General features: G+C 68.3%; 104 protein-coding genes (2 of these 104 running past the window's edge). 61 read left to right on the top strand and 43 right to left on the bottom strand.

Going from position 1 to position 114857, the window contains the following annotated elements; translation table 11 throughout:
• The 3 genes from FFS72_RS01405 to FFS72_RS01395 form a co-directional block, all read left to right on the top strand.
• Window positions 1–11 carry the 3' end of an SDR family oxidoreductase gene (locus FFS72_RS01405; RefSeq protein WP_349303975.1) on the top strand. 844 nt of this gene lie to the left of the window's left edge, so the window shows 11 of its 855 coding nt (coding positions 845–855); its start codon lies off the left edge, out of view; the stop codon is at window positions 9–11.
• Between the two features lie 112 nt (window positions 12–123).
• Window positions 124–528, top strand: a complete 405-nt coding sequence (locus FFS72_RS01400) for a VOC family protein (protein ID WP_137872252.1) — start codon at window positions 124–126, stop codon at window positions 526–528.
• Between the two features lie 50 nt (window positions 529–578).
• On the top strand, window positions 579–2714 hold the full coding sequence (locus tag FFS72_RS01395) for a thiamine pyrophosphate-dependent enzyme (protein ID WP_137872439.1): 2136 nt from the start codon (window positions 579–581) through the stop codon (window positions 2712–2714).
• Window positions 2715–2725: 11 nt separating this feature from the next.
• On the opposite strand, the gene FFS72_RS01390 is transcribed toward FFS72_RS01395, so the two are convergent.
• A complete protein-coding gene (locus tag FFS72_RS01390; RefSeq protein ID WP_137872251.1) occupies window positions 2726–3409 on the bottom strand; it encodes a rhomboid-like protein in 684 nt (227 codons plus the stop codon).
• A gap of 33 nt (window positions 3410–3442) precedes the next feature.
• Entirely contained in the window at window positions 3443–4855 is a 1413-nt protein-coding gene (locus tag FFS72_RS01385; RefSeq protein ID WP_502704062.1) for an ABC1 kinase family protein, read from the bottom strand.
• A gap of 178 nt (window positions 4856–5033) precedes the next feature.
• Between FFS72_RS01385 and FFS72_RS01380 the strand changes: the two genes are divergently transcribed.
• Both FFS72_RS01380 and FFS72_RS01375 read left to right on the top strand, forming a co-directional pair.
• Entirely contained in the window at window positions 5034–6479 is a 1446-nt protein-coding gene (locus FFS72_RS01380; RefSeq protein ID WP_137872250.1) for a glycoside hydrolase family 183 protein, read from the top strand.
• Window positions 6480–6508: 29 nt separating this feature from the next.
• Entirely contained in the window at window positions 6509–6994 is a 486-nt protein-coding gene (locus FFS72_RS01375; protein WP_137872249.1) for a hypothetical protein, read from the top strand.
• A gap of 36 nt (window positions 6995–7030) precedes the next feature.
• Here FFS72_RS01375 and FFS72_RS01370 read toward each other — a convergent pair whose 3' ends face one another.
• Together FFS72_RS01370 and FFS72_RS01365 are read right to left on the bottom strand one after the other, a co-directional pair.
• Complete coding sequence (locus FFS72_RS01370; protein ID WP_137872248.1) at window positions 7031–7264, bottom strand: PLDc N-terminal domain-containing protein; 234 nt, start codon at window positions 7262–7264, stop codon at window positions 7031–7033.
• A gap of 101 nt (window positions 7265–7365) precedes the next feature.
• The gene (locus tag FFS72_RS01365) at window positions 7366–7731 is read right to left on the bottom strand and encodes a VOC family protein (protein WP_137872247.1); all 366 of its coding nucleotides are present in this window, start codon (window positions 7729–7731) and stop codon (window positions 7366–7368) included.
• On the opposite strand from FFS72_RS01365, the gene FFS72_RS01360 reads away from it, so the two are divergent.
• From FFS72_RS01360 to FFS72_RS01350, 3 genes are all read left to right on the top strand, one after another.
• Window positions 7719–8234 (top strand): MFS transporter, encoded by a 516-nt coding sequence (locus tag FFS72_RS01360; RefSeq protein ID WP_502704066.1) that lies wholly within the window; start codon window positions 7719–7721, stop codon window positions 8232–8234. The genes FFS72_RS01365 and FFS72_RS01360 overlap by 13 nt on opposite strands.
• Window positions 8180–9043 (top strand): hypothetical protein, encoded by an 864-nt coding sequence (locus tag FFS72_RS27080; protein WP_502704061.1) that lies wholly within the window; start codon window positions 8180–8182, stop codon window positions 9041–9043. Before FFS72_RS01360 ends, FFS72_RS27080 begins: the two co-directional genes overlap by 55 nt.
• A 278-nt stretch (window positions 9044–9321) precedes the next feature.
• Window positions 9322–9816: a hypothetical protein gene (locus FFS72_RS01350; protein WP_137872246.1), complete on the top strand. Its 495-nt coding sequence runs from the start codon at window positions 9322–9324 to the stop codon at window positions 9814–9816.
• Between the two features lie 89 nt (window positions 9817–9905).
• Here the strand turns inward: FFS72_RS01350 and FFS72_RS01345 are convergent, their stop codons facing one another.
• The 6 genes from FFS72_RS01345 to FFS72_RS01320 form a co-directional block, all read right to left on the bottom strand.
• Window positions 9906–10073 carry a hypothetical protein gene (locus tag FFS72_RS01345; RefSeq protein ID WP_212744304.1) on the bottom strand — a complete coding sequence of 56 codons (168 nt, stop codon included), beginning with the start codon at window positions 10071–10073 and terminating at the stop codon, window positions 9906–9908.
• A gap of 28 nt (window positions 10074–10101) precedes the next feature.
• The gene (locus FFS72_RS01340; RefSeq protein ID WP_137872245.1) at window positions 10102–10548 is read right to left on the bottom strand and encodes a hypothetical protein; all 447 of its coding nucleotides are present in this window, start codon (window positions 10546–10548) and stop codon (window positions 10102–10104) included.
• A gap of 164 nt (window positions 10549–10712) precedes the next feature.
• Entirely contained in the window at window positions 10713–12653 is a 1941-nt protein-coding gene (locus FFS72_RS01335; RefSeq protein WP_502704060.1) for an ABC transporter ATP-binding protein, read from the bottom strand.
• Window positions 12650–14383 (bottom strand): ABC transporter ATP-binding protein, encoded by a 1734-nt coding sequence (locus FFS72_RS01330; protein WP_137872244.1) that lies wholly within the window; start codon window positions 14381–14383, stop codon window positions 12650–12652. Before FFS72_RS01330 ends, FFS72_RS01335 begins: the two co-directional genes overlap by 4 nt.
• 19 nt (window positions 14384–14402) lie before the next feature.
• Window positions 14403–17108, bottom strand: coding sequence for a cation-translocating P-type ATPase (locus FFS72_RS01325; protein ID WP_137872243.1), 2706 nt, complete (start codon window positions 17106–17108; stop codon window positions 14403–14405).
• 106 nt (window positions 17109–17214) lie between these two features.
• Entirely contained in the window at window positions 17215–17694 is a 480-nt protein-coding gene (locus tag FFS72_RS01320; RefSeq protein WP_137872242.1) for a 2-isopropylmalate synthase, read from the bottom strand.
• Between the two features lie 326 nt (window positions 17695–18020).
• On the opposite strand from FFS72_RS01320, the gene FFS72_RS01315 reads away from it, so the two are divergent.
• Window positions 18021–18797, top strand: a complete 777-nt coding sequence (locus tag FFS72_RS01315; protein ID WP_249353071.1) for a DUF11 domain-containing protein — start codon at window positions 18021–18023, stop codon at window positions 18795–18797.
• A gap of 302 nt (window positions 18798–19099) precedes the next feature.
• Complete coding sequence (locus FFS72_RS01310) at window positions 19100–19726, top strand: hypothetical protein (RefSeq protein WP_137872241.1); 627 nt, start codon at window positions 19100–19102, stop codon at window positions 19724–19726.
• A gap of 77 nt (window positions 19727–19803) precedes the next feature.
• On the opposite strand, the gene FFS72_RS01305 is transcribed toward FFS72_RS01310, so the two are convergent.
• The 3 genes from FFS72_RS01305 to FFS72_RS01295 form a co-directional block, all read right to left on the bottom strand.
• Entirely contained in the window at window positions 19804–20811 is a 1008-nt protein-coding gene (locus tag FFS72_RS01305; protein WP_137872240.1) for an NAD(P)H-dependent glycerol-3-phosphate dehydrogenase, read from the bottom strand.
• A 108-nt stretch (window positions 20812–20919) separates the two neighbouring features.
• Window positions 20920–21567 (bottom strand): YdcF family protein, encoded by a 648-nt coding sequence (locus tag FFS72_RS01300; RefSeq protein WP_137872239.1) that lies wholly within the window; start codon window positions 21565–21567, stop codon window positions 20920–20922.
• A 149-nt stretch (window positions 21568–21716) separates the two neighbouring features.
• Window positions 21717–23942, bottom strand: coding sequence for an MMPL family transporter (locus tag FFS72_RS01295; RefSeq protein ID WP_137872238.1), 2226 nt, complete (start codon window positions 23940–23942; stop codon window positions 21717–21719).
• A gap of 161 nt (window positions 23943–24103) precedes the next feature.
• Here FFS72_RS01295 and FFS72_RS01290 point away from each other — a divergent pair, with 161 nt between their 5' ends.
• A complete protein-coding gene (locus FFS72_RS01290; RefSeq protein WP_137872237.1) occupies window positions 24104–25849 on the top strand; it encodes a cholesterol oxidase substrate-binding domain-containing protein in 1746 nt (581 codons plus the stop codon).
• Between the two features lie 9 nt (window positions 25850–25858).
• Here FFS72_RS01290 and FFS72_RS01285 read toward each other — a convergent pair whose 3' ends face one another.
• Window positions 25859–26914: a serine hydrolase domain-containing protein gene (locus FFS72_RS01285; RefSeq protein WP_137872236.1), complete on the bottom strand. Its 1056-nt coding sequence runs from the start codon at window positions 26912–26914 to the stop codon at window positions 25859–25861.
• Window positions 26915–27123: 209 nt separating this feature from the next.
• Between FFS72_RS01285 and ald the strand changes: the two genes are divergently transcribed.
• The 3 genes from ald to FFS72_RS01270 all read left to right on the top strand — a co-directional run bounded on the left by ald (window position 27124) and on the right by FFS72_RS01270 (window position 29770).
• A complete protein-coding gene (gene ald, locus FFS72_RS01280; protein WP_137872235.1) occupies window positions 27124–28206 on the top strand; it encodes an alanine dehydrogenase in 1083 nt (360 codons plus the stop codon).
• 70 nt (window positions 28207–28276) lie between these two features.
• Complete coding sequence (locus FFS72_RS01275) at window positions 28277–29077, top strand: crotonase/enoyl-CoA hydratase family protein (protein WP_137872234.1); 801 nt, start codon at window positions 28277–28279, stop codon at window positions 29075–29077.
• Window positions 29078–29155: 78 nt separating this feature from the next.
• Entirely contained in the window at window positions 29156–29770 is a 615-nt protein-coding gene (locus tag FFS72_RS01270; protein ID WP_050064141.1) for a ribonuclease H family protein, read from the top strand.
• Between the two features lie 30 nt (window positions 29771–29800).
• Here FFS72_RS01270 and FFS72_RS01265 read toward each other — a convergent pair whose 3' ends face one another.
• The 3 genes from FFS72_RS01265 to FFS72_RS01255 all read right to left on the bottom strand — a co-directional run bounded on the left by FFS72_RS01265 (window position 29801) and on the right by FFS72_RS01255 (window position 32708).
• A complete protein-coding gene (locus FFS72_RS01265) occupies window positions 29801–30721 on the bottom strand; it encodes an amidohydrolase family protein (RefSeq protein ID WP_171018506.1) in 921 nt (306 codons plus the stop codon).
• 287 nt (window positions 30722–31008) lie between these two features.
• Window positions 31009–32010, bottom strand: coding sequence for an acrylyl-CoA reductase family protein (locus FFS72_RS01260; protein ID WP_137872233.1), 1002 nt, complete (start codon window positions 32008–32010; stop codon window positions 31009–31011).
• Window positions 32011–32033: 23 nt separating this feature from the next.
• Window positions 32034–32708 (bottom strand): TetR/AcrR family transcriptional regulator, encoded by a 675-nt coding sequence (locus FFS72_RS01255; protein ID WP_137872232.1) that lies wholly within the window; start codon window positions 32706–32708, stop codon window positions 32034–32036.
• 93 nt (window positions 32709–32801) lie between these two features.
• Between FFS72_RS01255 and FFS72_RS01250 the strand changes: the two genes are divergently transcribed.
• Both FFS72_RS01250 and FFS72_RS01245 read left to right on the top strand, forming a co-directional pair.
• The gene (locus tag FFS72_RS01250; RefSeq protein WP_137872231.1) at window positions 32802–34598 is read left to right on the top strand and encodes an acyl-CoA dehydrogenase; all 1797 of its coding nucleotides are present in this window, start codon (window positions 32802–32804) and stop codon (window positions 34596–34598) included.
• Window positions 34599–34725: 127 nt separating this feature from the next.
• Window positions 34726–36264 carry an AMP-binding protein gene (locus FFS72_RS01245; protein ID WP_137872230.1) on the top strand — a complete coding sequence of 513 codons (1539 nt, stop codon included), beginning with the start codon at window positions 34726–34728 and terminating at the stop codon, window positions 36262–36264.
• A gap of 57 nt (window positions 36265–36321) precedes the next feature.
• On the opposite strand, the gene FFS72_RS01240 is transcribed toward FFS72_RS01245, so the two are convergent.
• Complete coding sequence (locus tag FFS72_RS01240) at window positions 36322–39786, bottom strand: indolepyruvate ferredoxin oxidoreductase family protein (RefSeq protein WP_137872229.1); 3465 nt, start codon at window positions 39784–39786, stop codon at window positions 36322–36324.
• Window positions 39787–39937: 151 nt separating this feature from the next.
• Here FFS72_RS01240 and FFS72_RS01235 point away from each other — a divergent pair, with 151 nt between their 5' ends.
• The gene (locus FFS72_RS01235) at window positions 39938–40450 is read left to right on the top strand and encodes an Lrp/AsnC family transcriptional regulator (protein ID WP_137872228.1); all 513 of its coding nucleotides are present in this window, start codon (window positions 39938–39940) and stop codon (window positions 40448–40450) included.
• A 44-nt stretch (window positions 40451–40494) separates the two neighbouring features.
• Here the strand turns inward: FFS72_RS01235 and FFS72_RS01230 are convergent, their stop codons facing one another.
• Window positions 40495–40926, bottom strand: a complete 432-nt coding sequence (locus FFS72_RS01230) for a WhiB family transcriptional regulator (protein ID WP_137872227.1) — start codon at window positions 40924–40926, stop codon at window positions 40495–40497.
• Between the two features lie 140 nt (window positions 40927–41066).
• Between FFS72_RS01230 and FFS72_RS01225 the strand changes: the two genes are divergently transcribed.
• Window positions 41067–42005, top strand: coding sequence for a DNA-3-methyladenine glycosylase family protein (locus tag FFS72_RS01225; protein ID WP_137872226.1), 939 nt, complete (start codon window positions 41067–41069; stop codon window positions 42003–42005).
• 9 nt (window positions 42006–42014) lie between these two features.
• On the opposite strand, the gene FFS72_RS01220 is transcribed toward FFS72_RS01225, so the two are convergent.
• Entirely contained in the window at window positions 42015–42605 is a 591-nt protein-coding gene (locus FFS72_RS01220) for a TetR/AcrR family transcriptional regulator (protein WP_171018505.1), read from the bottom strand.
• A gap of 142 nt (window positions 42606–42747) precedes the next feature.
• Here FFS72_RS01220 and FFS72_RS01215 point away from each other — a divergent pair, with 142 nt between their 5' ends.
• A complete protein-coding gene (locus FFS72_RS01215; protein WP_249353069.1) occupies window positions 42748–43872 on the top strand; it encodes a lipase family protein in 1125 nt (374 codons plus the stop codon).
• Window positions 43873–43933: 61 nt separating this feature from the next.
• Here FFS72_RS01215 and FFS72_RS01210 read toward each other — a convergent pair whose 3' ends face one another.
• Window positions 43934–44677 (bottom strand): SDR family NAD(P)-dependent oxidoreductase, encoded by a 744-nt coding sequence (locus FFS72_RS01210; RefSeq protein ID WP_137872224.1) that lies wholly within the window; start codon window positions 44675–44677, stop codon window positions 43934–43936.
• Between the two features lie 18 nt (window positions 44678–44695).
• Window positions 44696–45616 carry a 3-oxoacyl-ACP reductase gene (locus FFS72_RS01205; protein ID WP_137872223.1) on the bottom strand — a complete coding sequence of 307 codons (921 nt, stop codon included), beginning with the start codon at window positions 45614–45616 and terminating at the stop codon, window positions 44696–44698.
• 194 nt (window positions 45617–45810) lie between these two features.
• On the opposite strand from FFS72_RS01205, the gene FFS72_RS01200 reads away from it, so the two are divergent.
• A complete protein-coding gene (locus FFS72_RS01200; protein WP_137872222.1) occupies window positions 45811–47412 on the top strand; it encodes an acyl-CoA synthetase in 1602 nt (533 codons plus the stop codon).
• Window positions 47413–47493: 81 nt separating this feature from the next.
• Here FFS72_RS01200 and FFS72_RS01195 read toward each other — a convergent pair whose 3' ends face one another.
• Both FFS72_RS01195 and FFS72_RS01190 read right to left on the bottom strand, forming a co-directional pair.
• Entirely contained in the window at window positions 47494–47976 is a 483-nt protein-coding gene (locus FFS72_RS01195) for a nuclear transport factor 2 family protein (protein WP_137872221.1), read from the bottom strand.
• A 38-nt stretch (window positions 47977–48014) separates the two neighbouring features.
• Entirely contained in the window at window positions 48015–48884 is an 870-nt protein-coding gene (locus FFS72_RS01190; RefSeq protein ID WP_137872220.1) for an LLM class F420-dependent oxidoreductase, read from the bottom strand.
• 213 nt (window positions 48885–49097) lie between these two features.
• Here FFS72_RS01190 and FFS72_RS01185 point away from each other — a divergent pair, with 213 nt between their 5' ends.
• The 8 genes from FFS72_RS01185 to FFS72_RS01150 all read left to right on the top strand — a co-directional run bounded on the left by FFS72_RS01185 (window position 49098) and on the right by FFS72_RS01150 (window position 56991).
• On the top strand, window positions 49098–49982 hold the full coding sequence (locus FFS72_RS01185) for an IclR family transcriptional regulator (protein ID WP_249353068.1): 885 nt from the start codon (window positions 49098–49100) through the stop codon (window positions 49980–49982).
• 88 nt (window positions 49983–50070) lie between these two features.
• Window positions 50071–50940, top strand: a complete 870-nt coding sequence (locus tag FFS72_RS01180; protein WP_050064124.1) for an alpha/beta fold hydrolase — start codon at window positions 50071–50073, stop codon at window positions 50938–50940.
• Window positions 50940–52631 carry an FAD-binding protein gene (locus FFS72_RS01175; protein WP_137872218.1) on the top strand — a complete coding sequence of 564 codons (1692 nt, stop codon included), beginning with the start codon at window positions 50940–50942 and terminating at the stop codon, window positions 52629–52631. Before FFS72_RS01180 ends, FFS72_RS01175 begins: the two co-directional genes overlap by 1 nt.
• Before the next feature lie 66 nt (window positions 52632–52697).
• Window positions 52698–53876 (top strand): acyl-CoA dehydrogenase family protein, encoded by a 1179-nt coding sequence (locus FFS72_RS01170; protein ID WP_137872217.1) that lies wholly within the window; start codon window positions 52698–52700, stop codon window positions 53874–53876.
• 35 nt (window positions 53877–53911) lie between these two features.
• Window positions 53912–54832: a VOC family protein gene (locus FFS72_RS01165; protein ID WP_137872216.1), complete on the top strand. Its 921-nt coding sequence runs from the start codon at window positions 53912–53914 to the stop codon at window positions 54830–54832.
• A 123-nt stretch (window positions 54833–54955) separates the two neighbouring features.
• Window positions 54956–55681 (top strand): polysaccharide deacetylase family protein, encoded by a 726-nt coding sequence (locus FFS72_RS01160; RefSeq protein ID WP_249353067.1) that lies wholly within the window; start codon window positions 54956–54958, stop codon window positions 55679–55681.
• A gap of 87 nt (window positions 55682–55768) precedes the next feature.
• The gene (locus FFS72_RS01155) at window positions 55769–56500 is read left to right on the top strand and encodes a flavodoxin family protein (RefSeq protein WP_050064120.1); all 732 of its coding nucleotides are present in this window, start codon (window positions 55769–55771) and stop codon (window positions 56498–56500) included.
• A 74-nt stretch (window positions 56501–56574) separates the two neighbouring features.
• The gene (locus FFS72_RS01150; protein WP_137872214.1) at window positions 56575–56991 is read left to right on the top strand and encodes a VOC family protein; all 417 of its coding nucleotides are present in this window, start codon (window positions 56575–56577) and stop codon (window positions 56989–56991) included.
• Window positions 56992–57158: 167 nt separating this feature from the next.
• On the opposite strand, the gene FFS72_RS01145 is transcribed toward FFS72_RS01150, so the two are convergent.
• From FFS72_RS01145 to FFS72_RS01130, 4 genes are all read right to left on the bottom strand, one after another.
• Window positions 57159–58280 carry an alpha/beta hydrolase gene (locus FFS72_RS01145; RefSeq protein ID WP_137872213.1) on the bottom strand — a complete coding sequence of 374 codons (1122 nt, stop codon included), beginning with the start codon at window positions 58278–58280 and terminating at the stop codon, window positions 57159–57161.
• A 197-nt stretch (window positions 58281–58477) separates the two neighbouring features.
• Window positions 58478–59266 carry an SDR family NAD(P)-dependent oxidoreductase gene (locus tag FFS72_RS01140; RefSeq protein ID WP_050064118.1) on the bottom strand — a complete coding sequence of 263 codons (789 nt, stop codon included), beginning with the start codon at window positions 59264–59266 and terminating at the stop codon, window positions 58478–58480.
• 25 nt (window positions 59267–59291) lie between these two features.
• Window positions 59292–59510 carry a hypothetical protein gene (locus FFS72_RS01135; protein WP_502704059.1) on the bottom strand — a complete coding sequence of 73 codons (219 nt, stop codon included), beginning with the start codon at window positions 59508–59510 and terminating at the stop codon, window positions 59292–59294.
• A gap of 22 nt (window positions 59511–59532) precedes the next feature.
• A complete protein-coding gene (locus tag FFS72_RS01130) occupies window positions 59533–60690 on the bottom strand; it encodes a 3-ketosteroid-9-alpha-monooxygenase, oxygenase component (RefSeq protein ID WP_137872211.1) in 1158 nt (385 codons plus the stop codon).
• 150 nt (window positions 60691–60840) lie between these two features.
• Here FFS72_RS01130 and hsaA point away from each other — a divergent pair, with 150 nt between their 5' ends.
• Window positions 60841–62007 carry a 3-hydroxy-9,10-secoandrosta-1,3,5(10)-triene-9,17-dione monooxygenase oxygenase subunit gene (hsaA, locus tag FFS72_RS01125; protein WP_137872210.1) on the top strand — a complete coding sequence of 389 codons (1167 nt, stop codon included), beginning with the start codon at window positions 60841–60843 and terminating at the stop codon, window positions 62005–62007.
• A 5-nt stretch (window positions 62008–62012) separates the two neighbouring features.
• On the opposite strand, the gene FFS72_RS01120 is transcribed toward hsaA, so the two are convergent.
• Window positions 62013–63947 carry an acyl-CoA dehydrogenase family protein gene (locus FFS72_RS01120; RefSeq protein WP_137872209.1) on the bottom strand — a complete coding sequence of 645 codons (1935 nt, stop codon included), beginning with the start codon at window positions 63945–63947 and terminating at the stop codon, window positions 62013–62015.
• Between the two features lie 154 nt (window positions 63948–64101).
• On the opposite strand from FFS72_RS01120, the gene FFS72_RS01115 reads away from it, so the two are divergent.
• From FFS72_RS01115 to FFS72_RS01105, 3 genes are all read left to right on the top strand, one after another.
• On the top strand, window positions 64102–65037 hold the full coding sequence (locus FFS72_RS01115) for a LysR family transcriptional regulator (RefSeq protein WP_137872208.1): 936 nt from the start codon (window positions 64102–64104) through the stop codon (window positions 65035–65037).
• A 155-nt stretch (window positions 65038–65192) separates the two neighbouring features.
• The gene (locus tag FFS72_RS01110; RefSeq protein ID WP_137872207.1) at window positions 65193–66527 is read left to right on the top strand and encodes an MFS transporter; all 1335 of its coding nucleotides are present in this window, start codon (window positions 65193–65195) and stop codon (window positions 66525–66527) included.
• A 4-nt stretch (window positions 66528–66531) separates the two neighbouring features.
• Window positions 66532–68448: an FAD-dependent monooxygenase gene (locus FFS72_RS01105; protein WP_137872206.1), complete on the top strand. Its 1917-nt coding sequence runs from the start codon at window positions 66532–66534 to the stop codon at window positions 68446–68448.
• Window positions 68449–68511: 63 nt separating this feature from the next.
• Here FFS72_RS01105 and FFS72_RS01100 read toward each other — a convergent pair whose 3' ends face one another.
• From FFS72_RS01100 to FFS72_RS01090, 3 genes are read right to left on the bottom strand one after another with little or no spacing between them, the layout of a single operon-like run.
• Complete coding sequence (locus FFS72_RS01100; RefSeq protein WP_137872205.1) at window positions 68512–69780, bottom strand: RNA polymerase sigma factor; 1269 nt, start codon at window positions 69778–69780, stop codon at window positions 68512–68514.
• Window positions 69780–70148 (bottom strand): YciI family protein, encoded by a 369-nt coding sequence (locus FFS72_RS01095; protein WP_137872204.1) that lies wholly within the window; start codon window positions 70146–70148, stop codon window positions 69780–69782. Before FFS72_RS01095 ends, FFS72_RS01100 begins: the two co-directional genes overlap by 1 nt.
• A 42-nt stretch (window positions 70149–70190) precedes the next feature.
• Window positions 70191–70838 carry a DUF998 domain-containing protein gene (locus tag FFS72_RS01090; protein ID WP_137872203.1) on the bottom strand — a complete coding sequence of 216 codons (648 nt, stop codon included), beginning with the start codon at window positions 70836–70838 and terminating at the stop codon, window positions 70191–70193.
• Between the two features lie 193 nt (window positions 70839–71031).
• Here FFS72_RS01090 and FFS72_RS01085 point away from each other — a divergent pair, with 193 nt between their 5' ends.
• Window positions 71032–71493, top strand: a complete 462-nt coding sequence (locus FFS72_RS01085; protein ID WP_137872202.1) for a hypothetical protein — start codon at window positions 71032–71034, stop codon at window positions 71491–71493.
• A gap of 54 nt (window positions 71494–71547) precedes the next feature.
• Here FFS72_RS01085 and FFS72_RS01080 read toward each other — a convergent pair whose 3' ends face one another.
• A complete protein-coding gene (locus FFS72_RS01080; RefSeq protein WP_249353066.1) occupies window positions 71548–72213 on the bottom strand; it encodes an IclR family transcriptional regulator in 666 nt (221 codons plus the stop codon).
• Between the two features lie 211 nt (window positions 72214–72424).
• On the opposite strand from FFS72_RS01080, the gene FFS72_RS01075 reads away from it, so the two are divergent.
• From FFS72_RS01075 to FFS72_RS01050, 6 genes are all read left to right on the top strand, one after another.
• Window positions 72425–72874, top strand: coding sequence for a nuclear transport factor 2 family protein (locus tag FFS72_RS01075; protein ID WP_137872200.1), 450 nt, complete (start codon window positions 72425–72427; stop codon window positions 72872–72874).
• A 71-nt stretch (window positions 72875–72945) separates the two neighbouring features.
• Window positions 72946–73782: an SDR family NAD(P)-dependent oxidoreductase gene (locus tag FFS72_RS01070; RefSeq protein ID WP_137872199.1), complete on the top strand. Its 837-nt coding sequence runs from the start codon at window positions 72946–72948 to the stop codon at window positions 73780–73782.
• Window positions 73775–74572: an SDR family NAD(P)-dependent oxidoreductase gene (locus tag FFS72_RS01065; protein WP_137872198.1), complete on the top strand. Its 798-nt coding sequence runs from the start codon at window positions 73775–73777 to the stop codon at window positions 74570–74572. The genes FFS72_RS01070 and FFS72_RS01065 overlap by 8 nt, the downstream gene beginning before the upstream one ends.
• Window positions 74569–76029, top strand: a complete 1461-nt coding sequence (locus tag FFS72_RS01060) for an FAD-dependent oxidoreductase (RefSeq protein WP_137872197.1) — start codon at window positions 74569–74571, stop codon at window positions 76027–76029. The genes FFS72_RS01065 and FFS72_RS01060 overlap by 4 nt, the downstream gene beginning before the upstream one ends.
• 42 nt (window positions 76030–76071) lie before the next feature.
• Window positions 76072–77427, top strand: coding sequence for an MFS transporter (locus tag FFS72_RS01055; RefSeq protein ID WP_502704058.1), 1356 nt, complete (start codon window positions 76072–76074; stop codon window positions 77425–77427).
• Between the two features lie 70 nt (window positions 77428–77497).
• Window positions 77498–77986: a nuclear transport factor 2 family protein gene (locus FFS72_RS01050; protein WP_137872196.1), complete on the top strand. Its 489-nt coding sequence runs from the start codon at window positions 77498–77500 to the stop codon at window positions 77984–77986.
• A gap of 21 nt (window positions 77987–78007) precedes the next feature.
• Here the strand turns inward: FFS72_RS01050 and FFS72_RS01045 are convergent, their stop codons facing one another.
• From FFS72_RS01045 to FFS72_RS01030, 4 genes are all read right to left on the bottom strand, one after another.
• Window positions 78008–78427: a pyridoxamine 5'-phosphate oxidase family protein gene (locus FFS72_RS01045; RefSeq protein ID WP_171018504.1), complete on the bottom strand. Its 420-nt coding sequence runs from the start codon at window positions 78425–78427 to the stop codon at window positions 78008–78010.
• Between the two features lie 164 nt (window positions 78428–78591).
• Entirely contained in the window at window positions 78592–79932 is a 1341-nt protein-coding gene (locus FFS72_RS01040) for an MFS transporter (protein WP_137872195.1), read from the bottom strand.
• A gap of 41 nt (window positions 79933–79973) precedes the next feature.
• A complete protein-coding gene (locus FFS72_RS01035; protein WP_171018503.1) occupies window positions 79974–82292 on the bottom strand; it encodes a cytochrome P450/oxidoreductase in 2319 nt (772 codons plus the stop codon).
• A gap of 163 nt (window positions 82293–82455) precedes the next feature.
• Window positions 82456–83133, bottom strand: coding sequence for an IclR family transcriptional regulator (locus FFS72_RS01030; RefSeq protein ID WP_137872194.1), 678 nt, complete (start codon window positions 83131–83133; stop codon window positions 82456–82458).
• A gap of 211 nt (window positions 83134–83344) precedes the next feature.
• On the opposite strand from FFS72_RS01030, the gene FFS72_RS01025 reads away from it, so the two are divergent.
• Window positions 83345–83911, top strand: a complete 567-nt coding sequence (locus FFS72_RS01025) for a MarR family winged helix-turn-helix transcriptional regulator (protein WP_137872193.1) — start codon at window positions 83345–83347, stop codon at window positions 83909–83911.
• Between the two features lie 15 nt (window positions 83912–83926).
• On the opposite strand, the gene FFS72_RS01020 is transcribed toward FFS72_RS01025, so the two are convergent.
• The gene (locus tag FFS72_RS01020) at window positions 83927–84697 is read right to left on the bottom strand and encodes a thioesterase family protein (protein ID WP_137872192.1); all 771 of its coding nucleotides are present in this window, start codon (window positions 84695–84697) and stop codon (window positions 83927–83929) included.
• 297 nt (window positions 84698–84994) lie between these two features.
• Between FFS72_RS01020 and FFS72_RS01015 the strand changes: the two genes are divergently transcribed.
• The 4 genes from FFS72_RS01015 (at window position 84995) to FFS72_RS01000 (ending at window position 88695) form a co-directional block, all read left to right on the top strand.
• Window positions 84995–86206: a homogentisate 1,2-dioxygenase gene (locus FFS72_RS01015; RefSeq protein WP_137872191.1), complete on the top strand. Its 1212-nt coding sequence runs from the start codon at window positions 84995–84997 to the stop codon at window positions 86204–86206.
• On the top strand, window positions 86203–87081 hold the full coding sequence (locus FFS72_RS01010; RefSeq protein WP_171018502.1) for a hypothetical protein: 879 nt from the start codon (window positions 86203–86205) through the stop codon (window positions 87079–87081). Before FFS72_RS01015 ends, FFS72_RS01010 begins: the two co-directional genes overlap by 4 nt.
• On the top strand, window positions 87078–88253 hold the full coding sequence (fahA, locus tag FFS72_RS01005; RefSeq protein WP_137872190.1) for a fumarylacetoacetase: 1176 nt from the start codon (window positions 87078–87080) through the stop codon (window positions 88251–88253). Before FFS72_RS01010 ends, fahA begins: the two co-directional genes overlap by 4 nt.
• Before the next feature lie 181 nt (window positions 88254–88434).
• Window positions 88435–88695 carry a hypothetical protein gene (locus FFS72_RS01000; protein ID WP_137872189.1) on the top strand — a complete coding sequence of 87 codons (261 nt, stop codon included), beginning with the start codon at window positions 88435–88437 and terminating at the stop codon, window positions 88693–88695.
• Between the two features lie 16 nt (window positions 88696–88711).
• Here the strand turns inward: FFS72_RS01000 and FFS72_RS00995 are convergent, their stop codons facing one another.
• On the bottom strand, window positions 88712–90235 hold the full coding sequence (locus FFS72_RS00995) for an FAD-dependent oxidoreductase (protein ID WP_137872188.1): 1524 nt from the start codon (window positions 90233–90235) through the stop codon (window positions 88712–88714).
• A gap of 154 nt (window positions 90236–90389) precedes the next feature.
• On the opposite strand from FFS72_RS00995, the gene FFS72_RS00990 reads away from it, so the two are divergent.
• The 8 genes from FFS72_RS00990 (at window position 90390) to FFS72_RS00955 (ending at window position 99431) form a co-directional block, all read left to right on the top strand.
• A complete protein-coding gene (locus tag FFS72_RS00990; RefSeq protein ID WP_137872187.1) occupies window positions 90390–90992 on the top strand; it encodes a TetR/AcrR family transcriptional regulator in 603 nt (200 codons plus the stop codon).
• Window positions 90993–91098: 106 nt separating this feature from the next.
• A complete protein-coding gene (locus tag FFS72_RS00985; protein WP_137872186.1) occupies window positions 91099–92262 on the top strand; it encodes a steroid 3-ketoacyl-CoA thiolase in 1164 nt (387 codons plus the stop codon).
• An 81-nt stretch (window positions 92263–92343) separates the two neighbouring features.
• Complete coding sequence (locus FFS72_RS00980) at window positions 92344–94533, top strand: acyl-CoA dehydrogenase family protein (protein ID WP_137872185.1); 2190 nt, start codon at window positions 92344–92346, stop codon at window positions 94531–94533.
• A gap of 10 nt (window positions 94534–94543) precedes the next feature.
• Complete coding sequence (locus tag FFS72_RS00975) at window positions 94544–95749, top strand: lipid-transfer protein (RefSeq protein ID WP_137872184.1); 1206 nt, start codon at window positions 94544–94546, stop codon at window positions 95747–95749.
• 5 nt (window positions 95750–95754) lie between these two features.
• Entirely contained in the window at window positions 95755–96624 is an 870-nt protein-coding gene (gene chsH3 / locus FFS72_RS00970; protein ID WP_137872183.1) for an enoyl-CoA hydratase ChsH3, read from the top strand.
• Window positions 96621–97277 carry a PaaI family thioesterase gene (locus FFS72_RS00965; RefSeq protein WP_137872182.1) on the top strand — a complete coding sequence of 219 codons (657 nt, stop codon included), beginning with the start codon at window positions 96621–96623 and terminating at the stop codon, window positions 97275–97277. Before chsH3 ends, FFS72_RS00965 begins: the two co-directional genes overlap by 4 nt.
• A 47-nt stretch (window positions 97278–97324) precedes the next feature.
• Entirely contained in the window at window positions 97325–98113 is a 789-nt protein-coding gene (locus FFS72_RS00960) for an SDR family NAD(P)-dependent oxidoreductase (RefSeq protein WP_137872181.1), read from the top strand.
• Window positions 98114–98186: 73 nt separating this feature from the next.
• Window positions 98187–99431, top strand: a complete 1245-nt coding sequence (locus FFS72_RS00955; protein ID WP_212744303.1) for a DUF4303 domain-containing protein — start codon at window positions 98187–98189, stop codon at window positions 99429–99431.
• Between the two features lie 7 nt (window positions 99432–99438).
• Here the strand turns inward: FFS72_RS00955 and FFS72_RS00950 are convergent, their stop codons facing one another.
• Window positions 99439–100116 carry a hypothetical protein gene (locus FFS72_RS00950; RefSeq protein WP_249353065.1) on the bottom strand — a complete coding sequence of 226 codons (678 nt, stop codon included), beginning with the start codon at window positions 100114–100116 and terminating at the stop codon, window positions 99439–99441.
• Between the two features lie 150 nt (window positions 100117–100266).
• Here FFS72_RS00950 and FFS72_RS00945 point away from each other — a divergent pair, with 150 nt between their 5' ends.
• Complete coding sequence (locus FFS72_RS00945) at window positions 100267–101175, top strand: mechanosensitive ion channel family protein (protein ID WP_137872180.1); 909 nt, start codon at window positions 100267–100269, stop codon at window positions 101173–101175.
• A gap of 5 nt (window positions 101176–101180) precedes the next feature.
• Here FFS72_RS00945 and FFS72_RS00940 read toward each other — a convergent pair whose 3' ends face one another.
• A complete protein-coding gene (locus FFS72_RS00940; protein WP_137872179.1) occupies window positions 101181–103988 on the bottom strand; it encodes an FAD-binding and (Fe-S)-binding domain-containing protein in 2808 nt (935 codons plus the stop codon).
• A gap of 271 nt (window positions 103989–104259) precedes the next feature.
• On the opposite strand from FFS72_RS00940, the gene FFS72_RS00935 reads away from it, so the two are divergent.
• Entirely contained in the window at window positions 104260–104784 is a 525-nt protein-coding gene (locus tag FFS72_RS00935) for a hypothetical protein (RefSeq protein ID WP_137872178.1), read from the top strand.
• Window positions 104785–105259: 475 nt separating this feature from the next.
• Complete coding sequence (locus tag FFS72_RS00930; RefSeq protein WP_137872177.1) at window positions 105260–105730, top strand: hypothetical protein; 471 nt, start codon at window positions 105260–105262, stop codon at window positions 105728–105730.
• Window positions 105731–105786: 56 nt separating this feature from the next.
• Here the strand turns inward: FFS72_RS00930 and FFS72_RS00925 are convergent, their stop codons facing one another.
• Both FFS72_RS00925 and casG read right to left on the bottom strand, forming a co-directional pair.
• A complete protein-coding gene (locus FFS72_RS00925; RefSeq protein WP_137872176.1) occupies window positions 105787–106278 on the bottom strand; it encodes a nuclear transport factor 2 family protein in 492 nt (163 codons plus the stop codon).
• A 4-nt stretch (window positions 106279–106282) separates the two neighbouring features.
• Entirely contained in the window at window positions 106283–107941 is a 1659-nt protein-coding gene (casG, locus tag FFS72_RS00920; RefSeq protein ID WP_137872175.1) for a steroid-24-oyl-CoA synthetase, read from the bottom strand.
• Window positions 107942–108184: 243 nt separating this feature from the next.
• Here casG and casI point away from each other — a divergent pair, with 243 nt between their 5' ends.
• The 6 genes from casI to FFS72_RS00890 all read left to right on the top strand — a co-directional run.
• A complete protein-coding gene (gene casI, locus FFS72_RS00915) occupies window positions 108185–109855 on the top strand; it encodes a steroid-22-oyl-CoA synthetase (protein ID WP_137872174.1) in 1671 nt (556 codons plus the stop codon).
• Entirely contained in the window at window positions 109848–110711 is an 864-nt protein-coding gene (locus tag FFS72_RS00910; protein ID WP_249353064.1) for an SDR family NAD(P)-dependent oxidoreductase, read from the top strand. The genes casI and FFS72_RS00910 overlap by 8 nt, the downstream gene beginning before the upstream one ends.
• A 34-nt stretch (window positions 110712–110745) precedes the next feature.
• Window positions 110746–111627: an LLM class F420-dependent oxidoreductase gene (locus FFS72_RS00905; RefSeq protein WP_137872172.1), complete on the top strand. Its 882-nt coding sequence runs from the start codon at window positions 110746–110748 to the stop codon at window positions 111625–111627.
• A gap of 148 nt (window positions 111628–111775) precedes the next feature.
• The gene (locus FFS72_RS00900; protein ID WP_137872427.1) at window positions 111776–112906 is read left to right on the top strand and encodes an FtsX-like permease family protein; all 1131 of its coding nucleotides are present in this window, start codon (window positions 111776–111778) and stop codon (window positions 112904–112906) included.
• Entirely contained in the window at window positions 112903–113586 is a 684-nt protein-coding gene (locus FFS72_RS00895; RefSeq protein ID WP_137872171.1) for an ABC transporter ATP-binding protein, read from the top strand. The genes FFS72_RS00900 and FFS72_RS00895 overlap by 4 nt, the downstream gene beginning before the upstream one ends.
• A gap of 411 nt (window positions 113587–113997) precedes the next feature.
• Window positions 113998–114857 carry the 5' portion of an acyl-CoA dehydrogenase family protein gene (locus FFS72_RS00890; RefSeq protein WP_137872170.1) on the top strand. It continues 367 nt past the right edge of the window, so the window shows 860 of its 1227 coding nt (coding positions 1–860); its start codon is at window positions 113998–114000; its stop codon lies beyond the right edge, outside the window.

Raw genomic sequence — 114857 nt, 5'->3', positions numbered from 1 at the left:
CGATCGGCTGATCGCCGGGCGGATCGTGGGCTCCGATGAGTTTTCGTGATCGTGTCGGTCTGTACATCCGACAGCCTCACGCTGAGGATGAATGCAGTCGTACGCACGGAAACGGAGCCCACGATGTCCCGAATGATGTTCCCCAACCTTCCGGTCAGTGACGTCACCGCCACCCGGAAGTTCTTCGACGGACTCGGCTTCGAGTTCAACGATCAGTTCTGTGACGCCCAGACGGCCTGCATGGTGATCAACGAACACACCATGGTGATGCTGCTGGAGACGGCTCGGTTCAAGGATTTCATCGCCGGCGACATCTGCGACACCAGTAAGGCCCGCGAAGTGCTGCTGTGCGTGTCCGCGGAGAGCCGCGACGAGGTCGACAGCCTCGTCGACGCCGCGATCGCTGCGGGTGGCAGTGCGTGGATGGAGCCGCAGGACCAGGGATTCATGTACGGCCGCGCGTTCCGTGACCTCGACGGTCACGTCTGGGAGGTCATGTGGATGGATCCGGCGGTCACCCAGGGCTGACACCCGACGACGATCCCGTCGGGGCCCGTTTCGCCGCCGCCACCGCATCGATGGTGGCGGCGGCCGACGTGCCGACCGGGTTCGTCCGCAGCGGTTCGGGATTGTCGGCCCAGCGTTGCCTGGACCTGTTCGACGCCCAGCTGACGAGCAGGCACCTCGACCTCGCCGCCCGGCGGTTACGCGCAGCCGGGCGCGGCTACTACACGATCGGCTCGGCCGGACACGAAGGCAACGCCGCGGTGGCGGGAGCGCTTCGGCCCACGGATCCCGCTCTGCTGCACTACCGTTCGGGGGCCTTCTTCGTGGAGAGGGCCAGGCAGGTCGGCGGCCGCGATCCGGTCCGGGACGTCCTGCTCGGCGTGGTGGCCGCCGCGCAGGACCCGACGTCCGGGGGCAGGCACAAGGTGTTCGGCCGTCACGACCTCGCGATCATTCCGCAGACGTCCACGATCGCATCGCATCTTCCGCGGGCGGTGGGGGTGGCGTTCGCGATCGAGCGGGCTGCCCGCCTCGGTGTCGACTGCGAGTGGCCACTCGACGCGGTCACCGTCTGCAGCTTCGGTGACGCCTCCGCGAACCATTCCACCGCCGTCGGTGCGATCAACACCGCCACCAACCTCGCGTACCGCGGGCTACCCCTGGCGTTGTTGCTGGTCTGTGAGGACAACGGACTCGGCATCAGTGTGCCCACCGCGCCCGGGTGGATCGCCGCCGCGTACGGCGCCCGCGTCGGCTTGGAGTACTTCTCCGCGGACGGGTGTGACGTCGTGGACGCCGTCGACGCCGCGGACCGCGCCGCGCGGTGGGTGCGCACCCACCGCCGTCCGGCCTTCCTCCACCTGAGGACGGTGCGGCTGCTGGGGCACGCGGGCTCCGACGTCGAAGCCGCGTACCGGACGCCCGCCGACATCGCCGCCGACCTGGATCGTGATCCGCTGGTGGGGACGGCACGCGCGCTGGTGGAATCGGGCGTCCTGACACCCGCCGCCGTCCTCGAACGCTACCGGCAGGTCCACGAGCGGGTCGACGCCGTCGCGCGGGAGGTGGCCGGCGCGGCGCCGCTCCACACTCGCGCCGAGGTGATGGCTCCCCTCGTTCCGGCGGCGCCCGCGGTGGTTGCCGGGCACGTGCGACACATGCGCGAATCAAACTTGGATACAACCGATTCGACGGAGAGGGTGACGCTCGCCCGCGCCGTCAATCGGGCTCTCGGGGACATCCTGGCCGCCGACCGTGGTGCGCTGCTGTTCGGCGAGGACGTCGGACGCAAGGGTGGCGTCTATGGTGTCACGCGCGGCCTCGCCGAGCGGTTCGGTGCGGCCCGGGTGTTCGACACCCTCCTCGACGAACAGTCGATCCTCGGATTGGCTGCCGGTGCCGGACTGTCCGGGCTCCTCCCGATCGCCGAGATCCAGTACCTTGCCTACCTGCACAACGCGGAGGATCAGATACGCGGTGAGGCAGCGACATTGGGTTTCTTCTCGGCCGGGCAGTACCGAAATCCGATGATCGTGCGGGTCGCCGGCTACGGCTACCAGGAGGGGTTCGGTGGCCACTTCCACAACGACGACGCCGTCGCGGTACTGCGCGACGTTCCGGGGATCGTGGTCGCGTCGCCGTCCCGTCCCGACGACGCGGCGGCGATGCTGCTGACCTGCGCCGCGGCCGCCCGCACATCGGGCGCGGTGTGCGTGTTCCTGGAGCCGATCGCCCGCTACCACACCCGCGATCTGCACGACCCCGGCGACGGCGGGTGGCTCGCCTCGTATCCCGCGACCGCCGATCACGTCCCGATCGGTGCGGCGCGAACGTACGGTGACGGCACCGACCTGACCGTCGTCACGTTCGGGAACGGCCTGTACCTGAGCCTGCGGGTGGCACGACGCCTGCGGGACAGGGGAATCGGTGTCCGCGTCGTCGATTTGCGGTGGCTGGTTCCGCTCCCGACGGTCGACCTGCTGCGTGAGGCGAACGCGACCGGGCGGGTTCTCGTCGCCGACGAGACGCGGGCGTCGGGCGGGGTGTCGGAGGGTGTGCTCACCGCCCTCGTCGACGCCGGGTTCACCGGGGCCATCGCACGCGTGTCGAGCGCCGACAGTTTCGTTCCTCTCGGTGATGCGGCCCGGCTCGTGCTGCTGTCGGAACGGGACATCGAGCAGGCTGCACTCGAACTGGTTCGGCGCTGAACGACGGGTTGTCAGCCTGCCGGTTGTCGGTGCGGGAGCAGCGATCGAACTGCCGCCACCGGATCCCACACGCCGCGCCGGACCCGGGTGAGCGGATAGCACGCGAAGCCGATCAGCGCGGCGCTCAGGTGCCCGACATCGGTGAAGGTCTGGCTCACGAGCACCGGGACCGCGAAAAACGTTACGACGCCTGCGATGTAGACGTACCGCCACGGTGGCGCGATCCGGTATGCGAGCACACCCACCACCCCGGCGAGGGCGTAGCTGACGCCGACGTCGAGGGTGGTCACCGCGGACGCCGGTGCATCGCCGTGCCGGATGGCCCAGTACAGGACCCCCTCACTGAGGTACGTGGCGCCGACGTGCGCGATCACGCAGACCGATGCCCAGCGCAGTGTCCCCAGCCAGCGCTCGGCGGGCACGTGGAAGATGTTGTAGAGCACGAAGTAGGAGATCCACGGCCCGCCTGCGAGCCAGAACGCACTGCTGACCAGCACCCGCAGAGGGTCTTCGCTCAGGTGGTGCAGGTTGGTCGATCGGTCTCCGAGAACCTCATTCAGCACGGTGTCGGGGAGCTGCCGCCCAACGATCGTCGTGATCAGTAGGACGGCCAGCCAGATGTAGGTGCCAGGGGCGCGTCGGATGTACGCCCACACCGCGGACGCCGACAGATGGAGCCGATCCAGGACCGCCACGGACTCCAGTGTGACCCCGGAACGGCTGGTTCGTCAGTCCTCGGGAAGAGTGACGCCGAGCTGTTCCGCGCGCGCCGCGACCTCGTCGGGAAACACGTTGCGGAACAGGTACAGGTCGGTGCCCATCACCCAGCCGGGTGCCATCCGCGTCGCGTACCGCTCGAAGTAGCCGAGCTGCTTGCCGAACAGCACGAGCTCCTCCGGGCTCGCGACACCCCACTGCCTGCCGATGGTGACGAGCGCGCCGATCAGCGAACTCAGCTTCAGCTCGCCCAGATCGTTCGCGAACACCGGTGCCAGCACGGCCCCGACCTGGGCGCCGATCTCCGCGTCCGTGGCGTCGAGGTCCGAGGTGTAGCCGAGAGAGCGGATGCCGCGGGCGACGGCGGAGTAGTCGCCGTCGATCAGCGTGGCGTGGAACATGTCGCGCAGGATCGACCGCCACACCTCCGGCAGTTCGCCGACGATGCCGAAGTCGAGGAGCGAGACACGACCGTCGTCGAGAAGCCACAGGTTGCCTGCGTGCACGTCACCGTGGAACGGGCCGTGGATGGTGATCGCCTCGATCCACGCCTTCACGCCGCGGCGGATCAGCATGCGGGTGTCTACCGACTCGTCCGATTCGATCCGGTCGAACGGGACACCGTGCATCCGTTCCATGCAGATGACGTGCGGCCCGCAGTACGGCCAGAACACCTCGGGCGCGGTGACGCCCTTGTTGTCCCCGAACGTCCACAGTGCGTCCCGGAACCGGGTCTGCCGGTCCGCTTCGACGGCGCTGTTGAGCTCCGTCATCGTCGCGTTGTGCAGATCCCGGATGATCGCCGTCGCGTTGGCGATCCGGAAGAAGTCGTGGAGCCGCTCGAGTTTGCGGGCACCCCAATAGGCGGTCCGCAGGTCCAGCAGCATGCGGTGGCGGATGCCCGGGCGCTGCACCTTGATCACGGCCTGGCGGCCATCGGGCAGGACACACGCGTGCACCTGCGCGACGGACGCCGCTGCCAGCGGGCGATCGTCGAACTCGGCGAACAGCTCGCCGATCGGATGGCCCAGGTCCGCCTCGACCACGGCCCGTGCCTGCGCGGCGGGCACCGGCGGCACGTCGTCGAGGCACCTCAGGCAGGCATTCGCGAGCGCAGGCGGGAACATCCCCGACGACGACGCCATCAACTGCCCCAGCTTGACGAACGTCGGGCCGAGGAATTCGAAGCCGTTGACGACGCCCTCCGACGCGGCATCGGCCCATCCCATGTTCCGGCGGGTGAACGGCTTCGTGACGGTCGCGAACAGTGCACACGCCGCGATCACCGTGCCGACCACGAGCGCCCGCCACAGCTGAGCCGGACCGAAACGCTCCAGGTCAGGAATGTGGACAGCCAAGGCGTCGGCCGGCGGCCCCGACGAATAGGGGCCGACAGGGCGGGACAGGGAGTCGTGCACGGTCACCTCGCTTCAGCTTCAGCCCGACAGCGTAGGAGACGGAACGGCCATCCGTCGATGCCTCGACGATGCCGGATGCCGTCGCAGTGGATCGCGGTTCGGTGGCGATTTCCGGCGAACCGCGCGCGGGGGAGTGCAGTGAACACCGCAATCGTGCACGCTGTTCCGACCTGAGGAGGTGGCGATGTCCAAGCGGGCGGTGGCGATGGCGGCGATCGCGACGATGGTCGCGGCGGGCGGAATGATCGGCGGCACCGCGACCGCGGCGCCGGTGGTTGGAACGGGTCCGTGCGCGTCCGATCCGCCGGTGGAACACGAATCCGTCATTCCGGAGAAGCTGAACATCCCGATCCCGTATCCGTGGGTCGAGCCGGTGCCGTTCCCGGCGCCCGAACCCGACCCGGTGCGGATCACCCCGGAGACGTTGCCCGCCGACCCGTGCACGAACCCGTGCCCCGACCTGACCGACGTGCCCGACCCGCTGGGCGGGCTGTCGTCGCGGATCGGGATCCCGGAGATCGGTCTCGACTTCAACCCGTTCGTGTTCGGCATCCCGGTGCCCGGCGTCGATCAGGAGCTGCCCGATCCACCTGCGGAGGCGACTCCGCCGACGGAGTCCGCGCCGCGTGTGCCGCAGCGCGCCACCCCACAGGTGCGGGAGGTGAACATGGTCGCCAAGGTGACCGGTGCGAGCTCCACCAACCGCACCGACAAGCGGTGGCAGGTCAACGGCACCGACCTCGGCATCATGTGGGAGTCGCAGCCGGGTGAGGTCGCCGTCGCGTTCGGCGACACCGTCGGACGCGGATTCCACCCGCCCGGTGGGCAGGGTGACGACTGGCGAAGCAACGTCCTCGGATTCAGCACCGACGCGAATCTTGCCGACGGTCTGACGATCGACAAGTTCGTGCAGGACAGCCGCTGCCACGCCGCGGAGGTGCTGAGCAGCCGCAAGATCGACAACGTCGAGATCACCACCATCCCGACGTCGGGCTTCGCGATCGGGTCGCGCCAGTACATGAGCTACATGTCGATCCGCACCTGGAACAGCATCCCGACGACCTGGTTCACCAACCACGGCGGCATCGCCTACTCGGACGACGGCGGGCAGACGTGGACGAAGGACCCGTACGCGCGCTGGGACAACATCTTCGGACTCGGCAGGTTCCAGGTCGCGGCGATGGTCCCGCAGGGCGGGTACGTGTACATGTTCGGTACTCCCAACACCCGGCTCGGTGAGGTCGCGTTGGCGCGGGTGCCCGAGGCGGACGTCCTCAACAAGTCCGCGTACCAGTACTGGAGTGACGGCGAGTGGACGCCGGTCGGGGGTCCGCGGGCGGCGACCCCGATCATCCGTGGCACCGCCGGCGAACTGTCCGTCGACTACGACGACGACCGGGGCGTCTGGCGCATCGGCTATCTCGACACCCTGCGGACCGGCATCACGTTGCGTGAGTCCGACGCGCCGCAGGGCACATGGTCGGAGCCCGTCCGGATGGTGGGCGTCGAGTCGTACCCCGAGTTGTACGGTGGGTTCATCCATCCGTGGTCGACCGCAGAGGACCTGTACTTCACGATCTCGACGTGGTCCGACTACAACGTCTTCCTGATGCGCGCCGAGCTGGAGTGACCCGGCGCCCGAACCCGAGGAGCGTCGCCGTGCAGCAATGGCCCGCGGACTGGCCGCGTCCCGCGAAGGACATCGCGACCGGCACGTCCGACGCCGTCGCCGCGGCGACGGCCGGCGACGCCGAGGCGTACGCCGACGCCGTCGACCGGCTGCTCACCGCGGATCCCGATCAGGTGCGGTCGGTCCATTCGGCGATGGTCCGGGAGTTGCTCGAGGACACCCACGCCGACGGGTTGACGGGCGAGGCGGTACAGGACGTGCTCGAACGCTGCGCCCGCGCCGCCGCGGTGTGGCTGCCGTCCCTCGACGTCGGCGCGCTCGCGGTGGTGCTCACCGGATCGCTCGGCCTTACCGACTACGACGAGGACACCGTCCGCGTCGGCTGGCCCGTTGTCCTGCGGCAGGCGCTGCTGGTGATCGCGGACCTGCTCGCCGTCGCGCAGGCACCGGTGGACGGCTACCTGCGGCGCGCGATCGAGGAGATCGCCCGCGCCGAGACCGTCGAAATGCCCTGAGAAGAGCCCTGTCTCGGCTGCCGGATCGGCCGAAACCTAGGCGCGGTCCCGTTCGGTGTCGCGGCGTCGGTCGCTGCTCAAGAACCATGCGGATGCGCCCAGGACAGGAAGCGCGATGACGAGGGCGGACCACCAGAACTTCGATCCCGACCGGTCGTGGTGGGTTCTGAGGACGGAAACGAGCGCAGCGCCCGTCAGGATCGCCCACAGGGCCACGATGAGGGCATAGGCAATGTCGTATCCGAGCGGGATCGTCGCGTCGAACTCCATGTCGAAGATCCTCCTCTCGGGCTCGCGAATCGTGACTCACAGCGCCCTGCAGACCGGTGCCCATCGGTGTCCGCCAAACCGCGCAGTGACCAGTCGGCATCTCAATGGAAGCACTGGACCAGGCAGAACTCATGGTCCTCGGGATCGCGCATGACCATGACAACTCCCTCGTCGTAGTCGTGCCACTCACCGGTCCAGCGCCCGCCCAGGTTCTCCACCTGGCGGCGACCGGCGTCGATGTCGTCGACCTCGACGTCGAGGTGGATGCGGACCTTTCCGACCTTGGGCTCGGTCACTCGTTGAAAGGTCAAACGGGGCCGGCCGTCACAGCGCGAGCCGACCGTTGCCCATCCCGGATCATCGCCGTGTTCAGCGGTGACGGGGGTGTCCAGGATCGCGCTCCAAAACAATGCCAGGCGCGTTGGATTCGCGCAGTCGATCGTGATCCCACCCCATCGATTCGCCATACCGGTCAGTATGGACGAGGCGGGCCTTCGGCGTTCAGCGTCGACGCACGCCCTCGGCGCTGCCGACAATCTCGTCCAAGTTCCAGACCACCCAGGGGGCCAGGCGCCTGACGGCGAACGGGCTCGTCGGGGCCGTCGCTGCGCCTCTGATCGGGAAGCTCGCCGATACGCACGACAACCGTCGGACGCTGCTCGTCTGTGTGGGTACTTCCGCGGTTCGATGGTTGGTCTCGGCGGTGGCTCAGAACTACTTCCTCCTTATCGTCGGGCGTGCGATCGCAGGGTTCCTTGTACCGGTGTTGTTCCTGAGCTACTCGCTGATTCGCGACGTTGGATCCTGGTCGCGGTCAGCTTCGGCCCGGCCTGGAGCTGGACCAGCAGTTCCAGGCTCGGATTCCTGGTCGGTGGCCTGGCGTTGCTCGTCGGTTGGTGCATCTCCGCGAGCGCGGTGCGTGAGCCGCTGGTGGATCTCGGCGTCCTCAAGGAACGGGGTCGGTACCTGACGACGCTCGGCGCCGGCCTCGCCTACGGCACCACCGGTCTCTTCACGATCCTGCTTCCGAAGCTGGTGATGACTCCCGCAGTGCTGGGCCTCGGCTACGGGTTCGGTGTCAGCCCTGAGGGATTCGCGATGTTCCAAGCCCCGCTCAGCGCAATGATCGTGCATTCGCGCTGCCTCGCCGCATCAAGCAGGTGGAAGTTCCGGAGGCGGCTATCGAGAGGATCGACGACGCTGTCCACGCGCAAGGCTGATCCGCGTTACGTCGGGCGTCACGCCGAAGGTCCACCGCTTGGAATCTCCGATGGAGCGGCGTGGCATCCGGTGGAAGAATGTCGACGTGTCTGCGGCGCTGACTCTCACTGTCCCGGAACAACTTCACCAGATCGAGGAGACCACACGGACGTTCGCCGCACGCCTCAGGTGCATGGGCGAGAAGCAGTGGGGCGTTGTATCCGAGATCGGGGTGGTCTGCCCGACGAGAGGAAGCCGCAGACGAACGGTACCGCGAACCGTATCGGGTTCAAGGACAACCTCACTCGTGCGATCAGCAACGTCCTCGGCGGACGATGGCTGATCAGCTACCGCAAACTGACCCGACCGCGTGAGGTCAAGGCGCCGTCGTTCTACGACTTCCGGCAGCCGCTGCGAACACGCTGTTCGCGAATCGGCACACTGAGCGGCAGGGTCATGCAGTCATGGTTCTGTGAAACGCAAAAATGTTCTCTACCAGAATTTTTCAAACTTGTCCGGGAATCGTGGGCGCTGGGTACGCTGGCGCCGCGCGCATGCGGGGTAGCGAGGAATCGCTGAATCGGGGTGTCGCGGCAGCCTTCCTCACCGAATGGAGTTTGCGTATGTCTGTTTCAATGATGCGGCGGTGTGCCTCCGTGGTACTGGCTTCGGCGATGGTGGCCGGAGGTGTCGCGGTCGGGTCCGGGGCTGCGAGTGCAGCATTTGCCACCGGGATGTCGAGCTACTACCCCCGCTTCGAGAATCTCGTGGTCGCCAGGGGGGCGCCGAGTCGATTGGTCACGACCGACCACGGTAATTATGATGCGAGGTCGCCTCACGTCTATGCGGGTCAGGAGTTGACGATCGGCACCACGTTCCTCATGGAGGCTCCACCTGCCTACGACCCCGCGGACCGTCATGAGGAACGGGTGATCACCCGCATCACCGATCACGCGTATGCCGGCCTCGAGTACGTTCCGGGCACCGCAACGGTCGAGCTGGTTCGGAGTGGAGTCGTCACAGGCCTGGTCCGGACGGTTCAGGACGTCGTGCCCGAGTTCGGGGACGGGACGGTCTCGGTGACAGCGCCTGAGGGTGGCTGGCACGTCTACTCCAGCCAGAAGAATGGGTGGCACTACGAATCCCAGACGGTGAACTTCACCGCGAAGTACAGGGTTCCGGACAACGTCCCGGACGGTACCCGCTACCCGACCGGCATCACGTTCGGGGTGGATGGACACGAAGGCAGTGTGGGGTGGCCGGACCTCGATTGGGACGTCGTCGTCGGGGCGCCGCCGGATCCCACATCCACCGGGTCGGCGGACCTCAGCTTCGGTAGCAGCGGCGGGTAGGGCTACCCGCAGGGCAACCTGGAGTAGGTCGGCCCGTTGCCCTGTGCGTGATCACCACACCTAGCAGGGTGAGGTCACGCACAGGCGGGTCAGCCGTGTCGCAGGTTGGCGCCGGCGATCATCGTCTCGATCGATGATTCGGTGGCGCCGGCGCCGAATCCGAGCGCGCAGTGGCGCTGGCCGTCGTGTTCGCACAGCAGGAAGGTCGCGGTGCGATCCGCGGCGATGTGCAGCTGGTGGAACGAGAGGATCTCCATCTGGAACCGGGCGATCGCTGTGCCATGACTACGAGATGGCCTGCTTCACGAGCGCGTGCAGCCTCTCCTCCACAGCATTGGTCACGGCGACGACGGCGAACGACGTCGGCCACATGTCGCCGTCGTCGAGGTTGGCCTTCTCGTCGAAGTTGACCGTCGGATACCGCGTGTCGAACTTGGACTTGGGCTGCACGAACATGACCACCTTGTCGTCGGCGTCCGCATAGGCCGGAAACCCGTAGAACGTCTTCGGCCGCAGTGTGGGAGCCTCCTCGGCGACGATCCGATGGAACGCCGTCGCGACCTCGCGGTCGATCCCCGCGAGCGCGTCGATCGCGTCGACGCACGCCTCGAGTTCGCGCGCCTGCTTCGCGGCACCCTTGAGGCCCTTCGTCGAGCGCAACTCGTCGGCGCGCTGCTTCATCGCGGCCTTCTCGTCGGAGGAGAATCCCGAACCTTCACTGGTTGTGTTCATGAGAATCACGCTACGTCGGGACGGCGCCGCCCGCTTCTCGAATCCTGATCGGTTCGTGGGGCGGAAACGCAAGTTCCCCAATGTCACATTGGATCACCTCAGGTGACCCAATGTGACATCAGGGAACTGGGGAACTGGGTGAACGGCGGGGAGAGCGGGCGGCGTCAACCGCCGTGCACGGAGACGACCTCCGGGTCCTCCTCGATCGGCCCGGTGAACTGGCTGACGTACAGGTCCCGGTAGGCGCCGCGTGCGGCGAGCAGTTCGTCGTGGGTGCCCTGCTCGACGATGTGGCCGTCCTCCATGACGACGATGACGTCGGCGTCACGGATCGTCGAAAGTCGGTGCGCGATGACGAAACTCGTCCGGTCGGTGCGCAGGTTCGCCATCGCCTTCTGGATGAGCAGTTCGGTTCGGGTGTCGACGGAGCTCGTCGCCTCGTCGAGGATCAGGACGACGGGCTTGGCGAGGAACGCGCGGGCGATCGTGATGAGCTGCCGCTCACCGGCGCTCACGCCGCCACCCTCGTCGTCGAGGACGGTGTCGTACCCGTCGGGCAGGGTGCGCACGAAATGTTCGACGTGGCTGAGTTCCGCGGCCTCCATCACCTCCTCGCGTGTGGCGGACGGGTCGCCGTAGGCGATGTTCTCGTAGATGGTGCCGCCGAACAGCCACGAATCCTGCAACACCATGCCGGTTCGTTCGCGGAGGTCGTCGCGGGTCATCTCCTGGGAGTCGACGCCGTCGACGCGGATTGTCCCGGTGTCGACGTCGTAGAACCGCATGATGAGGTTCACCAGGGTCGTCTTGCCCGCGCCGGTCGGTCCGACGATGGCGACCATGTGCCCGGGTTCGGCCACCAGTGTGAGGTTCTCGATGAGCGGCTTCTCGGGTACGTACCGGAACGAGACGTCCTCGAATTCGATTCGCCCGCAGTTGGTTTGTGGTGTCAGCGGCTGTGTCGGGTCGGGTGTCTGTTCGTCGGCGTCGAGGATGTCGAAGATTCGTTCCGCGGACGCCACGCCGCTCTGCAGGAGGTTGAACATGGCGCCGATCTGCGCGAGTGGCTGGGTGAACTGACGCGAGTACTGGATGAATGCCTGCACCGACCCGAGGCTGAGCGAGCCGGATGCGACCTGCAGGCCGCCGACGACGGCGACCGCCACGTAGTTCAGGTTGCCGAGGAACATGATCGCGGGCTGCACCAGGCCCGAGATGAACTGGGCCCGCCAACTCGACTGGTACAGCTTGTCGTTGCGTTCGTCGAACTCGTCCTCGACTTCACGCTGGCGGCCGAACGCCTGCAGGAGTTCGTGTCCCGTGAACGCCTCCTCGACCTGTGCATTGAGCTTGCCGGTCGACGACCACTGGGCGGAGAAGTGCGGTTTGGACCTGCGTGCGATCAGCATCGTCGCGACGAGGGCCAGCGGGATCGTGACCAGCGAGATGAGCGCGAGCAGCGGCGAGATCGAGAACATCATCACGAGGATCGCGATGACGGTGAGCACCGAGTTCAGCAGCTGGGAAATGGTCTGCTGCAAGCTCTGCGAGAGGTTGTCGAGGTCGTTGGTGACGCGGCTGAGGAGGTCTCCGCGGGGGATCGTGTCGTAGTACCGCAGCGGGAGCCGGTGCAGCTTCGCCTCCACGTCGGCGCGCAGACGCCGAATCGTTCCGACGACGACGATGTTGAGGAGGTAGGCGCCGATCCACGACAGCAGTGCCGACCCCACGTACAGGGCGAGGACGATCATCAGGACCCGCCCGACGGCGGTGAAGTCGACACCGACTCCGGGGATCACGTCCATCGAACTCACCATGTCCGCGTACGTGTCCTGGCCCTGGGTGCGGAGCCCCGCGACCGCCTGGTCCTTCGTGACACCCGCCGGAAGGGTCTGTCCGATGACGCCGTTGAAGATGAGGTCGGTGGCGTGGCCGAGTACTCGCGGCGCGATCGCGGTGAGAACGACAGCTCCGACGATGGTCAGCAGGACGGTGACCATGAAGCCGCGGTAGGTGAGCAGCTGGTGCACCAGGCGTTTCATCGACGGTCCGAACGACCGTGCCTTCCGGACCGGCGCCGTCATCGGTCCCCGCGGGCCCGTCACGACTGCTCCGCGATCGCGAGCTGGGACTGGACGATCTCGGCGTAGGTCGGACAGTCCGTGATCAGATCGTCGTGTCTCCCGAGTCCGACGATGCGCCCGCGGTCGAGGACGACGATCTGGTCGGCGTCCATGATCGTCGAGACACGTTGCGCGACGATGATCACCGCGGCCGTCATCGTCTCGGGTCGTAGTGCCGATCTCAGGCGGGCGTCGGTGGAGAGGTCGAGTGCAGAGAAGGAGTCGTCGAACAGGTAGATCGCCGGCCGGCGGACCACTGCCCGCGCGATCGCGAGGCGTTGACGTTGACCGCCCGAGACGGTGGTGCCGCCCTGGGCGATGGGGGTGTCCAACCCCTCGGGCATCGCCCGGACGAACTCGTCGGCCTGGGCGATGCGCAGCGCCTCCCAGACCTCGTCGTCCGTCGCGTCCGGTCTCCCGTGCCGCACATTGGAGGCGACGGTCCCCGAGAACAGGTACGCCCGCTGTGGCACCAGGCCGATCACGGAACGCAGGACGTCGGGGTCGAGGAGGCGGACGTCGGTGCCGCCGACCGCAACAGAACCGGCGGTGGCGTCGATGAGGCGGGGCACCAGTCCGATCAGCGTCGTCTTGCCCGATCCCGTCGACCCGACGATCGCCGTCGTGGTGCCGGGCTCGACACGGAAGGTCATGTCCTGCAGCACCGGAGTGTCGGCGCCGGGATACCGGAACTCCGCGCCCCGGAACTCCACGACGCCGGGATTGCCGGTGAACCCGAGCGGGGTGACGGGGCGCACCACCGATGACTCCGTGTCGAGCACCTCGGAGATCCGCTCCGCGCACACCGCCGCGCGCGGCGCCATCATCGCGAGGAACGACGCCATCATCACCGACATCAGGATCTGCATGACGTAGCTGATCATCGCGGTGAGCGCGCCGATCTCCACGGTGCCGTCGGCAACCTTGTGGCCACCGACCCAGATGATCGCGACGATGGTCACGTTCGTGATGAGCATGACGACGGGAAACATCAGCGCCATCATGCGACCGACGCTCAGGCTGGCGTCGGCGAGGGAGTCGTTGGCGACGGCGAACCGCTGCATCTCATGGCGTTCCCGGACGAACGCGCGCACCACCCGGATGCCCGTGATCTGCTCGCGCATGACTCGGTTCACGTTGTCCAGGCGTGTCTGCATCGCCCGGAACCCGGGGATCATCACCCGGATGATCAGGGCCATCACGATTCCGAGCACGGGGACCGCCACCACGAGAATCCACGCCAGACCGGGTGCCACGTGGAGACCCATGACGATCCCACCGATGCACATGATCGGTGCCATCACCAGGATCGCCGCTCCCATCACCAGCAGCAGCTGAATCTGCTGAACGTCGTTCGTGGACCGTGTGATCAGCGAGGGAGCGCCGAACGTGCCGACCTCGCGGGCCGAGAAGGTGTTCACGCGGTGCAGCAGATCGTGCCGGAGGTCGCGGCCGACGCCGAGTGCGCCTCGGGCGCCGAAGAACTGGGCGATCACCATGCAGAGCACCTGCACCGAGGCAACCACGAGCATCCAGCCGCCGATTCGCAGGATGTACTCGGTGTCGCCCTTCGCGACACCGTTGTCGATGATGTCGGCGTTGAGTGTCGGCAGGTACAGCATCGCGGCGGTGGCGATGAACTGCAGGACCACCACCGCGGCGACGTACCGCCGGTAACGAGACAGGTACGTGACGATCAGATTGGTCAGCATGTCCGGGTTCCCCTTCCGGTCACTTCCACACCGCTCGCACGACGGCCTTGCGGATCTCCTCGATCACGAGGATCGACGCTGCGACCGCGATGGCGAACAGCCACTGGCTCCCCGTCAACGACGTGGTGTCGAACAGGTCCTGGAGGAAGGCGACGTTGACGACCGCGACGTGCAGGACGACGACACCTGCCAGTGCGACCCAGATGGTGTGGTTCGTGAAGGTCTGCATCGAGAAGATGCTGCCCCTGTCCGAGCGCACGTTGAGCAGGTTGAAGACCTGATAGAAGACGAATGTCGTGAACGCGAGTGTCGTTGCGAACAGCGGATTGTCGGCGCTCTCGGGAAAGACGTCGTCGGCGAACACGAGGACGAGGATGGTGCCGGTGGCCATCGCGACACCGAGGGTGAGGATGCGCAGCAGACGGTTGCGGGTGAGGAGCCGCTCGTCGGGTGGGCGCGGCTTGTCCTTCATGATGTCCGGGTCGGTCGGATCGACACCGAGTGCGAGGGCAGGCGGGCCGTCCATGATGATGTTGACCCACAGGATCTGCAGCGCGGTGAACGGTGCACCGCCCGCGATCCCGAAAACGCCCGCGGTGAGGAAGATCAGCACGAAGCCCCAGGCCGTCGTGAGCTGGAACTTCACGAACTTGAGGATGTTCGCGTAGATCCCGCGACCCTCGCGCACCGCCGCGACGATCGTCGCGAAGTTGTCGTCGGTGAGAATCATCTTCGCCGCGCCCTTGGACACGTCGGTTCCCGTGATGCCCATGGCGATTCCGATGTCGGCCTGCTTGAGTGCGGGAGCGTCGTTGACGCCGTCGCCGGTCATCGCGACGATGTGGCCTTCCGCCTGCAGCGCCTCGACGTAGCGGATCTTGTGTTCCGGGGCGACTCGGGCGAGCACACCGAGATGTTCTGCGCGGGAACGCAATGCCTGGGAGTCGAGCCGGTCGAGGTCGGCACCGGAGAGGGCGTCACCGGTGATGCCGAGGTCGCCCGCGATCGCCGATGCCGTCGTCAGGTGGTCGCCGGTGATCATGTGGACCTCGATGCCCGCGGTGTGCGCGATCTCGATGGCGTCGCGCGCCTCCGGTCGCGGCGGGTCGACGATGCCGACGACGGCGTAGACGGTGAGGTCGTCGACGGCGTCCTGCAGTGCCTGCGCGTCCTCGGGCAGGGCGTCGAGGGTGCGGCCCGCGATCATGAGGGTGCGCAGGCCGTCCCGCGCGAGATCATCGACCGCAGTGAGGATCGTGGTGCGGTCCGCGTCGGTCATGAGGCGGTCGGTGTCACCCTCACGCAGGTGGGTCGCGCGAGTGAGCAGCACACCCGCGGCGCCCTTGGCGTAGCAGCGGATCCGGTCGACCCCTTCCGGTGTCCGCGTGGCATGAAATGTCGCCATGAACTTGTACTCGGAGTCGAACGGGACCTCCGCCAGTCGTGGGTGGCTCTTGCGTGCACCCTGGACGTCGATGCCACCCTTCTCGGCGAGCACCACCAGCGCGCCCTCCGTCGGATCGCCGACCAGTGCGGCGTCCCGAACAGACGCGTCGTTGCACAGCGCCATCGCGAGAAAGCCACGTCGCAGGTCGGGGAAGGGGAGCTCGCCGTCGCTGAGGAAGTTGCCGTCCGTCGAATAGCCCTCGCCGGTGACACGGAAGCTCTGCCCCGCTGCCTTCAGCCGCTGCACGGTCATCTCGTTGAGAGTGAGGGTGCCGGTCTTGTCGGTGGCGATCTGCGTCGTGCTGCCGAGGGTTTCGACGGCCGCCAGCTGCTTGACGATCGCGCCCCGCTTCGCGAGCCGCGAGGCGCCCATCGCGAGGGTGAACGCGACGACCGCCGTCAACCCCTCCGGGATGGTGGCGACGGCGAGCGACACCGCCGTCAGCAGCAGATCCGACCACGACTCGCCGCGCGCGAGGCCGAGCACGAAGACGATCACGACGACCACGAGGGCGATCCCGGTGAGCAGCGTCGCCAGTTGGTCGATGCGCCGCTGCAACGGTGTCTTGTCGGTGCCCGCGGTGCCCAGCAGGGTGGCGATCGCACCGATCTGGGTCTTCATGCCCGTCCCGGTCACCGCCATCGCCGCGCGCCCGCGCGTCACCTCGGTGTTCATGAACAGGGTGTTCGTGCGGTCGCCGATCGGCAGGTCTGGATCGTCGAGCGCGTCGACGGTCTTGTCGACCGGCTGCGACTCCCCGGTGAGCGCGGATTCGGCGACCTGCAGGCGGGCCGCGTCGACCACCCGCCCGTCGGCGGGGACCGCGTCACCCGCCTCCAGCAGCACGATGTCCCCGGGGACGAGCTCGGTTCGGGGCACGAGCTGTTCGCGTCCGTCGCGGCGGACCCGGGACTGCGAGACGGACATGTCGCGCAGGGCCTGCAGGCTGTCCTCCGCCCTGGTCTCCTGCACGTAGTTGAGCACCGTGTTCAGGATGATCACGGCGAGGATGACGACGGGCGTCTCCCACTCCTTGGAAACGAGTGCACTGATCGCAGCCGCGACGACGAGCACGAGGGTCATCTTGTCCGCGAGCAGCCGAATGATCTTGCGCAGCGCCGACTCTCCGGCCTCTTCCTGCAGCACGTTCTCGCCGTACTCGGCGCGGCGTCGGCTCACCTCGGTGTCGGACAGGCCCCGGTCGAGGTCGACTCCCAGCGATGCGAGGAGGTCCTGCGCGGTGGCAGTGTGGACGTCGTCGGGCGTGGTCGCTGTCATGCGTGCTCCTGCCGAAATGCCTACACGGGTGGGTCGGAGGGTGCAGGTTTCACTGTAGGAGCGGGGGAGTCGAGGCGCAGGAGGAGCGATTCGCGGCGCGTCGCGGTCAGCTGTGCAGCAGGTTCGCGCCCGCGATCATCGCCTCGATCGACGACTCGGTCGTGTCGGCTCCGAACCCGATCGCCCAGTGCCGGTGACCGTCGTGCTCACACAGCAGGACGGTCGCGATCCGGTCGGCCGCGATGTGCAGCTGATGGAAGGAGAGGATCTCCATCTGGAAGCCGGCGTCGTAGAGCATCGTGGTCAGTGCGGACGCCGGACCGCACGCGGTCGCGGTGGTCTGCGCGATGGCGTCGCCGATGCCGAGGGTGGCCTTGAACTCGCTGATCCCCGCGCCGCGCGGCGTCACCGACCAGCGGCCGAAGCGGATGGGACCGCCCGACGGCGAGTACGTCGCGAGGAAGGTGCGCCAGCTCATGCCCGCGCATTCGGCGCGCATCTCGGTGGGCAGCGGCATCCCGAAACGGGCCGAGAACGGGTCGGCGGGAGCGGTGAAAGCGGTGGTGGTGTTCGACGAGGCATTCATGGGAGTGGTCTTCCTGAGTGGAACGGAGGACCAACGCGTAGCTCAACGACCCGCAACGAGGGGTCGGTCCGAATCAGACCCCGCTGCGGCGGCGAACTACGAGAATGCGCGTCATGGACGCCACCATAGGCGGCGTCGTGAGGATGCGCAACAATCCTCACCTGCCGGAACCGGCCGCGTCGAGTGACCCAGGCCACTCGGTCGGCGTTAGTGGAACGAGTATCAAGTTGGACGCTTGTCCGATATAAAGGACCAGGAAACGGCGGGGTCGGGCGCTATGGCAGCAAACCGTCGTGCACGTTGTTCCATTCGTCTGGAGGATCTGCATGTCACGTAAGTCGATGCGCCGGGGCGCATCCATCGTCGCCGCCACCGCTCTGCTCGCGGGTGGTCTCGCGCTCGGTTCCGGCACCGCCGTCGCCGCCGGCTCGGCCGATCTCGGAAGTGTCGGCTCGTCCGATGCCGCTGCCGAGCAGAAGCCGCACGCGGTCACCAAGACCGCCAGCAACATCTCAGTGACCAAGCAGGTCGTCGGCGACGGCAAGGTCGCGCCGGGTCAGAAGGTGACCTACCGGACCACCTTCACCGTCCCGAACGGCCTCGATCGCGCCATCACCAAGATCAAGGACGTCCACCCCGCCGGCTTCCAGTACGTCGAGGGCACTGCGACGATCAACGCCTGGAACCTGATCGGCGGACAGAAGACCGTCAACGTCACGCCCGAGGTCAACGTCGAAGGCAACTACATCCGGGTGGCCAATCCGCTCGGCTGGCTGGTCTCGTCGATCGACGCCAAGACCCTGACCTTCGAGGCCACCTACCTGGTGCCCTCGGACGCCAAGGTCGGCGAGGCCCTGGACAGCGGCCTGGCCTTCGATGTCCAGTTCTTCCAGACCAGCCAGGGCTGGGATCCGATGGGCGTGTTCGCCACCATCCGCACGCAGAACCTGGGTGAGGGCGTTGCGAGCGGTTCCGCCGGCCTGGGTCTCGGCTCCTCCGACGGTGAGGGCGGCACCACCGGCTCCGCCGGGTCCTCGATCGTCGAGAATCCCGCCGACTTCATCGCTGACATCATCAGCGGTGTGATCGGCAACGGCAGCTAGCAACACCACAGAAGAGGGGCCGTCCGGCGTGTGCCGGGCGGCCCCTTTCTCGTCGAAGCGTCCGCCGACCGGCGTCACGCTGTGGGAAGGTCATCTGAAAAGGAATCGCGAGTCCGGGCGATTGTCTGACGGGGCGGCTTTCGTTCAGTATGCGTAGCCCTATAGTCTTGCGAAAGATACTGTCCCGCAACATTTTTTATTCTCCAACGGGAATTGGCGCGTCTCCTTACGATGACCCGACGCACGTTCGTCGAGACCGGGGACCGATGCGCGGCGTCCACCCGAACGAATGGAGATCCTGCATGTCCCGTACCACGTTGCGCCGTGTCGCATCCGTTGCCGCCGCCACCACGCTGCTCGCCGGTGGTCTCTTCGCCACCGCGACCACCGCCACGGCGCAGTCCTCCATCCTGGGGGACTTCGGTTCGACCGCGAGCGTCCCGGACATCCCGGCCTCGGCAACCGTGAAGGTCGACAACCTCACGATCACGAAGTCGATCGTCGGGAGCAACTCGATCGCGATCGACGGCGAGGTGACGTACCGGACCACGATCTCGGCCGGCGACGGCCCGGACCGGCTGATCAAGCGGATCGTCGACCTGAACCCCATCGGACTCGTCTATGTCCAGGGCAGCGCCAAGGTCACCGCCTGGCAGGACGGTCAGCTGACGACCGCGTACGTCAACGCCTCCGCGTCGGCGGACGTCGGGGTCGCGGTCAGCAATGCCGCCGGATGGCTGGTGTCGGCGATCGGCAACAAGAGCGTCACCTTCGAGGTCACCTACTCGGTGAAGGACCTCAACTTCAACCCCGGCGTCTTCGACAGCGGCCTCGCCATCGAGGTGGACGGAATGGCTGAACTCGAGTGGCCCGAGATGGGTGTCAAGCTCAATCTCGTCGGCTCCGGCAACTCCGTCTTCTCCAGCTGAGCGCCGAACGGGTCGTTGTCGGGACGTCCGCCCAGTGCGGACCCCGGCGACGGCCCGTTCGCGTCGAATACGACACCTCAGGCCAGGTCCTCCTCGTCCCCGGGTTCGACGTGCCGCAGTCCGCGGTAGGCGTCCTCGGCGGTCCGGCGTCCGGCGATGACGGCCTCGACCTCGGCCGCGATCGGCATCTCCACATCGTGGTCGCGCGCAAGTTCCATCACGGTCGGGGCGGTCTTGACCCCCTCGGCGACCTGCCCGAGCTCCGCGACGGCCTGCTCGGTCGTCAAGCCCTTCGCCAGGTACTCGCCGACCCGCCGGTTCCGGGAACTGGGGCTGATACAGGTGGCGATCAGGTCTCCGACGCCGGTCAGGCCGGAGAAGGTTCGGGGATGTGCACCCATCGCCTCGCCGAGCCGGATCATCTCGGCGAGGCCGCGGGCGAGCACCATCGCGCGGGTGTTGTCGCCGACACCGAGACCGTCGGCCATGCCCGACGCGATCGCGACGATGTTCTTCAGGATCCCGCCGAGTTCGCAGCCGAGGACGTCGGTGTTGCGGTAGACGCGGAACACCGGCGAGGCGAACAGGGGTTGCAGCGCGGTGGCCACCCGCTCGTCCTGCATCGCGACGACCGAGGCCGCAGCCATGCCCGCCAGGACCTCCTTTGCCAGGTTCGGACCGGCCATCAGCCCGACCGGATGGCCAGGCAGGCATTCGGCGATCACCTCGGTCGGCCGGAGCCGGGTTCCCGGTTCGAGACCCTTCGCCAGGGACAGCACCGGCACCCAGGCCCGTACGTCCTCGGAGATCTCGGTCAAGGTCTCCCGCACCGCGTGCGACGGCACGCCGACGACGAGGACGTCGGCCTCCTGTGCGGCCTCGACGATGTCCGAGGTGGCTCGGAGGTCCTTCCGCAGCGCATGGTCGCCGAGGTACCGGCTGTTGCGGTGGTTGGTGTTGATCTCGTCGGCGGAGTCGGCGTCACGCGACCACAGGAGGGTCGGGGTGTTGCGGGCGGCCAGCGACGCCACGGTCGTTCCCCACGACCCTGCACCGAGCACGACCACCCGTACCGGCCGAGCCATCAGCGATCACCGCGACGTGCGTTGGCAGTCATGATTGAAGGCTGCCACCAGGGTTCGCGGCGCCGCTGACGATTCACCGAATCGAGACCGCATCGACGATGTCATGCGTCAGGGTGCGACCACCCCGGCGACGGGGATCCGGCCCGCGACCGCGGTCCGGAAGTCGACCATCGCCCGCTGCAGGTGGTCGGGCGAGGTGACGACCACCGCGCTCGTCGCGCCGCGACCGGCGAGGATGCCGTTGGTGTTGCGCGCGTTCTCGACGGTGGACCGGGAGGTGTTCTCCTCGGTGATGCGGAACCACGGAATGCCGTTCGCGATCAGCCACGCGCGCATGGCGCCTGCTTCGGTGATCCCGTTCTTGGGCACGCCGCCCGAAACGATTATCGGGGACAGCGGGTAGCGGCGCGCCACCTGGAGGGCCGCCTGCAGCCTGGACACGAGCACCGGGCGCATCGTCCCGTCGGGGAACAGACCGGCGCCGAGCACGACGATGTTCGTGCCCAACTGGTTCAGGTCGAGGACGACGGGGAATTGGGTCGTCAGGGTTTCCATGCGGGTGCAGCCGACGATCGTGTCGCGGACCGGGCTCTGGCAGCCGCCGATGGTCGACAGGACGCCGTTGACCAGGGTGGTGGGGGTGATGTCTGCGTGCGCGGGGGCGGACACTGTGACCGCTGCAGCGGAGGCGAGGAGGGTCGAGAGGGCTGCGATGGTAAGGCGTCGAATACGCCTTGATGCCGAAAAATGCTGCATGGCACTCCTTTTCGTATGGTTGCCCCGACGGAAGGTGGTGACAGCCTACGAGTGTGCCTCAGTCGTGCGGATTGCACACGAGCTTCGGGTGTGACCGGCGCGTCGCGTCGGCGTGTCGCGCCGAGGTGGAGGTCCGGGCGTGTCGCCGGTCAGCGGTCGGCGTGCGAGAGTGCCGAGGGCCACCAGATCGCGCGCCCGATGTCGTGCGAGAGCGCGGGGACGAGGACGCTGCGGACGACGATGGTGTCGAGGAGGACGCCGAACGCGACCGCGAACCCGACCTCGGCGAGGAACACCAGCGGCAGCACCCCGAGCACCGCGAACGTCGCGGCGAGGACTATGCCCGCGGACGTGATGACCCCGCCGGTGACGGCCAGGCCGCGCAGCACGCCGGACCGGGTGCCGTGCCGTTGCGCCTCCTCGCGCACCCGCGTCATCAGGAAGATGTTGTAGTCGATGCCGAGCGCGACCAGGAACACGAATGCGAACAGCGGGAACGAGGGGTCGGCTCCGGCGAAGTGGAAGACGTGCGTGAAGACGAACCCGCACACGCCGAGCGTCGCCGCGAACGAGAGCACCACGGTCGCAATGAGAATCACAGGTGCCAGCAGGGCGCGAAGCAGCAGGGCCAGCACCACGAAGATGACCGCCAGCACGATCGGGATGATCACGTTGCGGTCCCGCACCGAGGCGGCCTGCACGTCCGCGGTGGCCGCGGTGCTGCCGCCGACCAGGGCGTCGGCGCCCGGCACCGCGTGCACGGCGTCCCGCAGTCGGTCCACGGTCGCGAGCGCCTCCGGCGAGTCGTAGGAGTCCGCGAGCGTCGCGTTCACCACGGTGCGACCGTCGATCGGCTGGACGGTCAGAATCGGTGGGGGACAGCCAGTCGGGAGTGCGGAGCCGGTGCCGGCGCCGAGTTTGGCGAGCTCTGCCAGCTTGGCGTAGTCGACCTGCAGGCACACCGATCCCGGCGCGGTGGAGACGCCGGGGGTGGCGGCCGCCGCGGCCATGACCGCGTCCACCTGATCCGCGTTGGTGACGATCACCGCGGGCGCTCCGGTTCCGGGATCGAAGTGGGTGTCGTAGATCTGCTGCCCGCTGACGGCGTCGGGGGTGTTGGTGAAATTCTCGGCGGATGTCAGGCCGCTGGTGTGCAGGCTGCCGATCCCGACGGCGAACAGGACGACGAGCAGGGCGGTGGCGCCGACCCAGGCCGGGCGGTCGCGCCGCCCGACGGCGGCGGCGATCCGTCCCCACCAGCCGTGGGTGGCGAGGTCGGCGGCATGGTCGACGTGTGGGATCCGCGGCCAGAACACCCAGCGGCCGGCCAGAGCGAGGAACACCGGCAGGAACGTCATCATCACGAGGTAGGTGCAGCCGATGCCGATCGCCGCGACGGGGCCGAGGCCCTTGTTCGAGTTCAATTCGGAGAACCCGAGACAGAGCAGGCCGAGAACCACGGTGAGCGCGGAGGCGGTGATCGCCGGAGCGGATTCGCGCCAGGCCCGGATCATCGCGTCGAACCGATTCGGGAAGTGGTGCAGCTCCTCCCGGTAGCGGGAGATCAGCAGCAACGCGTAGTCGGTGCCCGCCCCGAGCACGAGGACCATCAGGATGCCCTGACTCTGTCCGGTGAGCGTCAGCACCTCTGCCTTCGCGAGGAGATAGATCAGCATCGACGACAGTCCGAGCGCCAAACCGGCGGACAGCAGCGGGAAGAACCACAGCACCGGCGAGCGGTAGACGACGAGCAGGATCGCGATCACCACCAGCACCGCCGCGAACAGCAGCGTGCTGTCGAGTCCCTCGAACGCGTCGATGAATGCCACGAGCAGTCCGCCGGGACCGGCGGGCAGCACCTCGAGTTCGGCGGTCGCTGCGGACTTCGCGGCGTCCATGACCTGCTGTTCGGTGGCCGCGAGTTGGTCGCCGGTGACGTCGGTGCCGTCCTTCTTGGCGACCAGTGGGACGTACTGGGCGGCGGTGGTGCCGTCGGCCGAATACTGGGTCGGGGTCATTCCGGTCGCGTCGACGCCGTCCACGCCGGCGACCGCCTCGCCGGCACGCGCGATCGAGGCCCGGTCCTCCGGCGTGAGCGGGCCGTCACGGTGGTAGACGACGAATCCAGGGATGGTCTGCACAGTGACGAAGGTCGCCGCCTCGTTCGCGGCGACCGTGGACTCGGCGGACTCCGGCAGGAACGCGGCGTTGTCGTTCTTCTGGACCTCGGTCAGCTTGCCCTGGTAGGCCCCGCCCGCTCCGCCCACGAGGAAGACGAGCACGGCGAGAACCAGGACGGCGAGGACGGGCCACCCGCGACGCGGGGCGGGTGGCGGGTACCGGGCGGGTTCGGTGTCGAGGTCCACGTCGGTCATCGGGTCCCTGGCATCTTTCGCTCGGAATGCACGGTTCGGGCTCCACCAATGCGGTCCAGTACACCACGCACAGGCGGCCTGCCGCGCGGTCGGCGAGACGGGCGATCGGATCGAACCAATTTCGATGCCACCGGCCTCGAATATGTTCTAAGTTGTCCCGCATGACTGCTCAGGAACTCTCCCGGCGCGGCTTCCTCGCTGCCGCGGCGGCGGGGGCCGCCGCCTTGACCACCCTCGGCTGGACACCTGCCCACGCGCTCCCGTCGAGCGATGCCCGGGTCACGCTCCCGCCGCTGCCCGCCTTCCCGGAAGGCATCCCTCTCTCGCAGCAGGGCTATGAGAACTGGGTGAAGGAGATCGTCTTCGACGAGGTGTGGACCTGTGCGCCCGCGACCGCGGAGGACGTGGTGCGGGTGGCCAACTGGGCGCACACCAACGGCTACCGGCTGCGCCCGCGCGGCACCATGCACGGGTGGAGCCCGCTGACCCTGGTGCCGGGACAGAACGTCGACAAGGTTCTTCTGGTCGACACCCTGAGCCACCTCAATCACGTCGTCGTCAACCAATCGGTGGAGCCGGGGCGCTCGACGGTCACCGCCGGCGGCGGTGCGATGCTGATGGCCGTGCTGACGGAGCTGGAGAAGCACGGCCTGGGCTGGGCGAACTCACCGGCCATCGGCGAACTGTCGATCGCGGGCATTCTCGCGATCGACGCGCACGGAGCCACCCTGCCCGCCGACGGGGAGACGGTGCTCCCCGGCGCCTCGTTCGGATCGATCAGCAACCTCGTCACGAAGCTGACCGCGGTGGTGTGGGACACCGGGCGCGGCGAGTACGTGCTGCGCGAGTTCACCCGGGCGGATCCGGGCATCCGGCCGCTGCTCACCCACCTCGGCCGCACGTTCGTCACCGAGGTCACCCTGCAGGCCGGACCGAACTATCGGCTGCGGTGCCAGTCGTCCACAGACATTCCGTGGCGTGAGCTGTTCGCGCCCGCCGGGTCCGCGGGCCGGACCTTCGAGAGCTTCGTGGCGAAGTCGGGCCGGGTGGAGGCGATCTGGTTCCCGTTCACCGACACCCCGTACCTCAAGGTGTGGACCCCGACCCCCACCAAGCCGTCGAAGTCACGGGAGGTGACCGGACCCTACAACTACCCGTACTCCGACAACCTGCCGAAGCCGGTCACGGATCTGCTCGGACAGATCGTCAACGGCGCCGGTGCGCTGACCCCGCTGTTCGGACAGACCCAGCTGGCCACCTTCAAGGCTGGGCTGGCCGCCACCAACGGCGCCGACCTGTGGGGCTGGTCCAAGGACGTTCAGTTCTACCTGCGGGCGACGACATTGCGGATGACGGCCGGTGGCGGCGTCGTGATCACCAAGCGTTCCAACATCGCCCGGGTCATCAACGAGTTCGTCACCTGGCACAACAAGCGGCAGCAGGAGCTCAAGGCGAAGGGGAAGTACCCGATCAACGGCCCGTTCGAGGTGCGGCTGTGCGGCCTCGACGACCAGTCCGAGGTCACGGTGGAAACCGCGGGCCCGCCGACGATCTCGGCCCTGCGCCCGCGACCGGACCATCCGGAGTGGGACACCGCGATCTGGATGAATGTGGTCGGTGTCCCGGGCACGCCGGGGATGGCGGCGTACTTCCGCGAGATGGAGCGCTTCATGCGCGCGAACTACAGCGGCGACTACGCCACGTTCCGCCCCGAGTGGGCCAAGGGCTGGGCCTTCACGGACCAGGCCGCGTTCGTTGACGCCGAGACCATCGGCACGGTCATCCCGCAGACCTATCGCGCCGGCGTGCCGTCCGGAGACAACTGGGATTCCGCGGGCGCGGCGTTCAACGCGTACGACCCGCACCGGATCTTCACCAATCCTCTCCTGGACAGGTTGCTTCCGTAGTGGGCCCGCTCAGTCGTCCAAGGCCTTGAGCAGGTCGAAGGCGCCGATCTCCAGGCCGGCGAGCCTGTTGGTCGCGATGACGAGCGCCCGGCCCGCTTCCCGGTCCAGAACGATGACGCTCTGGAAGCCGCCCGTCCCGCCGCTGTGCACGGTGTACTGGCGGCCGTCGCGAGGTATGACCGCCCAGGACATCGCGCTGCGGACCCCGAACAGCCGATCCCATCGCGGAGTCATCGCGTCGGCGCCGGGAGCGGTGCCGTCCAGCAGGGCGCGGGCGTAGCGCGCCAGGTCGGGCACGGTGGAACGGAGTCCTCCCGCCGGGGAGTAGGCGTCGATCGGCCAGGCGTCCGCCGGCCTGCCCTGCTCGTTGAAGCCGGTGCTCGCGTCGGGTGGGAGGTCGGCCGCGGTGAGCGGAAGCCAGGTGTCGCTCATGCCGAGCGGTTCGACGATGCGTTCGCGCAGCAGCGTCGTGTAGTCGGTGTGGGCCGCTGCGGCGACCGCCTCGCCGAGCAGGGCGTAGCCGAGGGTCGAGTACCCGAAGGCGCCCCTCGTCAGCAGCGGTGCGCACCGGGCATGAGCGAGGAGTTCCTCGCGGTCGAAGGTGAAGGGGTTCTTGCCCTCCAGCTGCCACTGGATGCCTCCCATCACCATGTTCGGGGCGATGGGGAACTGTGGAAGCCCGGAGGTGTGCGCGGCCAGCTCGACCAGTGACACATCGGCAACCGGGGTACCGGCGACCGGGAGGAGTTCCCCGACCTTGGTGTCCTCGCGGACCTCGCCGCGGGCGACCGCGTCGGCGAACAACTCCGCCGTGAAGGTCTTGGTGATCGACCCGATCTCGTACTCGGAGTCCTCGGTGGCGCCGAACCAGGCGTACCGGACCCCGGTCGAGTCGATGTACGCGACTCCCGCCTGGTCGTGGGGTGCCCGTTCCAGGATCGGGCGGGCGGCGTCGGCCAGCGCCGCGTCGCCCACTCCGGTGAACGGGGCGAGGGCGCCGGCTCCCGGTGCGGCGCCCAGTGTCAGTGCGATCGCGCAGGTGGCGACGATCAGTGCATTCCTCATTCAGTCCCCCCATGGAAAAGTAACGGTCGGTTTCATATCGGGGTGCGGCGGTGGCCGTTACCGCCGCACCCCGACGTCCCGAATTGCCGGCCGCGTCGCATCGAGACCAAAGAGTTGTCGGCGGGACCCCGGGCGCGGACCACCGGGATTTCATACTGGAGATGGCGCCGATCGCGCCGTCCGGCTGCGCCGAATCCGAGGTGACCACCATGAGGATCGGAATCCCCCGCGAACTCAAGAACCACGAGTACCGCGTCGCCATCACTCCCGCCGGAGTGCACGAACTCGTCGGCCGCGGCCACCGGGTTCTCGTCGAAGCGGGCGCGGGCGTCGGCTCGTCGTTCCCCGACGACGACTACCGCGCGGCAGGCGCACACCTCGCGTCCTCGGCCGACGACGTGTGGTCCGAGTCGGAGCTGGTGCTCAAGGTGAAAGAGCCCATCGCCGAAGAGTATTCGCGACTCCGTGCCGATCAGGTGCTGTTCACCTACCTGCACCTGGCGGCGTCCCGTGAATGCACCGAGGCGTTGTTGGCCGCGGGGACCACGTCGATCGCGTACGAGACGGTGCGCGCCCCGGACGGGTCACTGCCGCTGCTGGCCCCGATGAGCGAGGTCGCGGGTCGGCTGGCCCCGCAGGTCGGCGCCTACCACCTGATGGCGAACGCAGGCGGTCGCGGCGTCCTGATGGGGGGAACGCCGGGGGTGCGTCCCGCGGACGTGGTCGTGCTCGGGGGCGGCGTCGCGGGGCAGAACGCGACCGAGATCGCGGTCGGCATGCACGCCGACGTCACCGTCCTCGACCTCAACCCCGCCCGACTGCACGAGATCGACAGCCGCTACCGCGGTCAGGTTCGCACCGTCGTGTCCAACTCCTACGAACTCGATCGGGCCGTGGTCGGAGCGGACCTGGTGATCGGGGCGGTGCTGGTCCCGGGTTCGCGGGCGCCGAAGCTGGTGTCGAACGAGCTGGTGTCGCGGATGCGTCCGGGATCGGTGCTGGTGGACGTCGCGGTCGATCAGGGTGGTTGTTTCGAGGACACCCGCCCCACGACGCACGACGCCCCGACGTTCCGTGTGCACGACTCGGTGTTCTACTGCGTCGCGAACATGCCGGGAGCGGTGCCGCGTACGTCGACGTTCGCGCTCACCAACGCCACGCTGCCGTACGCCGTTGCACTCGCCGACCTGGGCTGGCGGGCGGCGACCGCCGCCGACCCGGCGCTCGCGGCGGGGCTGACCACCGACCACGGCGCCATCCTGTCCCCGGAGGTCGCGAAGGCCCACGAGTAGCCCTGGGCAGTGTCGGTTGCTCTGGCGGCCGGAAAAGCGCACGGATGGCGAAGCTGCCTAGTCTGGGCGAATGAGCGACGCCATCGAAATCCAGCGGGACGGCGACATCGTCACCTGGACCCTGAACCGACCCGACACCCGCAACGTCATCTCCGAGCCGGACATGGTGCAGGCGTTCGAGGACGCCATTGCCGCTGCCAACGCCGACCGCACGGTCCGCGTCGTGGTGCTCGCGGCCAACGGCCCCGCCTTCTCGTCCGGCGGCAACGTCAAGCACATGCGGGACCGGGTCGGCATGTTCGGTGGTGCACCCGCCGACGTGCGCGACGGCTACCGGCAGGGCATCCAGCGCATCCCGAAGGCGCTCTACCACTGCGAGGTTCCGGTGATCGCCGCGGTCGGCGGGCCCGCGATCGGCGCCGGCTGCGACCTCGCGCTGATGTGCGACATGCGCGTCGCGTCCACGGCGGCGAAGTTCGCGGAGAGCTTCGTCAAGCTCGGCATCATCCCCGGCGACGGTGGCGCCTGGTTGCTGCCGCGCGCCGTCGGATTGGCGCGAGCCGCGGAGATGGCGTTCACGGGCGACGCGATCGACGCCGAGACCGCACTCGAGTGGGGTCTGGTGTCGCGGGTCGTCGAACCCGACGAGCTGCTCCCGACCGCACACGCCCTCGCGGCCCGGGTCGCGGCGAACCCGCCGCAGGCGCTGCGGATGACGAAGAAGCTGCTTCGTGAGGGGCAGCATCAGAGCCTCGAATCGCTCCTCGAACTGTCGGCGGCGATGCAGGCGCTCGCACACCACACCCGCGACCACCACGAGGCGGTCGCGGCGATGCTGGAGAAGCGTCCCCCGAAGTTCGTCGGGGAGTGACGACACCGGGCGAATCGCGGGTGGGAGATTGGCCACGTCCGCACCGTTTGTCGGCGCGTCATCGTAGAGTGTGCATCCGTGATCATCGTCAGTACGGACGGCTCCTGCCTGCGGAATCCCGGTGGCGCGATCGGCTGGGCGTGGGTCAACCATCACGGACCGAGTCGGTCGGGCGGTGAGCGGTCGGGCACGAACCAGATCGCGGAACTCCGGGCGCTGCTCGAGGCGATCCTCGCCCATCCGGGCGACGAGCCGCTGCTGATCGAATCCGACTCCCAGTACGCGATCAAGTGCGCGTCCGAGTGGGTCGCCGGCTGGAAGAAGAAGGGCTGGCGCACCTCCTCGGGCGACCCGGTCAAGAACCTGGACCTGATTCGCGACATCGACCAGGCCCTCGCAGACCGGAAGGGCCCGGTTCGGTTCCGCTGGGTTCGTGGTCACGTCGGCAACCACTACAACGAGGAAGCCGACCGGCTCGCGGGCGAGGCCGCACGCGCCGTCGCTGCTACCGCGACGGCCGCGCATCAGCCTGCCCGGACCACTCCGACCACGCCCCCGGCCACGGGTGCCGCGACCACCGGTTCTCCTGCGAAGAAGACCCGACAGGTGCGGCGACGTCCGGTGCGCCCGGTCGATCCCGAGCCCGCGTTGTTCGACCTGCCCGCCGAATCCAAGGAACTAACCCTCTTCTGATTCGTCTCGCCGCGCGCGGGACGGGCGCGGTCAGAGTCCGAACACCCGGGCAGCGTTGTCGTGGCAGACGCCGCGTATCCAGTCGTCACCCAGGCCGAGGCGGGCGACGGCGTCCAGAGCGTGGACATACGGATACGGGATGTTCGGGAAGTCGCTGCCGAACAGGATGCGGTCACCGAGGTCGCGCAGTCGGCGTGAATCGGCGGGGTCGGACGGCGCCATGTCGCCGATGAAGTCGGTGAACGCCATCGTCGTGTCGAGCATCACCGACTCGTAGCGGTCCGCCAGGTCGAGGAATGGGGCGTACTCCGGCATCCCCATGTGCGCGATGATCAGCGGCAACCGCGGGTAGCGGGACATCAGCGACTCGATCCGGTCCGGACCGGTGAACCGTCCCGGTGCCGGACCGGAGCCGCAGTGGATGACGACCGGCACGCCCGCGTCCTGGATCTGCCCCCAGACGTCGTCGAGCAGCGGGTCGTTCGGGTCGTAGTCGCCAACCTGGATGTGCGACTTGAACACTCGGGTGCCCGCCGCGAGTGAGTCGGCCACGTAGCCGGCCGCGCCGGGCTCCGGGTAGAAGGTGCTGGTGTGCAGGCAGTCGGGGTTGCGGGCGGCGAACTCGACGGCCCACTGGTTCAGCCAGGCCGCCATGTCCGGCTTGTGCGGGTAGATCATCGAAGTGAAGGCGTACACGCCGTACGAGCGGAGCCGATCGAGACGGACGTCCTCGTCGTGCCGGTACTGGATCGGCCACACCACTCCGGTCAGCGGGCCCGCCGAGTCGAAGTAGGCCCACACCTTGTCCATGACGCTCTTCGGCATGAAGTGGGTGTGCACGTCGACGATTCGCTCGAGCCCGTGGTCGGTGCGGAATCGCGTGACGGCGTCCACATCGGCGCGGCGATCGTCGTCGGACGGTGTGGACTCGGAATCGTTAGGTTCGCACATGGAAACACCCTGTCATGTCGCTGCAGATGGGCTGAACGAGGTCGACACCGGCGTCGGGCGTCAATACGGTTGCGGGCGGCCCATCACTCGTTCGGGCCGAAGAATCAGCATGGAAGGACACCCATGATCACGAATGCGATCAACTTCATCCTCGGCTCGGTCGGCAACGTCGCCGCAGGTAGCAGCGGCTACGAGATCGAGCCGGGCACACTGCCGTTCGGCAGCTGATCGCACCCCGGTGGCGTGACCGAACCGGTCGCGCCACCGGAGGCGTCCGCGACGCGGGGTCAGAAGGCATCCGCGACGCGGACCAGGGTGCGGCCGGTCTGGCCGCCTCCACGGATCAGGTCGAGAACCGCAGCGACGTCCCGGACCGGCACCTCACGGGTCAGCGAGTCCAGGTGCCGCGGCCGCAGGTCCGACTCGATCCGCTGCCACAGCGCGCGGCGCTTCTCGATCGGCAGCTGCACGGAGTCGATACCGAGCAGGTCGACGCCGCGCAGGATGAACGGCAGCACCGTCGTGTTCAGCGCCGCACCTCCCGTCAGTCCGCTCGCCGCGACCGCGCCCCCGTACTGCACCGTGCTGAGAACGTCGGCGAGGGTGGCGCCGCCGACGCAGTCGACAGCCGACGCCCACCGGGCCTTGCCGAGAGGACGCGGCTTCGCATCCGGGTCGGCGGGCAGTCGGCCGATGACCTCTGATGCGCCCAGCGACGTGAGCAGGTCGTGGGCGTCGGCCTTGCCGGTGGACGCCACCACCTCGAACCCCGCCGCCGCGAGCAGGTCGACGGAGACGCTGCCGACGCCGCCCGATGCGCCCGTCACCAGGACCGGGCCGTCGCCGGGGGTGAGGCCGCGGTCGAGGAGGGCCTGCACACTCATCGCCGCGGTGAAGCCCGCGGTACCGACGGTCGCCGCCTCGGCCGGGGTCAGCGTCGCCAGCTTCACCACCTGACCCGCGGGAACCCGTGCGTACTCGGCGTAGCCGCCGTGCCTGGCCGTGCCGATGTCGTAGCCGTGGGCGACGACCCGGTCGCCCGGCGCGAAGTCGGGGGAGTCGGACGAGACGACCTCGCCCGCGACGTCGATTCCCGGCACGATCGGGTACTCGCGGACGACCCCACCGCGCGGGGTGACGGCGAGAGCGTCCTTGTAGTTGACGCTCGAGTACTCGACGCGCACGAGAACCTCGCCGGCGGGGAGCGCGGTGTCGTCGAGGGTGTCGGTGGTCAGCGTGATCGCCCCGTCGGACTCGCGGGCGACGAGGGCGGAGAAGGTGAGGGTCACGAGTTCGAGACTAGGGCGTGTGTCTAGACCGTCTCGGCGACCCGGACGCCGAGCATGGCAGCGGTGAGGTCGGCGTACTGGTCGACGAGAAGGTCGGGGTCGGTGCGGCGGCCGGGCTGGTACCACCGCGCCACGTCGATGCCCATGGACAGGAGGGCGCGGGCGGCGGTCGCGACGGCGGGCACGGTGAAGTCGCCGCTGTCGACGCCGGCCTGGATCTCGTCCCGAACGAATTGTTCGGTGTCCCTGCGGATGTCGGCGACCTCACGGTAGTGGTCGTCGGTCAGGGCGGAGATCTCGTACTGCGCGACCCGGCAGACGGTGTGGTAGCGGATGTGCCACGACGTGAAGGCCCGCATCAGCGCGCGCATGCGTTCGAGTGGGGTGTCGGCTTCCGCTGCTGCGGCGCGAATGGCGTCCAGTACCCCGTGGTGTCCGATGCGGCTGACCTCGTACAGCATCGCCTCCTTGGACGGGAAGTGGACGTAGAGTGCGGCGGGGCTCAGTCCTGCGCCTTCGGAGATGTGACGGGTGGTGGTGGCGTGGTAGCCGCGGTCGGCGAAGGCGGTGACGGCCGAACCGATGAGGCGCCGGGCCACGTCGGAGGTGACGTCGGTGAACAGCGCATCCACTTCCGGTGAGTCCTTGTGGCCCGCATGCGGACCGGTAGGGCTCACGGGGGTCGGCGGCTTGCTCATCGGGAGCCTCTCTTCAGGTGTCGCGCGTGCCTTGACATCATGCCTCATCGACGGTCTACTAAGTGAGCGCTTAGTTGACGAAGGGTGTCTGCCATGACCACCGCACCGCTGTCCCGCCGTGACCTCGACTTCCTGCTCTACGAGTGGCTCGACGTCACCTCGCTCACCGAACGCAAACGCTTCGCCGAGCACTCCCGCGAGACCTTCGACGCGGTCCTCGACCTGAGCGCGGACATCGCGATCAAGCACTTCGCCCCGCACAACAAGAAGGCCGACGCCAACGAGCCGCACATGCTGGCCGACGGCACCGTCGAGATGATCCCCGAGGTCGGCGAGGCGCTCAAGGTGTTCGCCGAAGCGGGCCTCATCGCCGGACAGTTCGACGAATCGCTCGGCGGCATGCAGTTGCCCGCGGTGCTCGCGCGCGCCTCGATGGCATGGTTCCAGGCCGCGAACGCGAGCACGTCCTCGTACCCGTTCCTGACCGTCGGCAACGCGAACCTGCTTGTCGCACACGGCAGCGAGCAGCAGATCGACACCTATGTGCGCCCGATGCTCGAGGGCCGTTTCTTCGGCACCATGTGCCTGTCCGAGCCGCAGGCAGGTTCCTCCCTCGCCGACATCACCACCAAGGCGGTGCGGCAGGGCGACGGCACCTACCGGCTCACCGGCACGAAGATGTGGATCTCCGGCGGCGATCACGAGCTGACCGAGAACATCGTCCACCTGGCCCTCGCCAAGGTCCCCGGCGGACCCGCGGGCGTCAAGGGCATCTCCCTGTTCGTGGTACCGAAGACGCTGGTCGACGAGGACGGGTCGCTCGGCGAACGCAACGACGTCACCCTCGTCGGCCTCAACCACAAGATGGGCAACCGCGGCACCACGAACACGCTGCTGAACTTCGGCGACGGCACCCATACGCCGGGCGGTCGAGCGGGCGCGATCGGTTACCTCGTCGGCGAGGAGAACCGCGGCCTGTCGTACATGTTCCACATGATGAACGAGGCCCGCATCGGTGTCGGATTCCTGGCGATCTCCCTCGGCTACGCGGGTTACCTCCAGTCCGTCGAGTACGCCGCGACCCGGACGCAGGGCCGGGCCGCCGACGACAAGGATCCGACGTCGGCGCCCGTGCGGATCGATCGTCACGCCGACGTGCGCCGGATGCTGTTGGCGCAGAAGGCGTATGTCGAGGGAGCCATGGCACTCGGCCTGTACTGCGCCAAGCTGTTCGACGACCAGGAGACCGCCGAGGGTGAGGACGCGTCGCGCGCAGCGCTGCTGCTCGACACGCTGACTCCGATCGTGAAGAGCTGGCCGTCCCAGTGGTGCCTCGAGGCGAACAACCTGGCCATCCAGGTGCACGGCGGGTACGGCTACACCCGCGACTACGACGTCGAGCAGTTCTACCGGGACAACCGCCTGAACCCGATTCACGAGGGCACGCACGGCATTCAGGGCCTGGATCTGCTCGGGCGCAAGGTGACGATGGGCGGCGGCGCCGGCCTCGCCCTGCTGGCCGAGACGATGGGGGCCACCATCGAGCGGGCGGACGCGGCAGGCGGGGCTGCCGCCGAGTACGCCGCCCAGCTGCAGGCGGTGCTGGGTCGGGTTGTCGCGACGACGGGAAAGCTGTGGGGCACCGGTGATCCCGAGGTCGCGTTGGCGAACTCGTCGACCTACCTGGAGGTGTTCGGGCACCTGGTCGTGGCGTGGATCTGGTTGGAGCAGCTGCTCGCGGCCGAGGGCCACTCGGGCGACTTCTACGACGGCAAGCGCGCCGCGGCGCGGTACTTCTTCCGGTATGAGCTGCCGCGGACGGGCCCGCAGCTGGACCTGCTCGGAAGCCTCGACCGCACGCTGCTCGACGTGGATCCGGCCTGGTTCTGACGACCAGGTGGGACACAGTCAAATAACTGTGGTCATGAATAGGGAACTCGAATAGGGAAGCTGTCGACGCGGACGACCTCCTGGGGTATGAACGAGTGAGAATTGACGTTCACTTCAGGAGGCGCTCGTGTACGTGGGGAAATTTGCCGACATCACACCGGACAAGCCGGCGATCATCCGGCCTGCGACCGGTGAGCAGCTGACCTACCGCGAACTCGACGAACGGTCGACGCGTCTGGCGAAGTACCTGCGTGAGTCCGGCGCGAAGACGGGCGATCACGTCGCGCTGATCTCCGGAAACGACCTGCGGGTCCTCGAGGTGTACTGGGCGGCCCTGCGCACCGGGCTCTACATCACCGTCGTCAACTGGCACCTGACGCCCGCCGAGGCCGCGTACGTCGTCAACGACTGCGGCGCGAGCACCCTCGTCGTCTCCGCAGACGCCGCAGCCGCCATCGACCTCGCTCCGGACGCCTTTCCCGGCGTCACCAACCGGCTCGTCTTCGGCGGCGAACTGGACGGTTTCGCCGACTACGAGGACGCCCTCGCGGAGTTCGACCCGTCACCGCTCACCGATCAGCCGCGCGGCCAGGACATGCTGTATTCGTCGGGCACCACCGGCAGGCCGAAGGGCATCAAGCCGAAGCTGACGGGCGGCCAGGTCCACGACACGCCCGACCCGTACACCGCCGTGTTCGCACCGCTGTACGGGTTCGATGCCGACACCGTGTACCTGTGCCCCGCGCCGCTGTATCACGCTGCGCCCCTTCGCTTCGTCGGCACCATCACGTCCGTCGGCGGCACCGTGATCCTGATGGACCGGTTCGATGCCGAGCAGGCCCTCGAACTCATCCAGCGGTACCGCGTGACCGCCAGCCAGTGGGTGCCGACCATGTTCGTGCGCATGCTCAAGCTGCCCGCCGAGGTCCGCGACCGGTACGACGTCTCCAGCATGAGGGTTGCCGTGCACGCCGCGGCGCCGTGCCCGCCCGAGGTCAAGCGGTCGATGATCGAGTGGTGGGGCCCGGTGATCCAGGAGTACTACGCGTCCACGGAGGGGTCGGGTGCCACGTTCATCAACAGTGAGCAGGCCCTCGCCAAGCCCGGATCCGTCGGCCACGACGGTGTGATGGGCATCGTCCACATCTGCGACGACAGCGGCGTGGAGCTGCCGAGCGGGGAGATCGGCACCGTGTGGTGGGAGCGCGACGAGCATCCGTTCGAGTATCACAACGCTCCGGAGAAGACCCGGGAGGCAACGCATCCGGACCACGGGACCTGGACCACCAGCGGCGACATCGGCTACCTCGACGACGACCGCTTCCTGTTCCTCACGGACCGCGCCGCGTTCATGATCATCTCGGGCGGCGTCAACATCTACCCGCAGGAGACCGAGAACGTCCTGACGTTGCATCCCGTCGTGTTCGACGCCGCCGTCATCGGGGTGCCGAACGACGAGATGGGCGAGGAGGTCAAGGCCGTCGTCCAGCTGGAGCCCGGCATCGAGCCGGGCGACGAACTCGCCCGCGAACTCCTCGAGTACGTGCGTGAGCGGGTCGCGCACTACAAGGCGCCCCGCACGATCGACTTCACCGACACCCTGCCCCGCACACCCACCGGCAAGCTGGTCAAGCATCAGCTCCGCGCCCGGTACCAGAACGCCTGACCCCCAGGAGGAGGGGAACCCGCGCCTGGTCGGACCGGGCGCGGGTTCCCGTCACCTCTAGTGGAAAGTGACGCCGAGGGCCCGGAGGCGGTCGCGGTACAGCTCGACGTTGCCGAGCTTGACGGACTCGTAGCCGCGGACCAGGTCCGGCAGCGCGGCGATCTCGACGGCGCGGTCGTACGTGTCGGCGGTCAGGGAGGTCGCCAGGTCGTGCACCGTCGCGGTGTAGTGCGCGAGCAGGTCCCGCTCGACGCGGCGCACGTGCGCGTAGCCGAACGGATCCAGCTTGGTTCCGCGCAGCACCTTGCCCTTCGCGAGAACCTTCAGCGCCGCATGCGACTTCGGGCCGAGGCCGATCTTCTTCTTCCGGCCCAAGGTGCGCAGCGCAGGCGGGTGCAGCTTGTACGTCAACTGCGTGCCACCCGGGACCTGCGACTGCACGTCCGCGACGAAGTCGGGGTCGACGAGCAACCGCGCGACCTCGTACTCGTCCTTGTACGCGGTGAACTTGTACAGTCCGCGGGCCACTGCTTCGCTGAACTCGGTGCGATCGGTGACATCACGCTCGGCAGCCCATGCTTCCTGCACTGCCTCGATGTACCGCCGTGCCAGCTTCTCCGACTGGAAGTCGACGAGGTCCGCTGCACGCCGTTCGACGAGGCGGCGAACCTCGCCATCCAGTGTCGTTTCCGACAGGAGATGTGCGGGAACCGGTTTCGGTGCACGGGGTGCGTGCTCCGTCGCCGCGCGGAAGGTGACGGGGTCGGCGATCGCGACGCGGCCCCAGCGGAAGGCCGCGAGGTTGGTGTCGACCGCGACGCCGTTGATTCCGATGGCCTCCTCGATCGCGTCGGCAGGGATGCGCAGCCCACCGGACTGAAACGCAGCACCGATCAGCAGGAAGTTCGCGGACGTCGTGCTGCCGAACAGTTCCTGCGCGGCGGCCAGGGCGTCGAACGACGACACCGACCGTGACATCGTGCGGATCCGGTCCAGCAGCTGATCCTCGTCGGGGTGACGAACCGACTTGTCGTACACCATGTCCCCGGTCGGTGTCCGGCTGGTCGAGGCCACCGTCACCGTCGACGAGCGGTCACCGAACGCGAGGTTCTTCGGGGTCGCGGTGGTGAGCAGATCGAACGCGATGATCGCGTCCGCGCTGCCCGGCGTGAGCCGGTTCGAGGGCTCGAGCGCTCCGGTGGAGAAGCGCAGATGCGAGACGACGGGGCCGGCCTTCTGGCTCAGGCCGATCTGGTCGAGCGACTCCACCTCGTATCCGGCGCGCAGGGCGGCGGTGCCGAGTACCTGGTTGACGGTGACGATGCCGGTGCCGCCGATGCCAACGAGGTAGACGTTCTGCGTTCCGGTCGGCGCCCCGAGTTCGGGGGCGGTGACGGCAGGAGGCGTGCGGCGGGACTTCTTGGCGGACTTGGCCTTACCCGGAGGAGCCTCCTCGACAGTGACGAAGGACGGGCAGTCGCCGTCGAGGCACGAGTAGTCGGTGTTGCACGACGTCTGGTCGATCCGGGTCTTGCGGCCGAACTCCGTCTCCACCGGTTGCACCGACAGGCAGTTCGACTTGGTGCCGCAGTCGCCGCAGCCCTCGCACACCGCTTCGTTGATGACGACGCGGGTGGTGCGAGCGGGCAGGGTGCCGCGCTTGCGCTGACGGCGAGCGTCGGCGGCGCAGTGCTGGTCGTAGATCAGCACCGTGACACCGTCGATCTCGCGGAGCATCCGCTGCGCCTCGTCGAGGCGGTCCCGATGCCACAGCACGGTGCCCTTGGCGAGCTGCTTCTTGTTGTGCCGTTTGGGTTCGTCGGCGCAGATGACGATCTTCTTGACGCCCTCGGTGGTGAGCTTGTGGGTCAGCTGCGCGACGGTGAGCATGCCCTGGGCGTCCTGGGCGCCGGTCATGGCGACGACTTCGTTGTAGAGCAACTTGTAGGTGATGTTCACGCCCGCGGCGACGCATGCCTGCACGGCGAGCTGCCCGGAGTGGAAGAAGGTGCCGTCGCCAACGTTCTGGAACAGGTGCGGGATGTCCGTGAACGGGGCCTGCCCGATCCACTGGCTTCCCTCACCGCCCATTTGGGTCAGGCCGGTGACCTTGCTGTCCTCGCGGTTCGAGATGGTGACCATCGTGTGGCAGCCGATGCCGCCGCCGCCGATCGAGCCCTCCGGCAGCGCCGTGGAGCGGTTGTGCGGGCAGCCGCTACAGAAGTAGGGGGTGCGCTCGGTCGACAGAACCTCCAGCGAGAGCTGCGGTGGCAGGGCCTTTTTCGTCTCCACCACATCCCGAAGCACGCGGCGCAGCGGACCGGCGATCCGGCCCGCCGTCAGTTCGCCGTCGACCGGCATCAGCGGCCGGCCGTCCGCGTCCCGCTTGCCGAGGATCTGCGGCGTGTGCTCGGTGCCGTAGAGGATCTCCCGGATCTGTGTCTCGACGAACGCGGTCTTGTCCTCGACCACGACGAGGCGTTCGAGTCCGGCGGCGAAATCGAGGACGCGGTCGGCGCCGAGGGGCGTCGGCATCCCGATGCGCAACAGACGGATTCCCGCGCGGTGCATCGCCTGCTCGTCGACGCCGAGGTCCGTCAGCGCCTGACGAAGGGCGTCGAACGTGCTTCCGGTGGCGGCCAATCCGATGCGCGCCGAGCGTGGGTTCACCTCGACGACGTCGAGGTGGTTGGCGGCGCCGTAGGCACGGACCAGCTCGGTGCGCGGGCCGTACAGGTCGGCTTCGGCGATCACGCTGTCCGTCGGGACGGCCATCGGGCGCTGCAGATACGTGAACGGACGTCCTTCCCAGCTGATCTCGGGGACGGTGATGTCGATGTCGGAGACGGTGCCGTCGATGCTCCACGCGCCGTCGGCGACGTCGGCGATGATCTTGAGCGCGACGATGCAGCCCGACGCCCGGGACATCGCGATGCCGTGCATTCCCATCGTGACGATCTCGGCGGCGTTGCGCGGGAACAGGACCGGAATGCCGAGCGCGGCGAGCGATCGTTCGCTGACGGCGGGGACGGTGGACGACTTCGATGCGGGGTCGTCGCCGACGAGCAGCAGCATGCCGCCACGGGAGCTGACGCCGTACATGTTCGCGTGCCGCAGGGCGTCGGTGGCGCGGTCCACGCCGGGGCCCTTGCCGTACCAGACGCCGACGACGCCGTCGTGGGTGGCGGTTCCGCCGAACTCGCTCAGGTCGGCCTGGCTGCCCCACACCGAGGTGGCGGCGAGTTCCTCGTTGAGTCCGGGGACGAACGTGATGTCGTGCTCGGTGAGCACGGTGGGCATGCCCAGCAGCATCTTGTCGACGCCGCCGAGGGGGCTGCCCTGGTAGCCGGAGACGAAGGTTCCGACGCGGTGACCTGCACGCAGGTCGCGTACATGCTGTTCGACGAGGAGTCGGGCGATGGCCTGCACACCGGTGAGCAGCACGGGTCCCGTGCCGGGTCGGTAGCGGTCGTCGAGGTCGTACGGACTCGCTACGGAGGGGTGGTCGGCGAGTTCGGTCATTGTGTGGCTCCTCTGCTGGTCGCTGCGGAGTCGAATTGCATCCTTGAGGTGCAGTAATGATCGAACTAGGTATCGGCAGCGTCAACAGTCGGAGTTTCAGCGTGGCAGTATGATCAGTTGTGACCCACATCACTCCAGGGAGAGCAGCACCGTGATCAGTATCGACGAACTCGACGCCGCACTACTCGAACTCCTCACCGCGGACCCACGAGCGCAGATCATGGATCTGGCCTCCCGTCTCGGCGTCGCCCGGAACACCGTCGCGTCCCGAATGCGGCGGCTCGAGGAGACCGGCGTGGTGTCCGGCTACCGTCCGGACATCGACTTCCCCACCGTCGGGCTACCGGTACTGGCGTTCGTCGGAGCCGAGACCGTCCAGGGCAGGTTGAAGGGCGTCCTCGAGCAACTTCGCGAGATACCGGAGGTGCTCGAGGCGCACACGACGACGGGACGCGAGGACCTGCTCATCCGCATCGCGGCGCCCTCCCACGAGGAACTCCTCCATGTCCTCGAGCGGATCCTCGGCATCGAGGGCGTCGCACACACCTCGACCACCCTGGCGCTGACCACCGCGATCAAGTACCGCACGCAGCCGCTGATCGACAACCTCACCCACCAGGCGGGACATGGGCGGTCGGCAGCGGGTGATCGCGACGAGGGCTGAGCGACAGGGCAGTCGGCCGCCGGCCGAAGGCGGCGGCCGAACGCCTACCGAAGTGTCATCGCACGAGGTGCTGCCGACACTCGACCGGCGTCCGCCCTGTGCGTGACACCGGCCCGCGGCAGGTGGATCAGTTCCGCAGGTGCCCGGCGAAAGCCTTTACGTCCCACCGCGATCGGCTCGCTGTCCGGTGCGGGCGACCCCGCGATCTGCGCGAGCACGAGGGACCGGTCCGGTTCGGCGACGTGGCCGAGATCGACCCCGGCGCGAATGCCGTAGCGGTCGTCGCAGACGCGGGCGTCGTCGGCACACTGCGCGCGGACCGGACACTGGACACACAGGGCCGCAACCTGAGCGGTCGTGGTCCGGGACGCGCGCGGCGCGGGGAACCACCACGCCTCGGGGGTCTGAGCGCAGGGCCGGTCGGGGTCGACGTACCACGACGCAACGTCGCTCGCTCCGGTGGTCACAGTGCCCATCTCCGGCTCCTCCTGCCTGCCCCGCACTCGCGTGGGCTCACCCCTCACCCTTGCGTGACGGCATGCCGCGGCAACAGGGTCGAACGTCCCGGACCGCCGGACGGGGGCATGACGTCCGACACGTCCCTATGGTGGACACCATGACGGGTTCCGGGTTCGCGAATGGTGGGGAGGTGGAAACACTGCACCGCAGCGATCGGCCCCTGCTCCTGGTGGCGTCGCTCGCGATACTCGGCCGCGGACGAGGCGACCCCTGCCACCACATCGCCTCGGACGGTGCGCTGTGGCGGACGTCGATGATGCGCAGCGGTCCCGTCACCGGTCGCCTCGTGCAGATCGACGCCACGACCGTCGGCGTTCGCGCGTGGGGTGACGGTGCGCGGGAGTTCGTCGACGCCCTGCCCGAACTCCTCGGAGAGTGCGACACCGCAACGGATTTCGCTCCCGAGCACCCGAAACTCGCCGAGGCGCACCGGCGCCTGCCGGGCCTGCGCATCCCCCGGACCGGGCGCGTCTTCGAATCCCTCGTGCCGGCCGTCCTGGAACAGAAAGTGCACGGCATCGCGGCCCGCGCGTCCTGGCGACGGCTGGTCACAGCGCACGGTGTTCCCGCCCCCGGACCCGCGCCCGCGGGGATGCGGGTGCCTCCGACGGCTGACGTGTGGCGCCGCATTCCGTCGTGGGAATTCCACCGCGCGGGGGTCGATCCGAAACGGTCCCGCACCATCGTCACCGCCGCCGTGGTCGCCGACCGCCTCGAACTGGCGGCGACGCTGCCTCCGGACGAGGCGTCGACCCGGCTGCGCGCCGTCCCCGGGATCGGGGTGTGGACCGCCGCCGAGGTCGCCCAACGCGCACTCGGTGACGCCGACGCGCTGTCGGTCGGGGACTTCCACCTCGCCGCGATGGTCGGATGGTCGCTGCTCGGTCGGCCGCTCGACGATGCAGGGATGGTCGAGTACCTGGAACCTCTTCGCCCCCAGCGCTATCGGGCCGTCCGACTGCTGGAGGTCAGTGGTCAGGCCGTGAAGCCGAAGTTCGGACCCCGCACGGCGGTCACCGACCACCGCATGCGGTGACGGGCCCGCCTACGGTGCCCGGAGCATCGCGAGGGACGTGCTGACGAGGTCCTGCGCGAGGTCGTCGAGGGACTGGCTGTCCTCGTCGCCGCGCTCCCAGGCGGCCAGCGCCGCGATGACGTACCGCGTCATCAGGGCCGTCCGGCGGGTTCGGGCCGCATCGCTCAGATGGTCCAACGAGTCGGCGATGTCGAGGAGCAGGTTGTGGACCAGCGTCGTCGTGTCCGCGCGGGGTTGTCGGGCGATGGTCTTGTCGTCGAGCGTGAAGATGTCGAGGGCGATCGTGGCGAGCCACTGCTCGTTGAACCGCGCCCAGTAGCTCGGTTGGTGCCGACCGAGTTCCGCGACGATCGGTCGCACGTACGCCTCGACCATCGCGGACAGGTCGTAGTCGCCGCGGTCGACCGCGGCCGCGATGAAGACGGCACGGTCGATGGCGACCGGTTCGGTGTGCCGTTGCCACACGGCCTGGAGCAGCCCTTCCCATGATCCGAAGTGGTAGACGACGGCGGAATTGTTCTTGTGGCCCGCCTCCCGGACGACCTCGCTGACCCGGACGCCGTGCAGGCCGCGCTCGGCGACGAGCCGCTCGGCGGTCACAACGAGCGACTCCTTACCCCTTGACTGCTGCGTCTCTGTCACGGTACTAAGAAATCCTTCTTAATTGTCTGTGAGGCATGCCCGCCTCGCCACTCTGCTCGGAGGCACCATGCACCCGTCCCTCTCCACTGTCTCGCTCCGAATGATAGGAGGGATCGCGGCCGCCGCGACGGTATGGACCGGGTCCATCGCGACCGGCTCCGATGACGCCGGGCTCATCCCGGAAGCCGGTGACGTGGTCTCGGCGCATCCGTTGACCAACGCGGCCGTGCTGCCGAGCGCCGCCCGCAGCGAAGCCGTCACCTACCTGTCCGAGAACGGCAGCGGGAAGCCGATCGTCGTCACCGGTACCGTTGCGATCCCGCAGGGCGTCGCGCCGGAGGGCGGGTGGCCGGTGCTCAGCTGGGCGCACGGCACCACCGGCATCGCCGACGTGTGCGCACCCTCCCGGGACACCCTCGACGGTCCGGTCCACGACTACGTCGGCGCCGTGAGCGCAACCCTCGACGAGTGGGTGAAGGCGGGCTACGTCGTCGTCCAGACCGACTACGAAGGCATGGGCACGCCCGGCGACCACACCTATCTCAACGCCCGGTCCGAGTCGAACGCGGTGACCGACATCGTCCGGGCAGCACGGAATCTCGACCCCGCGGTCGGAAGCCGGTGGGTCGTCGGCGGCCACAGTCAGGGTGGTGCCGCCGCGATCAGCGCCTCCGAGCTGGCCGTCGACTACGCACCGGAACTCTCACTGCTGGGGGCGATCTCGGTCGCGCCCGGCAGTGGCCTGAGTCAGACGCCCGCGTACATCAAGTCGGGGAACCCCGCGATCGCCCCCGCGCTGGCCTTCTTCCCGATCATCCTGCTCGGGGCCGCGGCCGCTGACTCCGCAGTCGACCCCGAGGCGATCGCCACGCCTGAGGCCGAGCCGCTGATGGCCGCCGCGCGCACCGGCTGCATCGCCGACATCCGGGCTGCGATCCCGTCGGTGCCCGTCGACAAGGCGATCCGCCCCGACGCGGATCTGGGACCGTGGACGCAGTACCTCACGGCGCAGGAGCCGGCGAACGCGTCGCCGAAGGTGCCGCTGCTCGTCGCGCAGGGGACGACCGATCAGCTCGTGACGCCTGCCGCGACCGATGTCGTGGTGAAGAGCTTGCGCGACAAGGGCGCTCAGGTGGATCTGCGCACCTACGAGGGCGCCGACCATCGCGCCAGCGTCGCGGCCTCCCTGGAGGACGCACAGGCGTTCGTTGCGGCACTGCGGTAGACGCGGGGCGATCACTGTGCGCACTTCTGGTGGCTCGCACCACCAGAAGTGCGCACGGGTGTCAGCGGAGCTTGATGCTGCCGCCGTCGACCATCAGGGTCTGGCCGGTCATGTAACTCGCGTCGGCGCTGGCGAGGAACACCGCGACCCGGCCGATGTCGGACTCGGGGTCGCCGAACCGGTGCAGCGGGGTCTTCGCGAGCAGTGCTTCCTCGACACCGGGGTTCGCCTCGATATAGGCCTGGACGCCCTCGGTCAGTGCCAGCGGCGAGATGATGTTGACGTTGACGTCGTCGGCGGCCCACTCGTTGGCGGCGACGCGGCTGATCGCCCGGATCGCCTCCTTCGCGGCGGCGTACGACCCCTGTGTCAGCTGGCCCTCGATACCCGCACCGGACGCGAAGTTGATCACCGAACCCCGGTTCGCGGCGAGCTGCGGATGCGCCGCCTTCATCAGCCAGAACGTCGGGTAGAAGCCGGTCCCGAACGACAGGTCCAGCATCTCCTGGGTGGTCTGCAGCAAGGGTGCCTGCCGGGACGCGTGCGCATTGTTGACCAGGACGTCGACCTTGCCGAAGGTCTCGACCGCCGCCGCCACGATGGCAGCGGCGCTCGCTTCCACGGAGATGTCGGCGTTCAGGAACCGTGCGGCACCACCGAGTTCGGCTTCGAGGGCGTGTCCCGCATCGTCGTTGATGTCGACGAACAGGACCTTCGCGCCTTCCTTGGTGAACGCGCGGACGATGCCGCGTCCGATGCCGCCCGCGCCGCCGGTGACGACGGCGACCTTGTTCTCGAGCCTCATGTCACGTTCTCCTTCGTGTCAGTCGACCGCGAGTGCGGCCTTCTCCAACTCGGCGACGCTGTAGGCGGAGTACGTCTCGTACTGCCCGCGACCGGTGAAGTACGACGACAGCTGCTGGTCGAGCTCGTCGACGGTGAACGCGGAACCGGCTGCGTCGAAGCGGTTCTCGACCTTCGGCGGCGCCATCAGTGCGACCATCTTCCCGTAGACCACGAACACCTGCCCGGTGATCTCGCGCGACGCGGGCGAGGCGAGGTAGCTGACGAGGGTGCCGACCCGTTCGGGTGCGAGCGCGTCGAGTCCGTCGGCAGGCGTCGCCTCACCGAATGCCTCCGCGGTCATCGCGGTCCGGGCGCGGGGGCAGATCGCGTTGGCGGTGACGCCGTAGCGGGCCAGGCCCTGCGAGGTGGACAGCGTCAGCGCGGTGATGCCCGCCTTCGCCGCCGAGTAGTTGGGCTGTCCGGCCGAGCCGAACAGGAATGCCTCGGAGGACGTGTTGATCACGCGGCCGTAGACGGGTGCGCCCGCCGCCTTGCTCGCGTTCCGCCAGTGCACGGCGGCGGCGTGGGAGGTCGCGGCGTGGCCCTTGAGGTGGACGCGGATGACGTCGTCCCAGTCCGATTCGGTGAGGTTGAAGACCATCTTGTCGCGGAGGATGCCCGCGTTGTTGACGAGGATGTCGAAGGTGCCGAAGTTCTTCAGGGACTCCTCGACGAGGCGGCCGCCGAGCGACCAGTCGGAGACGTCGCCGGTGACTCCGACGGCCTGACCGCCGGCCGCGACGATCTCCTCCGCGACGTCGTGTGCGGCCTGGCCCATGTCGTTGACGACGACCGCGGCGCCCGCGGCGGCGAGCGCGAGTGCTTCGGCGCGGCCGAGGCCCGCTCCGGCGCCGGTGACGACGGCGGCTTTGCCCGCCAAGCTGACAGATTCACCCATGAGGTCTCTCCCGTGTTCGGTTGCCGCGGTTCCTCCGACGGCGCATTCCGAAAATTAGTATTCATTCTAGTTCGTAGCAAGGGTGTGTCCCACTGCGTCGGCGATCCCGGTGTTCGGGAGTGACCCACGCCACTGGAGACCGGTGTGGAACCTTCTGCCAAGCCGATCACACCTGTGTCAGAAGGGGCTCTTGAATGTCGCTCAACCTCGCAGACCTGTTCGAAGCCGCCGCGGACGCCGTCCCCGACCGCACCGCCATCGTGTGCGGAGAGGCACGGCTGACGTACGCCGAGCTCGACGCCGCCGCCAACCGCCTCGCCCACCATCTCGCGGCCGTGGGAGTCGGCGCGGGTGACCACGTCGGCATGTACATGCGCAACAGCGTCGAGTTCGTCGAATCGCTGCTGGCGTGCCTCAAGATCCGGGCGGTCCCCGTCAACGTCAACTACCGCTACGTCGGCGCCGAACTCTCCTACCTGTTCTCCAACGCAGAGCTGGTCGCCGTCGTCGCGGACGGCGAGTTCGGCGCCACCACAGCATCTGTCCTGCCTCAGGCCCCGACAGTTCGGCACGTCGTCACGGTGGGAGACGCGGGTGCGGTCGAATGGGGGAAGGTCACGACCGCGGACTTCCATGCCGCCGTCGCCGTCCAGCCCGGCGATCGCGACTTCCCCGAACGCAGTTCCGACGACCTGTTCATCGTGTACACCGGCGGTACCACCGGCATGCCGAAGGGCGTCATGTGGCGCCACGAGGACTTCTTCCACGCCGCGCTCAGCGGCGGCAACCCGTTCGGCGACCCCTACGACGGAACCGAGGCGCTCACGGCCGCCGTTCCGCACATCCCGCCGATGACGTGGGTGCTGACCGCACCGCTCATTCACGGCGCCGCCCTGTACTCGGTGTTCACCGCGTTCTGCCTCGGCGCCACCCACGCGCTGATGCCGAGGTTCGACGCGGAGGAGGCGCTCCGGATCGTCGAACGTGAGCGGGCGACCACGCTGACCGTCGTCGGTGACGCGATGGCCCGCCCCGTCGCGGACGTCGTCACGGAACGGGGTTCCGAGTTCGACCTCTCCTCGCTGCTGGCAGTCAGTTCCGGCGGGGCGCTGTTCTCCCTCTCCGTGCGGGAGCAACTCGTCGCGGCACTGCCGAATCTGACCATCCGCGACGGCTTCGGCGCATCGGAATCCGGGGTGGACGGCAACCTGGAGATCGGTGCCGACGGGTTGATGCGGATCGCGGCGAAGCCGAACGTCCGGGTCGTCGACGAGCGTCGGCAGCCGATCCCGCCGGGCTCCGACGAGGTCGGGTACATCGCGAGGTCGGGCAACGTGCCTCTCGGCTACTGGGGCGACGCGGAGAAGACCGCGGCGACGTTCCCGGTCGTGGACGGGGTGCGGACGGCGGTGCTCGGTGACATGGGCCGGGTGGAGAGCGACGGACGCATCGTGCTGCTCGGACGCGGGTCGACGTGCATCAACACCGGCGGCGAGAAGGTCTACCCCGAGGAGGTGGAGATGGCGATCAAGAGCCATCCCGCGATCCTGGACGCCCTGGTCGCCGGTATCGACGACGAGCGGTACGGGCAGCGGGTGGGCGCGGTCGTGCAGGCCCGCGACGGCGTCGACCTGCCCGAGCTGGACGAGCTGATCGAACATGTGAGCACGCAGGTCGCCCGCTACAAGGCGCCGCGCACGATGGTCGCGGTGGACGCGATCGTCCGGTCGCCCGCGGGCAAGGCCGACTACCGCTGGGCGAAGGCGACCCTGCAGGAGCAGGCCATCCGCCTCTGATCCTCTGCCCCGGAAAGCCGAAGGTCACCTTCATGCGCGTGACGCGCGTGAAGGTGACCTTCGGTCGGACATGGGGCGTGGTCAGACGCCGGAGGAGAGGATGCCGCGGCCCTCGTCACCGCCGTTGAGCACCCGGCCCACCCGCCGGGTGACCTTCCACTCGCCGTCGATGCGGGAGAGCTCCCACCGGTTCGCGGTGATCCGTGCAACGCCGTACACGCCGGTCTCGGTGTCGCGCAGCACCAGCTGCGAATGGCAGGTCGCGACCGCGGTGTCGCCGTCCAGCTTGATGTGCGGTGGGTAGAGCAGATGGCCGCTGCCGCCGTGGATGTAGGACTGGTGGTTTCGGGAGTGGACCATGGCCTCGATCTCGCCGCGGCCGTGCATGGCGCCGGTGTCGACGTCGTACAGGCCGTCCTCGGTCCACAGACCGGAGACCTTGTCCGCCTGGCCGCTGTCGACGGCCGGGCCGTACGAGCTGATGAGGTTCATGATCGCCAGCTTGTCCTCGAGCAGCTGGACGCGGTCGGCGAGCCGTGCGACGAGCTCGGCGGTGTCGGTCATAGGGGGTCCTCTCCGTTGTCGATCGGTTCTGCTGTCTATCAGTCGAATTCGATGCCGAGGGGGCGAGCCAGCTCGACCAGCGTCGCCAGCTGGTCGACGTAGTGGTCGACGCCGGACGCGTCGAGGGTGACGCCTGCGATCGTGGCGCCCGCGTCGCGCAGGCGCATCAGCGCGCGGGCCGCGGCGTCGGGGGAGCCGAGCGGGTCGAGGGCGCGCCCGGCGGCCAGCACGACGTCCATTCCCACAGGCCGCGGCGTAGCCGCGAGCATCGCCGTGAGGTCGTCCAGGCGCAGGCCGAACGGCACCCAGCCGTCGCCCAGCTCGACGGCCCGCCGCAGCGAGCGGCGAGTTCGTCCGCCGATCCAGAGGGGGAGGTGGTCCTGGACGGCGTGCGGTTCGACCACCATGCCGGCGAAGTCGTAGAACTCGCCGTGGTACTCGGGAGTGGACCGGCCGAGTCCTGCTCGCAGGGCGCGCAGCGCGTCGTCGGCGCGGGCGCCGCGACCCTCGAATTCCGCTCCGATCAGGTCGAACTCCTCGCGCAGGCTGCCGACGCCGAGGCCGAGGGTGACGCGTCCGCCGCTGATCCGGTCGAGGGTGCCATAGCGCTTCGCGATCTCGAGGGGGTGGTGGTAGCCGAGCACGAGGACCTGGGTGACGAGCCGGATCCGGGTGGTGCGGGCGGCGAGGTAACCGAAGGTGGACAGCGGATCCCAGTACGTGCCGCCGCGCTCGGCGGCGACGTCGGTGGGAACGGCGACGTGTTCGCTGCAGGTGACGTGGTGGTAGCCGAGGCGGTCGGCTGCAGCGGCGATCGCGGCGACGTCGTCGATGCCTGCGCCCGTCTCCCAGTCGGCTCGGGTTCCGGGGTGCTGGATGAGTACGGGGGTCACGATCCCGATTCGCATGGCCGCGGTCCTTCGTCGTTGGGTGGACCGTGCTCCGGCCCGACTGGCGTTTCTATCGCACCCGAGGGGGGGCGGAGCGGAAGTCTTCCGGTGATCGGGACCGCCATTTCACACAGGGGGTGGCCTGGATCACTTTTCATGAGGTACGGTATCAGAATTGATTTCAGTTTTGCGGAATCGAGCCTCGATCCGCCGGACCCTGGAGGAGTCGTCATGACGGTCACCACCGACGCCCCCGCCCGCAATGCCCCCCGCGAGGTCCCGCCCTCGATGGTCGAGCGGATGACCCTGATCCTCGACGCCTTCGACGGCCGTGCCGCTCGCCTCACCCTCGAAGAGGTCGCCTGCCGGTCCCGACTGCCGCGCTCGACCGTGCACCGCATCCTGGACTCCCTGGTCAAGCTCAACTGGATCGAGCACGCCACCTTCGGCTACCGGCTCGGCAGGCGCGCCCTCGGTGCGGGTGGGGACAACGGTCAGGCCGAGATCCGCGAGGCCGCAGCACCGCTGCTCCACGAGCTGCACATGCAGACCGGCATGGTCGTGCACCTGTCCGTGCTCGACGCCCACGAGATGGTGTGCCTCGACAAGGTCGGCGGGCGGATGGCGAGTACGATTCCCTCCCGGGTGGGCGGCCGCACGCCCGCGCACACGACCGCCGGAGGCAAGGCGTTCCTCGCGTGGCTCGACCCCGAGCACGTCGATGCGCTGTGCGGTGAACGTCTCGTCCGGACCACCCCGAACACCATCACCGGCCTGGCCACCCTGCACCTCGAACTGAACCGGATCCGGCAGCGCCGCGGACTCGCGTTCGAGCGGGAGGAGTCGTCGCGGGGCGTGGCCTGCGTCGGAGCGGCGATCCGTGGACCGGAGGGGCCGGTGGCGTCCCTCTCGATCAGCGGCGACGTCCGAACCGCGCCGCTCGAACGCATCGCACCGCTCGTCGTGGACGCCGCGCAGCAGATCGGGCGCACGCTGTACCCCGAGCTCGGTGCCGCGCGGCGTCCCGTGCGGCCCGCTGCGCCCGTTCCCGCGGACACCTGGTCGCCGGAGGCGCGCACCCGTGTCCTCGGCGGTCGCGTCGGCGGCTGGATCTGACGCCGAAAAACCGGCGGACCACCAGAAACCATCTCGCTGATCGGGAATCATTCTCCCGCAGCGCGACCCGACCTGAAAGCGTCGACGTATGACGAGCGAACTGACCTACGAGGGCACCAAGCGGGAGGTCTCCACCGACCTCGGCGTACTGCGATACCACGAGGCAGGCGACGGGCCGCCGCTGTTGCTGCTGCACGGCTCCGGTCCCGGCGTCACCGGGTGGCGCAACTACCGCGGCATCCTCGGGGACTTCGCCGAGCACTTCCGGTGCCTCGTGCTCGAGTTCCCCGGCTTCGGCGTCAGCGACCCCGGCGACGGTCACCCGATGGTGATGGCAGGCGCCTCGGTAGGGACGTTCCTCGATGCGCTCGGCATCGACGAGCCGGTGCACATGATCGGCAACTCGATGGGCGGCATCGTCGCCACCAACGTCGCCATCAACGCGCCGCAGCGGGTGAACAAGCTGGTCACGATCGGCGGTATCGGCAGGAACGTCTTCGCGCCCGCACCCGGTGAGGGCATCAAGCTGCTGATGGAGTTCACGGACAACCCGACCCGCGAGGGCCTGATCCGGTGGCTGCACTCGATGGTCTACGACCCGGCCGTCGTCACCGAGCAGCTGATCGAGGAGCGCTGGGCGCTGGCCACCGAGCCGCTGACCCTGGAGATCGCCGCCCGGATGTACAGCAGCAAGGCGTTCGCCGCGAACACCGCGGCCGCGAAGGCCTCGGGAGTGACCCCGTACTGGGCGCAGCTGCACAAGGTGCAGGCTCCGACGATGCTCACCTGGGGTCGCGACGACCGCGTCAGCCCCGTCGACATGGCGATGCTGCCGATGCGCGACATCCCGAACGCCGAACTGCACGTCTTCCCGAACTGCGGGCACTGGACGATGATCGAGGCCAAGGAAGCCTGGACGTCCGCGGTGCTCGCCTTCCTCACCCGCAAGGACGCCTGATGACCGACCAGAAATGGGACACCACAGTCGATTTCCTCATCGTCGGGAGCGGAGGCGGCGGCATGTCCGCCGGTATCGCGGCCGCCGACCTCGGACTCGACACCCTGATCATCGAGAAGGGCAAGAAGTTCGGCGGGTCCACCGCCATCTCCGGTGGCGGCATCTGGATTCCCAACGCCCCCACGCTGACCCGCAAGGGGGGTGGCGACGAGCCCGCCGCGATCCGCCGCTACCTGAAGACGTTGACCGCGGGCACCGTCCCCGACTCCCGGATCGACGCCTACATCGACGGCGGACCGAAGCTGATGACGCTGCTCGACCGCAGCAAGCACATGAAGCTGTACTGGGTGAAGGGCTACTCGGACTACCACCCGGAGGAAGACGGTGGCAGCGCACTCGGCCGCACCATCGAGTGCCTTCCCTTCGACACCCGAAAGCTGAAGGAGGACGAGCAGTTCCAGCGTCCGAACAGCATGAAGGGCCCCTTGGGGCTGTGGGTGACGTCGAAGGACTACCACGACCTGGCGATGGTCAAGCGGACCTGGGCGGGCCGCCGGGCGTCGATGGTCGCGGCGTGGCGGGTCGCGTCGAACATGGTGCGGCGCAGGCACATGGCGACCGGTGGACGCGCACTGGTCGCCCGCCTGCGGATGGTCCTCAAGGACGCCGGGGTTCCGCTGTGGCTGCGGACGTCGATGACCGAACTGGTCACCGCCCCCGACGGCTCGGTGATCGGCGTGGTCGCCGAACGCGAGGGCGCCACGGTCCGGATCCGGGCGCGTCGCGGTGTGCTGCTGGCGACCGGCGGTTTCGACCACAACCAGCAGATGCGCGATGAGTACCTGCCCGAGCACGGCCGCGCGAACATCAGCGCGGGAGCCCGCGAGAACAAGGGTGACGGCATCCGTGCCGGGCTGGAACTCGGCGCGGCGGTCGACCTGATGGACGACGCGTGGTGGATGCCGTCGGTCTTCCACCCGATGGGCGCGGTGATCCCGCTGGTGTCGGAGCGGTGCATCCCGCCGTCGGTGATCGTCAACGCGGAGGGCGAACGGTTCACCAACGAGTCCTCGCCGTACGTGAACTTCGTGCACGACCAGCTCGAAGGCGGGCACGTGCCGGCGTGGTTCGTGATGGACACGAAGGCGAAGAACCGGTACCCGTTCGCGCAGGTGCTGCCGAACATGCCGTTCCCGCAGGGGTTCTACGACTCCGGCGTGATCCACAAGGCGGACACCCTCGCCGAGCTGGCGGAGAAGATCGGCGTTCCCGCGGACAAGCTGACCGCCACGATCGAACGGTTCAACGGCTTCGCCCGCAGCGGCAAGGACGAGGACTTCGGCCGAGGCGACAGTGCCTACGACCGCTACTACGGCGACCCGACGATGAAGAACCCGAACCTCGACGAGATCGTGAAGGGACCGTTCTACGCGATCCGCTGCGAAGCCGGCGACCTCGGCACCAAGGGCGGGCTGGTCACCGACGAGGACGCGCGGGTGCTCCGCGGCGACGGCAGCGCCATCTCCGGGCTGTACGCGACGGGCAACACCACGGCGTCGGTGATGGGCAACGAGTACGCGGGTGCAGGGGCGACGATCGGTCCGTCGATGGTCTTCGGATATCTCGCCGCGAAGCATGCCGCCGCGCATACGCTCCCACTGAGCGAGAGCTCCGAACGCGCGTCCGCCTGACGGCTGGGACGTTCACAACCACCAGGCGGTCATCCGCCGGATCATCAGCGAAAGACGAGGGAAGTCATGGGCCAGGTACTGGATCGGATCGAGCAGTACGCGGACGAGATCCGCGCCGACGGCGTCGAGGGCGACAAGCTGATGCGCCTGACCGACGCCAATGCCAAGCGCCTCAAGGAGGCCGGCGCGATCCGGATGCTCCAGCCGAAGAACCACGGCGGACTCGAGGTCCACCCGCGTGAGTTCGCGGAGACGGCGATGGCGATCGGCGCGATGGACGGCGCCACCGGCTGGGTGACCGGCATCGTCGGTGTGCACCCGTGGGAGCTGGCGTTCTTCGATCCGAAGGCGCAGGACGAGGTGTGGGGCCAGGACCAGGACACCTGGATGGCGTCGCCGTACGCACCGATGGGTGTCGCGGTCCCCACCGACGGCGGGTACATCCTCAACGGCCGCTGGTCGTTCTCCTCCGGTACCGACCACTGCCAGTGGGTGATGATCGGTGCGCTGGTCGGCGATCAGAGCGGCAAGCCGCAGATGCCGCCGAAGATCCTGCACGTGCTGCTCCCGCGCAGCGACTACGAGATCGACCAGGACAGCTGGGACGTCGTCGGCCTGCGTGGTACCGGCAGCAAGGACCTCATCGTCAAGAACGCGTTCCTGCCGGAGCACCGGACGATCGACTCGGCCACCGTGTACGACGGGACCGCCCCGAAGATCGCCGGCCGCTCCGAGACGCTCTACAACTTCCCGTTCTCGTGCATCTTCCCGCTCGGCATCACCTCGTCGCTGATCGGTATCGCCGAAGGCGCTCTCGCGTGCCACATCGCGGCGCAGAAGAACCGCGTCGCGGTGACCGGTGTGCCGATCAAGGAAGACCCGTACGTGCTGTTCGCGATCGGTGACGCCGCTGCGGAGATCGCCGCTTCGCGTGCGGCGATCCTCGAGACCGTCGACCGCTTCTGGGACCTGACCGAGAAGGGCAAGGAGGTCACGTTCGAGCAGCGTGCCATCGGTCGTCGCACGCAGACCGCGGCGGCGTGGCGGGCGGTGCGGGCCGTCGACGAGATCTTCGCTCGCGCCGGCGGTGGTGCGCTGCAGATGAAGACGCCGCTGCAGCGGTTCTGGCGTGACGCGCACGCCGGCCTCTCGCACGCGATCCATGTGCCCGGCTCGATCTTCCACGCTTCCGCGCTGACCCAGCTCGGTGGCGAGCCTCAGGGCATCCACCGCTCGATGATCTGACCATCGGGCAATCCGACACTCGCAAAGGACTGGACATGACCGACATCCGATCCCTCGGCTACCTGAGGGTCCAGACGCAGGACGTGCCGCGATGGCGCGAACTGGTGGTCGACGGCCTCGGTATGGCCGTCGGCACGGGGCCCGACCCGGACGGGCTGTACCTGCGCATCGACGAACGCACCTCGCGTCTGCAGGTGCTGCCCGGCGACGTCGACAAGGTCGTCGCCGTCGGCTGGGAGGTGCGTGACCAGTTCGCGTTGCGGGCCGTGCGCGAGCAGGTCGAGAAGGCGGGTGTCGAGGTCAGGGACCTGACCCAGGACGAGGCCGATCTGCGGCGGTTCGAGCAGGGCATCACCTTCACCGATCCGGCGGGTACCGCGCTCGAGGTGTTTTTCGGGCCGGTCCTCGACCACAGCCCGATCGTCACCCCGCATGGTGGTCGGTTCGTCACCGGTGCTGCCGGGCTCGGGCACGTGGTGCTGCCGACGCCGCACTACCAGGAGACGTACGACTTCTACACCGAGGTTCTCGGGTTCCTGCCTCGTGGCGCCATCCGGCTCGGCGGGCCGGGTGCGCCCGGACCGGCGCGTCGGGTGCGGTTCCTCGGCATCAACCAGCGGCACCACAGCCTCGCGATCTGCCCGGCGCCGCCGACGGACGCGCCCGGCATGGTGCACCTGATGATGGAGGTCGACACCCTCGACGCCGTCGGCCAGGCCCTGGACCGGATCAACAAGCTCGGATTCTCGCTGTCCTCGACGCTTGGCAGGCACACCAACGACAAGATGGTGTCCTTCTACGTCCGGGCTCCCGGCGGGTGGGACATCGAGTTCGGCACCGAGGGCATGCTGGTGGACGAGAGTCACTTCACCGCGGAGGAGATCACCGCGGACAGCTACTGGGGTCATGACTGGTCCGGCTCCGAGCCCCTCGCGGCGTTCACGCCAGCAGGCTGAGCAGTCCGATCACACCGAATGCGGTGGACATCCCGTGAGGATGGCCGCCGCATTCGGCGTCCTCCGGCAGGACGGGGTGGGTCCGTGGATTGTGCTGGTGGCAGCCAACATAGGGTGTCGGGCGTGTCTCGGACCCGCAACGTCGCGCTCGCCCTGTTCACCACGATCGTCCTTCTCGCTGCCACCGCCTACGGTCTGCTTCAGGTGAGCAAGTCCCGCTCGTTCCAACTGTTCGGGGATCTGGTGGATCGGGTCGACACCGATCAACGTGTTGTGGCGCTGACTTTCGACGACGCACCCCTCACCCAGACGTCGGCCGTGCTCGACATCCTGCGGGAGAAGGACGTCACGGGCACCTTCTACATGATCGGCGAGAGCATCGGGCAGCAGCCGGCGGCCGCTGCGGAGATCGCCGAGGCGGGTCACGAGCTGGGGAACCACAGTTACTCGCACCGCCGGATGGTGGCAACCAACGAAACTCCCGGATTCGTCCGGGACGAACTCGACCGGACCGACGACCTCATCCGCAGCGCCGGCTACCGCGGCGAGATCACCTTCCGCCCGCCGTACGGGAAGAAGTTCCTGGTCCTGCCGTGGCAGCTGTCTCAGCGGGGCACCACCGCAGTGACCTGGGATGTCGAGCCCGACACCTACCACGCGGGCGATGCGCAGGCGCTTGCCGATTACACCGTGAACAACACCCGTCCCGGATCGATCATCCTGATGCACCCGTTCTGTGACGTGGCATGCGAAGCGGATCGGGAAGCGCTGCCACAGGTCATCGACCGACTTCGCGCCGACGGCTACCGGTTCGTCACCGTCCGCGAACTGCTCGCGATGCGACGCTGACGCTTCTGTCCGACGATCTCGCGCTGCCGCGTGCCTGTCACCGGCCTATCGTGGACTCTCGGATCCGCCGTCACACGGAGGTGCCCGATGTCCAGTCTCTCGCTCACGGAGCCGCGACCCGACTTCACGGGTCTGCTCGCGGTGTACGTCAACTGCACCCTCAAACGCTCACCCGAGCCGAGCAACACGCAGGGACTGATCGACCGCAGTGTCGAGTTGATGCGGGACGCCGGGGTCGCCGTCGACCAGATCCGCGCCGCCGACCACGACATCGCGACCGGCGTGTACCCCGACATGCGGGAGCACGGCTGGGAGTCGGACGAGTGGCCGAACCTGTTCGACAGGATCCTCGCAGCCGACATCCTCGTCCTCGCGGGCCCGATCTGGCTGGGCGACAACAGTTCCGTGATGAAGAAGGTGATCGAGCGGCTGTACGGCTGCTCGGCGATCCTCAACGACAAGGGGCAGTACGCGTATTACGGCCGCGTCGGGGGCGCGCTCTTCACGGGCAACGAGGACGGCGTCAAGCACTGTGCGATGAACGTCCTCTACAGCCTTCAGCACCTCGGATACGTGATCCCACCGCAGGCCGACGCCGGGTGGATCGGGGAGGCGGGTCCGGGGCCGTCCTACCTCGACGAGGGGTCGGGCGGCCCGGAGAACGACTTCACGAACCGCAACACCACCTTCATGACCTACAACCTCATGCACCTCGCGGCGATGGTCAAGGGCGCGGGCGGGATTCCCGCCTACGGCAACCAGCGCTCGCAGTGGGACGCGGGCTGCAAACCTGACTTCCCGAATCCCGACTACCGCTGAATCTGCTTGCGTCGCCGCACAGATTCGGGCATCCTGGGCGCAGCGTCGCGTGCCGGTGGCGGACCGCGTCAGGCATGGAGGCGCCGAACTCGAAGGATTCCTTCGTGACCATCTCGTTCAATCACACCATCGTCGCTGCCGAGGACAAGCAGCATTCCGCGTACTTCCTCACCTGGCTTTTCGGCCTGCCCGACCCGGTTCCCGCCGGGCACTTCCTCGCCGTCGAACTCGACCACGGCGTCACCCTCGACTTCGCGGAGCCGCCACCCGGCGCCGACATCGCGCCGCAGCACTACGCCTTCCTGGTGTCGGAGGACGACTTCGACGCGATATACGGGCGCATCACCGACCGCGGTATCGAGCACTGGGCCGATCCGCGTCAGTCCGCTACGGGTATCAACCGCAACGACGGCGGTCGCGGAACCTACTTCCTGGATCCGTCCGGGCATTTCCTGGAGATCATCACCCGGCCGTACGGATCCGGCAGGTAGCCCGTCAGAACTGGTTGAACCAGCGCACGAACAGGTTCCATTCGCGCAGGATGGGCCACATGTCGCCGGTCAGGAACGTGAACCCGATGTCGGGAAGGTTTCCGGTCATAGCGTGCTCCTTGCTCGTCACCTGTTGGATCGGTGACGAGTGAGGTGGGCGTTACTCGTCAGGCCGGAAGTCCGAGGGAGCGGGCCAGCGTAGGCCAGGTGTCCGGCAGTTCGTCCTTCCAGTAGTTCCAGGCGTGCACGCCGGTGGCGTGGTACTTGAACGTCGCCGGGATGTCGAGCTCCTTCAGCGTGGACTGCAAGCGGAGGGTGGAGAGCCGGGAGACGGCCTCGATGGGTCCGCCGATGACCACGCGGTTGAAGAGATCCGACTCGGGGGTCTCGTAGCGGCCGGGGATGCCGGTCATGGACGACACGTAGATGTCCATGCCGCGCAGAGCTTCCGCGTGCCGGACGGTGTCGTGATCGGCCCAGCCCTGGCCGCCGATCTCTCCCCAGATGTTCGCCGGGTCGCCGCCGCGGGACGAGATGGTCTGCTGGACGCACATCCGTCCCACGTCGTCGGTGGTGGAGTAGCAGCCGCTCATCGCGGCGATACCCCTGTACATGCCGGGGTGTCGGTGCGCCAGGATCATGGCGCCCTGCGCGCCCATCGACAGGCCGAGCAGCGACTTGGCGCCGTTGGTCTTCAACCGGGCGTCGAGCAGCGGCGGCAGTTCGTCGACGATGAACGTCTCCCACTTGTGCAGTCCGACACCGGGATCGATGTTCTCCCAGTCGGAGTACACGCTGGCGACACCGCCGTTGATCATGACGACGTTGACGTTCTTGTCCGCGAAGAAGTCGCGCGCGCCGCCGCCCAGGGCCCAGTCGCTCGACGTCTCCCGGGCGTCGACGCCCTCGAGGGCGTAGATCGAGGGCCGCGGCTCCGAGTTGTCCTTCGGCAGGAGCACATCGACGCCGACCGTGCGGCGGAGCGCAGGGGAGGCGACGGTGAACCGCACCCACTGCGGGGACTTCTGCTTCTCCCCGACGATTTCCGGGGTGGTGATGTCGTCACGCAACTCGGGCAGTGGCGGGACCTCGGCCTGCAACGATTCGGGAACCGTCGATCCCGCGCTCACGCTGCCGCCGTCCGAGCTGCCCACGGAGCTCGCCGCGTCGAGGCTGCCGGCCCCGGCGGTGGGGCCGAGGGTCGCCGTGACCAGCAGCGACAGCCCGATCACACCGGCGCGGAGTGCTCGGCGCTGCCGGGGGCGATTCGGGTCGGTCGTGCGTGTCATGTCGTTGACTCCAGGATGTCGGATTCGGGTGCGCCGAAACCTACAGGACGTAGTGCGGACGGATCGGCGAAATGGAAGCATTCCTCACGACCTGGGTTCGGAAGGGTGCGTCCAGCGCAGCGGTCGTCTGACAGTCCTGTCGGACGGCAGTGGGGCGTGACCGACACCGGTCACGCCCCACGAGCAGTCTGGCCGCGTCAGCGGTTCAGAAGCTTGCGCATCATCTCCGCGGCACCCTTGACCAGGCGATCACGGGGGAATCCGGCCCGCTTCTGCGCTGCGACGTAGTTGCCGCCGGCCACCCACACGGGGCCGTCGGTGAGGTGCTCGAGGCCCTCGCGGGCGGCGTCCTCGGGTTCCTGGACGATCATGCCGGGTACGTCGAAGTTCAGTCCCGCGCGGACCATCGCAGGCGTACGGGTGACGCCGAGGACCAGTTCGACGACGTGCACGCCGTGCGGTTCCAGTTCCAGCCACAGGCTCTCGGCGAACACCCGGCTGAACGCCTTCGACGCCGCGTAGATGCTCTGGTGCTCGGAGCCCATGTAGCCGGCCAGGGAGCCGAGCAGGATGATGCCGCCGCGACCGCGGTCCTTCATCCGCGCACCGAAGTGATGCGAGAGTTCCAGCTGCCGGGTGATGTTGAGGTCGATCACGCCGCGGAAGCCGTCGAGGTCGCCGGTGACGAACTCGTGGCCGTACGAGTTGGCGCCCGCGTTGAAGATCAGCAGCCCCACCTCGACGTCGTCGGTGGCGGCGCGGATCTGGTCGACGGCGTCGGCGGCGAGCAGGTCCAGCGACAGGGTGCGAACCTCGACGCCGTGCGAGCGGACCTTCGCGGCCGTCTCGTCCAGCGGTCCCGGCTTGCGGGCGATGAGGACGAGATTGATTCCGGCGGCGGCCAGTTCGTCGGCGAAGGCCGAGCCGACGCCTTCGGAGCCGCCTGCGATGACGGCCCACGGGCCGTACTGGGTGGTGTCGATCATGGCGAGATGTACTCCTCGGTCGGTCTCAGTGCGCGACTTGGGGTGTCGGAACGGGATCTTCGTTGACGACCGGCAGCGTGCCGTCGTGTGCGGCGCGGTCGATGGTCGCGGCCAGTGCCTCGCAGCGCATCACGGGCGCACCCGGCCGGCCTTCACGGCCGGTCCACGTGTCGATCTCCCGGCAGGTCCGCTGGGACGCCTCGTCCCATTGCACGGCCGTGTGTTCCCAGCTGTACTTGAGCACCCGGACACAGGCTCCACAGGCGTCACACTCCAGCGGCTGCATTCTCACGCGCCCTCTCGAGGTTGGCCTCGACCTCCTTCTGCCAGGACGCGACCGCCTTCGTGGTGTCCATCTCGTGCTCGAAACGGTCGACCATCTCCGGGGTGACGGCGGCGCGGTCCACGTAGAACTGGTCGTACCAGCGGCGCAGCTGGTAGACGGGCCCGTCCTCCTCGCACAGCAGCGGGTTCTCGATGCGGGTCTTGTTCTTCCAGATCTCGACGTCCTGCTCGAAGCCCTTGGCGATGAAGCCGCCGAACGCGTTCGCCATCTTCTCGGCGGCGTCACCCTGGAACTGCTCGGACTTCTTGACGATGATCCCGTACATCAGGACGAACTTGTCCGGCGAGACCGGGTAGTGGCAGTTGATGAGCACCGACTCCACGTCGTAGCCCTCGTACTGATAGACGAGGTCGTCGATCATGAACGACGGACCGAAGTACGAGGCGTCGGAACGGCTTCCGAGCATGCGCGGGGTTCCCGACGCGTGCGGACGCATGTCCTCACGCGCCACGCCGCGCATGAACTGGCTCGCCACCTGGCCCTCGAAGACGTTCTTGAAGAAAGTCGGGAACGAGTAGTGCACGTAGAAGAAGTGCGCCATGTCCACGATGTTGTCGACGATCTCGCGGCAGTTCGTGTCGACCTCGGTGGTGTACCAGACCCAGTCGGACCACTCGTCGGACAGCGCGCCCTCGATCCGCGGGATGTACATGTCGTCCTCGCCGGGCGCCTGACCTTCCGGGTCGTGCCAGACGAACAGCATGCCGTCCTGCTCCAGAGTGGTCCAGGCGCGGGTGCGGGCCAGCGGGGGGACGCGGCGGGCGTAGGGGATGGACGTGCACTTGCCCTTGCCGCCCCACCTCCAGTCGTGGAACGGGCAGGCCACCGAATCGCCCTTGACGGTGCCCTGACTCAGGTCGCCGCCCATGTGCCTGCAGAACGCGTCGAGGATGTTGAGCTTGCCCTCGCTGTCGGCGAACACGACGAGCTTGGTGCCGAACGCCTCGACGCTGTGCGGTGTCCCGTCCCGGAACGGCTCGGCGAGTCCGAGGCAGTGCCAGCCCCGCGCGAACCTCGTCGGCGCGGCGCCGGCCTCGATCACGCGAACCTCGTCGTGGTGGGGCGCAGTGCTGGTCACGGTCGTTCCTTCCCGTCGAACGGTGCCACACGGGCGGCATGGTCTGTGGCTTCGGACGCTACGAGCCCGGTGACGAGGCATCGGCGTCGATCTCACTGGCCGGGACCGTGAGCCGCCGGGCCGGGCGCCTCCGCGGCTAGCATCGGGAAAATGGACAACGAGGTTCTCGGACGAGTGCGTGACCTGCTGCCCACGATCACCGAGCGTGCGCGGGCGACCGAGGACGCCCGCCGCGTGTCGGACGAGACGATCGCCGGGCTCGTCGCCACCGGGGTGTTCCGCATGTTGCAGCCGGCGCGGTACGGCGGACTCGAATCGGATCCCGTGCACTTCTACGAGGCGGTGCGCGCCATCGCCGCTGCCTGCGGTTCCACCGGGTGGGTGACGGCGGTGCTCGGCGTCCACCCGTGGCATCTGGCGCTGTTCGACGACGCCGCGCAGGCCGAGGTGTGGGGTGAGGACCCCGACGTCCTCGTCGCGTCGTCGTACTCCCCGGTCGGGACGATGGTGCGTGTCGACGGCGGCTACGAGCTGATGGGCAGCTGGCGGTTCTCGTCCGGCGTCGACCACTGCGGTTGGGCGCTGCTCGGCGGACTGATCGTCGACGACCGCGGCGACATCGTGGACAACGCGACGCTTCTCGTTCCCCGCTCCGATTACCAGATCCGCGACGTGTGGGAGAGCGTCGGACTGCGCGGCACCGGCAGCAACGAGATCGTGGTCGAACGGGCGTTCGTCCCCGACCACCGGGTGATGCGCAACTACGAGTTCTCCCAGTTGCGGGGTCCGGGGCAGAAGGTGAATCCCGGTCCGCTGTACCGAATTCCGTTCGCCACCGTCTTCAGCTCTGCCATCGCGGCCCCCGTCGTCGGTGTCGTCGCGGGCTGCTACGAGCACTTCCTCGGCCGGATGCGGGACAGGGTTCGCCTCAGCCTCGGCGGCGGCCGGTTCGTCGACGACCCGTTCGCGCAGGTCGCGGTCGGCCGGGCGTCGTCCGAGATCGACGCGGCCATCCTGCAGATGGACCGCAACGTGCGGGCCTTGATGGATGTCGCATCCGCCGGTGGCGAGATCCCGATGCAACTGCGTCTGCGGGCCCGCCGCGATCAGGTCCTGGGGACCGAACGGGCACTGAACGCCATTGACAGGCTCTTCACCATGTCCGGCGGAAACTCGCTCGACACCGGTAATCCCATCGAACGCGGCTGGCGCGACGCCCATGCAGGCGGCGTGCACGTCGCGAACGACGTCGAGCGTGCCCTCGCGCTGTACGGGCGCGGGGCGTTCGGGCTGCCCGTCGAGGACAACATGATCTGACGCGGTCACTGCTCCTTCGGCGCGGCGGTGAACCTGCGGGCCAGGTTCTCCTCCGTCGACGGCCCGGGCTCCCACGACGCGATCCACGGCCCCGTGCCCTCGCTCTGGTCGAGGACGCCGTCCTCGAGCCACGTGTGCTCGCCCCCGAGAACCTGGCCGGCGACGCGGTGGTCGACGTCGTCGGTGTTCTCCCACAGTGCGGCGAAGTGGCGGTCGATCCGCAGCCGCGCCTGCCTGCAGAAGGCATCCGCCAACGCGACGCCGCTCGCACCGTGGCCGGAGTCGCGTTCGGACTGGGCGCGCACCACGGACGCGGACATCGCGAACAGTTCGGCACCGATGTCGACGACGTGGCCGAGGAACATCTGGTGCTTCTCCATGCCCGCCTGCCACCGGGCCATCCCGTAGAACGTGGACCGGGCGAGCTTGCGGGCGTTGCGCTCCACGAACCGCAGATGCGTTGCCAGGGAGTCGAACTCGCCGAACGAATTGGGCAGTTGTCCCTTGCCGGACACCAGGTGGGGCAACCACTTGGCGTAGAACCCGCTCGCGCCGAGTGCCGCCTTCGCCTTGTGCTGCATGTCGGCCTTCGGATCGGCGAGGTCGCCCGCGGCGCGCAGATGCGCGTCGACCGCTTCGCGCGCGATGAGCAGTCGCATGATCTCGCTCGACCCCTCGAAGATGCGGTTGATGCGAAGGTCCCGCAGCAGTTGTTCGACGGGCACCGCGCGTTCTCCGCGGGCGGCGAGGGATTCGGCGGTCTCGTAGCCGCGTCCACCGCGAATCTGGACGAGATCGTCGGCGATCTGGCAGGCCATCTCGCTCGCCCACAACTTCGCCAGTGCCGCCTCGATGCGGATGTCGTTGCGGCCCTCGTCGGCCATCTGCCCGGACAGTTCCAGCACCGCTTCGAGGGCGTAGGTGGTGGCGGCGATGAAGGAGAGCTTCGACGCGACGGCCCCGTGCTCGCCGACCGGACGCCCCCACTGCACCCGTTCCGCGGACCACTCGCGGGCGATTTTGAGCGCCCACTTGCCCGCGCCCCCGCACATCGCGGGTAGCGCGAGGCGTCCGGCGTTGAGTGTCGTCAAGGCGATCTTGAGGCCGTCGCCTTCGCGACCGATCAGGTTCTCCGCGGGCACCCGCACCTGGTGCATCCGCGTCACACCGTTCTCGATGCCGCGCAGGCCCATGAACGCGTTGCGCCGTTCGACGGTGATGCCGGGGGAGTCCGCCTCGACGACGAACGCACTGATCCCACCGCGGTTGTTCGCACCTTTCGGCACCCGTGCCATCACCACGAGCAGCTCCGCGACCACCCCGTTGGTGGTCCACAGCTTCACGCCGTCCAGCAGGTAGGCGCTGCCGTTGTCGGTGGGGACGGCAGTCGACGCGAGGCGGGCCGGGTCGGACCCGACGTCGGGCTCCGTGAGCAGGAACGCGGAGATCGCGCCGGCCGCGCAGCGTGGCAGGAACTCGCGCTTCTGCTCGTCGGTGCCCGCGAGCTTGAGGGGTTCGGGGACGCCGATCGACTGGTGCGCCGACAGCAGCGCGCCGAGGCTCGGATGTACCGATGCGACGAGCATCAGCACTCGGTTGTACGCGACCTGGGACAGGCCGAGCCCGCCGTACTCCTCCGGGATCTTCAGGCCGAAGCAGCCGAGGTCGGCGAAGCCGCGGACGTAGTCGTCGGGGATCTTCGCGTCGCGCTCGATAACCGAGCCGTCCAGGGTGGCGCAGTAGTCGCGCAGTTTCACGAGAAACCGTGCGGATCGGTCGGCGTCGTCCGCAGTGGGTCGCGGGAACGGGTGCACGAGGTCGAGGGGGAATCGTCCGAGAAAGAGCTCCTTCGCGAACGAGGGTTTCTCCCAGCCACCCTCGCGGGCCTCCTCGGCAACCGCTCGCGCCTGTTCCTCCGTGACATGGGCCGGTGCAACCATGATCCGCCTCCAGACGGTGCCTCGACGCTGAAGCTACTGGTGAGTATTCACCTCGCGCCCGGTTTGCGGAACCCCGCACGCCCCGCCCTGGTCGCGTCACCTCGCGCGCCGACCGGCCGACGAGCGGTGCGAGAATCGTGACCTGGAGGTGGCGATGACGAGCTCGGCGAGACCGCCTGCGTACACCATGCGGCAGCTGTTCGTGTTCGTGGCGGTGGCGGAGACCGGCACCATCCGGGCGGCGGCCGACCGTCTGCACGTGTCCCAATCCGCGGTCTCCCTCTCGCTCACCGAACTGGAGCGGGGACTGCGCACCCAGCTCTGTGTACGGCGCCGTGCGCACGGCGTCCAGCTCACTCCGACAGGGGAGCGGGTGCTGGTCCGGGCCCGTGTCCTGCTGGAACAGGCAGGCGAACTCGCCGCCGCGGCGAGCGGCGCCGAAGGCGAGCTGACCGGGCCGTTGGCGATCGGCTGCTACTCCTCGCTGGGGCCGACGCTGCTGCCCCGGCTGCTGTACGAGTTCGCTCAACAGCACCCGCGGGTCACCGTCGACTTCGTCGAGGACAACCAGGACCGCCTCACCGCGCGACTGACGTCAGGTGAACTCGACCTCGCCATCGTGTACGACCTCGACCTGTCGCCGGAACTGCGACGGACACGGATGGACACCCGCCAGCCCGCCGTGCTGCTGCCCGCGGGGCACAGGCTGGCCGACGAACCGACGCTCGATCTGACCGAACTCGCCGAGGAACCGATGGTCCTCCTCGACGTGCCACCGAGTTCGTTCCATGCACTGCAGGTGTGTGACCGAGCGGGGTTCTCGCCCCGAATTCGATACCGGCCCAAGAATTTCGAGACAGCCCGGGCGCTGGTGGGTCGGGGTCTCGGGTGGACGCTGCTGGTTCAGCGCCCGCACCACGACGTCACCTACGAGGGTCTCGGTCTCGTCGTGCGTCACGAGGTGAACCCGCCGATTCCGCCCGTCGACATCATTCTCGTGTGGTCGCCGACGGTGATGCTCAGCAAGGCCGCGCGTGCGTTCGTCGACTTCGCGACCGCGGAGTCGGACACCCATCCTCAGGATTTGTGAGCAATCACCCTCGGATCTTGCGCTTTTCACAGGTTGTGATCGGCGTCAAGATGCTTGAGAGACCGCGACGACGGTCATACGCCGGACGAGTCGGCCTGTGCAGTCACCGGCGACCGAACTCATCGCGTGCTTTCGAGTAATGAAAGGTCCCGACCATGACCTCAACCGTGTCGACACCCCCTGCCGCCCTCGGGTCGCAGCGACACCGGCGCGCCCGGAGAGCGGCGCTCGGCAGCTTCGTCGGTACGGCGATCGAGTGGTACGACTTCTTCATCTACGGCACCGCCGCCGCCCTGGTGCTCGGCCACCAGTTCTTCCCCGGCTCCTCCGATCTCGCCGGCACCCTCGCCGCCTTCGCGACGCTCGCGGTCGGATTCGTCGCACGCCCCATCGGTGGCATCGTGATGGGCCACTTCGGTGACCGTGTCGGCCGCAAGTCGATGCTCGTCGTCTCCCTGCTGCTGATGGGCTGTGCGACCGTCGGCATCGGTCTGCTGCCGAACTACGACGCGATCGGTGCTCTCGCCCCGATCCTGCTGGTGACGCTGCGCTTCGTCCAGGGCCTCGGCGTCGGCGGCGAGTGGGGTGGCGCGGTGCTCGTCGCCACCGAGAACGCACCGGAGGGCCGCAAGGGGCTCTACGGAGCCGCGCCCCAGATAGGGGTTCCCGCCGGTGTTCTCGTGGCGAACCTCGTGTACCTGCCCCTGACCGCCTTCCTGAGCGAGGACGCGTTCAACTCGTGGGGCTGGCGCATCCCGTTCCTGCTCAGCGCGGTCCTGGTACTCGTCGCGATGTGGATCCGCCTCGGCCTCGAGGAGAGCGACGAGTTCGAGGCCGCCAAGGAGTCGGAACAGCCGGGCACGCTGCCGATTCTCGAGGTCCTGACCAAGCACTGGAAGACCGTCCTGCTCGCAGGCGGAACCTTCATCGCCACCAACGGCATCGCCTACGCGTACATGGTCTACGTACTCAAGTACGGCGAGACCGAACTCGGCTTCAGCAAGACCACCATGCTGTTCCTGCTGATCGGTTCGTGCCCCTTCTGGATGGCGGGCATGGCGTTCAGCGCGTGGAAGTCCGACACCCTCGGACGCCGCACCGTCTACGTGCGCAGTTCGATCGCCCTCGTGATCATCGCCGCCGCGTTCTTCCCACTGATGGACACCGCCGCGCTGCCGATCATGGCCACCGCGATGATCGCGCTCGGTTTCGTCCTCGGCTGCTGCGCCGGACCACAGTCCGCGCTCTTCGCCGAACTCTTCCCCCCGGCCATCCGCTACTCGGGCGCCTCCCTCGGCTACCAGGTCGGCGCCATCCTCGGCGGCGGCCTCGCCCCGATCGTCGCCACGGCCCTGTACGCGAGCTTCGACACGTCGCTCGCGATCACCGGCTACTTCGTGCTGATCGCCCTGATCAGCCTCGCCAGCATCCTCGTGCTGAAGGTGCCCGACACCACGTCCTCCCGTCCGATCGAGCAGGAAGCAGCCTAGACCGATGTCGACCTACTACCAGCCCATGAAGTACCCGGCCTCGACGTTCGAGTCGATGGCCGCCACCGACGACGCCCTGCCCGTCGTCGTTGTCGGTGCGGGCCCCGTCGGCATGGGGGTCGCGCTCGGACTCGCGCAGCGCGGCATCCCCGTCACCGTTCTCGAAGCGGCCGACCAGGTGTCGTTCGGCTCCCGCGCCATCTGCATCTCCCGCCACAGCCTCGAGGTCGCCGCGCGCCTCGGCTTCGGCGCCGAGTTGGAGAAGATCGTGCTGCCATGGGTCGGCGGACGCAGCTTGTACCGCGACCAGCAGGTGCTGCACTTCCAGATGCGCAACGCCGACCACGACGTCCGGCCGCCGATGGTCAACGTCTCGCAGTCCGAGTTCGAGCAGATCATGGTCGACACCATCGAGGCTAACCCGCTGATCACCCTGCACTGGGCGGCGAGCATCGCGGGGGTGCTGCGGTCCGACGACGAGGTCACCCTCGAGGTGGACACCGCCGACGGGACGCGTCACCTGCGGGCCCGCTGGGTGGTCGCCGCCGACGGCGGCCGCAGCCGGATGCGGGAACTCGCCGGAATTCGCATGCAGGGCAACAACTACGACGGTCGTTACGTCATCGCCGACATCCACTGGGAATCGGAACTGCCCGCCGAACGGACGGTGTGGTTCGATCCGCCCTCCAATCCGGGTTCGACGATCATCATGCACAAGCAGCCTCGCGACATCTGGCGCATCGACTACCAGCTCGATCCGTCCGAGGACGCCGAGCTCGAGACCCGGGAAGATCGCATCCGCGATCGCATCACCCGGCACCTGGAGTGGCTCCGGAACGACTTGCCGTGGACGCTCGAGTGGCACGGCTTCTACAGTGCCCGCGCACTCGCGCTCGAGGATTTCACCCACGGCCGCATCCTGTTCGCCGGGGACGCCGCGCATCTGGTTCCGATCTTCGGTGTCCGCGGACTGAACTCGGGCATGGAGGACGCCGAGACCCTCGCCTGGCAGCTCGCAGCCGTCGTCAACGGAAGCGCGAATCCGGATCTGCTGCAGTCGTATTCGGTGGAGCGGCACGACGCGTGGCGGCAGAACATCGCGAACGCGGGAAAGAGCACGCTCATCATGTCGCCCGGCAGCCACGGCTACCGGACGACGCGCGACGCCATTCTCGCGCTGTCGGTGACCCGTCCCGAGTTCAGCCATCTCATCAACCCGCGCCAGTCCAGTGCCACGAACGCCCGGCTCTCGCCGCTCACGTGGCCGACTCCCGCCGACTCCTCCGGTGTCGCCCCGGGAGACCCGGTCGAGGACCGTCGCGTGGTTACCCGCGACGGCACCGAGACCACACTCAACATGCTGCGCGGCAGCGGTTTCGCGGTGCTCGGGATGAACGTCGATGCCGCCGCGCTGGCCACCGCCGCCGCCACTCTGGCCGGTGCGCTCGCGCCGGAGTCGGTGCGGGCGATCCTGATCGGGTCGGATGTCGCGGCCGCGTCGGTCGCTGTCGTACCCGACGCCGACGGTGGTGTCGTCGCGACACTCGGTGCACGCGACGGTGAGGTGTTCGTGATCCGTCCCGACGGCCTGCTGCTGTGCCGCATCGACGGCATCGCCCGAATCGACGACGTCGTCCGTCATCTCGGCCAGGGTGACGCACCGGTGGGCGCGACCACCGCCGTCGCCGGCGGACCAACGATCGATCCGGCCGAACTGCGTCGCGAGAACGTCTGGATGGGTCTGTCCGACGCCCTCGATCAGGTGGCCGGTAGCGATCGCGAGGGCTTCCTGACCCGGCTGGCGCTCGTGCTCGGATCGCAGGTCGGGCAGCGCGAATTCGAGGAGGCCGTCGCGGCCGCCACCGACCTGGCGCTCACCGTTCCGGCCGACGCGGACGCGGGTGCCGCCGTCGGCGCCTGAGCGGGTCTCGCGAATCCGGCGCCGCCCGGCAGTGGTCGGCGGCGCTGGATTTGACTCTCGTTGCTACCGGTCGCCGGCGCGACGCAGTAGGTAGCGCCGCTCGCTGTCGTTGGCGGTGAGTTCCGCCGCCGCACGGAACTGCTCGCGTGCTCGCGTGCCGTCACCGAGCTGATCGAGCAGGTGTGCCCGGACGGTTCGCGCTCGCTGTGCGACGAGGGGATCGTCCGTGATGCCGTGGGTTCGATCGAATTCGTCGAGAAGTGCGACGCCCCTGCGTGGACCGAAGGCGTGTGCGACGGCGACGACGCGACTGAGTCGGACCGGTGCGGTGGGCTGTAACTGTTCGAGCCACAGGTACAGTGCGGCAATCTGGGGCCAATCCGTCTCGTCGGAAGTCCCCGCCTGTGTGTGAGTCGCGGCAATCGCGGCTTGAAGTTGATATGGCCCAACATGATTACGAGCCCAGGCCTGCTCGATCAGTCGGGTGCCCTCGGCGGTCAGTCGCGAGTCCCAACGGGAACGATCCTGCTCCGCGAGCGGGACGAGTTCGTCGTCGGTGTCGGTGCGGGCCGATCGTCGCGCCTCGGTCAACAGCATCAGGGAGAGCAGGCCGGTCGCCTCGGGATCATCGGGCACGTGCGAGCACAGCATCCGCGTCAGCCGGATCGCCTCCGCCGTGAGATCGGCACGCGACAGTTCGTCACCGGCGCTGGCGGTGTACCCCTCGTTGAAGACGAGGTAGAGCACGCGCATCACCGTTGTCGTCCGCGCTGCGAGATCCTCGTCGGCACGAATCTCGAATCGGGCTCCGGACCTCTTCAGGGTCTGTTTGGCCCGGCTGATCCGAGTCCCCAACGTGGCTTCGGTTGTGCCGTAGGCGTGCGCGATCTCGGCCGTGGTCAAACCGCCGACTGCCCGAAGTGTCAGTGCGACCTGGGAGGTCTCGCTGAGTGTCGGGTGACAGCACAACAACAGAAGAAGCAGGCTGTCGTCGCGATCACCGAGGACGGGCCCGGGTCGATCGGAGTCGACGAGTACGGCGGCGCTGTACGCGAACTCCTCCTCGCGGCGCCGGGACGCCTGCTCGGAGCGAATGAGATCGACCATCTTGCGGTAGCCGACGCGGATCAGCCAACTGCGCGGCTCATCGGGGACGGTGCCCGCCGTCCAGGCGCGACCTGCCGCGAGGAGGGCTTCCTGCGTTGCCTCCTCTGCCAGAGCGAATCGGCCGAAGCGGCGCACCAGCGCACCGAGTACGTGTGGCGTCTCGGCGCGCAGCACGTCCTCGATACGCCGATCGACGGTTCGCGCGTCAGTGGCCGGATGGTCCATCAGGCGAAGTCGTCGCCCATTATCGGTCGGATCTCCATCGGCTCACCGAGGACATCGACCATCCGCGCGACGATGTCGCGGGCGCGCTCGAGGCTCGAGCACTCGATGATCGCGAAGCTGGCGAGGACCTCCTTCAACTCGGCATAGGGGCCGTCCGTGGCGACGACGCCGCCGTCCGTCTTCCGGACGGTGGTCGACACGGCCGGGTGGCCCAGACCCTCGCTCAGTACGAACTCGCCGGTCTCTCGGAGCTCTGCCTCGAACTTCTGGTAGGCGGCGAACGCGGCCAACGCGTCGTCGCCGGGGGTATCAGCGGTCTCGGCGTCCCAGGAATCTGCGGGGGTGTAGCTCAGCAGCAGAAACTTCATCGCATTCCTCCGTGGCTCGTTTGCTTTGTCAGCCTACGGGTTTCACCGACCGCGGCGCAGGATGAGCGAGTACGCCGTGACCCACGTGAACGCGATCAGACCGGTCACCGCGATCTGGAGACTCGCCTTCGACGGAGACACCGGCAGCAGTAGCACGAGCGCCGTGATCCCGTGGCCGACCGCAGCCCGCATGTGCCTGGCGCGGAGCGCACGGATCAGCAGCGTGATGCACGCAGCGGCGAGTGCGACGAACGACAGGACCGCTGCGGCGGAGTGGGCGACAGCGTGCCACGACATGTCCACCGAGCCTTCGGGTGCCCCGATCGGAAACCCGTTCTGCGGATCCATCGGGAAGCCCCCGGCGACAGCGAAAGCCGCTCCGAAAATGCCGAGGAACACCGGCACGACGCGTGAGCCGACACCGTCCGTGACGACGCGGAGGTGCGCGACCGCGAGGCCGAGGACGCCCAGTCCGGCGAGCACGAAGGTGAGCACCTGAATCCACCCGAGGTCACCTGTCGCGAGCTGGCTCAGGGGATGGACACGCAGATCGAAACCGGGCCGGACCAGCGCCTGGACGGCAGACGACAGGTAGAAGAGTGGTCCCGCGATCGCCGCGGCGGTGAGCAGGAGCCGGGTTTCCTCGGCTGATCGAGGAGCCGTGTGCTCGCGGAGCTTTGTCGTGTCCATGATGGCCTCCGGGGGTCGGTGCCACCGTCCCAATCGGGACGGCGTTCACGGACACCACGGAGCGGGTGTCGTTCCTTCGACATCACCAGACGAAATTCTTCCGCACCTGATGTCGAGAACCCGAGCAGGGCTCCGAGGTTTCCACGAGAGCAGCCGCAAGGACGCTGCTCCGAACCGGACAAGGGAGCACATCATGAACGAGACCACCAGCGACGTCGTCGACGGGAACGAGCAGGCGCCGCCCAGCGCCCGAATCCGCGAGCTCGACAGACTGGTCGGAACCTGGACCGTGACCGGCGGCGCCGAGGGCACGGTGCGATACGAGTGGATGCCGGGCGGGTACTTCCTGGTTCAGCACGTCGAGCTCGAACAGTACGGCGAGCGGGTGAGAGGGTTCGAGGTGATCGGACACCTGCACCCGTTCGGGGAGCCGGTCGGTGACGAGATCGTCTCCAGGTTCTACGACTCGGAAGGCAACACCTTCGACTACGTCTACGAACTGGAGGGCGACGTCCTCACCATCTGGGCCGGCGCGCAGGGGAGCCCGGCGTATTTCCGCGGCAGCTTCGCGGACAGTGATCGAACGATGACGGGCGACTGGGTCTACCCGGGTGGGGGCGGATACGCGTCCACGATGACGCGCCGGCAGGTGTAGGAGCGTCGGGGCGAGGAGGCCGGCTACGGCTGACCCCCCGCCCCGCCGCGTCCGTCAACGCAGCAGGAGCGCACCCAGCCTCCGGGCCGCGGCCATGACCGCCTCGCCCAGCTTCTGCTCGTCCGAGGAGTCGAACACCGAGAGACCGATGCTGACGAGGTCGGACGGGCGGCGATTGGGCACTGCCGCCGAGATTCCGGTGACCGAATGAGTGACCTCCCCCGACGTCACCGCGAATCCGCGCTCGCGTGCGCGGGTGACCTCCGGGCGCTCTCCCTCACGCGGCGGTAGCGCTGCGAGCATCGCCAGCCCCGCCGACCCGCGGTTGATCGGGTCGACCTGGCCGGCATCGAAGCCGACGTGGGCGCGCGAGTTGCGTGGCTCGATGACCATCAGCGCGCGCACCGCGTCCTCGCCTTCGCGAACCGCGAGGTGGGCGGTGGCCTCGACCGTCTCGGCGAGCTCTTCGAGCACGGGCCGTGCGAGTTCCCTCAGGTCCTGTTCCACCGCACTCGCGAGCGAGACGAGTCCCGAGCCGAGCAGGATGCGCTTGTTCTCGGTGCGCCGGCACAGGCGGTGCGCGTCGAGCGTGCGCACGAGACGGTCCGCGACCGTCCGGTGGACACCGATTCCGTCTGCGATCTCGGTGATGGTCAGTCCGTACTTGTGCTGGGTGAGCAGTTCGAGGATCTCCAGCCCGTTGTGCAGGGTTTTCGACATCCGCGAATCGAGTTGAACGCCGCTAGAACTCCCCGGGTTCTCGTGCTCTTTCTCATCGGATCGGGCCGATGGCATGAATCCCTCCCTTGACGTGTGTGAGGCGAGCCACCTACAGTTCACCTTAATCGCACTATGCGTTCGATTATCGCACACATGGCGAGGCGGTGCAATCCCGATCGGGATGTGTCGGAGAGTGATCGAGGAGTCCGTCATGACAGGGATCGAGGCCCGCGCCGACGTCGGCGTGGCGGTGTTCGTGGAGATCCATCAGCTGTACGGCCGACAGAGCCACCTCATCGACGAGGGGCACGCGGCCGAGTGGTCGGCCACCTTCACCGCCGACGGCGAGTTCCACTCGCCCAGCTACCCGGCCCCGGTCGTGGGGGCGGACGCGCTCACCGCGTTCGCCGACGCGTTCTTCACGAACGCCTCCGCGGCGGGTGAGACGCACCGCCACGTGCTCACCAACATCGCCGTCGACCATGTCGGCGACGACGAACTCGAGGTCAACGCCTACCTGCAGATCATTGCAACCCCGTCCGGTGGCGATTCCCGTCTCGTGCGGTTCACCACCGTCACCGACCGTGTGGTGCGAGTAGGCGGACAGTGGCTCATCGCGCGCCGCGTCGTCCGCCGCGACGATCAGGCCCGACCGGCCTGATTCCTCGAGGCTCGGTCGACGAGTATCTCGAATTTTATTGCAGAACATCGTTTTTGGAGGAACGCCCGATCATGACCGAAACCGCTGACGCCCAGAATCCCGGCCGCACCGACACCTCGCAGATGAGCGCCCTCTACCCGGAGATGGCCGGCAAGGTTGCCATCGTCACCGGCGCCGCTCGGGGCATGGGCGCGGCCTTCGCGGCCGGTCTCGCCACCCGCGGTGTCAACGTCCTCGGCGCCGACATCAACGAAGACCAGATGGTGGCCACCGCGGACGAGATCACCACCACGCTCGCCGCGAACTCGCTCGCCGCAACTCCCGGACGCGTCGTCGGCGCGCGCGTCGACGTCACCAAGGCAGACGACCACGAGGCTCTCGCGCAGATCGCGTTGAATGAGTTCGGCCGAATCGACTTCTGGATCAACAACGCCGGCATCTTCCCGTTCGGGCTCGTGGAGGACATCTCGCCCGAACAGATCTCCGCCGTGCTCGACGTCAACGTCGAGGGCGTGCTGTTCGGCTCTCAGGCCGCGGCCCGGCACATGGTGCCCGGCGGCGCGATCGTCAACATGTCGTCGGTCTCCGCGGTGCGCAACCGCCGTGGCCGCGCCGCCTACTGCACGTCCAAGGCGGCTGTCGCTCACCTGACTCAGTCGCTTGCGGTCGAGCTGGGAGACAAGGGAATCCGCGTCAACGCGATCGCCCCCGGCTACATCGACACCGAGATGACCCGCTGGGTCCAGGAAGATCCCGTCGCCCTGGCGAACGCCCTGGACTCCGTGCCGCTGCACCGGCTGGGTTCGCCCGAGGAGGTCTTCGGTCCGATGCTGTTCCTGCTGTCGGACAGCGCCCGCTACGTCACCGGCCACTCCATCGCCGTCGACGGCGGTTCGCGCCATGTCTGAGTCCACGTCCGAAGGGTGCGGCTACCCGAACGTCGTCCTGGTCACCGGCGCCGCCGGCGGCATGGGCGCCAATCATGCGAAAGCGCTCGCCGCGCAGGGTGTGCACGTGTGCGTCGCCGACGTCGCGGACACGTCCGCGGTGATGTCGGAGATCGAGGCCGCGGGCGGCAGTGCGTCGGCGCACCTGCTCGACGTCGCCGACTCGGCCGCGTGGACGGCAGTGGTCGACGAGATCCGTTCCACCAAAGGTGAACTCGGTGGTCTGGTCAACAACGCCGGTATCAGTCGTCGGCGCGAGTTCATGGACACCCCGGACGACGTCTGGGAACTGACCATGCGGATCAACCTGTTCGGGCCGTTCTACGGGATGAAGGCCGTCGCGCCGCTGATGCGGGAGAGCGGCGGCGGGTCGATCGTGAACATCTCGTCGATATCCGGTCAGGTCGGATACTTCTCACCGGCGTACGCGTCGAGCAAGTGGGGCCTGACCGGGTTGTCGAAGTCGGCTGCCGGACAGTTCGCGCAGTGGGGCATCCGGGTGAACTCCGTCCACCCCGGACTGGTGGGCACGGCACTCGTCGGAGGGGCGGACGCCTTCGTCAAGGCCTCGCTGGAGAGCATTCCGGCGGGACGCATGGGCACGGTCGACGAGATCACGGACGCGGTGCTGTTCCTGCTGTCCGACCGGTCCACGTACATGAACGGCAGCGAGGTGACGGTCGACGGCGGCCTGGTGTCCAACGGGCTGTACCACCGCATCCTCGCCGGAACGGGAGGAGTCCTCTCATGAGCGAAGACAACTGGGACGTCGTCGTCATCGGCGGTGGCGGAGCGGGGCTCGCGGCCGCGGTGTCCGCGGCCGAGCAAGGCGCATCGGTGCTGCTGTTCGAGTCACAGACCGAACTGGGCGGCTCGACGCAGCTGTCGGCGGGACTGTTCACCGCCGCAGGAACGAGCGTCCAGCGTGGCCTCGGTATCGAGGACTCCGCGGAGAAGTTCTTCCAGCACTACATGGACCTCAACCACTGGATGCTCAAGCCGGGCCTGGTCCGGGCGTTCTGCGAGAACGCCGGTCCCACCCTCGAATGGCTTCTCGACCTGGGTGTCGAGATCCCGGCCCGGGAGTCGGCCAACGCGCACATGCCGGGGCTGGCCCAGGCAGGCGTCGAGGACGTCTGGCGGGGTCACGTGCCCAAGGACCAGGGCTACGGCCTGGTGCAGGTGCTCGACAAGGCCCGCCGTGAGCGGGGCGTCGAGGTGGTCGTGAACACCCGGGTGCAGTCGCTGATCGTCGAGGACGGCCGCGTCGCCGGTGTCGTCGCCGACGACATCGAGGTCCGTGCGTCGTCGGTGGTGATCGCCACCGGCGGGTTCGCGCAGAACAAGGATCTGGTCGACCGCCTGTACCCGGATGCGAACAAGGGCGGCGACTCCCTCTTCGTCGTGGCCGCGCCGGGCAGTCAGGGCGACCACCTGGCCTTCGGCGAGCAGGTCGGCGCGGCCGTCGCAGGCGAGGGCTGGGGACTGATGCTCCCGACGGTCTACTTCCAGCGCCACCACCACTGGCAGTCGGGCTTCCCGCCCAAGTCGCGGATCTACGTCAACGGCGCTGGACGTCGATTCATGGACGAGGACGCGTCGTATGCGGTGTCGACCGGCATCATCGATGCGCAGGAAGGTGGCGCCTGGGTCGTGTTCGACGAAAGGGCTAGACTGAATCTTCCTGCGGGATATACTGATTGGGTTCCCGAGCGGGTTCAGGGCGAGGTCGACGCAGGACGCACTCTCCGAGCGGACACGCTCGTGGGCCTCGCCGCCGCGATGGATGTTCCGGCCGATGCACTCGAGTCGGCCGTCGCGCGGTGGAACGATCAACTCCCGAACGGTGTCGACGACGACTTCCTGCGTCATCGGACCCTCTCGAACAAGGGATCGACCGCCAATCCGGATCCGATCGACCAGGGCCCGTTCTACGCGGCCCGGTTGCTGCCCGCCGAACTCGTGTGCACGCATGCGGGCGTCGAGATCGACGGCAATGCATCGGTATTGGATCGGACCGGACGTCCGGTCGACGGACTCTTCGCGGCCGGCGAGGCCGGAGCCGGCATCCTCGGCCTCCGGTACGTGGGTGGCGGCAACGCCGTGGCGAACGCCCTCACGATGGGCCGGCTCGCCGGAATCAACGCTGCGCGCACCGCACGCGGCGAGTCGACGACATCGACGGCACTGACAACAGCAGGAATCTGACACCGAGCGTGTTGCGTACCAGACACCTACAAAGGACCATCCATGACAACGAACGACATTGTGGAGCCCGCGGTTCGTAACTCCGGGCCCGCCCGAGGACCGGATTCCGTGCAGACCGAGGCCCAGCCGAAGCAGTCCACCGTGAAGGTGGTGCGCGCCGCCATCGTCGGTACCGTCGTCGAGTACTACGACTTCGGTATCTACGGCTACATGGCGACGATCATCGCGTCGCTGTTCTTCGTCTCGGAGAACGACACCGCCGCCCTGCTCGGTACGTTCGCGACGTTCGCCGTCGCGTTCTTCCTCCGGGTGCCCGGTGGCATCTTCTTCGGGCACATCGGCGACAAGTACGGCCGCAAGAACGCCCTGTCCTGGACGATTCTGCTGATGGTCGTCGCGACGGCGGCGATGGGCATGATGCCCACCTACGTCACGCTCGGTGTGTGGGCGACGGCGATCCTGGTGCTGGCACGCTGCCTGCAGGGCTTCGCGGCCGGCGGTGAGCTCGGCGGTGCCAACGCGTTCGTGTCGGAGTCCGCGCCTGCGAGGTGGCGTGCCTTCCAGACGTCGATGGTCAATTCGGGAACCTACATCGGCTCCCTGGTCGCATCACTGACCGCGCTGGCACTGACGTCGGTCTTCACGCACGACCAGATCCTGTCGTGGGCGTGGCGTATCCCGTTCCTGCTCTCGGTCGTCATCGGTGTCGTCGGCATCTGGATCCGGAACCACATGGAGGACACCCCGCAGTTCAAGGAACTCGAGGACAAGGGCGAGACCGCGAAGGTGCCCGTCAAGGAACTGCTGACCACCTCGGGCTCGTCGCTCGTCAAGATCATCTTCCTCGGTGCGCTCATCACCGGTGGCTACTACATCGCCTCGGTGTACGCGGCCACCTACCTGCAGAAGGCAGGCGGACAGTCGTCGACGGTCGCATTCCTGTCCACGTCGCTGGCCCTGGTCCTCGGTGTCATCACGCTCCCGATCGCGGGCTACCTCGCCGACAAGTACGGCCGCAAGCCCGTGCTGTTCACCGGCACCATCGCCGCGGTCGTGCTGGGTGTCCCGATGTTCATGCTCATGGCGGGCGGCAGCATCTGGCAGGCGATCGTCGGACAGTCGGTCCTGTTCATCGCGGTGTCGGTGGTCAACGGTGCGTCGTACGTGACGTACGTCGAGATGCTCAAGGCATCGGTCCGCTACAGCGGACTCGCGCTGGGCAACAACATCACCAACATGGCTCTCGGTGGCACGGCCCCGTTCATCGCGACGTGGCTGATCGACGTCACCGGAAACAACCTCGCGCCGGCCTTCTACTTCGTGTTCTGCGCGCTGCTCACCCTCGGCGCGATCTTCTTCGTCAAGGAGACGAAGGGCATCGAACTGCGGGTCGACTAGACACCGAACCGACCACGGGCCCCGGCGACAACGGCGTCGCCGGGGCCCGTTTCGTACGAGAGGAGCATCCATGTCGCTGTGCGACAAGCAGGAGATCACCGAGGTCCTGTACCGCTATGCACGGGCGGTGGACCGCAAGGACTTCGACCGAGTGGCCGAGTGCTACTTTCCCGAGGCGATCGACAACCACGGCGGCTACGTCGGCACGGTGGACGGTCTGATCGAGGACATGAAGTCCCGGCACGCCACCATCGACTCGTCGCTGCACTACATCACCAACGTCCTGATCGACCTGCACGGTGACACGGCGAACGTCGAGTCGTACTGCCTGTGCTATCTACGGCAGGCTCCCGTCGCTCCGGGCGGCCCGCAGTCCCGCGTCACCGTCAAATGCCGCTACGTCGACCGCTTCGAGCGTCGTGAAGGGCAGTGGCGCATCGCGGACCGCATCGTCGTGTTCGACGAGTCCGTGACCGAAGAGATCGTCGACGGCCTCGACGCCGCCTGGGTCCGGTCGCGCCGGTCCCTCGAAGACCCGGTGTTCACCGGGAAGCCCTGATCGACGACGGCGCCTGCCGTCCTACTCCTTCGAGTAGTCCGTGCTCAGCCACTTCTGGGGCCGCATCCGGATCAGGATCGATCGCGGCGTGACGTTCTGCGCGGTGAACGCCGTGCCCTCCTCCTCGCCGAGATACCGCACCGCGATGGCGGCGGCCTGATCCGCGGTGATCGGTTCGATCGCGGTGATCGGGCCCTCGGCGGTGACGTACTTGTACGGCACCTGCTCCACCTGTGCGGTGATGGCGAACCGTCCGGCGGCCTTCAGCAGGTCGTGCTTGACGGTGTCGGTCTCGGTCCACAACAGCACGTCGCCGCCCGGTTCGTACCCGTACCAGATGGGTACCGCAAGCGGTGCCCGGTCGGGTCTCTCGACCGCGATCACCCCGACATGTGGCTCGGCGAGGAAGGTCTGACGCTCCGCGGTGGTCATCGTCGGCATCGCACGATCCTTTCGGTGGGGGTCGTCTCAGGCGACAACGACGAGTGTGGCCGAGGTGTTCCCGGCCACACTCGCAAAACAGGGTGAGGGGAACCCATTGCCGGTCTGACCGGCAATGGGTTCCCCTCACCCGTGTGCTCACGTCCGCACGAAGGCGGACGTCGTCACACGATCTCGTCGAGATCGACGCCCTTCGTCTCCTTGCTGAACAGCAGGGCGGTCACGGTGATCGCCATGGTGACCACCAGGTACCCGATGACGGTGCCGACACCGTGGTTCTCGATCAGCCACACGGCGATGAACGGCGCGGGTGCGCCCGCGATGATCGACGAGCCCTGGAACACCAGTGACGAGCCCGCGTAGCGATATCGGGTCGGGAACAGTTCGGTGATCCACGCGGCTTCCGGACCGGCAAGCATGCCGTGGAAGAAGGCACCGACGCAGACGCCGATCCACAGCATCGACAGGCTCTGCTGCTGGACGAGCCAGAAGAACACCGGCGCCCAGACCACGAGGATGGTTGCCGGGACGAGCATCGCGATTCTGCGGCCCACGCGATCGGACCAGGCGCCGCCGCCGATCATGCCGACGAACTGGAACAGCGAGGCGAAGGTGACGGCCAGGATGACGTCGCCGCGGTGGAAGTCCTGGTACGTCGTGGCATAGGCGATGACGAAGACCGTGTACACGTAGAACGCGATGTTCTCGCCGAGTCGCATCCCGAGGCCGATCAGCACCGCGCGCGGACGGGAGAGGGCCTCGAGAATGCTCGACCGCTCCTGCGCCGCAGGGTTCTTCGCCGCCTGCTCCTGCGCGGCCTTGAAGACGGGGGACTCCTCGACGCCACGCCGCACCCAGTAGCCGACGATCAGCAGCGGGATCGCGAAGAGGAACGCGACACGCCAGCCCCACTGGTCGAACGCGTCGTCGCTGAGCAGCAGGCCGAGCGCCGAGACGACGACGGTCGCGAGGACGGTGCCCATCGGGGCTCCCGCCTGCGGCCAGGATGCCCAGAATCCGCGCTTGCGCGGTTCGCCGTACTCGCTGACGAGCAGCACCGCGGCACCGAATTCGCCGCCGAGCGCGAAGCCCTGGATCATGCGGAGCACGACGAGTGCGACCGTGGCCCAGATGCCGATCTGGTCGTAGGTGGGCAGCAGGCCGATCGCTGCAGTCGCGACGCCGAGCATCGAGAACGTCGCGACCAGCATCGGTTTGCGACCGAACTTGTCACCGAGATGCCCGAAGACGATGCCGCCGAGTGGCCGGGCGACGAAGCCGAGGCCCTGTGTGGCGAGGGCGAGCAGCAGCTTCGCGACGCCGCTGTCGCCGGGGAAGAACAGCGGACCGAGCACGGTCGCGGCGAGGATGCCGTAGATCGCGAAGTCGTACCACTCGAGCACGGCGCCGGCCATGCTGCCTGTGAGAACCCGCTTGAAGCTGGAGCGGGTCGGCGTGGTGGTGCCGGCCGCCCCGGCAGGTGGCGAGAGGGTGGGTGATCCCATGACGGATCCTTTCGGGTGCTGAAAGCGTGGGGGTGCGCGGCTCAGAGCGCGAGGGTGAGCTTGGATCCGCAGGCGCGCGAGCAGCAGGTCATCATCGACTTGTTCTGGGCACGTTCGGTTTTGGTCAAGACGACGTCGCGGTGGTCGACCTCGCCGTCGAGGACGGGCACTTCACACGATCCGCACAGCCCCTCCTCGCAGTCGCTCTGGATGTCGATGTTCGATGCCCGCAGTGCGTCGAGCACCGTCTGGTCCGCGGCGACCGTGACGGTCAGGCCGGAGTCGCGCAGCTCGACCTCGAAGGCGTGCTCGTTCGCCGGATCGAGCGTGGTCAGGTTCGACGTGAAGTGTTCGACGTGCAGGGAGTCCTCCGGCCAGTGCGCGGTGGCCTCCTCCAGCGCGGCGAGCAGGCGCTCCGGGCCGCACGAGTAGATCTGGGTGCCCGCGACCGGGTCGGCGAGCAGCGCCGGGATGTCGAGGCGGTTGCCGGCCGCGCTCGCATGCACGACGAGCCGGTCCCCGTGGTCCGTGCCGAGCCGCTCGAGCAGCGCCATCGTCGTGACATCGCGCCCGCAGTAGTGGATCTCGTAGTCCTTGCCGGTCGCCTTGGCGTGGTCGGCCATCGCGACGATCGGGGTGATCCCGATTCCGCCTGCCACGAAAATGTAGCGGTCGGCGTCGGCGTCGAGCCGGAAGTGGTTGCGGGGGCCGCGCAGTGTCAGGGTGTCTCCGGCCTGCAGGGTGCGATGCACGTACCGCGATCCGCCGCGACTCTCCGATTCCTCGAGCACGGCGATCTCGTAGACCGACAGGTCGTTCGGGTCGCCGCACAGCGAGTACTGCCGCGACACTTCGTCGAGGTCGACGTCGATGTGCGAGCCCGGGGTCCACCGCGGCAACGGCCGACCGGACGGATCGGACAGCGTCACCCGCACGACGCCCTCCGCTGCCGGGGTGATCGCGTCGACGGTCACGGTGCGGGACACGGCGGCCTTGGACGGTTCCCCGATCGTGACCGGGTGCCGCCGGCCGAGCAGGGCGGGGTCGCGGCGCTCCGGGTTCTCGGCCGGATCCCACTGCACCCACACGTGATCCGGTCCGCGGAACGACGTGTTGGGCAGATAGGTGAACTCCTGATCCGGGACCAACTCCAGGTGGGGCAGCCGGGAGGTGAGCTCCTCGAGGAAGATCTGCATCTCCATCCGGGCGAGGTTCTTGCCCAGGCACTGATGGCCGCCGAATCCGAATGTCAGGTGGTCACTGGAGTTCTCGCGGCGGATGTCGAAATCGTCCGCGCCCTCGAAGTGGCGGTCGTCGCGGTTCGCGGAGGACGTCACGATCAGCAGCTTCGAACCGGCGGGGATCTCGACGCCACCGATCGTGGTGTCCGCGGTGACCAGCCTGCGCCAGGCGGCAACGGAACCGGAATGCCGCAGGCACTCCTCGACGGCGCCGGAGATCAGGCTCGGATCGGCGCAGAGCTCCTCCCAGACGCTGCGGTTCTCCAGCAGCAGGCGGAAGGCGTTCGCGGAAGCGTTGGCCGTGGTCTCGTGTGCCGCAACGATTCCCGCCATCATCATGGAGTGCAGGTAGGAGTCGGTGACGACGTCGGGCAGCTCCTGCTGCATCCGGATGCCGTACGGCATCCAGCCGTGACCGCTCGGATCCTGCCGCATCTTCTCGAGCACCTGGCCCGCGTACTGCCAGAACTTGCCGACCGCTTCGGCGACCGCGACCTGTTGCTCGGGGGCGGGACGCCCCCAGGTGTTCACGGTGTGCGCGATCGAGTACTCGCGCATCGTGTCCATGTCCTCCTCCGGGACCCCGAGGAAGTGCAGCGCCACGGTGAGCGGGACCTCCCAGAGCATTTCGTCCACGAGGTCGACGCGGCCGGTGTCGATGAAACGGTCCACGTACTCGCGGGTCAGGCGGCGGACCATCGGTTCGTGGTGGACCAGTTCCTTTGGGGTGAAGGGGTCCATCAGCACGCGCCGACGCGGCATGTGCGCGGGCTCGTCCTCGTTCACCAGGGTGCGTGCCATCGCGTAGTCGTACTTCGCGAGCGTCGCTGTCGCCTCGTCGGAGACCGGGGTGATCTTCTCCAGTGCGATCGAGGGTGAGAACAGGATGTTGTCGCGGAAGACGGCCTTGACGTCGTCGTACCGGGTCACGACCCAGTAGCCGATCTCGGGGCTGTAGAACACCGGCTCCTCGTCACGCGACCAGCGCAGCGACGCCGCCGGATCGAGCTGGTAGGCGCCTCCGAAGGGGTCGAACGCGGCCGCCCGCGCCGACACCGGGCACCCGTCGGGTTGAAGCGTGCGGTGGTCGACCGGGCATCCGGTCAGGGTCTGCGACATGGTGTTGACCGTCCTGAACTGCGAAGTTACTAATAACGCACACTGTGTTTCTGTGAGCGAACTTCGGCCAGGGTAAGCGCCGTCACAATCGAGGTCAAGAAGGACATGAGGTGCCGACCCTGCACGGCCGTTCCGGCAGGCGGTGGGGGTGCGTCGGGTCGCCTCAGGCGGTGGCGAGGCCTTCGAACGCCCTGGCGGCACGCATCACCGCATCGGCCGCCCGCTCGGTGTCGAGGCCGTCGATCGCGACGACGCCGACACTGCGCTCGAGGCCGGCGGCCACGGTGGCAGGGAGCGCGACGCCGGTGGCGATCCCGACCGCTCCGTGTTCGAGCTGACCTCGGGTGAGGCTGTACCCGTCGCGGCGTGCCACTCGCACCGACTCGGGGTCGCCGGGCTGCTCGGGGCGCAGGGCCAGGATCGCGATGCCCGCCGCGCCGGTGTCGAGCGGATGGCTGCTGCCCACCCGATACCCGACTCGCAGCAGTGCACCCTCGGGTTCGGCGACCATGATCACGACGCAGTTGCTGCCCTGCGCGGCCGAGACGAAGGCGGTGGCGCCGGTGGTGTCGGCCAGCGACTGGAGCAGCGGTCGCGCGTCCCGGGCCAACTGGGGTTCGAAACGGGAGGCGAGCACCGGAATCGCGACTCCGAGCCGGAGGCGACCGTCCTCGGTGCGGGTGATCAGTGCGTGGGCTTCGAGCGTGGCGACGATCCGATAGCAGATGGCGCGGTGGACATCGAGCTCGCGAGCGAGGTCCGCGACCGTGATTCCATCCGCCGAGCGGGCGACCACGTCGAGCGCCCGGAGGCCACGGTCGAGTGTCTGCAGGGTGCTCATCGAAGGTTCCTCGCGCGGTCTCGTCGGGCTTCGGCGGTGGATCGCGCCGAGCACCGACCTTACTTGCCGATATCCCGGGAAAGTGGCCGCGCGCGGCCGGTCGGAGGGGCCGTACCGATGAGGGGATATAGTTCATAGATGTACTGAATATCGCCCGCCTGTGGGTTGCCGAGCATCCGGCGCGGGGCGAACGGCGGGATAGGGTTGCGGCATGACAGGGCAGGGTGCGCGAACGGTGCGCGACGGGTCGGAACCGGAACCCGGCCCCCTCGACTTCTGGTCGTTCATCGACCTCGCGAATCAGCGTCTGAGCACCGAGTACGGGTCGTCCCACCAGCTGGCCACCCAGGTGCTTCTCACCCTCAACCGCGCCGCCAATGTCGTGACCTACGACCTGGAGTCCTCGGTGCACCGGCCGCGCGGACTGTCGTGGTCCGCGTTCCGGTTGCTGTTCGTCACCTGGCTCGCCGGGCCCGTCGAATCCAAGACCGCGGCGAGCCTCACCGGGATGAGCCGCGCCGCCGTGTCGAACCTGACGAAATCCCTGGTCGCGGCCGGACTGCTGGACCGGACACCCGACGAGCGGGACGGCCGTTCGGTGCAGTTGTCGCTGACCGACAAGGGTCGCGCCGAGATGGCCGACACCTACCGCGAACACAACGAGCGCGAGTACGCGTGGGCGAGCGTGCTCACCGAGGCCGAGCAGCACGTGCTGGTCATGCTGCTCGACAAGCTCATCACCAACCGCAGCCAGTTCGACGTCCGCGGCCGCAACTGACGCAGCTGTCCGCCGTCAGGACGGGCGGACGGTGAGGATCTGCGCCGACGTCCCGATCGGCCCGAACGCGTCGCTGACGACGCTGTGCGTCAACCCGAGTCCGTCCGAGCCGAAGCTGACCGTGGTGTCGAACCCGACCCAGTCGCCGCGCGGTTCGCCGAACAGGTGCATCGTCAGGTCGAGGTTGGGGAAGGCGACGTCGCGGGGATCGGCACGGGTGGTCATCCCGTTGGCGATGTCGAGCAGGCCCGCCGTACGGGCCACGGCGCCGACCTTCTCGCCGCCGACCAGGGCGATCGGCGTCCGTACCCAGAACGCGGCGCGACCGGGTTCGGTCTGGGCGCGACGGACCTCCACGCCGTCGATGAAGCCGCCGGGCCAGACCGTCGTGGGATCCCACGACGGCATCCCTTCGGGCCCGGGGATGGTCGGGAACGCGGTCCCGGCGAGGCCTTCGGTGTCGTAGGCGCCCATCAGCCAGGCCCTGGCGACGACGGCGACGCGGTCGTCGTGGGAGAGAGTCGCCTCGACCAGTTCGATCGTCCGGCCTGCCCGCAGCACCCGCACCGACGTCGTGACCTCGCCGATCGGGAGGGTTCCGAGGATGTCGTACGAGAGTCGGCCGATCCGCAGTGAGCCCTGTCCGCGCTGTTCCCGATCGAGGTCCACGACGTGCGCGAGCAGGCCGAGGGAGGGCGCGATGTGCTGTTCCGCGGTGTTCCAGGCGCCACCGGTGTGGCTCGTCGCGCGAAACGCCGAGTCGGACAGTCGGTCGAAGTAGTGGATGGGTCTCTCCCTCCGCGTGCGGCGCCGAATCGGGCCGGTACCGCAAAACAGTACTGATCAGATCACCACAGTACTGATAGGCCGAGGTCGCGGATACCCCCGATCGGGGTGGGGGAGGCGGGCGGATGGTTGCGCTCTCCTCTGAAAAATAGTTAATGTGTTTACTAACGTCCCGTTCGTGAGTCGCGGTTCCCGCCACATAGCGCTCCGCCGGACGTCGACAAGGCAGACCCGGTGCGGCCACAGTGGAGACACGAGCGTGGAAACCGGGGAGAACTCAGACCCAGGAGGCCGGCCATGGCGTTCTACCGACAGCTCGGCGCGATACCGCCGAAGCGGCACACCCAGCACCGCGACGACAGCGGTCGGCTGTACTTCGAGGAGCTGATGGGCGAGGAGGGCTTCTCCTCCGACTCGTCGCTGCTCTACCACCGTGAGATCCCGTCGGCGATCGTCGACGCCACGGTGTGGGACCTGCCCGACCAGTCCACCACCCCGAACCACCCGCTCAAGCCGCGGCACCTCAAGCTTCACGACCTGTTCCCCGAGCAGATCTGGGCCGAGACCGACGTCGTCACCGGCCGCCGGCTGATCCTCGGCAATGCCGACGTCCGCCTCTCCTACGTGGTCGCCGCGAAGGAATCGCCGCTGTACCGCAACGCGATCGGTGACGAGATGGTGTACATCGAGTCCGGCGAGGCGATCGTCGAGACCGTCTTCGGTGCGCTCCACGCCAGCCAGGGCGACTACGTCCTGCTGCCGATGTCGACGACCCACCGGTGGCTGCCTCAGGGTCCGGAACCGTTGCGCGCGTACGCTATCGAGGCCAACAGTCACATCGTCCCGCCGAAGCGGTACCTGTCCCGGTTCGGTCAGCTGCTCGAACACGCACCGTACTGCGAGCGCGACCTGCACGGGCCCACCGAGCCGCTGCTCGCGGAGGGCACCGACGTCGAGGTGCTGGTCAAACACCGCACCTCGCACGGCATCGTCGGCACTCGCATGGTGTACCCGACGCACCCGTTCGACGTCGTCGGCTGGGACGGCTGCCTGTACCCGTACACGTTCAACATCTCCGACTACGAGCCCATCACGGGCCGCGTGCACCAGCCGCCGCCCGCGCACCAGGCGTTCGAGGGCAACAACTTCGTCATCTGCAACTTCGTGCCCCGCAAGGTCGACTACCACCCGCTGTCGATCCCGGTGCCGTACTACCACTCGAACGTGGACTCCGACGAGATCATGTTCTACTGCGGCGGCGACTACGAGGCCCGCAAGGGCTCCGGTATCGGGCAGGGGTCGATCTCGATCCATCCCGGGGGTCACGCCCACGGACCGCAGCCCGGTGCCTACGAGCGCAGCATCGGCGTCGAGTTCTTCGACGAACTCGCCGTCATGGTCGACACGTTCCGTCCGCTCGAACTCGGTGAGGGCGCTTTGGCGTGCGAGGACGCCAGGTACCCGTGGTCCTGGTCCGGGCGCGGACCCGAGTCGGAGGAGGCGAAGTGACGGCCGTGTCGCCGCTGCTGACCGGCCTGTGCGACGACGCGGCACTGTTCCCGCCCGGCAACGCGCCGCTCGCGTCCGCCGTCCCAGCGCATTTCGCGCACGAGGACAGCGGCCACGCCGACCTCGTCGGGCCGTTCGTGTTCCCGGCGCCGCGACTGGACGAGCTCGCCGCCGTCGTGGACGGCGACCGCATGCTCGAGATCAGCCTGACCGTACCCGCCGGTACCGGCGCCACACCCGCGGCGATCGACCGCCTGCGCGGCATCGCGGGCACCCGCCTGGTCGCGTTGGAGATCGCCGTGCCCGCGGAGCAGACGGTCTCCGACCTGTTCACCGGTCTTCGTGAGATCGCGTCCATTGCACCGGGAGTGGACATCTACATCGAGGTGCCCCGCGACGCGCGGCGCACCGAGATTCTCGCCGGCCTCGCGGACACCCCCTACCGGGCGAAGTTCCGCACCGGCGGTGTCGTCGCCGAGGCATACCCGGACGACAAGGAACTCGCTGCCGCGATCGAGACCGCCGTGTCGCTCGGCGTGCCGTTCAAGGCCACGGCGGGGCTTCATCACGCGGTGCGAAACACCGCGCCCGACACCGGTTTCGAACAGCACGGCTTCCTCAACCTCATGCTGGCCACCCATCGGGCGGCATCCGGTGCGGGCGCGGACGCCGTCGCCGCCGTCCTCGCGGAGCGTGACGGTGTGCGGCTCGCCGAGGAACTCGCAGCGCTGCCCGACGACGCCGCCAGGTCGCTGCGTGACCGCTTCCGGTCGTATGGAACGTGCAGCATCGGCGACCCCCTCACCGACCTGACCGCGCTCGGCCTGATGGGCGCCCCGGAAACCCCCGCAGTCGACGAAGGAAACCCAGCATGACCGTCATCTCCATTCCCGGCGACTCCCTGTTCGGCGTCGACAACCTCCCGTACGGCGTCTTCTCCACCGACGAAACCGAACCGCGCGTCGGTGTCCGCGTCGGGGACCACGTCGTCGACCTCGCGAAGGCCCTCGACGACGACGTGTTCGCGCAGCCGACCCTCAACGCGTTCATGGCACAGGGCCGCGACCGCTGGATGCAGGTGCGAGCGCAGATCACCGAACTCGTCGCCGGGGAGATCGCCGACGACGCGGTGCTGCCCATCGGCCAGGTGACGATGCATCTGCCGATCGCGGTGGCCGACTACGTCGACTTCTATGCGTCCGAGAATCACGCCTCCAACCTCGGTCGGCTGTTCCGTCCCCAGAACCCCGATCCGCTCATGCCGAACTGGAAGCACCTGCCGGTCGGCTACCACGGTCGCTCGTCCACCGTCGTGGCCTCGGGCGTCGACATCGTCCGACCCAGCGGCCAGCGCAAGGGACCGGACGACGAGGCTCCTGTCTTCGGGCCGTCCGTGCGACTCGACATCGAGGCCGAGATGGGCTTCATCGTCGGTGTCGGCTCGCCGATGGGCTCGTCGATCACCCCGGACCGGTTCGCCGAGCACTGCTTCGGCGCCGTGATCCTCAACGACTGGTCCGCGCGTGACATCCAGGCCTGGGAGTACGTGCCGCTCGGCCCGAACCTCGGCAAGAGCTTCGCGACGTCCATCTCCCCGTGGGTGGTGCCGCTGGCAGCGCTGGAGGCAGCGCGTATCGAGACGCCCGTTCAGGATCCGGAGCCGCTGCCGTACCTGCAGGGTGACGAGAAGTGGGGCCTGGACATCGATCTCGCGGTCGAGTGGAACGGAGAGGTTGTCACCCGTCCGCCGTACGCGCAGATGTACTGGTCGCCGGCGCAGATGCTGGCGCACACCACCGTCAACGGCGCCGCTGCGTCCACCGGCGATCTGTTCGGCTCCGGAACCGTCTCGGGTCCGGAGAAGAACCAGCGCGGCGCTTTCATCGAATTGACCTGGGGTGGAAAGGAACCCGTCACTGTTGCGGGAGAGGAACGCACGTTCCTGCAGGACGGCGACGAGGTGTCGATCTCCGCGACCGCCCCCGGCGTGAACGGCGGACGCATCGGCTTCGGTGAGGTGCGAGCCCGCATCCTGCCCGCCACCTGACCTGCCGCGGTCGCGGATCCGACCACGGGCCAAGGAAAACGACCCCCGCTCGACCTACACGGTCGAGCGGGGGTCGTGTCGCGCAGGGGTGGGTGAGGTTCAACCCCAGGGTGCCTGGTCCGGCGTCGAGAACCATCCGACGATTGATCCACGACATCTCCGAACAACCGAAGGATCAGACATGCGCCTGCGTATCGCACTTCTCTCTGTCACCGCCGCGGCATTCGCGGTCGTCACGCCCCTGACCTTCGCCGGTGCGGCAATGGCCGAACAGGCGACCGGATGTGTCGTGGGCAGTGGCACGATGTCCAGCGGCGACTCCAAGACGACCAGCAACGGCACGTTCATCACGTGTAACAACGGAATGGTGTGCAATTACCGGCGGGCCAAGGGTGGTGGCAGCACCGAGGTGTGCCGCTGGGCGCCGGCGTCCATCAAGTAGATGTAGGCCCCGCCGCCTATTGCGCCATGTGTCGGGCGGCGCGGTAGGAGAACGTCATGGCGGTGCCGAGGGGCACGCCCGGTCCCGGGTAGACCTTCCCGCTCAGCGACGCGGACGTGTTGCCTGCCGCGTACAGGCCGGCGATCGCGGTGCCGTCGGCGCGCAGGACGCGGCCGTCGACGTCGGTGACCAGGCCGCCCTTGCAGCCCAGGTCGGACAGCACGATTCGTGCCGCGAAGAACGGGCCGTTCTCGATCGCGGTCAGCGCGCTGTTGGGGTTGCCGTTCGGCGGGCAGAAGAAGTTGTCGTACGGGTCCTCGCCGCGGTGGAAGGACTCGTCGACGCCGAGCTTCGCGTAGTCGTTGAACTGCTCGACACTGGCGCGCACCGAATCCGCGGGCAGTCCGGCCTTCGCCGCCAACTCCTCGAGAGTGTCGGCCTGCACCCAGGTGCCGGCCTCGAGGTGCTTCGCCGGAGCCGTGTTCGGGATGCTGATGCCGGGCAGTCCGCCGCCCTCCCTCGAGTCGAAGATCATCCACGAACTCTCGTCCGCATCGTGCGCGTGCATTGCCCGGCCGAACTGGTCGTACGGCAGCGACTCGTTGAGGTACCGGTCGCCGTTCGCGTCGACGACGATGCCGCCGCGGATGCCGACGAGGAACGCTGCCGTGCCGTCGGGCTGCGCGACGCCGGGGCAGAACCACGCCTGATCGAGCAGTGCCGTTGCTCCGCCCGCCGCGACACCGGCCGCGATGGCGTCGCCGGTGTTGGCGCCGATCGGGCCCATCGACCAGTCGGCCTTGCCGGGGGTTCCGTGTTCGCCGCGAGCGTCGTCGTTGGCCTCGATGCCACCGGCCGCCATCAGCACGCCGCGGTTCGCCTTGATGCGGACGGTCTCGCCCTGATGGGTGGCGACGACGCCGACGACGCGGCCGTCCTCGACGACGAGTTCCGTCAGCGCGGTGTCCGGGCGAAGATCGGCGTTGCCGGTGCCCGCGATCGCGGAAAGCAGCCGTCCGATCAGGGCGCGGCCGCCGATCAGCTGGCCGGGCACGTGCCCCTGACCGGTGCGGTCCTGGTCCAGCTCGGGTCGCACCAGGGAGGCGAGGTCACCGATGTCGGCGGGATCGAGGTCGAGAGCGTTGATCGAGCGGCCCGTGTCGAGGCGTCCGTCGGCCCGGTAGTAGTCGGGGAACGCCCGGAACTCGAACTCGATGTTCGGGTCGCGTTCGAGGAACTCGACGACGGCGGGGGCGGTGTCGACGTAGGCATCCTGCCGGTCGGACTCGGCGTCACCGAGCAGTGTGCGCAGGTAGGTGCGGGCGAGTTCGGTGGAGTCGGGCAGTCCCGCCCGCTCCTGCACCTGGGTTCCGGGCAGCCAGATCGACCCGCCCGAGTAGGAAGAGGTGCCGCCGAACAGACCGGTCTTCTCCAGAACCGCCGTCCGCAGGCCGGCCGAGGCCGCGGCGAACGCGCCCGTCAGTGCGCCGCCACCGGACCCGACCACGACCACGTCGTATTCGTCCGTCCACTCCGTCATGTGCCCTCCATCGCTTCGAATGTGGTCACAGGCAATCGCAGGGGGCGCGATGCGGGCAGACGTGCTCCCACTGAGCGGAACATGGGACCGGACGACCATCGCGGGTGTCAGGATCTACGCTCGTTGTAGACGTGTGAAGAACTGGGGGACCGACATGCCGAGACTTGCGGAGGCACGCGACGCCGCCGAGCCGAGCTCACTCGAGCAGCGCGCGCGGCACGGCCGCATCCTGAAGGTGGCCGCCCAGCTCGGTGCGGAGAAGGACCTCGAACGAGTGCAGATGCAGGAGGTCGCGAAGCTCGCCGGCGTCGCGATCGGCACGCTCTACCGGTACTTCCCGTCCAAGTCGCACCTGTTCGTGGCCGTGATGGTGGATCAGATCGACCGGATGGGTGCTGTCCTCGCCCGGAATCCGCGTGCGGACACGACGCCGGCCGATGCCGTCTACGACGCCCTGCAGCACGCCACCCGGGCGCTGTTGCGGACCCCGCTGCTCGCGACCGCGATGATCCAGTCGAACGCGACCTCGAACGCTGCCACGATCCCCGATGTCGGGAAGATCGACCGGCACTTCGACAATCTGCTCCTCGGGGCCGCCGGGATCGACGAGCCGACGGTGCGGCAGGCCACGGTCATCCGACTGGTCGTGGCGCTGTGGTTCGGCCTGATCCAGGCCGGGCTGAACAATCGCACCTCCATTCCGGACCTCGATTCGGACCTGCGTGTCGCCTGCGACCTGCTGCTCGGCGAGTTGTAGAACTCGCCCCCGGGCGAGCCGGTCCCGCTCGGTGGGACATCGCCGGACAGGTCTCTCCCCATAAATAGAATACGTTTCAGAAATCGTATTCGGCAGGGGAGCAGGAATGAGCAACGTCGTCATCGTCGAGGCAGCCCGGACACCGATCGGACGCCGCCGCGGCCAACTGTCCGGGGTGCACCCCGCAGTGCTGCTCGGCGCCGCCCAGCAGGCGCTCCTCGACCGCACCGGACTCCCCGCCGACCAGGTCGGCCAGCTCGTCGGAGGCGCCGTCACGCAGGCCGGGGAGCAGTCCAACAACGTCACCCGCCAGGCCTGGCTCCACGCCGGCCTGCCGTACACGACCGCGGCCACCACCATCGACTGCGCGTGCGGATCCTCGCAGCAGGCCGTGCACATGGTCGCGGGACTGATCGCGTCCGGGCAGATCGACGCGGGCATCGGATGCGGCGTCGAGGTGATGAGCCGCGTGTTCCTCGGGCAGGCCAACGCCCCCGGCACCGGCAACCCTTACCCGGACGACTGGACCATCGACATGGGTGACCAGTTCACCTCCGCCGAGCGGATCGCCGCGAAGCGCGGCATCAAGCGCGGTGACGTCGACGCGTTCGGCCTCGAGTCGCAGCGCCGCGCCGCCCTCGCCTGGTCCGAGGGTCGCTTCGACCGCGAGATCGTGCCGGTACAGGCACCCGTCGTCACCAAGGAGGGCGAGCCCACCGGCGAGATCGCGACCGTCACCCTCGACGGCGGGCTGCGCGAAACCACCGCGGAGGGTCTCGCCGGCCTGAAGTCGGTCGTCGAGGGCGGAATCCACACCGCGGGCAACTCGTCGCAGGTCAGCGACGGCGCGGCCGCGGTCCTGCTGATGAGCGAGGAGAAGGCCCGCGAGGCCGGTCTGCGTCCGCGGGCCCGCATCCTGGCGTCGACGCTCGTCGGCTCCGACCCGTACTACCACCTCGACGGCCCGATCGACTCCACGCGCGCGGTCCTCGATCGCACCGGAATGTCGTTGTCCGACATCGACATCGTCGAGATCAACGAGGCCTTCGCGTCCGTGGTTCTGTCGTGGGCGCAGGTGCACGGCGCGGACATGGCGAAGGTCAACGTCAACGGCGGCGCCATCGCCCTCGGCCATCCCGTCGGCTCCACCGGCGCCCGTCTGATCACCAGTGCGCTGCACGAACTCGAGCGCTCGGACCGCTCGACCGCCCTGATCACCATGTGCGCAGGCGGCGCCCTCTCCACCGCCACCGTCATCGAACGCATCTAGGCGCCTCCGGCGCATGTGCGCCTGTGTGGCAGCTCCCCACCGAACAGGCGCACATGCGTGCAGCGCCGGTAAGGACATACCGTGACCATTGGATTGACCGACGAGGACCGCGAACTCCGCGACTCCGTGCGCGGCTGGGCGGCCCGGCACGCGACCCCCACCGTCATCCGCGACGCCGTCGAGGCGAAGGCCGAGACGCGCCCGGAGTACTGGGGTTCCCTCGCCGAACTCGGCATGCTCGGCCTGCATCTCTCGGAGGAGAACGGCGGCGCCGGATACGGCCTCCTCGAAACCGCGGTCGTGACAGAGGAACTCGGTCGCTGCATGGTGCCGGGACCGTTCCTGCCGACCGTGCTCGTCTCCGCCGTTCTGCAGGAGGCCGGCCGCACCGGCGAACTGGCAGCACTGGCCGACGGCACCCTGACCGGTGCGGCTGCCCTGCAGTCCGGTTCGCTGCGCATCGAGCGCGACGGTGACGCGCTCACCCTGTCCGGCACGTCGAGCCTCGTCCTCGGCGGACAGGTCGGCGACGTCTTCCTGCTCGCGGCCGACGACCGCGGCTCGCTCGCGTTCGTGGTCCTCGGCCGCGACCGCCTCGACGTGACCGACCTGCCGAGCCACGACGTCGTGCGCCGCAACGCCGAGATCACTGCACGTGCCCTGCCGCTCGTCGACGGCGACGTCCTGACGCTGGATCCGCAGCGGATTCTCGACATCGCCGCAACGCTGTTCGCCGCCGAGGCGTCCGGCCTCGCGGACTGGGCCACGACCACCGCCGCCGACTACGCGCGGGTCCGGCAGCAGTTCGGTCGGGTCATCGGGCAGTACCAGGGCGTCAAACACAAGGCCGCCCGCATGCTGAGCCTCACCGAGCAGGCCCGTGTCACCGCATGGGATGCCGCCCGTGCCCTCGGCGAGGACGTCGCCGCCGCCGAGTCGTCACTGGCGGCCGCCGTCGCCGCGGCAGTCGCGCCGGAGGCCGCGTTCCAGGTCACCAAGGACTGCATCCAGATTCTCGGCGGCATCGGCTACACCTGGGAACACGACGCGCACCTGTACCTGCGGCGCGCACAGTCGTTGCGAATCCTGTTGGGGTCCACCGCGTCCTGGAAGCGCCGTGTCGCGAACCTGACGATCCAGGGTGCGCGGCGCGTCCTCGGCATCGACCTGCCCGACGAAGCCGACCGGATCCGCGTGGACGTCCGCGCCGAACTCGGTGCGGCCGCGGCACTCGAGGGTGCCGAGCGCACGAGCTACCTCGCCGAGACCGGCTACACGTCACCGCACCTGCCTGCCCCGTGGGGCAAGGGCGCCGACGCCGTCACCCAACTCGTGATCGCCGAGGAACTGCGGGCCGCGAAGATCACCCCGCACGACATGATCATCGGCAACTGGGTGGTGCCCACCCTCATCGCGCACGGCAGCGAGGAACAGCTGCAACGATTCCTCCCCGCGTCGCTGCGCGGTGACATCGTCTGGTGCCAGCTGTTCTCCGAGCCGGGTGCCGGCTCCGACCTCGCTGGCCTGTCCACCAAGGCCACCAAGGTCGACGGCGGCTGGAGGTTGAACGGACAGAAGGTGTGGACGTCGATGGCCCGCGACGCACACTGGGGCATCTGCCTGGCCCGCACCGACGGCGACGTGCCCAAGCACAAGGGCCTGTCGTACTTCCTGATCGACATCAGGAACTCCGACGGACTCGACATCCGTCCACTGCGCGAGATCACCGGTGAAGCGCTGTTCAACGAGGTGTTCTTCGACGACGTGTTCGTCCCCGACGACTGCCTCGTCGCCGAGCCTGGTGACGGCTGGAAGCTCGCCCGCACGACCCTCGCCAACGAGCGGGTGTCCCTGTCGAACGACTCGTCCCTCGGTTCCGGTGGCGAGGCGCTGCTGAGCCTCGCCGAGACGGTGCCGGGCGGCCTCGACGACGACCAACTCACCGTCCTCGGCAAGGTGCTCTGCGACGCCCAGTCGGGCGGGTTGATGGGTCTGCGCACTACGTTGCGGTCCCTGTCGGGCGCGCAGCCGGGCGCCGAGTCGTCGATCGCCAAGCTCCTCGGGGTCGAGCACATCCAGCAGGTGTGGGAGGTCGCGATGGACTGGGCGGGTCCGGCGTCGCTGCTCGGTGAGCAGGATCGGAGATCCGCGACACAGATGTTCCTGAACGCCCAATGCATGTCCATCGCCGGTGGTACGACGAATGTTCAGTTGAACATCATCGGCGAGCGGATCCTCGGTCTGCCTCGCGATCCAGAACCAGGAAAGTGAGCACCACAGCATGAACCGCACCTTCGTCGTCGGCGTCGGCATGACCAAGTTCGAGAAGATCGAGTCTCGGGACTGGGAGTACCCGGACATGGTCACCGAGGCCGTCGGCAAGGCGCTCGCGGACGCGGGCATCGACTACTCGCAGGTTCAGCGCGCCGCAGCCGGTTACGTGTTCGGTGCGTCGACCGCAGGTCAGCGTGCTCTGTACGAGACGGGGCTGACCGGTATCCCGATCGTCAACGTCAACAACAACTGCGCGACCGGTTCCACGGCGCTGCTGATGGCCCGCGAGTGGGTGCAGGCCGGATTCGTGGACTGCGCGCTGGCCGTCGGCTTCGAGAAGATGACGAAGACGTCGATGACCGGAACCGGTGAGATGCCGAAGGTCACCACTCTCGACGAGCAGCTCAAGGTGATGGTCGGCAAGCACGGCTGGGCCAAGGGCCCGATGACGGCGCAGCTGTTCGGCAACGCCGCCGTCGAGCACATGGAGCGGTACGGCACCACCGTCGAGCAGATCGCCGCGGTTGCCGTGAAGAACCACAAGCACTCGGTGAACAACCCGTACGCGCAGTTCCAGGACGAGTACACCCTCGACCAGGTCCTGGCCGACAAGATGATCCACGCGCCGTTGACGCGGTCGCAGTGCTCGCCGACCTCGGACGGCGCGGGCGCCGCGATCGTCGTGAGCGAGAAGTTCGTCCGCGAGCACGGACTCGAGGACCAGGCGATCGAGATCGTCGCGCAGGCGATCACCACCGACACCACCGAGGCGTTCTCGGAGAAGTCGATGATCGACGTCGTCGGCGCCCCGATGACCCGCGCCGCCGCCGAGCAGGTGTTCGCGGAGTCCGGCCTGACCGTCGACGACGTCGATGTCATCGAGCTGCACGACTGCTTCGCGATCAACGAGATCATCACCTACGAGGGCCTCGGCCTCTGCGCACCCGGAGAGGGCGGCAAGCTCGTCGAATCCGGTGCCACCACCTACGGCGGCCGGTGGGTCGTCAACCCCTCCGGCGGACTGATCTCCAAGGGCCACCCGCTCGGCGCCACCGGCCTCGCCCAGTGTGCCGAACTGAACTGGCAGCTGCGCGGTCTGGCCGATGCACGACAGGTCGACGGTGCTTCCGTTGCCCTGCAACACAACCTGGGACTCGGTGGCGCGTGCGTCGTCACGCTCTACCAGTCCGGAACCATCTCCAAGGAGTCGTAACCACAATGCCGATCGACGTGAAGGCCGCGCTGTCCGCAGCCCCCACCGTCCGCGAGGTCAGCTGGACCGAACGTGACGTGATCCTGTACCACCTGGGATTGGGGGCGGGTACCGCCTCGCTCGACCCCGCCGAACTCGGATGGGTGTACGAGAAGGACCTGCGCGTACTGCCGACCTTCGCGATGGTCGCCGGGCAGGGCGTCTCGGCCGGCGCGGTGAAGCCGGCCGGGATGAACCTGCCCGGTATCGACATCGATCTCCGCAAGATCCTGCACGGCGGGCAGTCGTTGACGCTGCACGCCCCGATCCCGGCCTCGGGGACCGCGACGGTGTCGTCGCGGGTCGCCGACGTGTGGGACAAGGGCAAGGCGGCCGTGATCGTGCTGGAGCAGACAGCGGCCGACGCCGACGGAAATCCGTTGTGGACCAGCGGAATGCAGATCTGGGCCCGCGGTGAGGGCGGGTTCGGTGGCGACGCCGGACCGGAGGCGTCCGCGGCGGCGCCGGAGCGCGAGCCCGACAAGGTGCTGGCGTCGCCGACGTCGACGCAGCAGGCGCTGGTGTACCGGCTCAGCGGCGACCTGAACCCGCTGCACGCCGACCCGGCGTTCGCGAAGATGGCCGGCTTCGACCAGCCGATCCTGCACGGACTCGCGTCGTACGGGGTCGTGTGCAAGGCCGTCGTCGACGGCCTCCTGGACGGCGATCCCTCTCGTGTGCAGTCGTTCTCGGTTCGGTTCGCCGGGTCTCTCTACCCGGGGGAGACGATCGACACCGCCGTCTGGCGGGACGGCGACCGCCTGACCCTGCTGGCCACCTGCCCCGAGCGGGACGGGCAGCCGGTGCTGACCCACGCGAGCATGGAGATCCGATGAGAGTCGATCCGAGCACCCACCCGACGGCCGGGAACGCGCCGGACGGCACCGTTCTGACGTCCGCTCCTCAGGACACCGCCGTCGACCACGCTGCCGCCGCCGCGCGACGCGTCGTGGACGCGCTGCTGCGCACCGACCGGTCCAACGCGAACCTCGAACGTGTTGCGGAGGAACTGAACAGCATCGCCGAACACCTCGAGGAACATGCGCCTGCGGTCGCGGAACGGCTCGTCGACATGTGGGCCGGAGAGGGCGTCACCCGGCACGACCCCGTCACCGGACCCGAGAATGCACTCGCGCCGCCGCTGGTCGTCACCGGTCACGACGACGGGTCGGTGCGCAGCGTCGTCAGCCTGACCATGCCGTACCAGGGTCCGCCCGGGCACGTGCACGGCGGCGTTTCGGCATTGCTGCTCGACCACATCCTCGGCGTCGCGAACGCCTGGTCCGGGCGCAGCGGCGCGACCGCGCAGTTGAACGTCCGCTACCACCGTCCGACGCCGCTGTTCGAGCCCCTGACCGTCTCCGGGCGTCTCGCCTCCCAGGACGGCCGCAAGATCAACACGGTCGGCGACATCCGCACCGCCGACGGCACCGTCTGCGTGTCCGTCGAGGCGCTGTTCGTCGACAAGACGGTTCCCCGCCCCCGCTGAGCACGATAGGTCGGTGGGCGGGTTCTCTCGCCACGGAAGGATCAGGCATGGGCAAGTTGGATGGGCGGGTGGCGGTGGTCACCGGCGCAGGCATGGGCATCGGCCGCGGGGTCGCGGGCGCGCTGGCACGTGAAGGCGCGAGTGTCGTCGTCGCGGAGGTGGACCAGGCGGCAGGCGTCGACACCGCGCGGTGGCTCACCGACGAATGGGGTGTGCGCGCACTGTTCCAGCGCACCGACGTCACCGACCGCGACCAGGTGCACGCGATGGTCGACGCCGCGACGGAGGAGTTCGGCCGGCTGGACATCCTGGTCAACAATGCTTGGCGTTCACTGGGTTTCGAGCGGATCGAGAATACTGCCGAGGACGCCATGCGGGCCGGGTTCGACATGGGGGTGATGGCCGCGTTCTGGGCCATGCAGCGTGCCTACCCGGCACTGGCCGCCAACGGAACCGGGCGGGTCATCACGATGTGCAGCCTCAACGGCGTCAACGCCCACATGTACTCGGCGCCGTACAACGCGGCGAAGGAAGCCCTGCGCAGCATGACGCGGACGGCGGCGCGTGAGTGGGCGCCGAAACAGGTGTGCTGCAACGTCATCTGTCCGGGTGCGCAGAGTGCGGCGTACCAGCGGGTCGCCGACGCCAATCCCCAGATGGCGGCCGCGCAGGCCGCGGCGAACCCCATGGGCCGCATCGGCGATCCCCTCGACGACATCGGCACGGTCGCGGCGTTCCTGGCGAGCGACGATTCCCGCTACCTGACCGGCAACACGCTGTTCGTCGACGGCGGCGGTCACATCAACGGCGTGCAGTGGGCGCCGAACGTCGACTGATCCCCTCCCGGTCCGAAGTCCACCGCACCGAGCGGCCACAGGGGTTGTCCGTGCCCGCGGCTAGGGTCGGCGCGTGGACTGGACGAGAGTGGAGACGACGTTCCGAGACCGGATCGTCGAGTTCGTGCAGCGGATGCACGCCGAGCATCCGGGCGACCGGATCTACGGCGCCGCGCTCCACGAGTTCTATGCCGAGTCCGGCGGTGTGATCGCGTGGCCGATGGTCGGAGTGGCCAGTGAGCGTTCGCTCGCATCCGTCGCCACCGCGAGATTCGACGCCGACGCACTGCGCTGGAGTCCGGCGGACTGGCCGTGGCAACTCGACCCAGGGGAAGACGAGGACGCGCTCGCCGAGGAGGTGACGGCGGAGGCGACCGCGGGCGACGACGTGACGTGGGACCGTGTCCACCGTCGATACGAACGCACCGCGGCCAAGGCGTGTCGCTCCGCCCGCCGCATCCTCGTCGACGAGGGGATCGTCGACCGCGACTTCATCGCTGTCGCGATGGACGAGGCGTGGGAGCTGATTCCGCTGAGCCTGTCGAAGGCGCAGATGCGCAAACACTTTCCCGAGCTGGACGAGGAACAGGTCGCCGTCGACCGGCTTGCCGCCTTGCCCGTGGAGGCGCGCATCGCCGAACTGGTCGCGATCGTCGACGAACACGTCTCGCCGCCGCCGGGAGCCGAACGTGCGACCGCCTGGCTTCGCGAGCTCGGTCGCGACGCCGTTCCCACAATTCTGGACCGGCTTCGGGTGGCTCGCGAGAAGTGGCAATGGGCAAAGCTTCTCGGTGAGCTGGGCGAATCGTCCGACGACGTCGTCGACGCGTTGGATGCGGTCGTCGCGACGAGGTCACTGTCCGAACCCGACCGCGGCTGGGCCGCCGCGGCGCTCGCTCGCCTGGGGCGAATGGACGTCGTGGTCGCGCGGATCGATCGTCTACCCGAGGAGGTCGCCGTCCGGGCACTCACCGCGCCGTACACCTCGTTCCGCGACATCGGGGTCCCGACGCCGCTCGACTACACGCCGCTCGAGGCGGCGCTGACGGCCCATCCCTCGCTGCACGACCCCGTCTGCGTGCGCCTGGCCCCCGGCAGCGGCTACTGCGTGCTCGCCGCGGACGAGGTCGAGGTCGCGTTCGGGGGTCTCGGGTCGGGATGGGCCGCCGTTCGCCGACACGCCGTGATCGTCCTCGCGGATGTCCGGCTGGCGTCGGACCGCCGCGCGCGGTACACGGCCGAACTCGGCCGGCTCTCCGCCGATCCGGATGAGCGGGTGCGCGACGCAGTGGTCACAGCAGAGCAGTTCGCACGCTGACGGTCGATCAGTTCCCGCTGCCGACCGCCCCGTCTCCGGACCCGACCGCGCCGTCTCCGGACCCGACCTCTCCCGATCCGACGGTGCTGCCCTCGGCGCTGCCGAGGCTCCCGGTGTCGATGCCGAGCAGTTCCAGGACCGCGGTCAGCGCTCCCGGCGTCTCGACGACGGCGCTGCCGAGGTCGAGGACGGCCGAGCCGACCTCGATGGTGCCGCCGACGAACACGGGTTCGAAGTCGACCGCAGGGTTGGTGATGTTCGGGTTGATGCAGAATCCGACTGCGACGTAGACACCGGAGGGGATTTCGCCGAGCTCGTATGTGCGTTCCCGTATCGCGGCGTTCGTCGTGAGGAGCGACGGACCCCACTCGAAGACGGCGGGGTCGATCTCGCTGATCGGTGGGAGAGTGCCCGAGGCGATCGCGGGAATGAGGTTGACGCCCTTCGCCGGGTTGACCAGCGCTGCCGTGCACGCAGTGAGAAGGTGCGAAATCCCTCTGTTCGGGTCCACCAGGTCGATGGTCACGGAGTTCCCGTCGACCGTGGTGGTGATCTCCGGTGCTGCAGGCGGCGGAATCTGCGCGGACGCTGTCGGTGCGACGAACAGCGACACCGTGAGCGCGACGGCAGCAGCTCCCGCGATGGTCGTGGTGGTCGTGATCGAGCGTGCAGTCGTGTGTCCCACTGGTCACCAGCTCTCGAGTCGGTCGATGGGAAGTGGACCTCGTGGTCTGATGGTGCCCGACCTGAGCCATCGATGGTGGGATGTGACCGGCGACATGGTGCCCACGGCGGGCCCGTGGCGCTCGGTGCGACTTCCGTATGGTCGACGGCGATGATGTACCTATCGAGTTCGCTGGCATTGTCCGAGACCGCACGCTTGTGGCTGGTCGAGCGTCCCATCGAGATCGCGGTCTACGTCGTGGTCGCACTCCTGCTGAGGTTCGCGCTGCACCGAGCCATCGACCGCGCGACGCGTGAGAGACCGGGCGCGGAACCGCGATTGCTGGCACCACTCAAGGAGCGGCTTCCCGGCGGTGTGCGCGATTCGGTTGCCGCGCAGCGACGAGCACAGCGGGCCCGCACGATCGGGTCGGTCCTCAAGTCCGTCGTCTCGATCGTGACGCTCACCTGGTGTGTACTGCAGATCCTCACCAGCTTCAGTGTCAATGTCGCGCCGCTCGTCGCGTCGGCCGGTGTGGTCGGCGTCGCGCTCGGTTTCGGCGCGCAGAACCTGGTGCGGGACTTCCTCACCGGCATGTTCATGCTGCTCGAGGACCAGTACGGAGTGGGTGACACCGTCGACGTCGGCGACGCCATCGGTACCGTCGAGACGGTCGGGCTTCGGGTGACGACGATTCGCGACGTGCAAGGGACGTTGTGGTACTGCCGCAACGGAGAGATCGCCCGCGTCGGCAACATGAGTCAAGGGCATGCCGTCGCTGTGATCGACCTGCCGATCGCCCACAGTTCGGGCGTGCCGAAGGCAACGCAGGTCGCGACGGAGGCCGCGATGGCTGCGGCCGACGACGAGTCGATCGCCGACGCGGTCCTCGAAACCCCGAAGATGCTCGGCGTCAACAGCGTGACACCGGAGGCCGTGACGCTGCGCCTGACGGTGCGGGTCAAGCCGGGCCGTCAGTGGGCGGTGCAGCGGCACATCACGCAGGCAGTGCTGATGGCGTTCGACGAGAACGCCGTCGCCGCTCCACTCGCACAATTGGGGATGGCGCGGGGGAGCTGACTCGGTCAGCGCCGCAGCAGCGTCGCCAGGTGTACTCCGGTGCGCCCGGTGAGCTGCGCGGCCTGGGTACGGCACGAGAATCCGTCGGCGAGCAGGATCGCGTCGGGGTGCGCCTCCAGCGCGGGGAGCAAGGCCGTGCCCGCGACGGCGACCGAGACGTCGTAGTGGCCGCGTTCCATCCCGAAGTTCCCGGCCAGCCCGCAGCAGCCCGCGAGCTGGTGAACGGTGGCCCCTGCCCGATCGAGGAGCGCGCGGTCCGGGCGGAACCCCATGACGGCGTGCTGGTGGCAATGCGGCTGAACGACGACCTCGACACCGGTCAGATCGGGCGGTTGCCACGGTTCGTCGTCCGCGGTGGTGGCCACAGTGAGGAACTCCGCGAGGGTGGTCGTGGCGCTCGCGACCCGAGGCGAGCGTGGGTCGTCGGGAAGCAGCTCCACCAGGTCCGAGCGCAGGACCGCGGCGCAGGACGGCTCCAGGGCGACGATCGGAACCCCGGCGTCGAGGTGGGGTTCGAGTTGGTCGAGTGTCGCAGTCAATTGCTTTCGCGCGCCACCGAGTTGGCCGGTGCTGATCCAGGTGAGTCCGCAGCAGACGCGTCGCTCCGTGACGGTGACGCGGTAGCCGGAGGACTCGAGCAGGTCGACGGCGTCCCGCGCAGCGTCGGGGGTGAAGCCGTCGGTGAACGTGTCGACCCACAGCAGGACGTCACGGCCACCGGTCCGCGGCGCACGTCTGCGCCACCAGCGGCGGAAGCTCTGCGCCGCGACCTCGGGGACGTCGCGGCGAGTGTCGAGACCGGCCAGTCGCATCCCGCCGCGGCGCAGCGGTCCGACTCGCGCCAGTGCGTTCGTGAAACGCGGTGCTGCCGAAGCGATCCCGGTCCACCGGGACATCTGACCGAGGGTGTAGTGACTCATCGGTCGGAGGCGTCTCCGGTACCGGCGGTGCAGCACCTCCGACTTGTAGGTGGCCATGTCCACCCCGGCCGGGCAGTCCGACGCGCACGCCTTGCAGGACAGGCACAGGTCGAGTGACTCGGCGAGTTCTTCGGATGCGAAGCCGCCGGTGACGAGGGTGCCGTTGATGGTCTCCTGCAGCACGCGGGCCCGTCCTCGGGTGCTGTCCTTCTCGTCCCGCGTCGCCTGATAGGACGGACACATGAACCCGCCGGTCGCGCCGGAGTCGGCTCGGCACTTGCCGATTCCGACGCAGCGGTGCGCGGCGACCGACAGGTCGCCACCGTCCTCGAGCAGGGCGAAGCCGCCGGCGCCCCGGACCGGCGCGGCGGCAGGGACACGCAGATCGGCGTCCACCGCGGCGGGGTCCACCACGACTCCGGGATTGAGCGAACCGTCGGGGTCGAAGAGTGTCTTGAACCCAGCGAAGGTGGACAGCGCGGCCGGGGAGTACATGAGGGGGAGCAGTTCGGATCGCGCTCGCCCGTCACCGTGCTCTCCGGACATCGAACCGCCATGGGCAGCAACCAGCGTCGCGGCATCGACGAGGAACTCCCGGAAACGCTGCGGTGCCCGGTCGAACGGGAAGTCCAGCCGAATGTGCACGCAGCCGTCGCCGAAGTGGCCGTACAACAGTCCGTCGACCTCGTGGCCGTGCATCAGGTCGTCGAACTCGCGCAGGTACGCCCCGAGACGGTGCTGCGGGACGGCGGCGTCCTCCCAGCCCGGCCACGCGGGGTTTCCGTCGCGGGTGCGCCCGGCGAGGCCGACACCGTCGGCGCGGATACGCCACAGCGCAGCCGATTCCGGACCGGTGGGCAGTACGCGGGCGTCCAGTGCCGAGGAGGAGTGGCACAGTGCTTCGGCGGCGACGATGGCATCTGCCGTTGTGGCCCCGGCCATTTCGACGAACAGCCAGCCGGTGCCCCGGGGAAGATCGGGCACCGCGTCAGGGCCCTTGTGTCTCCGGACGACGTCGACGAGGCGGGCGTCAATGCCCTCGACCGCGAGTGGTTCGAACACCGTCAATGCGGCGGCGTCGTCGGCGGCAGTCGGCATGTCGGGGTAGCCGAGCACGGCGAGCGCGGTCGCGGCGGGCACCGGGACCAGGTCGACGGTCGCGTCGAGGATCAGACCGCAGGTGCCCTCGGTACCGACGAAGGCCTTCGCGAGCGCGTGGCCGCGCTCGGGCAGGAGGTGTTCGAGGGAGAAGCCCGATGCCTGGCGGTCGAACCGGCCCAGCTCGGTGCGCAGGGTCGCCAGGTTGGCGGCGACGAACGCGTCGAGTCCCGGGACGGCGGACAGGTCGTCGGCGAGGGTTCGCTCGACGCCGGTGGCGTCGAGGATCCTCAGCGCGCGGGTGTTGTCGGCGGTGCGTCCCCACGCCACCGCGCGCGGACCGCACGCATTGTTGCCGAGCATCCCGCCGAGCGTGCAACGGTCCTGCGTGGACGGGTCGGGGCCGAATCGCAGCCCGTGTGCTGCCGCGGCGCGCTGCAGCGTCGACAGCACCACCCCCGGCTGTACGACCGCGGTGCGGGCGTCGCCGTCGAGATCGACGATCCGGTTCAGGTGGCGGCTGAAGTCGAGAACGAGTCCGGGACCGATCGCGTTGCCCGCCACCGACGTTCCCGCGCCTCTCGCGGTCACGGGCAGACCGTGCTCGCGTCCCGTCGCGAGCGCCGCGGCCACGTCGTCGTCGGACCGTGGGAACACCACAGCTGTCGGGACGACTCGGTAGTTGGACGCATCGCTGCTGTACTCGGCACGTCTGCGGCCGGAATCGTCGACCTCGCCGTCGAGGCGAGAGCGTAGTTCCGCGACGGCGGAGGCCGTCGAATCCGAACCGGGCACGTGCTGATCCTACGGCCCCTGCATGGCGCGGCGCTTCGCTGCGACACGTGGCATCCACACCCATCCCGTTCGGTGACGATCATTCCTGGAATCAATGATCCTGATTTCGGTGATGCGACACTCAATTATTGTGTTACACACAATAATTGAGCATTCGGCCCGGTCGGTGAAAGCTCGATCGTGAAGACGTGAACAAGGCATGATGGCGGCGGGGCGCACCGAAGTAGGACCCGTTGGCTCCACCCTGCCGATATCGAGAAATGGACACACTGTGACGACATTCCGCAAGACCGCCATCCAACTCGCCGCCGTCGCCGGCCTCGGTGCCCTGGCGCTGGTCGCCAATCCGGCCGTCGGTTCCGCCGTAGTCACCGGTACCGCGACCGTGACGACCAGTGGTGACAACATTGTCGTGCGAGTGGACGGCGTCAGCTCGCCGACCCTGCAAGGCTGCGGGGTGGAAATTCAGGGAAAGGACATGTTCCCTTCAACCCTCGTACGGGGGAAGATCGCCCTCGATGGTGAGCCCGGCAGCGGCACCTTCACAACGCCCAGTTTGGGATATCAGGACCGGACGGTATTCGTCGGGTGTGATGACGCGGATGGCTCCACGGCACTCACACCCCCGGGTGGGGTGACCCTCGCGGTCAGTTACCAGGACTGGGTGCGCGGAGGATGTAAGGGTCTCGGCTCCGTCATTGCTGGTCCGTTCCCCATGGAGGAGGGCGGCCTGGCGGCAAATCTGATGTGTGCCGCAGTTGGGCTGGATGGGGCGGCCAGTTCGGGAAGTGCGTAGCGGTCCGCTCGACCCCGGCGGGCAGCTGACGGGCGGAACCACCCGTCGTTCGTATCTCTTTCTGTCGAGTGGAGCTCGTAATTGCGCGACTCCAGGGTCGGTGATGTCCTCCGTCGACCCGGCCGGGTGGTCGAGGACTCCTTGTGGTTGGCGGGCGGGTGGATGGCGACTCCGGAGTGTGAACGATGCTGTTGGACTGCTCGGAGTAGTCACGTGAAGGTGGACGCCGCTCACGTCGGGTACGACCCGGAGGCTGGAATGCAATCGGATGGATGCAATGCGGCGGTCGGTGCGGAGGAGGTGCACGGAATCATTGTGTCTAACAGAATGATTGCGCTTCCGAGGTGCTCCTGGTCGAATCCCGGAAAACCGCGAGAGGCTCGTGTCCGAGTGGGCATGATGGCAGCCGCACGTTTCGGCGCGGCATCAGATGGTGGCGTGCCGACCAACCAACCGCATGACATTGGAGACAGCAGTGAACTCCCTTCGCAAGAACACCGCCCGGCTCGGCGCGTCGACTGCTCTGGCCGCCACGGCCCTGCTCGCGCTTCCCGCGCTTGCCTCGGCCACGGTCGAGGGAACCGCGAGCGTGGACAACAGCGGGGACCGAGTGGTCGTGCAGTTCACCGGAGTGACCTCCCCGAGCCTCGACCTGTGCTGGGTCACGATCTCGAACGAGTCCCATACGGCGGCCACGGCCAACCCGGCGCTGATCCTCGGGAATCCTGGCACGGGGACCTTCGTCTCGGACGAGCTGGCCCCGGGTAAGTACCTGGTCGGGGCACTGTGCACCGACGACGACGGGACAGCCGTCCTGACCCCTGAGGGCGGAGTGCCGGTCACCATCGGGGCCTCCGGTGGCTCCCTCGGCAGTGTCGGCTCGCCGATCTCGCTCGGTAGCGGCGAAGTCGCGTTCGGCTTGCCGATCTCGCTCGGCGGCAGCTGATCGGTGCGCCGGGTCGGGCCTACGGCCCGGCCCGGCGTCCGGGTCTGTGCAGACGATCAGGGGTGTAGCAGTCGTTGTGCATGCTCCGTCAGGTCACCGGTGTGATCGATGCAGCACAGGCGCTGGGTGAACCGCCAACGGCCGTCGAGCACCGCGAACCGGTCGAAGTAGCGGCCGACGAGGATCGGCTGCAGGGGCAGTGTCTCCGTCCCCTGCAGCACCGTCACGTACGACACCGCGCTCGCCTCGGTGCTGTCGTCGGTCACCGTCACCCGGATGTTGGTGGTGACGTGCTTGGTGCGCGGTGACGGCGGGTCCCCGTGCATCCGGATGAACGCCTCGTTGGCCTGCCGGACCGCCGCGGCGTCCCGGTCGGTGACGGCACCGACGGGGTTGCCGTCCCCGTCGCCCAAACCGTAGACGGCGTCGGCGAACAGGTCCGCGACCGCATCCAGCTCACCCCGGTCGATCAGGTGCGAGTACGAGACGATCAGGTCCCGGACCGCCTCGATCGCGGCGAGCCGTTCGATTGTCTTCTCCAGGCCCATGCCGTCAGAACCTGATCTGTCCGCGCGACACCTTGCCGGTTGCATTGCGCGGCAGCGGTTCCGTCGTCAGGCGCCACCGCGACGGCACCTTGAAGTACGACAGGCGCTCCGTCGCGAACGCGCGCAATTCCTCCTCCGACACCGTGGCACCGGCGCGGACGACGACGATCGCTGCGACCTCCTGACCGAGGTCCTCGTGTGCCTCCCCGACAACCACGCACTCCACGACGTCGGGATGCTCGTCGAGGCTCTGCTCGATCTCGGTGGGGTAGATGTTCTCGCCGCCGCGCAGGATCAGGTCGGAGCGCCGTCCCGTCAGCCTCAGTCGGCCGTCGTCGATGCGGCCGAAGTCGCCGGTGTGCAGCCAGCCATCCCTGATGGCGGACGCGGTGGCCTCGGGGTTGTCCCAGTATCCGAGCATGACGTAGGGGCTGCGGACACAGACCTCGCCTTCCTCGCCGTCGGGGACCCGCTCGCCGAGAGGATCGCGGATCTCCATCGCGACACCGAAGACCGGTCGACCGAGGGTGCCGGGGAACATCTGCACGTCCATCGGGCTGGCGACGGCGATGCCGGTGCTGCACTCGGTGAGGCCGTAGCTGTCGACCAGGGAGTCCTTCGCGAACGGGACCTCTTCCCGGAGCCGCTGCTTGAACGCCACCGACGAGGGTGCGGACGCCAGCGCGAACGCGCTCAGCGAGGAGGTGTCGTATCGGCGGACGTTGCCATGCTCGATCAGCCGGGCCGCCATCGTCGGGACGGCACCCCAGTTGGTGACCTTCTCGCGTTCGATGAGCGAGAGCACCCGGTCGACGTCGAAGGCTCCCTCGTACAGGACCACGGCGCTGCCGGTCGCGAGGCGCGGGACCACGAGGTTGTGCAGGCTCGCGATGTGGAACAGCGGCGAGGTGAGCAGGTAGCGCAGATCGCTGGGGCGCGCGGGGTCGTATGCACGGCCGGCGAAGGCGTCGAGTAGTGCGTCGTTGTAGCGGTGGTAGTCGACGACGGCCAGCAGGTTCCGCTGGGAGTGCAGCGCGCCCTTCGGTTTTCCGCTGGTTCCGCTGGTGAAGAGGATGACGGCGGGATCGTCTTCGTTGACGTCGGGGGTCGACAGCTCGGCGCCGCGATGCGCGTCGATCAGCCGGGGCAGGTCCTCCTCCATCGTCAGGACGGGAACGTCGACGTCCGTTGCGGAGAGGAGGGCGGCGCGCTTCGCGTCCGCGATCAGGACTGTCGGCGTGGTCAGCCCGACGCCGTGCTCGATCTCGCGCGGCACCCACCACCCGTTCAGGCCCACCGCGATCGCCCCGAGCGACTGCGTCGCCCAGAACGCGACGACCCATTCGATGGTGTTGGCGGCGAGGATACCGACGCGGTCGCCCACGCCGATGCCGTACTCGTCGGCCAGTGCGCGCGCCAGCGCGGCGACGGCATCGGCGTGCTCGGCGAAGGTCATGCGCCTGTTCTCCGTGACGAGGTAGTCGCGGTCGCCGAAGGCGCGGGACGCCGTCAACAGTTCGTGGACGGCGTGGTTGCGGCTCCGCATCACCGGCATCCGTGCCCCGCGCACCTCCTCTTCGACCAGTTCGAAGGGGGCGTCCGGTCCGGTCAAGCGGGAGACGACTGCGGCGAGGTAAGCCTGCGGATCGGTGGAGGTGGTCATGCGGGGTGTGGCCTTTCTCACGTCCTCGAATTGCACGAAGGATCACACGGCGGAGGGGGTGCGGGGAAGGGTTTTCCACTGACCGGGACTCGGATTATCGCCTCGAAACGGCCTCGTTAGCGTCGGGACAACGCTGTTTCGGTGGCGCCGAGCGAACTCGGGCAAATGCCCCGACCGGTCCGCCGGCGGGATCTACCGTGGCACTCGCGTGTGTCGAGGGCGCCGCAGCGAAGACTCGAAGGAGTGGAAGTGGAACGCGCGACGATCGCCGAGATGCTGCTCGACCGCCTCGGGGACGAGGAACTTGGCACCCGAACCCGGGACCGGGACTGGACATGGGACGAGACGGTCCGCGAGAGTGCGGCCCGCGGCGAACTGGCACGCAGCATGCGTGGCGAGGGGCCGTTCCACATCGGTGTGCTGCTCGAGAACGTCCCTGAATTCCTGTTCTGGCTCGGGGGCGCTGCACTGTCGGGTGCGACGATCGTCGGCATCAACCCGACTCGTCGCGGCGCCGAACTCGAAGCGGAGATCCGGTACGTCGACTGCCAGCTCATCGTCACCGACTCGGACGGCATGGCGACGCTGAAGGATCTGGATCTCGGGCTGTCCGACGACCGGTTCGTGCTCGTCGACGCCCCGGACTATGCGGCGCGGGTGGACGCGCACCGGGTCGAACCGGCCGCTGATCCGGCGGTAGTGGAGGACTCCCTGTTCCTGCTGCTGTTCACCTCCGGTACCACCGGGGCGTCGAAGGCGGTGCGGTGCAGCCAGGGCCGGCTCGCACGCCTTGCGTACGCGAACAGCGCGAAGTACGGACACGTCCCGGGCGACGTCGATTACTGCTGCATGCCGCTGTTCCACGGCAATGCGTTGATGGCACTGTGGGCGCCTGCGCTGGCCAACGGCGCGACGGTGTGTCTGCCCTCCGCGCGGAAGTTCTCGGCGTCCGGCTTCCTTCCCGACGTCCGCTTCTTCGGCGCGACCTTCTTCACCTACGTCGGCAAGGCGCTGTCCTACCTGATGGCGACGCCGGAGCGGTCCGACGACATCGACAACACCCTCGTCCGCGGTTTCGGCACCGAGGCGTCCCCGGAGGACCGGGTCGAGTTCGTACGCCGGTTCGGAGCCGAACTGTTCGAGGGCTACGGCTCCTCGGAGGGCGCCGGGTCGGTACGTCTGGACCCCGATGCCCCGGAAGGGGCACTCGGCCGGCCCGCGCACGACGAGATCGCGGTCGTGAATCCCGACACCCTCGTCGAGTGCGAGCGGGCCCGGCTGGACGAGCACGGACGCGTCCTCAATCCGGACGAGGCGATCGGCGAGATGATCGACCGGGGCGGCGCCAAGCGATTCGAGGGCTACTACAAGAACGAGCAGGCCGTCGCCGACCGCATCAAGCACGGCTGGTACTGGACCGGCGACCTCGGCTACGTCGACGAGGCGGGCTTCATCTACTTCGCCGGACGCAAGGGCGACTGGATTCGTGTCGACGGCGAGAACACGTCGGCGCTGATGATCGAACGGATCCTGCGTAGGCACCCGAAGGTGATCGCCACCGGTGTGTACGCGGTCCCGGACCCGCGGTCCGGCGACCAGGTGATGGCCGCGATCGAGGTGTCGGATCCGACGGACTTCGACCCGGAGGAATTCGCGTCGTTCCTCGCGGGGCAGGACGACCTCGGCACGAAGTCGGCGCCGCGGTTCGTCCGGGTGTCGACCAACCTCCCGGTGACCGGGTCGAACAAGGTGCTGAAGCGGGAGCTGCAGGCCCAGTTGTGGCGTGGTTCCGAGCCGGTGTACCACTGGCAGGGAAGAGGTGAACCGATCTACGCCCTGATGTCCGACGATGACAAGCGTGAACTGGAAGCGCAATTCGAGGCGTCGGGCCGGCAGCGGTTCCTCGGTGTCTGACGCGCCGATCGCCGATGTCGGGACGGCCGCGCCGAGCGGTCGACCGGTCGCGCTGGTGACCGGTGCGAGTCGCGGCATCGGTAGGGAAGTGGCACTCGCCTTCGCTCGCAACGGATTCGACATCGCCCTCACTGCCCGCACGGTGCGGGAGGGTGAGGGGCGGGTCTCGCCGCGCACGCACGGTGACTCGATTCCGGTGCCGGGAAGCCTGGAGACCACCGCCGCGGAGGTGCGGGCACTCGGAGTCGACGCGCTGGCCGTGCCGATGGACCTGCTCGACGGCTCGTCGGTGCTGGCGGCGGCGAACCGGGTGCTCGAAACCTGGGGCCGGGTGGACGTGCTCGTCAACAACGCATACGCGCAGACCGCCGGGAACATGGACCGTCTGCTCGACATCGAGCTCGACGACGCAACCGCGATGATGCGCGGAAACTATCTGCATCAGCTCGCGCTGATCCAGCGAGTGCTGCCCGCGATGGTCGGTCGCGGAGCCGGTGTCCTGATCAACCTGGTGTCGGGTTCGGCGACGATGGACCCGCCCGCCGCGCCGGGGCAGGGCGGCTGGGGACTGTCGTACGCGGCGTCGAAGGCGGCGTTCGGCAGGCTCGCGGGCGCGGTGAACGCCGAGTACCGCCACCTCGGGGTGCGGGCGTTCAATCTCAGTCCCGGATTCGTGGTCACCGAGTCGGGAGTGGCGCGAGGTGGCAGCGATGCGATCGTGGGCGCCGGGTTCGACGTCGTCCCCGCGGCGGTTCCCGCCGAGGCCGCGGTGTGGCTGGCAACCGATCCGGGTGCCGACCGGTTCCTCGGCAAGGTCGTCTGGGCTCCGAAGCTGGTGGATTCGTTCGCTGCGTGACGCGCGCGGCGGAACAACGGAAAGGGTGTGTGGCGTGAAGCTGGGTGTGGTGATGCCGGTCGAACTGGGCATGGCGGGAGACCCGGAGCGGGTGCTCGAATTCGCTCGTGCGGCAGAGTCGTTGGGTTTCGACGAGATCTCGGCCGTCGAGCACGCCGTCGTGATCGGTGACACGGGCAGCGAGTACCCCTATTCGCCGACCGGAAAGTCCCACCTACCGGACGATTGCCCACTGCCCGACCCGCTGGAACTCCTCTCGTTCGTCGCGGGTGCCACCACCCGTCTCGGGCTCGCCACGGGAGTCCTGGTCGCGCCCAACCACAACCCCGTGGTCCTGGCGAAACGGCTCGCCACGTTGGATCGGCTCTCCGGAGGCCGCGCGCGGATCTGCCTGGGGGTGGGCTGGATGCGGGAGGAGATCGAGGCGTGCGGCGGCGACTTCACCCGCCGCGGCAAGGCCACGGACGAGGCGATCGCCGTGATGCGCGCACTGTGGGCGGGCGGGTCCGAGGGCGTCGACTTCGCCGGAGAGTTCTACTCCTTCTCCCGGGCGTTCTCCTACCCGAAGCCGGCGCGGCCGTCGGGTGTCCCGCTGTACATCGGCGGGCACAGCGCGGCCGCGGCCCGGCGCGCGGGACGACTCGGCGACGGGTTCCAGCCCCTCGGGCTCGGCGGGGACGACCTGACCGCCGCCGTCGGAACGATGCGGGCCGCCGCGGCCGACGCCGGGCGCGACCCGTCCGACGTCGCGCTGGTTCTCGGGGCCACACTTCCGCGGATGGACGCGTCGAAGGTCGAGTGGGCTGGGTCGCTCGGTTCCGACCGCATCCTGCTCTCCGCATCCCGGCACGCGACCACCCTCGACGCGGTGCTGGACGAGATGGCGGAGTGCTCGGCGCGGATGGGGCTTGTCTGACCGAACGAGGTAGTTACTACTGGTCGTAGTAGTCGACGTCACACATCATGCCGACGCTGTGTCGATATGATGGCGACAGCGTGTCGGCAAGATGGGTGTTCGCCTGGTCGACGGCGCACCGTCCCGTCGACCAGTGGAGATCCGAAGCATGTTCCTCGCCCTGCGCGAACTGTGGTTCGCGCGCACCCGTTTCCTCCTGATGGGGGCGGTGGTCGCGCTGATCTCCGTCCTCATGGTGATCCTCTCCGGGCTCTCCTCCGGACTGGTCGGTGACGGCGTCTCCGCCCTGCAACGGACGCCCGTCCAGGTCTTTGCCTTCGAACAGGGCACCAAGACCGACTCGGCGTTCTCGCGGTCCGTCGTCACCGAGCAGCAGGCGCAGCAGTGGCGCGACCGGCCCGACGTCGAGGACGCCGCACTGCTCGGCAACTCGATGGTCAACGCCAGAACGGGCAGCAGCACCCCCATCGACCTCACCTTGTTCGGCATCGAACCCGGATCGTTCCTCGAACCCGACGCTGCCGAGGGTGAAGGCCTGACGTCGGACACCGACATCGTCGTCAGCGCAGCCCTACGCGATCAGGGCGTCTCGCTCGGCGACACGATCATCCTGGACCGCCTCGGCACCGAACTGCACGTCGTCGGATTCACCGGCGACGACCGCACATTCGGACACGTCGACGTCGCGTACCTGCCGCTGCGCACCTGGCAGGAGGTGCATGCCGGCACCAAGTTCGGCGAAACAACCCCGGCGAGCGCCTATTCCGAAGCCAGCGTCGTGGCCATTCGCGGCATGGACGGCGCGGTTCCGGACATCGCTGCCGGCGATGCTGCTGCCGGAACGTCCGCGAAACTGCTCGACGACTCCTTCGACTCGTCACCCGGCTTCTCCGCCGAGATGATGACCATGTCGATGATCAAAACGTTCCTCTACGCGATCGCCGCGCTCGTCGTCGGCGCCTTCTTCAGTATCTGGACAGTGCAGCGCACGCGCGAACTCGCCGTCCTACGGGCCATGGGCGCCTCCACCGGATTCCTGTTGCGCGACGGACTGATCCAGGCGATCGTCGTGCTCGCCGGATCGATCGCCGTCGGCGTCGGTCTCGGTCTCGGTCTCGGCTCCGGACTCGAGGGCAGCGGCATGCCGTTCGCGCTCGAATCGGGACCGATCGCCTCGGGCGCCGTCCTGCTCGTCGTCCTCGGACTGGTGGGCGCCGCGGTCGCCATCGTCCGCGTCACCCGCGTCAACCCCCTGACCGCGCTGGGAGAGAACCGATGACCACCACCGTCACCACCACCGGCCTCGCCCTCGCCGACGTCACCCTCCGATTCGGTGACGGCGACACCACCGTCGTCGCCCTCGACCACGTCACCCTCCAGGTGCCCCGCGGCGAACTCGTCGCGATCGTCGGGCCGTCCGGTGCCGGCAAGTCCAGCCTGCTCGCCGTGGCCGGCGGCCTGAGCCAGCCGTCGAGCGGCACCGTCCACGTCGACGGCACCGATGTCACCGCGCTGCCCACCCGCGCGCTCGCCGCGCTGCGGCGCGACCAGGTCGGCTTCGTCTTCCAGTCCGGCAACCTCATTCCCGCCCTGACAGCGCGCGACCAGCTGCGGCTCGTGCCGAAGATCACCGGCCGGCCCGGTCGCGACGTCGACGAACTGCTCGACGCCGTCGGCATGAGCCACCGCGCCGACCGCAGGCCCGGACAGCTCTCCGGCGGCGAACGCCAGCGAGTCGGGATCGCCCGCGCGCTGATGGGCGACCCGTCGCTGCTGCTCGTGGACGAGCCAACCGCGGCGCTCGACCGCAAGCGCAGCCACGAGGTCGTCGAGCTGCTCGCCCGGGAAACCCACCAGGCGGGCGTCGCCACGATCATGGTCACCCACGATCACGACGTGTTGGTGCACTGCGACCGCATCCTCGAAATGGTTGACGGTCAACTGAAGCCGTACGAGTAGTTCGCTCGCGGCATCGAGCGGGACAAGCCCAGGGTTGCGGCACCGACCGTCGTTGCACCGGCAGCCCTGTCCCCGCAGCCCTTCCTGGACTCGCGGTTCGCGATGCTGCACCACGGACGCGTGCTCCCGCTGGTCGAGGCCTCGCGCAGGGCGGCCCGGGCGGGGCGGAACATGGACGCGGTGTGGACCTCCGCCCGGCCGGTCCTCGCTCGGTAGCCCAGAAGCGCACAAATGGAAGCGAAATGCCGTTCGCATGTTTCTGCTGTCCTGGGGCCAGTTCCGAACCTCCTCCCCAGATCGAAGGGCTATTGGTCGGCGCGCCGATCTCGTGATTGACGCATCCAATCATGCGAAGCTAGATTAACTTCCTGGCCGCGGCCGACCGGTCGACATGCAAGCGAGGGAGTGCAGATGGATTTGGCGTGGTCCGCGGACGACGCGGCGTTCCGTGATGAGGTCGTTGCCTTTCTCGACGAGAAGCTGACGCCCGAACTGCGGCAGTCCGGCCGACTGATGACGAGTGTCTACTCGGATCACGAAGCGAGCATGGAATGGCAGCGCATCCTGCACGAGCGCGGCTGGGCCGCGCCTGCATGGCCGGTCGAGCACGGTGGCTGCGACTGGAGCCTGACCCAGCACTACATCTTCAGCCGGGAATCCGTTCTCGCGGGTGCTCCGTCGCTGTCGCCCATGGGCATTCGGATGGTCGCGCACGCGATCGTGGCCTTCGGAACCCAGGAGCAGAAAGACTACTTCCTGCCCGGCATCCTCACCGGCGACGTGTTCTTCTGCCAGGGCTACTCCGAGCCGGAGGCCGGATCGGACCTGGCGTCGCTGTCGATGGCGGCCGTCGACGACGGCGACCACCTCATCTGTACCGGCAGCAAGATCTGGACCACGCACGCCACCGAGGCGAACTGGATGTTCTGCCTGGTGCGCACCACCCGCACCGACCGCAAGCAGCAGGGCATCACCTTCCTGCTCGTCGACATGACCACCCCGGGCATCGAGATCCGTCCGCTCGTCATGTCGTCCGGCGAGGAGGTGCAGAACCAGGTCTTCTTCGACCAGGTCCGCGTTCCCAAGTCCAACGTCATCGGCAAGATCGACGACGGCTGGACCGTCGCGAAGTACCTGCTGCTGTTCGAGCGTGGCGGCGGAGCGGCGGCACCCGCACTGCAGGTCATGGCCGAGTCCGTCGCCGACGCCGCCGCGCAGCAGCCCGGCCCGAACGGCCGCCCTCTCATCGAGGACCCGGCCTTCGCCGCGAA

It is taken from the genome of Rhodococcus sp. Q, from assembly GCF_005503035.1.
Classification (GTDB): domain Bacteria; phylum Actinomycetota; class Actinomycetes; order Mycobacteriales; family Mycobacteriaceae; genus Rhodococcus_G.
The sequence above is the reverse complement of the archived record's forward strand: the minus strand, read 5'-3'. Positions and strand labels throughout refer to the sequence as shown.

Excerpts from the sequence above, each read along its gene's own strand:
- FFS72_RS01400 (WP_137872252.1), top strand. The coding sequence starts at position 124 with ATGTCCCGAATGATGTTCCCCAACCTTCCGGTCAGTGACGTCACCGCC.
- FFS72_RS01395 (WP_137872439.1), top strand. The coding sequence starts at position 579 with ATGGTGGCGGCGGCCGACGTGCCGACCGGGTTCGTCCGCAGCGGTTCG.
- FFS72_RS01380 (WP_137872250.1), top strand. The coding sequence starts at position 5,034 with ATGTCCAAGCGGGCGGTGGCGATGGCGGCGATCGCGACGATGGTCGCG.
- FFS72_RS01370 (WP_137872248.1), bottom strand. The coding sequence starts at position 7,264 with ATGGAGTTCGACGCGACGATCCCGCTCGGATACGACATTGCCTATGCC.
- FFS72_RS01365 (WP_137872247.1), bottom strand. The coding sequence starts at position 7,731 with ATGGCGAATCGATGGGGTGGGATCACGATCGACTGCGCGAATCCAACG.
- FFS72_RS01345 (WP_212744304.1), bottom strand. The coding sequence starts at position 10,073 with ATGGAGATCCTCTCGTTCCACCAGCTGCACATCGCCGCGGATCGCACC.
- FFS72_RS01340 (WP_137872245.1), bottom strand. The coding sequence starts at position 10,548 with ATGAACACAACCAGTGAAGGTTCGGGATTCTCCTCCGACGAGAAGGCC.
- FFS72_RS01330 (WP_137872244.1), bottom strand. The coding sequence starts at position 14,383 with ATGCTGACCAATCTGATCGTCACGTACCTGTCTCGTTACCGGCGGTAC.
- FFS72_RS01325 (WP_137872243.1), bottom strand. The coding sequence starts at position 17,108 with ATGACAGCGACCACGCCCGACGACGTCCACACTGCCACCGCGCAGGAC.
- FFS72_RS01320 (WP_137872242.1), bottom strand. The coding sequence starts at position 17,694 with ATGAATGCCTCGTCGAACACCACCACCGCTTTCACCGCTCCCGCCGAC.
- FFS72_RS01315 (WP_249353071.1), top strand. The coding sequence starts at position 18,021 with ATGTCACGTAAGTCGATGCGCCGGGGCGCATCCATCGTCGCCGCCACC.
- FFS72_RS01310 (WP_137872241.1), top strand. The coding sequence starts at position 19,100 with ATGTCCCGTACCACGTTGCGCCGTGTCGCATCCGTTGCCGCCGCCACC.
- FFS72_RS01305 (WP_137872240.1), bottom strand. The coding sequence starts at position 20,811 with ATGGCTCGGCCGGTACGGGTGGTCGTGCTCGGTGCAGGGTCGTGGGGA.
- FFS72_RS01300 (WP_137872239.1), bottom strand. The coding sequence starts at position 21,567 with ATGCAGCATTTTTCGGCATCAAGGCGTATTCGACGCCTTACCATCGCA.
- FFS72_RS01295 (WP_137872238.1), bottom strand. The coding sequence starts at position 23,942 with ATGACCGACGTGGACCTCGACACCGAACCCGCCCGGTACCCGCCACCC.
- FFS72_RS01290 (WP_137872237.1), top strand. The coding sequence starts at position 24,104 with ATGACTGCTCAGGAACTCTCCCGGCGCGGCTTCCTCGCTGCCGCGGCG.
- FFS72_RS01285 (WP_137872236.1), bottom strand. The coding sequence starts at position 26,914 with ATGAGGAATGCACTGATCGTCGCCACCTGCGCGATCGCACTGACACTG.
- ald (WP_137872235.1), top strand. The coding sequence starts at position 27,124 with ATGAGGATCGGAATCCCCCGCGAACTCAAGAACCACGAGTACCGCGTC.
- FFS72_RS01275 (WP_137872234.1), top strand. The coding sequence starts at position 28,277 with ATGAGCGACGCCATCGAAATCCAGCGGGACGGCGACATCGTCACCTGG.
- FFS72_RS01265 (WP_171018506.1), bottom strand. The coding sequence starts at position 30,721 with ATGTGCGAACCTAACGATTCCGAGTCCACACCGTCCGACGACGATCGC.
- FFS72_RS01255 (WP_137872232.1), bottom strand. The coding sequence starts at position 32,708 with ATGAGCAAGCCGCCGACCCCCGTGAGCCCTACCGGTCCGCATGCGGGC.
- FFS72_RS01250 (WP_137872231.1), top strand. The coding sequence starts at position 32,802 with ATGACCACCGCACCGCTGTCCCGCCGTGACCTCGACTTCCTGCTCTAC.
- FFS72_RS01240 (WP_137872229.1), bottom strand. The coding sequence starts at position 39,786 with ATGACCGAACTCGCCGACCACCCCTCCGTAGCGAGTCCGTACGACCTC.
- FFS72_RS01230 (WP_137872227.1), bottom strand. The coding sequence starts at position 40,926 with ATGGGCACTGTGACCACCGGAGCGAGCGACGTTGCGTCGTGGTACGTC.
- FFS72_RS01225 (WP_137872226.1), top strand. The coding sequence starts at position 41,067 with ATGACGGGTTCCGGGTTCGCGAATGGTGGGGAGGTGGAAACACTGCAC.
- FFS72_RS01215 (WP_249353069.1), top strand. The coding sequence starts at position 42,748 with ATGATAGGAGGGATCGCGGCCGCCGCGACGGTATGGACCGGGTCCATC.
- FFS72_RS01210 (WP_137872224.1), bottom strand. The coding sequence starts at position 44,677 with ATGAGGCTCGAGAACAAGGTCGCCGTCGTCACCGGCGGCGCGGGCGGC.
- FFS72_RS01205 (WP_137872223.1), bottom strand. The coding sequence starts at position 45,616 with ATGGGTGAATCTGTCAGCTTGGCGGGCAAAGCCGCCGTCGTCACCGGC.
- FFS72_RS01200 (WP_137872222.1), top strand. The coding sequence starts at position 45,811 with ATGTCGCTCAACCTCGCAGACCTGTTCGAAGCCGCCGCGGACGCCGTC.
- FFS72_RS01195 (WP_137872221.1), bottom strand. The coding sequence starts at position 47,976 with ATGACCGACACCGCCGAGCTCGTCGCACGGCTCGCCGACCGCGTCCAG.
- FFS72_RS01190 (WP_137872220.1), bottom strand. The coding sequence starts at position 48,884 with ATGCGAATCGGGATCGTGACCCCCGTACTCATCCAGCACCCCGGAACC.
- FFS72_RS01185 (WP_249353068.1), top strand. The coding sequence starts at position 49,098 with ATGACGGTCACCACCGACGCCCCCGCCCGCAATGCCCCCCGCGAGGTC.
- FFS72_RS01180 (WP_050064124.1), top strand. The coding sequence starts at position 50,071 with ATGACGAGCGAACTGACCTACGAGGGCACCAAGCGGGAGGTCTCCACC.
- FFS72_RS01175 (WP_137872218.1), top strand. The coding sequence starts at position 50,940 with ATGACCGACCAGAAATGGGACACCACAGTCGATTTCCTCATCGTCGGG.
- FFS72_RS01170 (WP_137872217.1), top strand. The coding sequence starts at position 52,698 with ATGGGCCAGGTACTGGATCGGATCGAGCAGTACGCGGACGAGATCCGC.
- FFS72_RS01165 (WP_137872216.1), top strand. The coding sequence starts at position 53,912 with ATGACCGACATCCGATCCCTCGGCTACCTGAGGGTCCAGACGCAGGAC.
- FFS72_RS01155 (WP_050064120.1), top strand. The coding sequence starts at position 55,769 with ATGTCCAGTCTCTCGCTCACGGAGCCGCGACCCGACTTCACGGGTCTG.
- FFS72_RS01150 (WP_137872214.1), top strand. The coding sequence starts at position 56,575 with ATGGAGGCGCCGAACTCGAAGGATTCCTTCGTGACCATCTCGTTCAAT.
- FFS72_RS01145 (WP_137872213.1), bottom strand. The coding sequence starts at position 58,280 with ATGACACGCACGACCGACCCGAATCGCCCCCGGCAGCGCCGAGCACTC.
- FFS72_RS01140 (WP_050064118.1), bottom strand. The coding sequence starts at position 59,266 with ATGATCGACACCACCCAGTACGGCCCGTGGGCCGTCATCGCAGGCGGC.
- hsaA (WP_137872210.1), top strand. The coding sequence starts at position 60,841 with ATGGACAACGAGGTTCTCGGACGAGTGCGTGACCTGCTGCCCACGATC.
- FFS72_RS01120 (WP_137872209.1), bottom strand. The coding sequence starts at position 63,947 with ATGGTTGCACCGGCCCATGTCACGGAGGAACAGGCGCGAGCGGTTGCC.
- FFS72_RS01115 (WP_137872208.1), top strand. The coding sequence starts at position 64,102 with ATGACGAGCTCGGCGAGACCGCCTGCGTACACCATGCGGCAGCTGTTC.
- FFS72_RS01110 (WP_137872207.1), top strand. The coding sequence starts at position 65,193 with ATGACCTCAACCGTGTCGACACCCCCTGCCGCCCTCGGGTCGCAGCGA.
- FFS72_RS01105 (WP_137872206.1), top strand. The coding sequence starts at position 66,532 with ATGTCGACCTACTACCAGCCCATGAAGTACCCGGCCTCGACGTTCGAG.
- FFS72_RS01100 (WP_137872205.1), bottom strand. The coding sequence starts at position 69,780 with ATGGACCATCCGGCCACTGACGCGCGAACCGTCGATCGGCGTATCGAG.
- FFS72_RS01095 (WP_137872204.1), bottom strand. The coding sequence starts at position 70,148 with ATGAAGTTTCTGCTGCTGAGCTACACCCCCGCAGATTCCTGGGACGCC.
- FFS72_RS01090 (WP_137872203.1), bottom strand. The coding sequence starts at position 70,838 with ATGGACACGACAAAGCTCCGCGAGCACACGGCTCCTCGATCAGCCGAG.
- FFS72_RS01085 (WP_137872202.1), top strand. The coding sequence starts at position 71,032 with ATGAACGAGACCACCAGCGACGTCGTCGACGGGAACGAGCAGGCGCCG.
- FFS72_RS01080 (WP_249353066.1), bottom strand. The coding sequence starts at position 72,213 with ATGTCGAAAACCCTGCACAACGGGCTGGAGATCCTCGAACTGCTCACC.
- FFS72_RS01075 (WP_137872200.1), top strand. The coding sequence starts at position 72,425 with ATGACAGGGATCGAGGCCCGCGCCGACGTCGGCGTGGCGGTGTTCGTG.
- FFS72_RS01070 (WP_137872199.1), top strand. The coding sequence starts at position 72,946 with ATGACCGAAACCGCTGACGCCCAGAATCCCGGCCGCACCGACACCTCG.
- FFS72_RS01065 (WP_137872198.1), top strand. The coding sequence starts at position 73,775 with ATGTCTGAGTCCACGTCCGAAGGGTGCGGCTACCCGAACGTCGTCCTG.
- FFS72_RS01060 (WP_137872197.1), top strand. The coding sequence starts at position 74,569 with ATGAGCGAAGACAACTGGGACGTCGTCGTCATCGGCGGTGGCGGAGCG.
- FFS72_RS01055 (WP_502704058.1), top strand. The coding sequence starts at position 76,072 with ATGACAACGAACGACATTGTGGAGCCCGCGGTTCGTAACTCCGGGCCC.
- FFS72_RS01050 (WP_137872196.1), top strand. The coding sequence starts at position 77,498 with ATGTCGCTGTGCGACAAGCAGGAGATCACCGAGGTCCTGTACCGCTAT.
- FFS72_RS01045 (WP_171018504.1), bottom strand. The coding sequence starts at position 78,427 with ATGCCGACGATGACCACCGCGGAGCGTCAGACCTTCCTCGCCGAGCCA.
- FFS72_RS01040 (WP_137872195.1), bottom strand. The coding sequence starts at position 79,932 with ATGGGATCACCCACCCTCTCGCCACCTGCCGGGGCGGCCGGCACCACC.
- FFS72_RS01035 (WP_171018503.1), bottom strand. The coding sequence starts at position 82,292 with ATGTCGCAGACCCTGACCGGATGCCCGGTCGACCACCGCACGCTTCAA.
- FFS72_RS01030 (WP_137872194.1), bottom strand. The coding sequence starts at position 83,133 with ATGAGCACCCTGCAGACACTCGACCGTGGCCTCCGGGCGCTCGACGTG.
- FFS72_RS01025 (WP_137872193.1), top strand. The coding sequence starts at position 83,345 with ATGACAGGGCAGGGTGCGCGAACGGTGCGCGACGGGTCGGAACCGGAA.
- FFS72_RS01015 (WP_137872191.1), top strand. The coding sequence starts at position 84,995 with ATGGCGTTCTACCGACAGCTCGGCGCGATACCGCCGAAGCGGCACACC.
- fahA (WP_137872190.1), top strand. The coding sequence starts at position 87,078 with ATGACCGTCATCTCCATTCCCGGCGACTCCCTGTTCGGCGTCGACAAC.
- FFS72_RS01000 (WP_137872189.1), top strand. The coding sequence starts at position 88,435 with ATGCGCCTGCGTATCGCACTTCTCTCTGTCACCGCCGCGGCATTCGCG.
- FFS72_RS00995 (WP_137872188.1), bottom strand. The coding sequence starts at position 90,235 with ATGACGGAGTGGACGGACGAATACGACGTGGTCGTGGTCGGGTCCGGT.
- FFS72_RS00990 (WP_137872187.1), top strand. The coding sequence starts at position 90,390 with ATGCCGAGACTTGCGGAGGCACGCGACGCCGCCGAGCCGAGCTCACTC.
- FFS72_RS00985 (WP_137872186.1), top strand. The coding sequence starts at position 91,099 with ATGAGCAACGTCGTCATCGTCGAGGCAGCCCGGACACCGATCGGACGC.
- FFS72_RS00975 (WP_137872184.1), top strand. The coding sequence starts at position 94,544 with ATGAACCGCACCTTCGTCGTCGGCGTCGGCATGACCAAGTTCGAGAAG.
- chsH3 (WP_137872183.1), top strand. The coding sequence starts at position 95,755 with ATGCCGATCGACGTGAAGGCCGCGCTGTCCGCAGCCCCCACCGTCCGC.
- FFS72_RS00965 (WP_137872182.1), top strand. The coding sequence starts at position 96,621 with ATGAGAGTCGATCCGAGCACCCACCCGACGGCCGGGAACGCGCCGGAC.
- FFS72_RS00960 (WP_137872181.1), top strand. The coding sequence starts at position 97,325 with ATGGGCAAGTTGGATGGGCGGGTGGCGGTGGTCACCGGCGCAGGCATG.
- FFS72_RS00945 (WP_137872180.1), top strand. The coding sequence starts at position 100,267 with ATGATGTACCTATCGAGTTCGCTGGCATTGTCCGAGACCGCACGCTTG.
- FFS72_RS00925 (WP_137872176.1), bottom strand. The coding sequence starts at position 106,278 with ATGGGCCTGGAGAAGACAATCGAACGGCTCGCCGCGATCGAGGCGGTC.
- casG (WP_137872175.1), bottom strand. The coding sequence starts at position 107,941 with ATGACCACCTCCACCGATCCGCAGGCTTACCTCGCCGCAGTCGTCTCC.
- FFS72_RS00900 (WP_137872427.1), top strand. The coding sequence starts at position 111,776 with ATGTTCCTCGCCCTGCGCGAACTGTGGTTCGCGCGCACCCGTTTCCTC.
- FFS72_RS00895 (WP_137872171.1), top strand. The coding sequence starts at position 112,903 with ATGACCACCACCGTCACCACCACCGGCCTCGCCCTCGCCGACGTCACC.